This window comes from Ferdinandcohnia sp. Marseille-Q9671, from assembly GCF_976954385.1.
Map to the genome: position 1 here is coordinate 288,356 of NZ_CDRJTA010000003.1, position 115,343 is coordinate 403,698.

101 protein-coding genes and 1 riboswitch (2 of these 102 running past the window's edge) are annotated in these 115,343 nt (G+C 37.1%); of the genes, 67 read left to right on the forward strand and 34 right to left on the reverse strand.

Going from position 1 to position 115,343, the window contains the following annotated elements:
• Positions 1–424 carry the 5' portion of an ABC transporter ATP-binding protein gene (locus tag ACWNMY_RS14080; RefSeq protein WP_449538896.1) on the reverse strand. It extends 1,298 nt beyond the left edge of the window, so 424 of the gene's 1,722 nt are visible here — the first part of the coding sequence; its start codon is at positions 422–424; its stop codon lies beyond the left edge, outside the window.
• Positions 425–578: 154 nt separating this feature from the next.
• Between ACWNMY_RS14080 and ACWNMY_RS14085 the strand changes: the two genes are divergently transcribed.
• The 6 genes from ACWNMY_RS14085 (at position 579) to ACWNMY_RS14110 (ending at position 8,684) form a co-directional block, all read left to right on the forward strand.
• Positions 579–2,009 carry an ABC transporter permease gene (locus tag ACWNMY_RS14085; RefSeq protein ID WP_449538897.1) on the forward strand — a complete coding sequence of 477 codons (1,431 nt, stop codon included), beginning with the start codon at positions 579–581 and terminating at the stop codon, positions 2,007–2,009.
• A 12-nt stretch (positions 2,010–2,021) separates the two neighbouring features.
• Positions 2,022–3,515, forward strand: coding sequence for an ABC transporter permease (locus tag ACWNMY_RS14090; RefSeq protein WP_449538898.1), 1,494 nt, complete (start codon positions 2,022–2,024; stop codon positions 3,513–3,515).
• Between the two features lie 45 nt (positions 3,516–3,560).
• On the forward strand, positions 3,561–5,360 hold the full coding sequence (locus ACWNMY_RS14095) for an ABC transporter substrate-binding protein (RefSeq protein WP_449538899.1): 1,800 nt from the start codon (positions 3,561–3,563) through the stop codon (positions 5,358–5,360).
• Positions 5,361–6,233: 873 nt separating this feature from the next.
• Positions 6,234–7,220: a tRNA dihydrouridine synthase gene (locus ACWNMY_RS14100; RefSeq protein ID WP_449538900.1), complete on the forward strand. Its 987-nt coding sequence runs from the start codon at positions 6,234–6,236 to the stop codon at positions 7,218–7,220.
• 127 nt (positions 7,221–7,347) lie between these two features.
• Positions 7,348–7,917 carry an HAD-IA family hydrolase gene (locus ACWNMY_RS14105; protein WP_449538901.1) on the forward strand — a complete coding sequence of 190 codons (570 nt, stop codon included), beginning with the start codon at positions 7,348–7,350 and terminating at the stop codon, positions 7,915–7,917.
• Positions 7,918–8,051: 134 nt separating this feature from the next.
• Positions 8,052–8,684, forward strand: coding sequence for an FMN-dependent NADH-azoreductase (locus ACWNMY_RS14110; protein ID WP_449538902.1), 633 nt, complete (start codon positions 8,052–8,054; stop codon positions 8,682–8,684).
• A gap of 282 nt (positions 8,685–8,966) precedes the next feature.
• Here ACWNMY_RS14110 and ACWNMY_RS14115 read toward each other — a convergent pair whose 3' ends face one another.
• Positions 8,967–9,431 (reverse strand): DUF3291 domain-containing protein, encoded by a 465-nt coding sequence (locus ACWNMY_RS14115; protein WP_449538903.1) that lies wholly within the window; start codon positions 9,429–9,431, stop codon positions 8,967–8,969.
• A gap of 181 nt (positions 9,432–9,612) precedes the next feature.
• On the opposite strand from ACWNMY_RS14115, the gene ACWNMY_RS14120 reads away from it, so the two are divergent.
• The 4 genes from ACWNMY_RS14120 (at position 9,613) to ACWNMY_RS14135 (ending at position 12,113) form a co-directional block, all read left to right on the forward strand.
• Positions 9,613–11,181, forward strand: a complete 1,569-nt coding sequence (locus ACWNMY_RS14120; protein ID WP_449538904.1) for a histidine kinase N-terminal 7TM domain-containing protein — start codon at positions 9,613–9,615, stop codon at positions 11,179–11,181.
• A gap of 111 nt (positions 11,182–11,292) precedes the next feature.
• Positions 11,293–11,499, forward strand: a complete 207-nt coding sequence (locus tag ACWNMY_RS14125; RefSeq protein ID WP_449538905.1) for a helix-turn-helix transcriptional regulator — start codon at positions 11,293–11,295, stop codon at positions 11,497–11,499.
• 20 nt (positions 11,500–11,519) lie between these two features.
• Positions 11,520–11,897 (forward strand): permease, encoded by a 378-nt coding sequence (locus ACWNMY_RS14130; protein ID WP_449538906.1) that lies wholly within the window; start codon positions 11,520–11,522, stop codon positions 11,895–11,897.
• Positions 11,898–11,936: 39 nt separating this feature from the next.
• Complete coding sequence (locus ACWNMY_RS14135; RefSeq protein ID WP_449538907.1) at positions 11,937–12,113, forward strand: hypothetical protein; 177 nt, start codon at positions 11,937–11,939, stop codon at positions 12,111–12,113.
• 35 nt (positions 12,114–12,148) lie between these two features.
• Here the strand turns inward: ACWNMY_RS14135 and ACWNMY_RS14140 are convergent, their stop codons facing one another.
• From ACWNMY_RS14140 to ACWNMY_RS14150, 3 genes are read right to left on the reverse strand one after another with little or no spacing between them, the layout of a single operon-like run.
• The gene (locus ACWNMY_RS14140; protein WP_449538908.1) at positions 12,149–12,922 is read right to left on the reverse strand and encodes a hypothetical protein; all 774 of its coding nucleotides are present in this window, start codon (positions 12,920–12,922) and stop codon (positions 12,149–12,151) included.
• Position 12,923: 1 nt separating this feature from the next.
• Complete coding sequence (locus tag ACWNMY_RS14145; protein ID WP_449538909.1) at positions 12,924–13,790, reverse strand: ATP-binding cassette domain-containing protein; 867 nt, start codon at positions 13,788–13,790, stop codon at positions 12,924–12,926.
• Positions 13,787–14,164, reverse strand: a complete 378-nt coding sequence (locus ACWNMY_RS14150; RefSeq protein WP_449538910.1) for a GntR family transcriptional regulator — start codon at positions 14,162–14,164, stop codon at positions 13,787–13,789. The genes ACWNMY_RS14145 and ACWNMY_RS14150 overlap by 4 nt, the downstream gene beginning before the upstream one ends.
• A 281-nt stretch (positions 14,165–14,445) precedes the next feature.
• On the opposite strand from ACWNMY_RS14150, the gene ACWNMY_RS14155 reads away from it, so the two are divergent.
• From ACWNMY_RS14155 to ACWNMY_RS14165, 3 genes are all read left to right on the forward strand, one after another.
• The gene (locus ACWNMY_RS14155; RefSeq protein WP_449538911.1) at positions 14,446–14,661 is read left to right on the forward strand and encodes a hypothetical protein; all 216 of its coding nucleotides are present in this window, start codon (positions 14,446–14,448) and stop codon (positions 14,659–14,661) included.
• Positions 14,662–15,265: 604 nt separating this feature from the next.
• Positions 15,266–15,775, forward strand: coding sequence for a DoxX family membrane protein (locus ACWNMY_RS14160; protein ID WP_449538912.1), 510 nt, complete (start codon positions 15,266–15,268; stop codon positions 15,773–15,775).
• A gap of 375 nt (positions 15,776–16,150) precedes the next feature.
• On the forward strand, positions 16,151–18,373 hold the full coding sequence (locus ACWNMY_RS14165) for an FIMAH domain-containing protein (RefSeq protein WP_449538913.1): 2,223 nt from the start codon (positions 16,151–16,153) through the stop codon (positions 18,371–18,373).
• 60 nt (positions 18,374–18,433) lie between these two features.
• Here ACWNMY_RS14165 and ACWNMY_RS14170 read toward each other — a convergent pair whose 3' ends face one another.
• Entirely contained in the window at positions 18,434–19,228 is a 795-nt protein-coding gene (locus ACWNMY_RS14170) for an SGNH/GDSL hydrolase family protein (protein ID WP_449538914.1), read from the reverse strand.
• A gap of 366 nt (positions 19,229–19,594) precedes the next feature.
• Between ACWNMY_RS14170 and ACWNMY_RS14175 the strand changes: the two genes are divergently transcribed.
• From ACWNMY_RS14175 to ACWNMY_RS14200, 6 genes are all read left to right on the forward strand, one after another.
• On the forward strand, positions 19,595–20,875 hold the full coding sequence (locus ACWNMY_RS14175; protein WP_449538915.1) for a hypothetical protein: 1,281 nt from the start codon (positions 19,595–19,597) through the stop codon (positions 20,873–20,875).
• A 55-nt stretch (positions 20,876–20,930) separates the two neighbouring features.
• Positions 20,931–21,731 (forward strand): hypothetical protein, encoded by an 801-nt coding sequence (locus ACWNMY_RS14180; RefSeq protein ID WP_449538916.1) that lies wholly within the window; start codon positions 20,931–20,933, stop codon positions 21,729–21,731.
• Complete coding sequence (locus ACWNMY_RS14185) at positions 21,721–22,212, forward strand: DUF5381 family protein (protein ID WP_449538917.1); 492 nt, start codon at positions 21,721–21,723, stop codon at positions 22,210–22,212. The genes ACWNMY_RS14180 and ACWNMY_RS14185 overlap by 11 nt, the downstream gene beginning before the upstream one ends.
• A gap of 269 nt (positions 22,213–22,481) precedes the next feature.
• A riboswitch (SAM riboswitch) is annotated at positions 22,482–22,582 on the forward strand.
• A 133-nt stretch (positions 22,583–22,715) separates the two neighbouring features.
• On the forward strand, positions 22,716–22,901 hold the full coding sequence (locus ACWNMY_RS14190; protein WP_449538918.1) for a YezD family protein: 186 nt from the start codon (positions 22,716–22,718) through the stop codon (positions 22,899–22,901).
• Between the two features lie 204 nt (positions 22,902–23,105).
• On the forward strand, positions 23,106–23,651 hold the full coding sequence (ssuE, locus tag ACWNMY_RS14195; protein WP_449538919.1) for an NADPH-dependent FMN reductase: 546 nt from the start codon (positions 23,106–23,108) through the stop codon (positions 23,649–23,651).
• A 40-nt stretch (positions 23,652–23,691) separates the two neighbouring features.
• Complete coding sequence (locus ACWNMY_RS14200) at positions 23,692–25,074, forward strand: LLM class flavin-dependent oxidoreductase (protein WP_449538920.1); 1,383 nt, start codon at positions 23,692–23,694, stop codon at positions 25,072–25,074.
• A gap of 109 nt (positions 25,075–25,183) precedes the next feature.
• On the opposite strand, the gene ACWNMY_RS14205 is transcribed toward ACWNMY_RS14200, so the two are convergent.
• Positions 25,184–26,038 (reverse strand): manganese catalase family protein, encoded by an 855-nt coding sequence (locus ACWNMY_RS14205; protein ID WP_449538921.1) that lies wholly within the window; start codon positions 26,036–26,038, stop codon positions 25,184–25,186.
• Between the two features lie 197 nt (positions 26,039–26,235).
• Here ACWNMY_RS14205 and ACWNMY_RS14210 point away from each other — a divergent pair, with 197 nt between their 5' ends.
• Positions 26,236–27,432, forward strand: a complete 1,197-nt coding sequence (locus ACWNMY_RS14210; RefSeq protein ID WP_449538922.1) for a M20 family metallopeptidase — start codon at positions 26,236–26,238, stop codon at positions 27,430–27,432.
• 38 nt (positions 27,433–27,470) lie between these two features.
• Here the strand turns inward: ACWNMY_RS14210 and ACWNMY_RS14215 are convergent, their stop codons facing one another.
• Complete coding sequence (locus ACWNMY_RS14215) at positions 27,471–28,109, reverse strand: hypothetical protein (protein WP_449538923.1); 639 nt, start codon at positions 28,107–28,109, stop codon at positions 27,471–27,473.
• Positions 28,110–28,315: 206 nt separating this feature from the next.
• Here ACWNMY_RS14215 and ACWNMY_RS14220 point away from each other — a divergent pair, with 206 nt between their 5' ends.
• On the forward strand, positions 28,316–30,007 hold the full coding sequence (locus ACWNMY_RS14220) for a hypothetical protein (RefSeq protein ID WP_449538924.1): 1,692 nt from the start codon (positions 28,316–28,318) through the stop codon (positions 30,005–30,007).
• Positions 30,008–30,101: 94 nt separating this feature from the next.
• Here the strand turns inward: ACWNMY_RS14220 and ACWNMY_RS14225 are convergent, their stop codons facing one another.
• A complete protein-coding gene (locus ACWNMY_RS14225; RefSeq protein ID WP_449538925.1) occupies positions 30,102–30,827 on the reverse strand; it encodes a CAP domain-containing protein in 726 nt (241 codons plus the stop codon).
• 916 nt (positions 30,828–31,743) lie between these two features.
• Between ACWNMY_RS14225 and ACWNMY_RS14230 the strand changes: the two genes are divergently transcribed.
• Positions 31,744–33,219, forward strand: coding sequence for a multicopper oxidase family protein (locus ACWNMY_RS14230; protein ID WP_449538926.1), 1,476 nt, complete (start codon positions 31,744–31,746; stop codon positions 33,217–33,219).
• Positions 33,220–33,326: 107 nt separating this feature from the next.
• Here ACWNMY_RS14230 and ahpF read toward each other — a convergent pair whose 3' ends face one another.
• The gene (ahpF, locus tag ACWNMY_RS14235) at positions 33,327–34,907 is read right to left on the reverse strand and encodes an alkyl hydroperoxide reductase subunit F (RefSeq protein ID WP_449538927.1); all 1,581 of its coding nucleotides are present in this window, start codon (positions 34,905–34,907) and stop codon (positions 33,327–33,329) included.
• 12 nt (positions 34,908–34,919) lie between these two features.
• Positions 34,920–35,489 carry an alkyl hydroperoxide reductase subunit C gene (gene ahpC / locus ACWNMY_RS14240; RefSeq protein WP_449538928.1) on the reverse strand — a complete coding sequence of 190 codons (570 nt, stop codon included), beginning with the start codon at positions 35,487–35,489 and terminating at the stop codon, positions 34,920–34,922.
• A gap of 525 nt (positions 35,490–36,014) precedes the next feature.
• Between ahpC and ACWNMY_RS14245 the strand changes: the two genes are divergently transcribed.
• The 15 genes from ACWNMY_RS14245 (at position 36,015) to ACWNMY_RS14315 (ending at position 48,822) form a co-directional block, all read left to right on the forward strand.
• On the forward strand, positions 36,015–36,530 hold the full coding sequence (locus ACWNMY_RS14245) for a DUF1456 family protein (RefSeq protein WP_449538929.1): 516 nt from the start codon (positions 36,015–36,017) through the stop codon (positions 36,528–36,530).
• Between the two features lie 464 nt (positions 36,531–36,994).
• The gene (locus ACWNMY_RS14250) at positions 36,995–38,482 is read left to right on the forward strand and encodes a DUF1538 domain-containing protein (protein WP_449539133.1); all 1,488 of its coding nucleotides are present in this window, start codon (positions 36,995–36,997) and stop codon (positions 38,480–38,482) included.
• On the forward strand, positions 38,472–39,140 hold the full coding sequence (locus tag ACWNMY_RS14255) for a P-II family nitrogen regulator (protein WP_449538930.1): 669 nt from the start codon (positions 38,472–38,474) through the stop codon (positions 39,138–39,140). The genes ACWNMY_RS14250 and ACWNMY_RS14255 overlap by 11 nt, the downstream gene beginning before the upstream one ends.
• Positions 39,141–39,585: 445 nt before the next feature.
• Complete coding sequence (locus tag ACWNMY_RS14260; protein WP_449538931.1) at positions 39,586–39,813, forward strand: sulfurtransferase TusA family protein; 228 nt, start codon at positions 39,586–39,588, stop codon at positions 39,811–39,813.
• 21 nt (positions 39,814–39,834) lie between these two features.
• A complete protein-coding gene (locus ACWNMY_RS14265) occupies positions 39,835–40,314 on the forward strand; it encodes a DsrE/DsrF/DrsH-like family protein (RefSeq protein WP_449538932.1) in 480 nt (159 codons plus the stop codon).
• A gap of 23 nt (positions 40,315–40,337) precedes the next feature.
• Positions 40,338–40,697 carry a rhodanese-like domain-containing protein gene (locus ACWNMY_RS14270; protein ID WP_449538933.1) on the forward strand — a complete coding sequence of 120 codons (360 nt, stop codon included), beginning with the start codon at positions 40,338–40,340 and terminating at the stop codon, positions 40,695–40,697.
• A gap of 22 nt (positions 40,698–40,719) precedes the next feature.
• On the forward strand, positions 40,720–41,298 hold the full coding sequence (locus ACWNMY_RS14275; protein WP_449538934.1) for a sulfurtransferase TusA family protein: 579 nt from the start codon (positions 40,720–40,722) through the stop codon (positions 41,296–41,298).
• 57 nt (positions 41,299–41,355) lie between these two features.
• Positions 41,356–42,483, forward strand: coding sequence for an MBL fold metallo-hydrolase (locus tag ACWNMY_RS14280; RefSeq protein ID WP_449538935.1), 1,128 nt, complete (start codon positions 41,356–41,358; stop codon positions 42,481–42,483).
• Positions 42,484–42,517: 34 nt separating this feature from the next.
• The gene (locus ACWNMY_RS14285) at positions 42,518–42,745 is read left to right on the forward strand and encodes a sulfurtransferase TusA family protein (protein ID WP_449538936.1); all 228 of its coding nucleotides are present in this window, start codon (positions 42,518–42,520) and stop codon (positions 42,743–42,745) included.
• A gap of 55 nt (positions 42,746–42,800) precedes the next feature.
• Entirely contained in the window at positions 42,801–43,577 is a 777-nt protein-coding gene (locus ACWNMY_RS14290) for a sulfite exporter TauE/SafE family protein (RefSeq protein ID WP_449538937.1), read from the forward strand.
• Positions 43,578–43,686: 109 nt separating this feature from the next.
• Positions 43,687–44,046 (forward strand): hypothetical protein, encoded by a 360-nt coding sequence (locus ACWNMY_RS14295; RefSeq protein ID WP_449538938.1) that lies wholly within the window; start codon positions 43,687–43,689, stop codon positions 44,044–44,046.
• A gap of 34 nt (positions 44,047–44,080) precedes the next feature.
• Positions 44,081–44,341 (forward strand): metal-sensitive transcriptional regulator, encoded by a 261-nt coding sequence (locus tag ACWNMY_RS14300; RefSeq protein ID WP_449538939.1) that lies wholly within the window; start codon positions 44,081–44,083, stop codon positions 44,339–44,341.
• 384 nt (positions 44,342–44,725) lie between these two features.
• Entirely contained in the window at positions 44,726–45,949 is a 1,224-nt protein-coding gene (locus ACWNMY_RS14305) for a helix-turn-helix transcriptional regulator (RefSeq protein ID WP_449538940.1), read from the forward strand.
• A 173-nt stretch (positions 45,950–46,122) separates the two neighbouring features.
• The gene (locus tag ACWNMY_RS14310; RefSeq protein WP_449538941.1) at positions 46,123–48,246 is read left to right on the forward strand and encodes a glycoside hydrolase family 3 protein; all 2,124 of its coding nucleotides are present in this window, start codon (positions 46,123–46,125) and stop codon (positions 48,244–48,246) included.
• Positions 48,247–48,513: 267 nt separating this feature from the next.
• Positions 48,514–48,822 (forward strand): hypothetical protein, encoded by a 309-nt coding sequence (locus tag ACWNMY_RS14315; RefSeq protein ID WP_449538942.1) that lies wholly within the window; start codon positions 48,514–48,516, stop codon positions 48,820–48,822.
• Positions 48,823–49,014: 192 nt separating this feature from the next.
• On the opposite strand, the gene ACWNMY_RS14320 is transcribed toward ACWNMY_RS14315, so the two are convergent.
• Positions 49,015–49,539, reverse strand: coding sequence for a DUF4956 domain-containing protein (locus tag ACWNMY_RS14320; protein WP_449538943.1), 525 nt, complete (start codon positions 49,537–49,539; stop codon positions 49,015–49,017).
• A 2-nt stretch (positions 49,540–49,541) separates the two neighbouring features.
• Positions 49,542–50,303, reverse strand: coding sequence for a VTC domain-containing protein (locus tag ACWNMY_RS14325; RefSeq protein WP_449538944.1), 762 nt, complete (start codon positions 50,301–50,303; stop codon positions 49,542–49,544).
• 465 nt (positions 50,304–50,768) lie between these two features.
• On the opposite strand from ACWNMY_RS14325, the gene ACWNMY_RS14330 reads away from it, so the two are divergent.
• Both ACWNMY_RS14330 and ACWNMY_RS14335 read left to right on the forward strand, forming a co-directional pair.
• Positions 50,769–51,938 (forward strand): sulfite reductase subunit alpha, encoded by a 1,170-nt coding sequence (locus tag ACWNMY_RS14330; protein ID WP_449538945.1) that lies wholly within the window; start codon positions 50,769–50,771, stop codon positions 51,936–51,938.
• Positions 51,939–52,374: 436 nt separating this feature from the next.
• Positions 52,375–53,292: a nuclease-related domain-containing protein gene (locus ACWNMY_RS14335; protein WP_449538946.1), complete on the forward strand. Its 918-nt coding sequence runs from the start codon at positions 52,375–52,377 to the stop codon at positions 53,290–53,292.
• A gap of 1,108 nt (positions 53,293–54,400) precedes the next feature.
• Here ACWNMY_RS14335 and ACWNMY_RS14340 read toward each other — a convergent pair.
• Positions 54,401–56,389 (reverse strand): S9 family peptidase, encoded by a 1,989-nt coding sequence (locus tag ACWNMY_RS14340; protein WP_449538947.1) that lies wholly within the window; start codon positions 56,387–56,389, stop codon positions 54,401–54,403.
• Between the two features lie 189 nt (positions 56,390–56,578).
• Here ACWNMY_RS14340 and ACWNMY_RS14345 point away from each other — a divergent pair, with 189 nt between their 5' ends.
• The 4 genes from ACWNMY_RS14345 to ACWNMY_RS14360 all read left to right on the forward strand — a co-directional run bounded on the left by ACWNMY_RS14345 (position 56,579) and on the right by ACWNMY_RS14360 (position 59,741).
• Positions 56,579–57,670 (forward strand): threonine aldolase family protein, encoded by a 1,092-nt coding sequence (locus tag ACWNMY_RS14345; protein WP_449538948.1) that lies wholly within the window; start codon positions 56,579–56,581, stop codon positions 57,668–57,670.
• Positions 57,671–57,869: 199 nt separating this feature from the next.
• On the forward strand, positions 57,870–58,256 hold the full coding sequence (locus tag ACWNMY_RS14350; RefSeq protein ID WP_449538949.1) for a hypothetical protein: 387 nt from the start codon (positions 57,870–57,872) through the stop codon (positions 58,254–58,256).
• A gap of 53 nt (positions 58,257–58,309) precedes the next feature.
• Positions 58,310–58,573, forward strand: coding sequence for an adhesin (locus ACWNMY_RS14355; protein ID WP_449538950.1), 264 nt, complete (start codon positions 58,310–58,312; stop codon positions 58,571–58,573).
• Between the two features lie 178 nt (positions 58,574–58,751).
• Positions 58,752–59,741 (forward strand): glycoside hydrolase family 43 protein, encoded by a 990-nt coding sequence (locus ACWNMY_RS14360; RefSeq protein ID WP_449538951.1) that lies wholly within the window; start codon positions 58,752–58,754, stop codon positions 59,739–59,741.
• 242 nt (positions 59,742–59,983) lie between these two features.
• Here ACWNMY_RS14360 and ACWNMY_RS14365 read toward each other — a convergent pair whose 3' ends face one another.
• Both ACWNMY_RS14365 and ACWNMY_RS14370 read right to left on the reverse strand, forming a co-directional pair.
• Positions 59,984–61,198, reverse strand: coding sequence for an IS4 family transposase (locus ACWNMY_RS14365; protein ID WP_449537911.1), 1,215 nt, complete (start codon positions 61,196–61,198; stop codon positions 59,984–59,986).
• 163 nt (positions 61,199–61,361) lie between these two features.
• A complete protein-coding gene (locus tag ACWNMY_RS14370) occupies positions 61,362–62,513 on the reverse strand; it encodes an ROK family protein (protein ID WP_449539134.1) in 1,152 nt (383 codons plus the stop codon).
• A gap of 368 nt (positions 62,514–62,881) precedes the next feature.
• Here ACWNMY_RS14370 and xylA point away from each other — a divergent pair, with 368 nt between their 5' ends.
• The 4 genes from xylA to ACWNMY_RS14390 all read left to right on the forward strand — a co-directional run bounded on the left by xylA (position 62,882) and on the right by ACWNMY_RS14390 (position 67,698).
• Complete coding sequence (gene xylA / locus ACWNMY_RS14375; protein ID WP_449538952.1) at positions 62,882–64,198, forward strand: xylose isomerase; 1,317 nt, start codon at positions 62,882–62,884, stop codon at positions 64,196–64,198.
• A 91-nt stretch (positions 64,199–64,289) separates the two neighbouring features.
• Positions 64,290–65,789 (forward strand): xylulokinase, encoded by a 1,500-nt coding sequence (gene xylB, locus ACWNMY_RS14380; RefSeq protein WP_449538953.1) that lies wholly within the window; start codon positions 64,290–64,292, stop codon positions 65,787–65,789.
• A gap of 90 nt (positions 65,790–65,879) precedes the next feature.
• Positions 65,880–66,863: an aldo/keto reductase gene (locus tag ACWNMY_RS14385; RefSeq protein WP_449538954.1), complete on the forward strand. Its 984-nt coding sequence runs from the start codon at positions 65,880–65,882 to the stop codon at positions 66,861–66,863.
• 211 nt (positions 66,864–67,074) lie between these two features.
• Positions 67,075–67,698: a YesL family protein gene (locus ACWNMY_RS14390; RefSeq protein ID WP_449538955.1), complete on the forward strand. Its 624-nt coding sequence runs from the start codon at positions 67,075–67,077 to the stop codon at positions 67,696–67,698.
• A 543-nt stretch (positions 67,699–68,241) separates the two neighbouring features.
• On the opposite strand, the gene ACWNMY_RS14395 is transcribed toward ACWNMY_RS14390, so the two are convergent.
• The 5 genes from ACWNMY_RS14395 to ACWNMY_RS14415 form a co-directional block, all read right to left on the reverse strand.
• Positions 68,242–69,135 (reverse strand): carbohydrate ABC transporter permease, encoded by an 894-nt coding sequence (locus tag ACWNMY_RS14395; protein WP_449538956.1) that lies wholly within the window; start codon positions 69,133–69,135, stop codon positions 68,242–68,244.
• A gap of 15 nt (positions 69,136–69,150) precedes the next feature.
• Entirely contained in the window at positions 69,151–70,029 is an 879-nt protein-coding gene (locus ACWNMY_RS14400) for a carbohydrate ABC transporter permease (protein WP_449538957.1), read from the reverse strand.
• Between the two features lie 73 nt (positions 70,030–70,102).
• Positions 70,103–71,407 (reverse strand): extracellular solute-binding protein, encoded by a 1,305-nt coding sequence (locus ACWNMY_RS14405; RefSeq protein WP_449538958.1) that lies wholly within the window; start codon positions 71,405–71,407, stop codon positions 70,103–70,105.
• Between the two features lie 108 nt (positions 71,408–71,515).
• The gene (locus ACWNMY_RS14410) at positions 71,516–72,301 is read right to left on the reverse strand and encodes a response regulator transcription factor (RefSeq protein WP_449538959.1); all 786 of its coding nucleotides are present in this window, start codon (positions 72,299–72,301) and stop codon (positions 71,516–71,518) included.
• Between the two features lies 1 nt (position 72,302).
• Positions 72,303–74,045 (reverse strand): cache domain-containing sensor histidine kinase, encoded by a 1,743-nt coding sequence (locus ACWNMY_RS14415; RefSeq protein WP_449538960.1) that lies wholly within the window; start codon positions 74,043–74,045, stop codon positions 72,303–72,305.
• 331 nt (positions 74,046–74,376) lie between these two features.
• On the opposite strand from ACWNMY_RS14415, the gene ACWNMY_RS14420 reads away from it, so the two are divergent.
• The gene (locus ACWNMY_RS14420) at positions 74,377–74,949 is read left to right on the forward strand and encodes a hypothetical protein (RefSeq protein WP_449538961.1); all 573 of its coding nucleotides are present in this window, start codon (positions 74,377–74,379) and stop codon (positions 74,947–74,949) included.
• 177 nt (positions 74,950–75,126) lie between these two features.
• Here the strand turns inward: ACWNMY_RS14420 and ACWNMY_RS14425 are convergent, their stop codons facing one another.
• Positions 75,127–76,317, reverse strand: coding sequence for a DUF418 domain-containing protein (locus tag ACWNMY_RS14425; protein WP_449538962.1), 1,191 nt, complete (start codon positions 76,315–76,317; stop codon positions 75,127–75,129).
• 151 nt (positions 76,318–76,468) lie between these two features.
• Between ACWNMY_RS14425 and ACWNMY_RS14430 the strand changes: the two genes are divergently transcribed.
• The 3 genes from ACWNMY_RS14430 to nagZ all read left to right on the forward strand — a co-directional run bounded on the left by ACWNMY_RS14430 (position 76,469) and on the right by nagZ (position 80,832).
• Positions 76,469–77,185 (forward strand): response regulator transcription factor, encoded by a 717-nt coding sequence (locus ACWNMY_RS14430; protein ID WP_449538963.1) that lies wholly within the window; start codon positions 76,469–76,471, stop codon positions 77,183–77,185.
• Positions 77,182–78,912, forward strand: coding sequence for a sensor histidine kinase (locus tag ACWNMY_RS14435; RefSeq protein ID WP_449538964.1), 1,731 nt, complete (start codon positions 77,182–77,184; stop codon positions 78,910–78,912). Before ACWNMY_RS14430 ends, ACWNMY_RS14435 begins: the two co-directional genes overlap by 4 nt.
• A gap of 207 nt (positions 78,913–79,119) precedes the next feature.
• Complete coding sequence (gene nagZ, locus ACWNMY_RS14440) at positions 79,120–80,832, forward strand: beta-N-acetylhexosaminidase (RefSeq protein ID WP_449538965.1); 1,713 nt, start codon at positions 79,120–79,122, stop codon at positions 80,830–80,832.
• A 283-nt stretch (positions 80,833–81,115) separates the two neighbouring features.
• On the opposite strand, the gene ACWNMY_RS14445 is transcribed toward nagZ, so the two are convergent.
• Positions 81,116–82,129 carry a DUF3231 family protein gene (locus ACWNMY_RS14445; protein ID WP_449538966.1) on the reverse strand — a complete coding sequence of 338 codons (1,014 nt, stop codon included), beginning with the start codon at positions 82,127–82,129 and terminating at the stop codon, positions 81,116–81,118.
• Between the two features lie 205 nt (positions 82,130–82,334).
• Here ACWNMY_RS14445 and ACWNMY_RS14450 point away from each other — a divergent pair, with 205 nt between their 5' ends.
• Positions 82,335–82,898: a cupin domain-containing protein gene (locus ACWNMY_RS14450; protein ID WP_449538967.1), complete on the forward strand. Its 564-nt coding sequence runs from the start codon at positions 82,335–82,337 to the stop codon at positions 82,896–82,898.
• Between the two features lie 38 nt (positions 82,899–82,936).
• Here ACWNMY_RS14450 and ACWNMY_RS14455 read toward each other — a convergent pair whose 3' ends face one another.
• Positions 82,937–84,607 (reverse strand): BCCT family transporter, encoded by a 1,671-nt coding sequence (locus ACWNMY_RS14455; RefSeq protein ID WP_449538968.1) that lies wholly within the window; start codon positions 84,605–84,607, stop codon positions 82,937–82,939.
• 241 nt (positions 84,608–84,848) lie between these two features.
• Here ACWNMY_RS14455 and ACWNMY_RS14460 point away from each other — a divergent pair, with 241 nt between their 5' ends.
• Together ACWNMY_RS14460 and pelA are read left to right on the forward strand one after the other, a co-directional pair.
• A complete protein-coding gene (locus ACWNMY_RS14460) occupies positions 84,849–85,295 on the forward strand; it encodes a hypothetical protein (protein WP_449538969.1) in 447 nt (148 codons plus the stop codon).
• A 588-nt stretch (positions 85,296–85,883) separates the two neighbouring features.
• Complete coding sequence (gene pelA, locus ACWNMY_RS14465) at positions 85,884–89,933, forward strand: pectate lyase (protein WP_449538970.1); 4,050 nt, start codon at positions 85,884–85,886, stop codon at positions 89,931–89,933.
• Between the two features lie 180 nt (positions 89,934–90,113).
• On the opposite strand, the gene ACWNMY_RS14470 is transcribed toward pelA, so the two are convergent.
• From ACWNMY_RS14470 to ACWNMY_RS14485, 4 genes are all read right to left on the reverse strand, one after another.
• Positions 90,114–91,544, reverse strand: a complete 1,431-nt coding sequence (locus ACWNMY_RS14470; protein WP_449538971.1) for a hypothetical protein — start codon at positions 91,542–91,544, stop codon at positions 90,114–90,116.
• A gap of 210 nt (positions 91,545–91,754) precedes the next feature.
• Entirely contained in the window at positions 91,755–93,023 is a 1,269-nt protein-coding gene (locus ACWNMY_RS14475) for a TRAP transporter large permease (protein WP_449538972.1), read from the reverse strand.
• Positions 93,023–93,499: a TRAP transporter small permease gene (locus ACWNMY_RS14480; RefSeq protein WP_449538973.1), complete on the reverse strand. Its 477-nt coding sequence runs from the start codon at positions 93,497–93,499 to the stop codon at positions 93,023–93,025. The genes ACWNMY_RS14475 and ACWNMY_RS14480 overlap by 1 nt, the downstream gene beginning before the upstream one ends.
• A gap of 237 nt (positions 93,500–93,736) precedes the next feature.
• Complete coding sequence (locus tag ACWNMY_RS14485; RefSeq protein WP_449538974.1) at positions 93,737–94,774, reverse strand: TRAP transporter substrate-binding protein; 1,038 nt, start codon at positions 94,772–94,774, stop codon at positions 93,737–93,739.
• A gap of 474 nt (positions 94,775–95,248) precedes the next feature.
• On the opposite strand from ACWNMY_RS14485, the gene nhaC reads away from it, so the two are divergent.
• Together nhaC and ACWNMY_RS14495 are read left to right on the forward strand one after the other, a co-directional pair.
• Positions 95,249–96,667, forward strand: coding sequence for a Na+/H+ antiporter NhaC (nhaC, locus tag ACWNMY_RS14490; RefSeq protein WP_449538975.1), 1,419 nt, complete (start codon positions 95,249–95,251; stop codon positions 96,665–96,667).
• 204 nt (positions 96,668–96,871) lie between these two features.
• A complete protein-coding gene (locus ACWNMY_RS14495) occupies positions 96,872–97,114 on the forward strand; it encodes a hypothetical protein (protein WP_449538976.1) in 243 nt (80 codons plus the stop codon).
• 145 nt (positions 97,115–97,259) lie between these two features.
• Here ACWNMY_RS14495 and ACWNMY_RS14500 read toward each other — a convergent pair whose 3' ends face one another.
• Positions 97,260–99,479: a PQQ-dependent dehydrogenase, methanol/ethanol family gene (locus tag ACWNMY_RS14500; protein WP_449538977.1), complete on the reverse strand. Its 2,220-nt coding sequence runs from the start codon at positions 99,477–99,479 to the stop codon at positions 97,260–97,262.
• A 254-nt stretch (positions 99,480–99,733) separates the two neighbouring features.
• Between ACWNMY_RS14500 and ACWNMY_RS14505 the strand changes: the two genes are divergently transcribed.
• Positions 99,734–100,297: a tyrosine-type recombinase/integrase gene (locus ACWNMY_RS14505; protein ID WP_449538978.1), complete on the forward strand. Its 564-nt coding sequence runs from the start codon at positions 99,734–99,736 to the stop codon at positions 100,295–100,297.
• Between the two features lie 90 nt (positions 100,298–100,387).
• Here the strand turns inward: ACWNMY_RS14505 and ACWNMY_RS14510 are convergent, their stop codons facing one another.
• Entirely contained in the window at positions 100,388–101,077 is a 690-nt protein-coding gene (locus ACWNMY_RS14510; protein ID WP_449538979.1) for a universal stress protein, read from the reverse strand.
• A gap of 270 nt (positions 101,078–101,347) precedes the next feature.
• On the opposite strand from ACWNMY_RS14510, the gene ACWNMY_RS14515 reads away from it, so the two are divergent.
• From ACWNMY_RS14515 to ACWNMY_RS14550, 8 genes are all read left to right on the forward strand, one after another.
• Positions 101,348–103,765: a Na+/H+ antiporter subunit A gene (locus ACWNMY_RS14515; RefSeq protein ID WP_449538980.1), complete on the forward strand. Its 2,418-nt coding sequence runs from the start codon at positions 101,348–101,350 to the stop codon at positions 103,763–103,765.
• Entirely contained in the window at positions 103,749–104,174 is a 426-nt protein-coding gene (locus ACWNMY_RS14520; RefSeq protein WP_449538981.1) for a Na(+)/H(+) antiporter subunit B, read from the forward strand. Before ACWNMY_RS14515 ends, ACWNMY_RS14520 begins: the two co-directional genes overlap by 17 nt.
• The gene (locus tag ACWNMY_RS14525; protein WP_449538982.1) at positions 104,174–104,512 is read left to right on the forward strand and encodes a Na(+)/H(+) antiporter subunit C; all 339 of its coding nucleotides are present in this window, start codon (positions 104,174–104,176) and stop codon (positions 104,510–104,512) included. Before ACWNMY_RS14520 ends, ACWNMY_RS14525 begins: the two co-directional genes overlap by 1 nt.
• The gene (locus ACWNMY_RS14530) at positions 104,505–105,995 is read left to right on the forward strand and encodes a Na+/H+ antiporter subunit D (RefSeq protein WP_449538983.1); all 1,491 of its coding nucleotides are present in this window, start codon (positions 104,505–104,507) and stop codon (positions 105,993–105,995) included. The genes ACWNMY_RS14525 and ACWNMY_RS14530 overlap by 8 nt, the downstream gene beginning before the upstream one ends.
• Positions 105,996–106,036: 41 nt before the next feature.
• Positions 106,037–106,516 carry a Na+/H+ antiporter subunit E gene (locus ACWNMY_RS14535; RefSeq protein WP_449538984.1) on the forward strand — a complete coding sequence of 160 codons (480 nt, stop codon included), beginning with the start codon at positions 106,037–106,039 and terminating at the stop codon, positions 106,514–106,516.
• Positions 106,513–106,800, forward strand: coding sequence for a Na(+)/H(+) antiporter subunit F1 (locus ACWNMY_RS14540; protein ID WP_449538985.1), 288 nt, complete (start codon positions 106,513–106,515; stop codon positions 106,798–106,800). The genes ACWNMY_RS14535 and ACWNMY_RS14540 overlap by 4 nt, the downstream gene beginning before the upstream one ends.
• Positions 106,775–107,152, forward strand: a complete 378-nt coding sequence (mnhG, locus tag ACWNMY_RS14545) for a monovalent cation/H(+) antiporter subunit G (protein ID WP_449538986.1) — start codon at positions 106,775–106,777, stop codon at positions 107,150–107,152. The genes ACWNMY_RS14540 and mnhG overlap by 26 nt, the downstream gene beginning before the upstream one ends.
• A 301-nt stretch (positions 107,153–107,453) precedes the next feature.
• Entirely contained in the window at positions 107,454–107,990 is a 537-nt protein-coding gene (locus ACWNMY_RS14550) for a ribonuclease H-like YkuK family protein (protein WP_449538987.1), read from the forward strand.
• Between the two features lie 389 nt (positions 107,991–108,379).
• Here ACWNMY_RS14550 and ACWNMY_RS14555 read toward each other — a convergent pair whose 3' ends face one another.
• The 4 genes from ACWNMY_RS14555 to ACWNMY_RS14570 form a co-directional block, all read right to left on the reverse strand.
• Positions 108,380–108,994, reverse strand: a complete 615-nt coding sequence (locus ACWNMY_RS14555) for a PH domain-containing protein (RefSeq protein WP_449538988.1) — start codon at positions 108,992–108,994, stop codon at positions 108,380–108,382.
• Positions 108,995–109,494: 500 nt separating this feature from the next.
• The gene (locus ACWNMY_RS14560) at positions 109,495–110,592 is read right to left on the reverse strand and encodes a GerAB/ArcD/ProY family transporter (RefSeq protein WP_449538989.1); all 1,098 of its coding nucleotides are present in this window, start codon (positions 110,590–110,592) and stop codon (positions 109,495–109,497) included.
• A 16-nt stretch (positions 110,593–110,608) separates the two neighbouring features.
• Positions 110,609–111,697 (reverse strand): Ger(x)C family spore germination protein, encoded by a 1,089-nt coding sequence (locus tag ACWNMY_RS14565; RefSeq protein WP_449538990.1) that lies wholly within the window; start codon positions 111,695–111,697, stop codon positions 110,609–110,611.
• 29 nt (positions 111,698–111,726) lie between these two features.
• Complete coding sequence (locus ACWNMY_RS14570; RefSeq protein ID WP_449538991.1) at positions 111,727–113,250, reverse strand: spore germination protein; 1,524 nt, start codon at positions 113,248–113,250, stop codon at positions 111,727–111,729.
• Positions 113,251–113,598: 348 nt separating this feature from the next.
• On the opposite strand from ACWNMY_RS14570, the gene rlmD reads away from it, so the two are divergent.
• Complete coding sequence (rlmD, locus tag ACWNMY_RS14575) at positions 113,599–114,969, forward strand: 23S rRNA (uracil(1939)-C(5))-methyltransferase RlmD (RefSeq protein ID WP_449539135.1); 1,371 nt, start codon at positions 113,599–113,601, stop codon at positions 114,967–114,969.
• Positions 114,970–115,112: 143 nt separating this feature from the next.
• On the forward strand, positions 115,113–115,343 hold the beginning of the coding sequence (locus tag ACWNMY_RS14580) for a cation diffusion facilitator family transporter (protein ID WP_449538992.1). Its footprint extends 738 nt past the window's final position; 231 of the gene's 969 nt are visible here — the first part of the coding sequence; its start codon is at positions 115,113–115,115; the stop codon falls past the right edge of the window.

A 115,343-nucleotide genomic window follows, 5' to 3' on the forward strand; every position in this document is an offset into this window, starting at 1 on the left:
TACCGACCAGACTCAGCATTTCGATAGACTGTTGTCTCGCTTCTTTTGCTGAAAGACCTTGATGTTTGATTAAGACTTCGTCGATTTGTTTTCCGACCTTAATAGTAGGATTTAAAGAAGACATTGGATCCTGGAAAATCATACTAATTTCTTTTCCACGAACCTTTTCCATCTCGCTATCTGTAAAAGAAGATATTTGTTTGCCGTCAAATTCAATGGAACCTTCTTTCATTAATGCCGGTGGAGAAGGTAGCAACTGCATAATCGACCTTGCAGTAACACTTTTTCCTGAACCAGATTCACCTACTATTCCTAATGTTTCTCCTTTGCGAACATCAAAAGTAACGCCTTTGACCGCTTCGAAGTCTTCATTATTAGATAGGAAAGATATATGCAAATTGTTGACTGATAGTAATGTTTCCATAGTATATAGCCTCGTTTTCTACTAATTAAATGTTCTATCTTTTTAATTGACATCTAATCGTTTAATCACTATACTTTATTTCTGTTACAGGTACAAATATACACTAATCAACTCGGAATTATCAACAATTAAAATCTCCCAAGGGGGTGAGTATTTGCTTTCTGAACAGGGTCATGCAAAGGATCAAACAGATTCTAGATTTGAAACATACTATCGCAGTTTTCGTACACAGCCTTTATTACTTTTTTTCTTTATCTTACTAGGGCTTCCTGTTCATTTGGTGACGTGGATTTATTATCAATTTAAATCTAAAAACTCATCCTATAAGCAATTGCTCCAAAAAGAGACAGAAGCGATTCAACACTCTACTACATACGGTGAATTGGTTGAGCGTTACGAAGATCAATATAAAAGTAAAAAGCGATATTTTAATGAACCGTTAAATGAGCAAGAGATGAGTCGTGAAGCCAGGGAGCTTGCAGATGAACAGGCAAAAGAGTTGGCTAAAGCTAGATTGTTAGAAAACAATATTATAGAATCGACCTATTTACAATTTTTTGGAGACTGTTTGAAAAAGCCAACCTTTGTTTGGGTTAGTTTATTACCTGGAATCCTAATGTATTTGTTCTTATGGATTTATTCCAGATACTTTCTTCGTTATATTTTTGAACGATTACTGATGACTATCTTCGTCATTATATCAGTAGCATTCTTCGTCTTTACTATTTTGCATTTTTCACCATCCGATCCAGCTGCAAACATCTTAGGAGAAGCTGCTACGATGGAACAGCGAGAGGAATTTAATCGTCAATACGGTTTAGACCGGCCATATCTAGTACAGCTTACGGATGCAATAAAAGGGATTATTACCTTCGATTTAGGGTTTTCCTATACAGGTAATGAAAATATAGCAGCTAGCATAGCGAATAAATTCCCTGTTACGTTAATAATTGCGGTATTATCTCTGTTAATGGCTATCGTGTTAGCGATTCCAGTTGGAATTATATCCGCTTGGAAACGTAACTCCATTTGGGATTACAGTTTTATGTTTATCGCCTTAATTGGTTTATCCATTCCGAATTTCTGGCAGGGTTTGGTATTCATCCTAAACTTCTCGATTAAATGGCATTTGTTACCGGCGACCTACTCACCAAAAGATATGCTATCAATTATCATGCCGGTTATTGTACTTGGAACGGGACTGACGGCATCAATTGCTCGAATGACACGTTCATCAATTCTTGAGGTAATCAATGAAGATTACATTGTAACAGCAAAGGCTAAGGGACTGAAGCCAAGAAAAATTTTAATCCAGCATGCACTAAGAAATGCATTGATACCGATCATTACTGTGATAGGCTTACAGTTTGGAGGTATGCTAGGTGGGGCAGCTGTTACGGAGAAGGTATTCAATATAAGCGGACTAGGAAGCTATATTGTCGATAAGCAATTTATTCCTGACATTCCGTCAATTTTGGCTGGCGTAGTCTATATTGCAATTACGATTTCTCTTGTAAACCTTGTGGTTGATATAATTTACGCATTATTGAATCCGAGAATTCGTTCTCAAATGAAAAGTTCTTAAGAGGTGAATGAAATGACGCCACAACAGGAGTTTACACTAAAACAATCACAAGATTATAAGAATGCTAATTTTTCTCTTAGTCTTTCATTCGTGTTAACGTTGATATTTGCCTTCAATGCGTATGATTTTGCACAAGGGACTTGGAGTTTGGCTTGGGGTATTGTTTCGGCCGCTTATTTTGTTACAACCTTATTGCAAGGTGCCATTGTTCTACTTCTAAAAAAAGATTTAGTAACCTCTGGGGCGGTCCAGAAGCGCACAAGAATTTTGAGTGCTATCCAATTACTGAGTTTGTTTGTCGGGAATATCTTTACCGCGACATTTGCTTTTCGAATGTTAAAAAAGAAGGACTCGATTGAGTATACGTTTGCCTACTATATGTTACTGACGCATTTTCTGGTTTTTGCAATTTCACTGTTCAATTTGTTTAAACCATTTGTTTCGAATAGTTTTGTTATTACTATGACACTATTAATCTTGGCGATGGGTATTGAGCTAACCCTGCTAATAATCCTTTCTAGATCAAATTTAGAAAAGGGCGCAAAGCCATTCTTTAGATGGTTGGGTGTTATCGTGTTTTTAATCGGGTTAACCGGAAACTTTTTTGGTTTAATCCTAGGATATAGCTTGTTGATGAAGTCAATAAGCCGTGATGCATCCACTATTGATAAATGGAATAAATTTTGGTTGAGCATGGCCAATAATTATACTGCAATGCTAGGATTTTTATTCGTGTTTTTAATGTTTGCTATATCGATTACTAGTTACGGTACCTTTGTTGATACCTTTGCTACTGAAAATGCCTATGATGCTCTACTTATAGAGCCAAGCTTGGCACATCCCTTTGGAACCGATAATTTTGGTAGAGATGTATTTTCTCGAATTGTTTTCGGCGCACGGATATCCTTGATTGTGGGTCTATTGACGACCATTATACCAATGGTCATTGGCGGATTTTTAGGTGCCATCTCAGGCTATTATCAGAAAAGTGTTGATAACATTATCATGCGTTTGCTAGATGTATTATACGCAGTGCCAGGGATTTTACTAGCGATTGCGATAATTGCAGCATTTGGTTCCAGTACGTTTAATTTGATTATCGCATTAAGTGTGGGCTCTATTCCAACCTATGCAAGAACCATGCGGGCAAATGTCTTGATGGTTTCCAATCTGGAATTTGTAGAAGCTGCTAAAGCATTAGGGGAAAAGGAATCGAAAATAATCTTTAAACAGATCGTTCCAAATGCGTTTGCACCTATGATTGTAAAAGCTTCATTAACAATCGGTAGTGCAGTGATTGCGACAAGTTCATTAAGTTTCCTAGGCTTGGGTGTGGAACCGCATATTCCAGAATGGGGAAATATTTTGAAAATCGGCAGTATGTACCTAGAAACCAACCCTTATTTAGCAATCTTTCCTGGTATTGCCATTATTCTACTGGTGCTCTCATTTAACTTCCTTGGGGATGGTTTACGGGATGCACTAGATCCAAAGTTAGATTCATAGATTTTATTTTAAATATACAACATAAAAAGAAAAGAGGTTCTACAGATGAAGAAGAAATTAGGTTTTCTACTACTAGCTTTCATGTTATTTTTAACAGGCTGTGTTCAAACTGAAAATGATGTGAAAGAAAAAGACAATGCTACATCAGATCCAAAAGGGGAAGCACCAACGATTGAAATTTTAGGAATGGCAACTGGTGAAGATGATATGAACATCTTACGCGACCAGCTAACTAAAAATGGTTTTAGCGTAAAACTAAACATTCAACCAGATTATGGTAGCTTCACTGCTCAAAAAGAAGCTGGCAACTATGATTTAGCAGTAAATAGCTGGACAACTGTAACAGGAAACCCAGATTATGCTGTTCGTTCCCTATTTACTACTGACGGTGACAATAGCTTATTTGCAGATGAAAAAGCGGATGAGTTAGTGGAAAAAGCAGCTACACAATTACCAGAAGAATACCAAGAAACATACAAAGAATTAGAACAACACGTAGTTTTAGACAATGCATATATTGTACCGCTTTTTAATTCCTTTAAAGCACAAGCTGTTAACAACCAAGTGGTAGATGAATCTACAGTGCGTTTACCAAAATCAAGAGCGCAAGTATGGGAAAAATACGATTTTGTAGATCAAGCAAAACGCACTAGTGAGCCTTTAATTGTTCACCAGTCCATTAGTTCGTTAACATCTTTAGATCCAATTAAAGGTAATGACGGTTCAATCAATACGTTAAATACAAACATGTATGTACGTTTAGTAAACCTAACTGATGATGACCAGGTAGTATCTGATGGTTCTCTTTCTCTAAATCACGTAATTGCTGAAGGAAGCAAAGACTACTACTTCCTACTTCGCGATGACATTCACTTTGCGTCTGTTAGCGACAACAAGGGAGTTGATACTGGCGAGCGTGTTGGTGCAGAAGATGTTGTCTTCTCTCTAAACCGTGCGAAGGATCCTAAATCTGTTCCTGACCACCGTACGTTCAGTCTTCATGAAAATATGGAAGAAATCTCAATCGTAAGTGATGTAAGTGAGCTTGATGGAAAAACGGCAGATGGCAAAACAATCCGTGAAGCTTTAGAAGAAGGAATTGATCAAGAAATCACTGAATTAGTGGAAGATAAAACAAAAGCAAATAACGAATCTGGTGTGTACCAGGTTGTAAAAGTAACAACTGTTAATCCATTCCCACAAGTGTTGAACTATCTAGCTCACCAATCTGCTGGTATCGTTTCACAAAAACAAGTGGAAAGCATCAATACGTATGATGTAGCAAGCTTTGATATTAACAAAGATATCCCTTATGGTGATCAAAGAACTGTAACAGAAGGTGCAAGCTACGATAATCACCTTTATGCGAGTGGACCATATATCTTAACTTATAAAAACGATTATGAAGCACATTTTGTGAAGAATCCTGCTTATATGGCTGGAACTGAAAATGAGCCAAACGTTTCTGAAATTGTTGTGAAATTCATCCAAGATGCAGACAGTGCTTTATCTGCATTACGTAACGGTGAAATTCATATCTTAAATGGTGTTCCTGAAACAAAGTATGATCTTGTAAATGAAGATGATAAATTAACACTTCAACAAAACAAGAGTAATGGAGTTTCATACCTTGCCTTCAACATGAAAGATCGCGAAGTTTCCGAAAGCGCGGCATTACGTAAGGCGATTCTTTATTCAGTTAACCAAGAAGAATTCATTACGTTCTACCAAGGAAACAAAATGAAGGCTGTTTCCACAGTAAGTCCTTTAGTTAACACTGGTCTAGAAGTAGTTGCAGATAGTGCAAAAGCTAAAGAATTCTTAAATGAATATTTAAGCAAGTAATTCAATAAACAGATAAAGTGCCTGTCTCTTTTAAGAGTCAGGCACTTTGCAATTTAGGGCACCCCTAGGTTAGTTAGGTTTATTCTGGAAGTTGTGCGTGGGATATGAGCAAGTAATCTATGAAAAGCATTCGAAAATTGAAGTTACGCATGGTTTGAAGGGTTTATTTTAGAAAAAGCATTCGCAAGTGGTAGAATATAACAAAAGTTGCCGCTGTTAAAGCCGATTTTACCATGATCTGGATGATGCGAATGTAATGTTACCAAGTAATCTATAAAAAGCATTCGAAAATTGAAGTTGCGCATGGTTTTGAGGGTTTCTTTTAGAAAAAGCATTCGCAAGTGGTAGGATATAACAAAAATTGCCGCTGTTGAAGCTGTTTTTACCATGATCTGGATGATGCGAATGCAATGTTACCTAGTAATCTATAAAAAGCATTCGAAAATTGAAGTTGCGCATGGTTTGAAGGGTTTATTTTAGAAAAAGCATTCGCAAGTGGTAGAATATAACAAAAGTTGCCGCTGTTAAAGCCGATTTTACCATGATCTGGATGATGCGAATGTAATGTTACCAAGTAATCTATAAAAAGCATTCGAAAATTGAAGTTGCGCATGGTTTGAAGGGTTTATTTTAGAAAAAGCATTCGAAAGTGGAAAAATAAACCGTAAAAAGTCGATGTTGTAAATTCATTTACTAATATTTGGAAAACTCGCACGCAAGCCTACAACCCAATCTATTAAAAGCATGCGTAAATGATATCTGTTTATGCTATATGGTTAAAATATACAGGTCCGATTCGTTTGATAAAAAGTGCCTAACCATGGTATAGATATAATAGAAACTTTTGAATGAGCTTTTGACTATGTATCGTTAATGAGAGGATTTGAGTTTGAAATGATAGATAATTTTTGGCGTGATTTGCCACGACCATTTTTTGTGCTTGCCCCAATGGAAGATGTGACAGATGTTGTGTTTCGGCATGTAGTAAGTGCAGCTGGTCGGCCGGATGTGTTTTTCACAGAGTTTACAAACTCCGATAGCTACTGTCATCCAGAAGGCATGAAAAGTGTGCGTGGCCGTTTGACTTTTACAGAAGATGAACAGCCAATGGTGGCACATATTTGGGGGGATAAGCCCGAATACTTTCGTCAAATGAGTATTGGTATGGCCGAACTTGGATTTAAGGGTATTGATATTAATATGGGCTGCCCTGTTCCAAATGTGGCATCGAGAGGAAAAGGTAGTGGCCTTATTCTGCGTCCAGACGTTTCAGCAGAACTTATTCAAGCAGCAAAAGCGGGTGGACTGCCTGTCAGCGTGAAAACGAGACTTGGTTATAGTGAGATAAATGAGTGGGAGGAGTGGCTAACGCATATTTTAAAACAAGATATAGCGAACCTCTCTATTCATTTGCGTACAAGAAAAGAAATGAGCCAAGTAGATGCTCATTGGGAGCTAATTCCGGAAATCAAAGCACTACGGGACCGTATTGCACCAAATACGCTACTTACAATTAATGGTGACATACCTGACCGTCAAACTGGGCTGCAGCTTGCTGAAAAGTATGGCATAGATGGCGTTATGATTGGACGAGGTATTTTCAAAAATCCTTTTGCTTTTGAAAAAGAGCCAAGGGAGCATAGCAGTAAAGAATACCTTGATCTTTTAAGACTACAGCTTGATCTTCAAGATCAATATGCGGAAGAAGTGCCACGTTCCATTTCAGGGCTTCATCGTTTCTTCAAGATTTATGTTAAAGGATTTCGTGGAGCTAGTGAATTACGAAATCAATTGATGAGCACAAAATCAACGGATGAAGTACGTGCATTACTTGATAAGTTTGAGCAATCAGTAAAATGATGCTCTTAAAAAGGTAAACAAAATGGGCTGTTACGAATACGGTATTGAACCGGACTCTAACCGGCCCATTTGCTTTATAAATGTGTGCTTAAGGAATATTTAACGATATATAAAAAAGGAGATTCATATGAATATTTTATGGGATTTTGACGGAACATTGTTTAACACATATCCAGCGCTCGTCAAGGGGTTTATTCATTTAAGTGGGAAGAAGTTGGATCCGAACGAAGTACTGAAGTGGCTAAAGGTAAATTCGAAAGTGGCCTTTCAGCATTATGGAATACCTGAAAGCAAGCGAGAGGAATACATAAAGTTATACAATCAGTATTCTTACGATAGTCAGCCATTTAGCCATTTGGAAGAGGTGTTACAGGTTGCTGATGACAACTTTATTGTCACTCATCGCGACAAGGAGTCTACACTATTTCTTCTGGATAAATTTAAGTTATCGCATTATTTTAAGGTGGTTGTTTCAGTTGAAGAAGAGGGCTTTACCCGAAAGCCACATGTAGCATCATACCAACATGTAATAAAGGATTATCCAATTAATGTAGTGATTGGCGATCGTGAGCTTGACCTAATTCCAGCTAGGGAACTAGGAATCAAAACTGTTGCCTTTGAGAATCCGGATATAGAGGCGGATTTTCACATCGATGACTATGCAAAATTTAAAACGAGTGTCCTGCCTTTTTTGTAAAGGTTCCTATTGGAAGGTGGAAAAAATAGCCTTACTTTCATGCTGGAGTGTATCCTTTGACTTATTTACTTTTCTAATATACCATTAATTTAAGATAATTAAATTTAAGATAAATTAGAGGAGTATATTAAATAATGAATATTTTAGTAGTAAAAGCAAATAACCGTCCAGCTTCAGAGGCTGTATCAAGTAAAATGTATGAAACATTCATAAACAATATAGAAGGTGTAAATGTAACTACTTACGATGTATTTGCAGAAGATATGCCGTACCTAGGTCAGGACTTATTCAACGCTTTCGGAAAAGTAGAATCTGGAGAAGAAATGACAGATGTAGAGAAGCGTATTTTAGCAGCAAAGAAGAAAGCAATGGATGCAGTAACAGCAGCAGATGTAGTTGTTTTTGCATTCCCTTTATGGAATTTAACAATCCCAGCTAAATTACAAACATTTATCGACTACGTGTACCAAGCGGGTTACTCATTTAAATACGATGAAAACGGACAAGCAGTCCAATTAATGACTGACAAAAAAGCTGTTATTCTAAGTGCTCGAGGCGGTATTTACTCAACACCTGAAGCAGCGCCGTTGGAAATGGCTGCTACCTATATTAAAAACGTAGTTGGTGGCGTATTCGGTATGGAGATCATGGAAGAAGTTATCATCGAAGGTCATGCTGCAGCACCAGATCAAGCTGAGACAATTATTGCTGAAGGACTATCTAAAGTTGAAAATGTAGCAAAAAAATTATCAGCAGTATTGGTTTAATTATTAACTTTTAACATGTAGTAAAATTTGATTTTTGGATTTTACTATAAAATAAACCCATTACCATCTAATGTGGGAAATGGTGCTAATATTTTATTAAGACTCAGTTTTCGAGAAAATATTTTTTCCGAAAGCTGGGTCTTTTCGTATCTGGTTGTATTGGGATTAGGAACATTACTGGTACATAGTTTTTTGCTTAATTACGTTCATGTTGACTAAGCTTATAGTGCCATCAATCCTTAAAGGAAAAAGGTAAAATCCCCAAACACATTAGAATAACTGCTACTTAATTTGCCACTTATCCCCTTTTTCATCAAAAGCCTGCTTAAAGTCAAACCCATAAGGAGTCGGTCCACGATTACGATAATGGTTGTATCTCTTAAAAGCATCTTCCCAAGAGACGTCCTTTATCTGCTCTGTCCACCAAATCACATATGAAAGGTGTTTTGCTTGATAAGGAACCATCCATTTGCTCCTATTTTTTAATGCTTGGCTGTGCTTTCCTGAATAAGTAAAACGAAATAAAGAAGGAAGACTCTTCCATACAGTTAGTGTCAGGACAGGGTAACCTTTCACGTTAATTTCTTCAGGGATAGTCACTCCATCCGATGGAAACTCCTCTATTAAATGTCCTGATACATATGCCTGACGCATTACTTTATATCCTATTTCATAAAAATTGCGTGATTCAGGGTGGTCATACGGTTGTTTTAGCATGCCAATGGTGAAAATTGATACTAAAGCCATAAACAGCCTCCATTAACGTTTTTTACACATTATATTCAAATAAGATGCCTACTTATTACTCTACTTCTTTCCGTTATTACCTCTGATATAACTCTTAAATACCAAACTAATAAAACACTAGTCACCACTAGGCAGCCAGATATATAATGAATTGTACATTTCAAATTAATGGAGAAAATGAATGGCAGAAGAACTTTTAATCTATTTTCTGATGATTGTTATTGCTGGTGTGTTGAGTTTATTATTATGTTTTTTCTCATATGTTAAGCTGAAAAATGCACCAGGTGCTAGACCTTATATAATGGCTACTTTGTTTTCATCGATATTTACGTTTTCGTATGCTCTCGAATTGGCAAGCAATACTCTGCAGGAAATTAAGTTTTGGTTGGGTATTGAATATCTTGTAATGCCGTTTATACCAAGTTTCCTTTTGTTGATGTGCTGTGAATACATTGGCATTAAGCTAAGTAAACGATTCTTATTTACCTTATTTGTCATTCCAATTTTTACTGTGTTTATGCATCACACAAATGAACTACATCATCTTTATTATTCATCTATTGAATTACGAGATGGCACACCGTTTCCAATCGTAGATTTACAATACGGGCCATTTTTTTATGTTCACTCTTTGTATCTATTTTTATGTTTATCAATTAGTATCGTAATTTTGTTAGTTAAGTTTACAAAATCATTGTTTCGATTTCGGATGCAAATTTTAACGATGGTTGCAGGATTATTTGTCCCAATTGTAGCCAACCACTTTTATGTGAATAATTTGAGTCCCTATGGAATCGATCTAGGGCCAGTTTCAATGAGTATTTCATTCCTCCTTCATGGATTGGCACTCTTCTCATTTCAAATGTTTCAAGTCATCCCCATAGCGAGAGAAAAAGTGTTCGAAAATATGCTAGAAGGTGTAATTGTTGTAGATCAAAATGGATTGGTTGTTGATTACAATAAGGCAATTCTATCAGTTATACCCAAGCTACATTCATTGGCTATAGGGAAACCCCTTCAAACAATACTTGTTGATAACAAACAACTAGCAGATTTAATCTTACTTGGTAAAGAATGCGACTATGAATGTGGAAGGGATACCGAAAAAGTATACTATCAAGTACGATTTTCACCAGTTACGAAGAAATCCGGACCGATTGTAGGCAAAATTATTACGTTTGTTAATATAACGGAAAGAGTAGTTTTACAGAAGAAACTCCGTCAGCTTGCAAATTATGACGGTCTCACCCAGATATACAATCGAACATATTTTATGGATAAGTCTGTAAATCTATTGAAATCCCTGGATTCAAATGAAAGTAGTTTCTCCATCATTATGTTTGATATCGATTATTTCAAAAGAGTGAATGATACCTATGGGCACGAAGCGGGTGACAATGTACTAACCTTTGTTGCTAATTTGGTAAAGAGTTTCCTTAGAGAGAACGATATATTTGCTCGATATGGGGGAGAGGAATTTATTATCTTATTACCAGAAACGAATCGTAACCTTGCGACTGAAATAGCAACAAAGATTGGAAAGATAGTTTCTGATTGTTTTATAGATATAAATGGAGATGCGGTTCATGTAACCTTGAGTATAGGGGTTGCATCAGCTACCCCAGGACAAGGAGAACATACTAGTTCATTAAAATCTGTGATTAAAGAAGCAGACCATGCACTATACGCTGTAAAAAGAAACGGAAGGAATAATGTCCAACTTTTTGAGGAAGAAATGGAAATTATATAGAGGATGTAATAAACAAACTGTGCTGAAATAGTACAGTTTGTTTATTTTGTAAAGGAAACTTGACGTAAAGGAAACTTTACAATAAAATGCTAAGTAAGAGGGGGTGTAGGGTTGAAAAATAAGGTATCAGAATACAGAAAAAAACATGGTTATTCACAGGATCGATTAGCTGATAAGTTAGGTGTCTCAAGGCAGACCATTATTTCGATTGAAAAAGGGAAATACAACCCTTCTCTTCCTTTGGCAATGATATTGGCTGAATTATTTGAGACAAATGTGGAAACTCTTTTCACTTTGGAGGAAGAAGATTACAAGTAAAAGTTTAGGAGGAATGTAAAATGGACACTTCACGAATTTCCTTTTTTGTTTTGGGTATTCTTTTTACAATTATGGGGGGATTTATGATATTTGCCGGTTTAATGGCAGACGCTGCTCCACCTTCTATTGCATATATGCAACTAGGAATGGCTGTCATGAGTTTCTGTTTAAGCTACCTGTACCCCCAGTTTAAGCAAAAGGATGAACGCATGCGACTAATAAGGCAAAAGGGAATGTTTGCTTCTTTTGTTACAGTAATGCTGTATTTAATTGTCTTTAATCTTGCCTTACAATTTGATTTATTTGTATTAACTGCAATAGAGTTACTTCACATATTAACAACCCTAATTATTTCTACTGTCTTTATTGCCTTTGTTGTTTATTCCAAAATTTATTGATTTTTAGTTTGGGAGAATAATAGAAAGGGAGTGTGAATCTTGGAAAAGTACTTTCTGTTAGTTGTCGTTATTAGTAGCATGTTGATAGCGTTGGTAATCACTCGTAAGGATAAGGATGGAAATGGCTCTTTAAATAAAATGGGATTTATTAAAATAGTAACATTATTTACATGTATCTTTGTGTTTGTGGTTGTTTATGTTCTTACTGTAAGTTAGGTATAAAAAAGGCCGATAAACAAATATCGGCTTAGCTACATTTTAATGGCGACCCTTTTAGTCAATATTCGGATCAACCCAATTGTAATGAGTATGATTAGTACTATACCTAATAAGGCAATTCCAACGGGAAGGAAATCTAATGTTGAAAACCAGCCTGGAATAGGTAAATCGAGTGAAATTCTTAGTAAGGTATCTTTTAGCATAATAAGCACCATAGAAAGTAGGATAGAACCTAATCCGGCATAAATATCATATCGGTAGAAGCTGGAACTGATTAACCAACCCACTAAATAGAAAATAAAGATATTAACACTAAGTACAGAAATAGCCAAAACCCAATTATGTTGCGGATCTGCGTAAGGAGTTATGATGATCGACTGAATAATGTCCCCAACAACATTCGCGTCAATGTCCACTTCGTTAATTGTCTGCGTTTTATACTGCATATCTACAAAGCCTAGAATCAATCTTTCTACAACGGAAACAATGATAGTGATTATAGGGATAATGATGGATAATCCAATCGATGCTAAAACTGTCCCAATAAAATAATCCTTTCTAGTTACGCCGTTTCCTACAAAATGGGGGAGAAAGTGTATAGATAGCAGCCCAAGTATGAGCATATAAATGTTACCTGCAATAAAGATAGAACTAAAGTATCCCTCAACCTCATTTCCTTGAACACCTGCCATAATTCCTTTCACAATGTTTATGACTAACATAATTCCTAAAAATCCACCTGTCCAAATTAATTGAACAGTGAACATGTCTTGGGCAACTTTAGGGAATACTGCTGTTTGTTTCATCTTAGAATCCTCCTTGCGTTAAATGGATAAATAAGTCATGAAGAGAAACGGGTGCTATTTCAAGTCCATTGTCCATAGCTGCATCCCTCTCTGAGTCACTAAGTTCTCCATAAACTGTAACCGATTTTGTATTTCCTAATGTTTGTACACCAATTTGTTTCTTTGTTCGAACAAAGTCATCGACTAACTCGGCATTTCCAGTAATAGTAGCTCCTTTGGTTAAAAGGGAATCATACTCCTCTTGAAGTAAAATCGTACCTTCGTGCAGGAAAAGTACTTCATCAAATAAATAATCCATTTCTGAAACAAGGTGGGTAGACAGGATAATAACTCTAGGATGCCTTTCTTGGTCTTCTAGTAGCTCTTTGTAAAATATATCTCGTGAAGGAGCATCCATACCTAGATAAACTTCATCAAAAATTGTAATGGGAGCTCTGCTAGCTAAACCTATAATTACGTTCAAGGATGATTGCATTCCCTTTGAAAATTGTTTAATAGGCTTTTTTCGGTCTAGCTTAAATCGTTCTAAAAGATGCTCCGCGTACTCCCTATCAAAATTAGGACGATATCGTTGTATATCTTCCAGCATGGCTATCACATGATCGGACTCATCCTTATAATCTTTGTTGTAAAGGAATGCAACTTGTTTCATAACGTTCGAATTTTCAAAAGGGGTTTCCCCATTGATGGTTATGGAGCCTGAGGATGGTTCACGAAATGAGGCTAAAATAGATAAAAGGGACGTTTTCCCCGCACCATTTCTGCCTAATAATCCATATATTTTTTCCCCGTCTAACTCAAAAGTAATATCTTTAAGTGCTTCTTGATTCCCGAAGTTTAATTGGACCTTTTCTGCTTTAACAATCATTCCATTTCACGCCCTTTAACATTTTTAATAAAATTTATAATCTCATTTTCCTTGAAACCTAACTTCTGAGCTTCGTGAACTAGTTTGACAACATAATCTTCAATAAAAGATTCTTTGCGTTTTTGAATGAGTTTCTCTTTAGCTCCTTCAGCTACAAACATACCAATACCCCTTTTTTTAAACAGAATGCCTTCTTCAACTAGCTGATTAATACCTTTTGAAACAGTGACATGGTTAATTTTATAAAACGTAACAAGTTGATTCGTAGAAGGTGCTTGTTCTCCCTCTCTAAGTTGATTATTAAGAATTTGGTCCTCGATTTTTTCGCGAACCTGTACGTAGATTGGTTTGTCTTGATCAAAGGATTTACTCATGTTAATCGCCTACAATTCTTTTTATGTTATATACTTTAATGGTTATATAGTTATGTATATAACCATAATGGATAATCATTCATTAGTCAATGGTGTTTTGTTTAAGATATCTCGATCAGGCGAATTATATATGTATCACTAATAGTAGGTATGGGAGTTCAAAATAATCAAACTGCGTCTAGCAGAAGAGCAATATTTTCACATTTGCAACAATGGTACGAATTTTTTCAGAATAATAATTTTTTATCTGGACAATCTAATTTTGTTTAGGAGGTGAGAGAATGTCTAATCAACAAGAGAAGAAAAATAAACAAGGAAACCAAAGTGTTTCAGAAGGAATTAAGAATACCGCTGGGGCTGCGTTCCATACGGTTCATAGCGCTTTGGAAACAGCTGAAAATGCTGCAATGAATGCTGTAGACGCAACAACAAACGCTATTAATAATTTAACAGAGGAAGAAAACTCTAATAGAGATAACAGTGGTAAGAATAAGTAATAACGCCATTAAATTGGCGTTTCAGACTGTTGACAAACGCTCGCATACTGCGTTGCTTGCCTCTCTCGTCCGCTCATGAAGGCAACTTCTATTCGCGTCTTCGATCGGCTTCACGCCTTGTCTGACAAGCGTTTTCATGACAGTCTTAGTACATAATGTAACCAGAGATTTTCATACTAAGAGAGTGTAGACAAAGTCATTACTGACTTTGTCTACACTCTGTAACGCCATTAAATTGGCGTTTTTTTTTGTGTCCGACGGGTAGTTTTAGTATGAATAATTCCTACCATTCAATTTCATCACAAGTTCATTCCAACCTATTTTCCATGAAACCTGCATTTTAAAAAAATTGACCTACATCAAAGAAATAGTGAGAAATCATGAGATAATAAGGCTGTCACTCAAACTAAGAGAGAAAAGAATTAGCCGAACTACTGGGTTATGATGGGGGTGTGGGAAGGAAAATCTATTGTGCTACTAAAATAATAAATGTACTAACAGTAAGTTCGAATTCACGAAAAATTGGGTAGTGATGCAGCCTGTTCTTATTACATTTTCTAATTGAATATGTGAAAATGTTCACAATAAAAAGGAGTAACTCATAATGAAAAAAAATATTTATGGGGCAAAAATGGCAATCGTATGGACAATAGTACGAATCTGGTTAGGGATTCAATGGATCGAAGCGGGTTATTATAAAATTAGATCGGGATTTGATGCGAGTGGATTTTTACAAGGTGCAATTGCAAATGCAAGTGGAGAACATCCTACAGTACAAGCTTGGTATGCTAGCTTCCTTGAAGGATTTGCTCTGCCGAATATTGAGTTCTTTAACATTCTTATTCCTTGGGGAGAATTCCTTGTTGGTTTCGGATTAATCTTAGGATTTGCTACCATTCCCGCATTAATTGCTGGCGCCTTCATGAACATTAACTTTATCATGGCAGGGGTAGGATTATCTAGCCTAGATACAAGGCTATTTGCGATAGCCATAATTCTATTATTGATTGGATCGGGAAGGTCTTACTTTGGACTTGATAGATTTGCCATCCCATTCATAAAAACATATTTCTTCAAAAAAAGGGATGTTGTATCATCTCAGTTGACACATTAGGAGTTGGTAGCCAGTGCTCGATTAGAGGGCATTCGATTTATATAAGTGCTGCCTCCGATGAGCCAAAGTATTTTAACAGGAGGAAGGCATAAAAAGATGACCTAGGATTTTTAACGGGGGCCATCTTTTTTTTGATATGATTTGAAAACTCCTTCGTTTGTGTTGCTAGTTGTTTGGTAGTAGTTCATAGGAATTGGTAAATCTACTAAAATTTCCCGTATTAACTATATTCGCTATGACTATATGCCTATTTCTTTTAGCGTCTATTTCTCGTCGTGTTCAATCTTTTTTTACTCTGCTATTTTAATACTAATACATAAGAGAAGGAGTGAATAATAGAAACCACGTTAAAAAGAAAAAAAGGAGCTGAGTGTAATGAGAACGTTTACAAAACCGATCGCTATTCTTTTTGCTGTCTTTGTGTTAGTTGTATCTTCTTTGACTTATAGCCAACCAGTTCATGCAGCAGTAGATAAAGGATTCAAAGATCCAATTGATTTAGGATCACCTATTCAAAGTATCGCAATCTATGACTCTACCTATGGTACAGAAGATGGAAGAGATATGATGTATACAACTGCTAGTGGTAACCCAGCTATCTTTCAGGTAATTGACTTAAAAAGTCAGGAAGTAGTAAGGACCTATCCTTTGGAAGGGACAGGGGCGGTTTGGACACATATTACTGTTCCAAATGGCAATGTCTATATTGGTGGCAATGGGTATCTTTATGAATACTCTCCAGAAACAAAAGAGGTAAAGAATCTTGGCGGTATAGGAGAAAGTGTAGTATACGGTTTGTCCTATGATGAACAGGGTCGTGTATATTTTGGTTCATTCCCAAATGCGAAAGCAGGTCGATATGATCCAAGTACAGGAGAGATGAAGGATTATGGAAGCGTTGCTCCTGGTGAGAGCTACTCAAGGTCTACTGCATATCACAATGGATACTTATATTTAGGTATTGGTGTTGATAATCGCATCGTGAAACTAAATGTGGAAACAGGTGAATATGATGCAATACCGGTACCAGATCATGTTGTTCCAGGAAGTAGCGTTTGGCAATTGGACGCTGCGGGCAAATATATCATAGCTGGTGTTGGAGGCGGAAGTAATACACTCCTATTTTATGATACGGAAACAGAACAATGGAGCGATACGTACTATACAAATAATAAAGGATTACGTTTGATTCATGGTTTGACTGGGAGTAATAAGGTGTACTTCCTGCAAGGTACCAGATTAAAGGAAGTGGACCTAGATACACTTGAAGCTGTCGATACAGGGGTGATTTTTGGGACATTTCTAAGAAATACAAGCTGGATTGAAGTAGAAAATGATCCTGATCTCCCAGGGCAGTCATTGGTTACTGTTCAATTTGGTGGTCAAGTCACATATATGAATCTACAAACGAAAAAAGTAAAAACTGTTCAATACCCAATTGTCGGTAATCCAATTCCAATTCAAACGCTGGAGAAAGGTCCAGAAGGTAATTTATATGTAAGTGGCTATCCAGGAGGAAAAGGAGCTGTGTATAATCCGGATACGAATGAATACGAGAATTTCACTCTAGGTCAAGCAGAAGGTATGGTATCTCTTGGGAATAAAATGTATTTTGGGGTTTATCCAGGTGCTACTATTTTTGAAATGGATGTCACAAATCCTACCATTTCTACTAAGCAAATTTATGATATTCCTGATCAGGATCGACCGTTTATCATGACTGCAGCCAACAATAAATTATTTATTGGTACGATACCTGATTACGGCCATTTGGGAGGTTCATTAACAGTGCTTGATCCTGCCTCTGTAGGAGATACGGTTGTTTATCCAAATGTTGTCCATAATCAGTCTATCGCTGGACTAGCAGAGGTGAATGGTAAATTAGTTGGTTCAACAACTGTTGCTGGAGGACTAGGAATCGACCCAACAGAACAAGCAGCTAAAATATTTGTATGGGATATTGAAAAGGGAGAAAAAGTTACAGAATTTATTCCGGAGATACCAGGTGTTACAGTTCAGCCAAAGATGATTAGTGGAATGAGCCTTGGTCCTGACGGGCTGTTATGGTCAGCAACAGGTGGTACAATCTTTGCAATGGATCCAGAAACACTAGAAATTGTCAAAAGCAAAAACATCTATCCGGAGGTTCTAGATTATGGAAGATGGAGACCGATTCATATTCGCTGGAGTGAGGATGGTCTAATGTACACTACTCTTGCTGGTAAACTAACTGTTATTGATACAAACTCAATGGAGCATGAAACTCTAGCGGAAACAGAGTTAATGACAATTGGGGATGATGGAAATATCTATTATGCTGATAAAGCCTATCTAAAGAAAATAGAAGTAGGAGAAACCTTAGAATCTGCTCTGCGCTTTGTCGAAAAGCTAACAAATGAAGAGAAAATCACAAATTCAATAAGCAAGCAACTTTCGAATTCCATAACATCAGCGATTCATCACCGAGATATGGGCAGACAAGAACAAGCTACAAAACACTTGCAGGATGCAATCAAACACTTGGAAAACGTGAAAGAAAATTTAGAAGAAGAAACATATATAAAATTACAGGGAATCTTTGACTCGATCGAATTATAATAAGCAAAGCTATCCTATCTGCCAAATAATATAGCAGGTAGGATAGCTTTTTTTACCAAATTACTCTGTCGTGAATATATCTAGCATGATTTTATCTGCAATTAGCCCATATTTATCAGCTTTAAAGTGGACCCCATCGCTAAGATTTCCTTCAGTTTGTATATCTGAACCATTTACAAAACGAATATTTTCTTCTTGAGCGAGATTTTTAATTGTATTTGTGTAGTTAATTTGAGTTCTATTCGCATAATTCTTTTTACTCGTAACGGTTGTTGGAGAGAGGATGACAACTTCAATTCCGTTCTGTTTACTGATTTGTAGTAATTGTTGCATGTTGTCTTTATATAGGTCAATGGGAACTGGTTGCGCACTAGGGCTATACTTTTTATGACCTCTTGCATCATTTATGCCAAACATCGTGATGAGCATGTCTGGTTTGTAGCTAAGGACTTCCTCTTTTACATGCTCTAAAGCCTGAATCGAAGTCCAACCTGGATGACCGTTATTAATAACTGTAATATGGCGATTGCTAAACCTCTTTCTAAGCTTTTCTTCTAGGACATTTGGATAAGGGTTTTTCACCTGTTTTACCTTACCACTTTTGGTATCCCGTTTATAACCCCATGTAATAGAATCACCATACACGACAATGGTTACAGTCTCATTATTTAAAAGCTTGTGAACCACTGAGGATTCAAGGCTATTTGAACTGATGGTTGCAGCTTTACTTTTATGAAATATGGGTACTGTATCAAATTTCTCGTTACCAAGAATTCCGATAACTCCGAGTAACAGAAATGAGCAAATGAATACAGGTATAAGATAATATAGGTGAACTTTCCGGAAAGTCCTCATATAAAGCTCCTTTTCAGTTGAGGTATATGTACTATAAGCGAATACCTTAATAGTACTACATAAAAGTTAAGAGGTAGTATAGGTAAACAATCTATTTTTTCCCTTTAGTGGAAATTTTTATTACTTGCTGCATCGGTAGCAGGCTTACTTTCAAGAGACTAGGGATTTTGCCCTATACTTCCTTTTTCTTTAGGTAAATATGATTATTTCTTCCCTATAGATATTCTTTTATAATTGAAATGTTATGGAAAGTTTTTCTATCTACCCTTAAAGAATAGGGATAGACATCGTTAGGACTTATGCACCTCAATTAAATAAAAGATGTTTTACCATATAATTTGTAAATAATTGAAAAGGAAGTGAGTAATGTTGTCATCGAGAATTGTGTTTAAAACGAATGCGGTGAATAGTTCAGTTTCGGATTTGAATCATACTCTGGCGAGACTATCCAGTACGCAAAATGGGATTGCTGCAGTCCGAGGGAGCATTGATCCACAAATTTTACACAGAAGCGGAATTAGCTCTATGCTTGCCGGGGTTGGTCGAGAAATCGATCGTGTAGAAAATAAGGTAAGCCAGGTTAAGTCGTTTACCTCCGCATCAGTCGTGAAATATTCAGGTGCTGAGTCACAGGTAAATAAACATGGTCAAGAGATTATTGCTGAAGCAAACTTAGTAAAGCAGGCATTAGATGCACATCTACCTAGTGAACTGTTTGAGACATATAATAATACAATTGGGCGATTACAGGATCTACTTCATGGTCTTCAATATTCTGCTGGTGCTGGAATCATGCATCTTCTTGGGTTTAAGTATTCACAACTTGATGGAATGCTCCGTCGTTTTGATCTTGTGGATGATGTTTTAGTTGGAAAATATAAACTTCCAATTGGTAGTGTTATAAAAGGAATTGAAAACTCCAAGTTTCATACTTTAGCGAAACTAATGGTAAGTCCTTTTGGTGCCCTAAAGTATAGACAACTACCATTATCAGAACACCTTTATAAAAGGTTCGCGAACTTTTTCCCAAGCGACATCGTTAACTTCAGCAATAATGTTACATCTTTGAAGCAAGCTCTTCAACAAGGTGGAACAACACTTAAAAATGGATTTTCCATTGTCAAAGATCATGCCGGTGGAATTTTAAAGACAGGTCTAAAGGTAGTAAAATCCAATGCCCTATTAGCAGGTGTGATTACAGCTGGAACAGAGACTGTTAGTGCTACCCTTAAAATCAGTGAAAACTATTCCATTTATGGAGGAAATGTTGAAAAACTGAAAGAGGAAAATGCTAAGGTTGTTGGTGAAGCCGTATGGAAAACAGGTGTGGTTACCACTACATCTGTGGGAGGAGCTGTTGTTGGTGGTGCGATTGGAACTCTTATTGGCGGCCCGGTAGGAACCGTGGTAGGGGCAAGTATTGGGGGCTTCATTGGTAGCTGGGCAGGAGATGTCATCGCTGGAAAAACATCTGGTTGGGCAAAGGATGTAGCTGTAAATTTTAAAGACCAAATTCATTCCGTCACAGAAGGTGTTCGTTCGGGTGTTGAGAATGTGAAGGAAACATTTAATGATGTGAAGAACTTTGCTGGTGGTCTAGTAGAAGGCTCTAAAAAATTCTTCGGTGCATTCTCCTTTGGCGGATAAAGGTAGGTGAATACACATTTAACAAATGATTTTTAGTGAAAAATAGGAGGAAAAAATGGAACGAATTTCGCTTTCAATTGAAGAACTAATCTATTGTTTTTATAGTGAAGGATATTTTGAACAAGGAAATGCACTTAAGCAGGTGTATTTTGGTGAACTCGAGGACGACAAGATGGACCTACTGTTTCAAATCACATGTCGTTCCCTACTCGCTAAAAATCTAGTACATTATGAAAATCATAAATTTACGTTAACAGATGATTTAGCAAGTATCATTTCGACACTTAACTATTCGCAACAATCCATTAAAGCCTCACGTCACGCTGAAGGTGGAAAAGGAGAGGAACAATTATCCTTTCACTTTGGTGAGAAGGGGATTATTCAACACGCTCTGTTGTTCGATGAAATGGTACATGAATTCACGTTTGTGTCCCTGGAGGATGTTAGTAGGAAGATATCTGAGTATTATCGAATTGGAGATGTCTTTGAGAATGAGGCAAGTACATTGCAGCTGACACAAAATGAGCTTGAAGAATTACTGGTAGCGTTAAATGATAATAAAAGTAAATTTGAAAGACCGCAGCATGTTGGAGCAAAGCAACAGTTTAATAACATACTAGAGCAGACAAATGGTTTACTAAATACATTGCTGTTTCTTGAGTTTAACGAAAATAAAGAGCCACACGCAACAAATATTGTGATGTTTACAAACCATGCAGAGAATAATTGGATTATTGAAAAGAAGGATGACCTTTTCAAAGCTCAACCATGCAGTGTGGATATCGTGAATCTCCTCTTAGAAAGTAACATATCTGCTTTTAAGGAGAAAAAGGAGGAGCTTACGCATGGAAAATAATATTAAAATATCAAATGATAAAGTTGAAGTGGTCTTTCTGCCACTTTGGGCAGGCTGTATGGTCTTTTTAAGCGGGTTAATGACCGTTGCGGGACTTTTCATTCTCTTTTACATTGTACCTAGTACGAGTATATTAAGGGGATTCTTTGGAATTGTCATTGGTATTATTGGGACGTTTTTCTTTGGAAGTATATTTTTAAAGATTCTTTCTGTCGTGATGAACGGAAAGGCATTATTTACAATTGAAAATGGTCAGTTGAAAGGGCGTAAACAAGCAATACCCATTCGGGAAATTAAAGATATCTATTGGGGTGGAGCCTCTTTGAAATATATTATGGTTCAGACCATAAATAATAAGAAGGTCAAGCTTTCCACATACAACCTAGTATCCGAACAACCCGTAAACCATGTCATTGAAACATATGTCCTACCCGACGCAAACCCTGAACTAAAAAACAACTGGGCAAAACGAAAAAAATAATGGGTCAAGGGGACAGGTACCATGACCCACCATTTTTTTACAAAACATCATAACTAAGGTTAAATGAAATCTGGGACAAAGAGCCTGTCCCCGTGACCCAGAGTGGTAACTGGGACAAAGAGCCTGTCCCTCTGACCCAGCCTGTGACTAAATAACTAAAGTTGTATTCTTTGGATAGTTTTAAAAAGAAAGTGATTGACAGATGGTGAAATTCCGTGTAATTTAGTATCAATCAATAAATTAAGTAGTCAAAAAATTACATATATTTTTTCTTATCCAGAGAGGTGGAGGGACTGGCCCGTTGAAGCCTCGGCAACAGACATATTGTACTGTGCCAATTCCAGCAAGCGTTAGGCTTGAAAGATAAGAAGAGTGTACGAAACCGATGTACGTATGCCCTCTTCTTAGTTGAAGAGGGCTTTTATTTTGGTCAAAATGAACAGACTTCCATACTGGTCAACCAGAGGATTGTCTGATGCATACCACTAGCAGGGAGGGGTTTTATGGCAAAACTTGAGGAATCAAAGGTGACACATATTCTATCAACCTTGGAGAAATTAGAGTTTGGATCTATTGTGATTACCGTTCACAATGGCGAAATCACTCAAATCGATGCGACGGAAAAGAGACGGTTTTCCTTGCATAAACCCACATCAAGCAATATTCAATCAACAACCAAAAAAACGTAAATACTTGCCGATTAGACCACTAAAGGCATCTTTATTACCAAAGCGTCATTCTAACGCTCTGGATAAAGATGCCTTTTTTTGTTGGACTTGTGCCATATGGAAGGGGGAGTACCGTGATAAACAAACGGCCAACAGGAGGATAGGCCCGATGTCAATCAAGAAAGGTATTTTTAGATATAAATCATAGAAGAGAGGATGAACATTATGAGTGAAATCGTGATTTTGTCAGGAAGCCCATCGGAAAGTTCTAGAACAGATTTGGTACTTCAGTATGTTGGGAACAAACTAAAGCGTGAGGGATTTGCAGTTACACATGTTTCTGTTAGAGATATTCCTTATGAAGATATCTTTAATCTAAAGTTTGACAGTCCCTCCCTTAAGGAACTCACCTTACTAATTCAAGGGGCAGATGGTGTGATTATAGGGTCGCCTGTATATAAGGCAGCCTATACAGGAGTGCTAAAGGCTCTAATAGATTTACTGCCTCAAGATGTATTAGCGGGAAAAACGGTGTTACCCATCATGACAGGCGGTAGTCCTGCCCACTTACTTGCAATTGAGTTCAGCTTAAAACCTTTACTCGCTGCATTGAAAGGGCAAAGCTTACAAGGGGTTTACTTCTTAGATTGCCAAATCGATAAAAAGCAAATAGATAATCCAATCATTGATGTGAATGTTTTGGATAGATTGAAAAAAGAGCTTTATTACTTTAGTGAAACAGTAAATCAGAAAAGAAATCTTGTTTTATAAAATCAAAGATACTTACATGAATTGAAAAGGAGCTAATGAAATGACAAAGAAAAGATTGTATTTAAATGCGTTTGATATGAACTGTGTAGGTCACCAATCACCGGGGTTATGGACACATCCAGAGGACCAATCTCATCGTTATAAAGACAGCGAGTACTGGATAGAGCTAGCTAAGATTCTGGAAGCGGGCAGGTTTGATGCTATTTTTCTAGCAGATGTATTAGGTCCTTATGATGTGTATCAAGGCTCTAGAGATGCTGCTATTCGTCAAGGAACTCAAACACCTGTAAATGACCCGTCCCTAATTGTGCCCTTAATGTCGGCGGTGACAAAGCACTTAGGTTTTGGGGTCACAGCATCTGTCACCCATGAGCATCCGTATACATTTGCCCGTCGGATGTCTACGCTAGATCATATCACAAAGGGGCGTGTAGGCTGGAATATTGTCACTTCCTACTTAAAAAGCGCTGCCGTTAACATGGGTTTAGAAGACCAAATTAAGCATGATGAACGCTATGACATTGCCGAGGAATATTTACAAGTTTGCTATAAATTGTGGGAGGGCAGCTGGGAGGATGATGCTGTTTTATTAGACAAAGAGAATCGAATTTTCGCAGACCCAAGCAAAGTCCATGATATCAAGCATGAAGGGAAGTATTATAAGGTACCAGGGGCCCATCTTTGCGAGCCTTCCCCACAAAGAACACCAGTACTCTATCAAGCAGGAACGTCTACGAAGGGGCGTACTTTTGCAGGCAAACATGCTGAATTAATCTTTATCGGTGCACCGACAAAGAATGCGGCTAAGCGATCTGTCACAAAACTACGTGAAGAAGCACGTAAGTCTGGAAGAGCACAAGAAGAGATAAAAATACTGGCTTGCATTACTCCAATCGTTGGTCGGACAGAAGAGGAAGCGTATGAAAAGTACAATGAGTACCAAAAACATATTAGCTATGAAGGGGCATTGGCACTTCTCGGTGGCTGGACTGGAATTGACTTTTCGGAATATGGACCGAATGAAAATCTTAAATATGTAAAGAATGATGCGATTCAATCTACAGTTGAGAACTTTACGAAAATTGATTCAGATAAAAAATGGACGATCGATGAAATTAAAAAATATACCGGCATTGGTGGATTGGGTCCTGTTACAGTTGGAAGCCCAGAACAGATTGCAGATGATTTGGAAAGTTGGGTAGAAGAGACAGGGATTGATGGTTTTAACATTGCATATGCGATTACTCCTGGTACCTTTAAGGACTTTGTAGAGCACGTTGTACCTATTTTACAAGAAAGAGGTCTTGTACGAAAAGAATATGAAGGTGACACATTAAGAGATAGTCTATTCGGAAAAGGCAGCCAGTTACCAGCCCATCATCCCGGAAAGCAATATAGTAAAACTCCTGTACTAACGGAATAAAGTTTCACAAAAAGGGCATTCAACATCTGTAAGGTGATGAATGCCTCTTTCATATGTAAAGCTACATAAACTATGACTCGTATTTCTATGACCGAAGTGAATGTAAAAGTTATTTATTTAGGTCTTGGATACCAGGACTGTGTTCATTTGGCATTTCTGGTAACACAGGAACTGGATAACCATCTGGTGGTGCTACGACTTTAAGTTCACCATCTGCTCTGCTTGGGGACTCCCCTTGGAAAATTTGTCCCATCATTGTATCATCCAATCTGAAATTGAATTGTGCATTATTGAAGCCCATTTCTATATACTTTCTACATTCTGGATACTTATTGATATCATAGTTCGGAACAGGGAAAATTTTACCCCATTCAACACCTAGTGTTTCCAAAGCTTTTGCAAATGCATTTTGATGAGCATTGTCACGAACAATTAAGAAAGCTAATGTTTCCCTAAACGTTTTGTTTGAACTCATTTCATATATTCTCGTCTTTTGAAGAACACCAGTAGATTCCAAAGAAAGATTATTTATTAAATTAGCAACTAAATTTCCATGGTCATACACATAGTTTCCATTCCAAGGATTACCCGCAGCATCAACAGGAAGTGAGCTTTGTGCTCCCATAATGAAATGATGAGGATTTGCATGCTTAATTGCTTCCTCCAAAGGTGCACCAGTACTACCACCGGCACCAACAGCTTCCTCTCCAGCTCCATTTAATAATTGATTGATGGTAGTTTGAACAAGTTCAACATGGCTGATTTCCTCAAGAAAGATTCCTCTAATTAAGTCGCGAAACTGTTTTTGATTTCCTCGAAAATTTGAACTTTGAAAGAAAAATTGCATCATAGTTCTCATCTCGCCAAAACGACCGCCTAATGTTTCTTGGAGAACCTTTGCTGCAGCAGGGTCTGGCTTATCAGGTACGATAATATTTATTAAATCTTCTTTATAAAAATACATGATTTACCTCCTATCACAATAATTGTTTTACGACCGTATTATTCGAAGAAATAGTTAAAAATATCCTAGTGTGAAAATTATTTATTTTATTGAGGTATTCTTTATGCTCTAAGGGAAAAGAGTAGTAGATGTGGATGAAAAACTTCATTGGTACAATTGGTATACCAAAGGCTAGACAAATTAAAGGAGATTGAATAATGTTAGTGAACAAATTAATGAAAAGATTGGATGAGAGAAAGGATCGTATCATTGAGATTCGCCGTTATTTACATGAACATCCAGAGCTTTCTTTCCAAGAAGAAGAAACGGCTAAATATATCAGTGACTTTTACAAAGACGTCCCAGTGGATTCAGTTGAAACAAACTTCGGTGGTGAGCGTGGTGTGGTTGTTACGATTAAAGGTGCGAAACCAGGAAAAACGATTGCAATTCGTGCTGATTTTGATGCCTTACCAATCAAGGAAGAAACGGGTCTGCCTTTTGCATCTAAAAACGAAGGGGTTATGCATGCTTGTGGTCATGATGGCCATACGGCATACATGTTGGTAGTAGCTCAAGTCTTAGCAGAGTGTAAGGACCAATTAGAAGGTACGATTATAGTGATTCATCAACCAGCAGAGGAAAGTCCTCCAGGTGGAGCAATTGGGATGATTAAAGCGGGTGTCCTTGAAAACGTTGATGCGATTATTGGAATTCATGTCATGAGCAATATGAAAACAGGTCATATTTATTACAGAAGTGGAAACACGCAGACAGGCAGATCTTATTTTAAATTAGTTGTTCAGGGGAAAGGAGGCCATGGCTCATCGCCTCATTTGGCGAACGATGCGATTGTTGCAGCAAGTTCGTTCGTTTTGAATTTACAAACAATTGTTAGTCGCCGAATCAACCCTTTTGATGTCGCCTCGATTACAATCGGTAATTTTGATGGAAAGGGTACATTCAATGTAATCAAAGACGCAGTCACAATTGAAGGGGATGTTCGAACAATGTCACCAGAGAGTCGACAACTCATCGAATCCCAAGTGCGTGCTTTTGCGGAAGGATTAGAAAAGTCCTTTGGAGTAACTACTACCTTTGAATATAGCAATGATTATCCGGTCCTATATAATGATCCAGAAGTAACGGAGCAAGTTCGCCAAGCTCTTGAACAAGCATCCATTCCAGAGGTAGAAGCTGTTTTGGAGACTGCACCACAGCCACCTTCAGAAGATTTTGCGTACTATCTTGAAAAAGTACCAGGATGTTTTTTCTATGTAGGTGCCGCCCCAGATTCAGGTGAAGCATATCCACATCATCATCCTAAATTTGATATCAATGAAAAAAGCCTCCTTATAAGTGCTAAAGCAATGGCGGCAATTGTCGCCTCTTACTGTGAAGACAACAAAACTTGATCCCCACTATAAAAACAGTGGGGTTTTAGGCTGTTGATTTACATGCTTTTTGGCAATGATAAACACAGTCTTGCTATATTTATATAAATCGTATCCAAATTGAGTTTCCGACTTTTTTCTTTAGGACCAACTTCAGGATTTGAGCTCGGATGATTACCATGCTGTAATAGAAAAGAATGTAGCGTCCCCTCATAAAGTAATACGAGATCCTTACAATCTACCAAATCAATAGGTTTGACTAAACTCGGGTGTTTACATGTAATATTAATCCCACCTCTATTCAGTATCGTTGCGACAAATTCTGAACAAAAGAAGGCTTTTTTTCTAATGATCTTTTTATTTACCAATACCCCAAATAGTCCAATAAAATTATATTTATAGTCACACTTGTGTTTTTCAAAATATTGGACAAACTCCCTCATTTTTTTATATTCACTATCTGAAACTGAAAGACTATAAATCGCACAAGTGGCACTTTGAAATAATTCACCGTTCATGTTTTCTTTTACAAAGCCCCCAATAAAAGGATTGTTGGCTCTCTTTCTACCAAAACTATAAGTGGTCTCTAAATCTTTTGTAAACGATATTGAAGCATGATTTAAAGGTTGTTTTGTGAATTTCTTAATTATTTTTGTAAATAAAGTGCCCGTATCTGTAAGAATAATATAAACTTCCATCTCAATCCCCACCCGTACATTTCTATAATTCAATAATCCTATATTTTCTTTCGTACTTGAACAACCGCGGGGTCTATTTCTATCTAGGACCTGAGATGTAATTGTTTTATAATTTGATTTTTTAGAAAATGATGCAAAAAAATTGTTATAATAAACTTTACAGTACGAAAGGGATTCCAAATCTACATAAAGAAGGCGATACAAAAATGATAAATGATAAAGAAGTATGGGAGAATGACAAGCTTAGAATCAATGCAGTAATTGAATTTTGCAACAATGTTTTAGAAAATGGACGCGATTGCTATAGAAAAAATCCATCGCCATTGTTTTGTGATGGAATCAATATTGATACGTTAGAACAAATCAAGTGGAACTTCTCTGATGTGGGTGAAGTTGTTGTTTCTAATATGGCCACTCAGCAGAACTTATTTAGAACATTAACCTCTCTAAGCCATCTACTAGAGGAACCATCCTATAAAGCAGCAGCCAAGGATGCGATTCAATTTCATTTTGACCATTTAGTAGATAGTAGTGGCCTATTGCAGTGGGGTGGACATAAGTTTATTGATCTTAAGACGTTGGAACCGGTGGGACCAGTTGAAAAAGCGTATGTTCATGAACTGAAGAATTGTTTTCCCTTCTATGAGCTTATGTACGAAGTGAATCCCGAGGCTACAACAAAGTATATTAAAGCTTTTTGGAATGCTCATGTGTATGATTGGGAGGATCTTGATGTAGGAAGGCACGGCCAGTATGGACTAGAACTAGGTTCAGTGTGGAAGCATGAATTGGTACAGCGACCCCCTTTCCGTGAGTCGTTAGGTTTATCTTTTATCAATACGGGGAATGATCTTATCTACGCAGCGGCCAGTCTTTATCGTTTGAATGGGGACAAGGATGCATTAAAATGGGCAAAACATCTTGCCTATCAGTTTGTTCTAGCAAGAGACGAAGAGACCGGTCTAGGTGCCTATCAGTTTACACAACCTAAGAAAACAGATGAAACAGACGATGATGAAAATACATTAAGTAGGTACGGTGATAGGGCAAAGAGACAATTTGGACCTGAATTTGGAGAGGTAGCCCTAGAGGCTAAGGTACTTCGTGCTGGTGGAGCAACCTCCATCTACGGGAAAAATGCGCTGATGCAACTGCAGATTGCTGAAGAAATTGGTGAAAGAGCGAAAGAGATACTAGACTGGACATATAAAGGATTAATGAGTTTTGCAGAATATGCTTATATTCCGGAAATTAATTCTTTTAGAACGATGTTTACAGATGGAACCGATCTGACAGGATATGTATTGAAAAGAAGTGGATATTACGGAAAAGCTGGTAGTGAATTGAAAAGTTATTTTGCCCATTGTGGTTTTTTACTGTCATACTCTAGAGCTTTCTTAGATACCGGAGATATGAATCTTTGGAGAATGGCGCGACAGATTGCAAAAGGAAATGGCTTTGGTGAATTAGGAGATGAACCAGGCAGGGGAGTAGAGCTTAATCTTGATACAACATGTTCAGATGCGATTGCTCTATTTGCAATTATAGATTTATATAAAGCGACTAAATGTAAGGAGTATTTGAACTTAGGCAGGGTTATTGGTGATAATATTGTTAGACGAAGTTTCCATAAAGGGTACTTTACAATAGATTCATCAAGAAAAAATGCTAAGTTTGATGCCTTAGAGCCATTTGCGTTAGTTACGTTACAGGCAGCCATTGAGGATAAACTTGAAGTCATACCACGATTTATCGATGGGGCAGGTTTTATACATGGTGGTTATATGTTCCCGGATGGTACGTTTGAATCGGTCTTTGATTGGGAATTATATAGCTTACGAAAAGAAGATGATATCTCAGCCTTGATAAAAGGTATTGGGCTCCCTGATGGAAATTAGTTACATAGAGGAGTATTTGAAAAGACTCCTATCAAATCAAAGAAGCACCCAACGAGTTCGCTGGGTGCATTTTTATTGAAAAAGACCTACTAACTTATTTTCCAATAAACATTTGTGTCCAATAATTCCCCTCAACATGACCTACGCCAATATGAGTAAAGTTTGAACTTAGAATGTTTTTACGATGACCTTCACTATTCATCCAAGCCGTTACAACCTCTTGTGGTGAACGTTGGCCCATTGCGATATTCTCGCCGGCTGCACGATATTGAACACCAAATTGCTTCATCATATCAAACGGAGAACCATAAGTTGGGCTTGTATGAGAAAAATATCCCTTATTCTTCATATCAGAAGATTTGAGTCTAGCAACTTCACTAACTTTTAAATCAACCTTTAGTGGTTGTAGGCCATATTTTGCACGTTCATTATTTGTTAATGTTACAACTTCTTGCTCGAACTGACTTAGTGAATAAGAAGCCTGATTTGTATTTTCGTTTTTCGGTTCAGTGGGTTGCTGTGGAACAGGCTGCTGTACAACTGGTTTCTCTTGAACAGGTTCTTCAGCCTTTGGCTCAGTTGGCTCCTCAGCTGGTTTTGTAGGTTCCTCTACTTTTGGTTGAGCTTGAGAGTACCCGGTATAATATTTTTTAAATAAGTTTTGAAAGAAGTCATTCCAGTTCGTAGAGTTGTTGACAGATACGACGTAACGACTTTCATATACATGTTTTGAATCACTTACTTGTTCTGCTGAACTAGCGAGTGGACCAGTTACTAATAGGGCACCTGCTACTACTATAGATAATACGGTTTTCTTCATTTTCAGTCCTCCTTGTTGTGTGTACCAAAGATACGCCACTATCATAACATGCCGAATTTTGTAATATTTAAGGGAGACTTTTCCTTCTTGTAGAACCTCCAACTTCTTTACTATGCTAACTTCCTTGAATTGTTGAAAATTAATAGATTTGGAGAATTGAAATTGCATTCACTTTTCGTTTTTTTATGGTAATGAAGGTAGAAGATACTAGGATATACCTATTGACAGGGTTGAGAGAAGCGTGGTTTTATGACGTATATTACTTGTACATGACAAGTTTAATAGTACATTCACATTTTTTAAATAGGCTCTTTTCTAAAAGATTGTTGCTTTTATATAAAGTGCCAACTATGTTGATTGAAGAGGAAGGTGGCGACTCCTCGAAAATGTATTCACATTTTCTTCGTGCGTGGGTTATTTCAAGGAAGCTATTTCAAAGTCCTGCGGGAATAGCATGAGCCTTGAGACCCCGCAGGGAGCACGATTTTCGCTACCGAGGAGGCTCAAGCCATGCCCGCGGAAAGCGAGCGCCGGAACGGAGAACAACAGCCTGTTGAAAAGATTAAACACTTTATATCACTCAGACAGAAAAATAATTATAAAAAACACTTGACTACAGGTAAGAAAGCGTCCACCTGCAGCGGAAATCAACGGTGTAAAAAGCAACAAAGTTTGCGAAAACAGCCTTTAAATAAAATACGTTGTAACCATTTTTACGTAAAGCTTCAAATACAATTCTTTTGAATTTGGGGTTATTCTATTATCCCGCATGTAAATAAAATGTAGAAATGAGTTGCATTATGTGTCGATTTTATGACAAAATCAAAATTCTTAATGGACTGTGTAGAAACGGTAGTAAAATAGGCTAGAAACGATGAAACGATATAGCGGATTAGAGAGGAAGTTAAGGAAAAAGTTGAAATTATATCATAAATTTTTTGCAGTTTTAATTATTATGTTACTTGTGTTTAGTGCAGCAGGTTGCAGTAAAGATGAAGGCATAACAAATGTAGGTAAGGTAAAATTTGAGCAACCTTTAAAGATCCCGCCACTTCTCGAACCTACAATAGAACCTGATGGTACAAAAAACTTTACATTGAGCATGCAAACAGGAGAAACAGAATTGTTACCAGGTAAGATTGCGGAAACTTGGGGAATCAATGGTCCGTATTTAGGGCCAACAATAAGAGCTTCTCGTGGGGACAAGGTTTCTTTTAATGTCACAAATAATTTGGATGAACCTTCTACCCTACATTGGCACGGTATGAGATTACCAGCTGTGATGGATGGAGGTCCACATCAGATGGTTGATGCAGGAGAGACGTGGTCACCATATTGGACTATTGATCAACCGTCTGCAACCACATGGTACCATCCACACTTACATGGCAAAACGGCAGAGCATGTGTACCGTGGACTTGCAGGTATGTTTATTATTGATGATGAGGATTCCAAAAAGCTTCCTTCTGATTATGGTGTCGATGATATACCACTTATAATACAAGATAAGTTGTTTACGAGTGATGGTCAGCTTACAGAAAAAGAAGATGAGATATTTGGTACACTTGGTGATGAAATACTTGTAAACGGAACGTATGACCCTTTTCTTGAAGTTACGGCAAGTCAAGTTCGATTCCGTTTGCTTAATGGCTCAAATGCAAGAGCCTATCATTATGGATTTACCGATGGCAGATCTTTCAAACTTGTAGGAAACGATGCGGGGCTTTTACAAGAGCCAATCACAATGGATCGTATTATGTTGAGTCCAGGTGAACGAGCAGAAATCGTTGTTGAATTTGAACCAGGTGATGAAACGATTCTCCACAGTTATAGCGGAAACGCAGGTTTAGATAATGGGGAATTCGATTTGTTGAAGATAGTTGCAGCTTCTGAATTGATTGAATCAGCTCCAATTGATAACCAGCTATCAACCGTTCCACCAATTGAGGCTCCGGAGAATGCGAGAGTTCGTCAATTCAAATTAACGATGGAGAACAAGATTAATGACAAATTGATGGATATGTCTCGAATTGATGAGGTTGTACCTGCCGGTTCGACGGAAATATGGGAAATTAATAATTTTGGCTGGTCTCATAACTTTCATATTCATAATGCGGCATTCCGAGTGTTGGATATTAATGATAAGGAACCTGCAGAGTACGAAAGAGGAAGAAAAGATACCGTATTTATTCCAAACGGGTCAAAGGTTCGAATCGTTGTGGAATTCGGAGATCATGCCGACCCTTATCATCCACTTATGTATCACTGTCATTTATTGCGCCATGAAGATGATGGCATGATGGGCCAATTTCTACTGGTTGAACCTGGTACAGAATCGCAAGTACCAACTACACTACCAGATTCTGAAGAACAACATTATGATCATCACTAAATATGGTAAGACTAAAACTCGCTGCATATGGCGGGTTTTAGTTTTGCAAAAATGAATGAAAAAGTCCCTTTACTACCGGTTGGTAATAAAGGGACATGAATAATATTTTATTGACGTACAAGTGTTTTCTGGTCGGTTGCTTTTGTATCAGTATCCCAGTTGTTTCGGATGAGGTAGTCAAATGCGCTTAAGGACGCTGTTGCACCAGATCCCATAGAAATGATGATTTGCTTATATGGACTATTCGTACAGTCACCTGCAGCAAATACACCAGGGATATTCGTTGCACCATGGTTATCTACAACGATTTCACCAGTTCTTGTTCGTTCGATTGAATCACCAAGCCAATCGGTATTTGGTACAAGACCAATTTGAACAAATACACCTTGTAGCTCGATATGATGTTCTTTTTCAGTATCACGATCAACATAAGTAATACCATTAACTTTGTCAGTACCGGTAATTTCTTTTGTTTGGGCATTTTTAATAACCGTAACATTAGGAAGACTGAAAAGACGATCCTGAAGTACAGTGTCAGCTTTTAGCTCTGAATTATATTCAATTACTGTTACACTCTTCACGATACCTGCAAGGTCAATTGCAGCCTCAACACCAGAATTACCGCCACCAATTACAGCAACGTCTTTACCTGCAAACAATGGTCCATCACAATGTGGGCAATATGCTACACCTTTGTTTTTGAACTCCGCTTCACCTGGAACATTTACATTTCTCCAACGGGCACCAGTTGAAAGGATAACGGTTTTACTTTTTAAAATAGCACCGTTTTCTAATTCAATTTCTACGAAGTCTTTCTTTTCAATACGTTTCGCGCGCTGTAGGTTCATTACATCAACATCGTATTCTTTTACATGTTCTTCAAGGCTTGCTGCAAGCTTAGGTCCTTCAGTGTACTTAACACTGATAAAGTTCTCAATGCCAAGTGTATCCATAATTTGGCCGCCAAAGCGTTCAGCAACAATACCAGTACGAATGCCTTTACGTGCTGCATAGATTGCTGCACTTGCACCAGCAGGTCCGCCCCCAACAACTAGAACATCGAATGGATCTTTTTCAGCAAACTCTGATGCATCTGGAGTACTTCCTACTTTTGAAAGGATTTCCTCTAATGACATACGACCGCTGCCAAATGAATTCCCATTTAGAAATACAGTTGGTACTGCCATGATATCTTTGCTTTCAATTTCTTCTTTAAAAGCAGCACCGTCAATCATTGTATGTGTAATGCCTGGGTTAAGTACACTCATTACGTTTAATGCTTGTACAACATCAGGACAGTTGTGGCAACTTAGACTAATATAAGATTCAAAGTGATAGTTGCCCTTAATGTTCTTAATCTGATCAATAAGCTTTTGATCAACCTTTGGAGCTCTTCCGCTTACCTGTAAGAGAGCCAAGACTAATGATGTAAATTCATGTCCAAGAGGAATACCAGCAAAAGTTATACCAGTATCTTCACCTATACGATTCACACTAAAACTAGGTGTTCTCTCCAACGTGGATTTCTCAACCTTAATTTTAGATGACATGGCTGTCAACTCATCAACGAGTGACAACATGTCCTTTGATACATCATCGGAGCCAGCGCTAACTTTAAGCAGAATATCGTTTTCTAAAAGCTGAAGATATTGGTTCAATTGTTGCTTAATATCAGCATCTAATACCATTTATAGCACCCCTTAAATTTTACCGACAAGGTCTAGACTTGGCTTAAGAGTTTCGCCGCCTTCTTCCCATTTAGCCGGGCATACTTCACCTGGATTGTTACGAACATATTGTGCAGCTTTGATCTTGTTAACAAGAGTACTTGCATCACGGCCAATACCACCAGCATTAATTTCAAGTGCTTGTACAACACCGTCTGGATCAATGATGAAAGTTCCGCGATCTGCAAGACCTGCTTCTTCGTCTAGTACGTCGAAGATACGTGTAATTCTTTGTGAAGGGTCACCGATCATAATATACTGAAGTTTGCTGATTGCATCTGAATGATCATGCCATGCCTTATGTGTAAAATGAGTATCTGTAGATACAGAATAAACTTCAACACCTAATTCTTTTAATGTTGCATATTGGTTTTGAAGATCCTCAAGTTCAGTAGGACAAACGAATGTAAAATCAGCTGGGTAAAAGCAAAAAATACTCCATTGGCCTTTTAAATTTTCTTGAGAAACCTCAATGAATTCACCTGAACCTGCATGGTATGCTTGTGCTGTGAATGGTTGTACTTCTTTTCCTATAAGTGACATAGTAAATTCCTCCAAATTGTTATTATTTAAAAATAGATTATTAGTATTATTGACTAAAAAATCTATAATTATTACTTGTTTATACTAATTATTATATAGACAATGAATTTTATGTCAATGGAATTGGCTTAGTTATTATTATTCAATAGTAATCTTTTCACATAGTTATCACAAAAGAAATGCTCACCCGTTTTTATGGATGAGGGTGGGTTAGCATAGTACACGAAATATAGTATTTACAACTAAATCGTCACTATTCTGTGAAATATTGTAAAAGATATTTCAATGTACACGTGCCTTCTATGTTGACCTTGATTTATCTATTTTGTATAGTGAGATAAGTGAATTTACACAATATAATCGTGTTTTCCTACATACTACTTTATTCTGAATTTATTATTCGTGATGTATGCTATGTATAGCAAATAATACAATAAGAAAAATTAATGATATAAACGGGGACGATTTTTATGCTTAAAATAAGTAGCAAAAAACGTCCCTGTTCCATTTAGCGGAGGGTTAAAAATGAATAATAATGATATTTTAATTAGGCTAAGATATGCATTAGATATAAAGGACATTGATATGGTGAGAATTTTTAATTTAGGTGGCATAGACGTAACAATTGACGATGTGAAAAAAATCCTCACAAAACCAAAGGACGATTATGATTATGAGGATGACGATGATTTTGACTTTGAGGAAGATGAGGATATAATACATATCAATAATAGGGACCTAGAGCTATTTTTAAATGGCTTCATTACCTTTAAAAGAGGAAAGCAAGATCCAAAACCTGGTCAGCCTGAAAGACCACCACTCTCTAAAGAACCAGTGAATAACATTCTCCTCAAGAAATTAAAAATAGCACTTAGCTTAACTACCGAGGATATCATTGAGATACTAGACGAAGCAGGAGTAAGGATTACGAAAAGTGAATTAGGTGCGTTGTTACGAAAAAAAGGACATAAGAATTACATGGAATGTGGCGATAGGTATGCTAGGAATTTCTTAAAAGGGCTGGCTTTAAGATATAGATAAAGAAATATTGTTAATCATAAAAGCAAAAAAACTAAACGTACCTAATTTGACCTCGGAAGTTTGTTCTCCCGAGGTCTTTTTATTTGGACTTCAATAAGATTGTCTTACACCCACCATATCTATTTAAGAATAAAGGTAGGGCTTTTATTCTTATCAGCATCTAGTAACCTATTAAATATTTATTAATTCAAGAAGTGAATGAATACTTCGTAACCTTTCTCCTACAACTTTTATAAAACCATTAAAAAAAATTAAAAAATAAAAGTCTTATCAATTGAGATGTTACATAATATCAAATAAAATATAGTTAAGTAACATTACATTGTGATTTATTCCGTGTTAATTATTTTCAATATTAAGTCTCTTTCAGATGGAGGTAACTAGTCCATCTGTAATTATCGAGACTGAAAGTAATAAAGTTTGATAGATATATTTAATATAGAAAGGAATGATTTAAATTGAACGTGTTAGCTGCAAAATTAAAAGAAGTACTGTATGCCGTAATTCCTATAACAGTGATGGTATTGATTTTAAACTTTACCTTAGCCCCTCTAGATTCAATGTTACTTATCAGGTTCATTATTGGAGCCATCGTGATTATCGTGGGATTATCCATTTTTTTATTTGGTGTAGATATCGGGATCACACCTATTGGTCAAACAATGGGAAAAGGAATAGCTAAATCAAATAAAATCTTGATTGTGATCGGAGCCGGATTGTTACTAGGATTTTTCATCTCTATTGCCGAACCCGATCTACACATTTTAGCAGGTCAGGTTGATTTAGTTACGTCAGGGTTAATCTCCAAAACAAGTATTGTGATTGTCGTTTCGATAGGTATTGGAGCGTTAATTGCATTAGGGCTTGCTAGAATTGTGTACAATGTTCCATTGTATAAGATACTTTCTATTTTGTACTTCATCATCTTAGTTCTCGCCTTATTTACTTCTCCAGAATTTTTAGCCATCTCCTTTGATGCATCAGGTGCGACAACGGGTGCGTTAACCGTCCCATTTATATTAGCACTTGCATTAGGCGTTTCCACACTTAAGAAGGATAGCAAAGCCTCTGAAAAAGATAGTTTTGGCCTTGTTGCCATTGCATCAACTGGAGCTATTATCGCTGTTATGATTATGAATATTATTATGAAAACAGATAAGATTTCAGGAAGTCTAGAACCACATGATGAGGGTTCACTTTCAATATTTGGTCCATTTTTTCACGAAATCCCAATCATAGCTCAAGAAATTATCATGGCCCTTGTACCTATGTTGGTGATTTTCCTTGTATTTCAAAAGATTTCATTTAAAATGTCAAGAAAGGCAGTTAGAAAAATTTTAGTTGGTATCTTCTTTACTTTTGTGGGGCTTGTCTTGTTTTTAGTTGGTGTAAATGCTGGCTTTATGCAAGTTGGAACTTCTATAGGATATTCTATCGCATCCTTAGATAATAAAGCATACGTTGTAATTATAGCTTTTGTCCTTGGGATAGTGACAATACTCGCAGAACCAGCGGTGCATGTATTAACACATCAGATTGAAGATGTTACAAGTGGATATGTGAGAAGAAAAGTCGTGATGTTTTCACTTTGTATTGGAGTGGGCCTTGCGGTAGCCTTATCTATGGTCAGAATACTAATCCCCGAACTTCAATTATGGCATTATCTATTGCCAGGATATCTTATTGCAATAGCTATGACGTATTTCGTACCAAAGTTATTCGTTGGGATTGCTTTCGATTCAGGGGGGGTTGCTTCCGGCCCAATGACGGCAACCTTCATTTTGGCATTCGTACAGGGTGCGGCGGAGGCGATCGACGGGGCAAATGTACTAATTGACGGATTTGGAATGATTGCCATGGTAGCATTAACTCCACTTATTACATTGCAGATTGTAGGTTTTGTCTTTAAATATAAATCAAGAAAAGGAGGCATGGTGAAGGATGTCCATTGATTCTGAAATTACCGAATTAGAACTAGTTTGTGTAATTGTTGACTTCGGATTAGGAAGTAAGGTAGTACAAACTGCTAAGAAACATGGTATTTCAGGTGGAACAGTATTGTTGGGAAAAGGTACAATAAAAAGCCGCCTCTTGGAATTATTAGCGATAAATGACGTTCGGAAAGAGATTGTCATCATGATTTCAAATAAAATGACGGCAATTCAAGCAATCGAACAACTTGATAAAAAGTTTAAATTTATTAAAAAACATCATGGCATCGCATTTACTATACCAGTGTGTACAGTAATTGGAGCTAGCAGTCATAAAGAAATACATGATAATCACGGAAGCGGGGTGGCGAACAGCATGTATCATGCAATCACGGTAATTGTGGAAAAGGGAAATGGTGAGGACGTTATTGATGCTGCAACCGAAGCGGGTTCGAAGGGCGGAACGATTATAAATGGAAGAGGATCAGGGATTCATGAAACGAGCAAATTATTTGCTATGGATATAGAGCCTGAAAAAGAAATTGTATTAATCCTCTCTGAAACAACTGGTACAGAAGAAATTGTAACCTCAATTAGAAAAAGGCTGAAAATTGATGAGCCAGGAAACGGAATCATTTTTATTCAGGATGTTAGTAGCACGTATGGGTTATATAAGTAGTAGAAGGCTCGGTTACAATCCGAGCCTCCAGACTGTTGACAAACGCTCGCATACTGCGTTGCTTGCCTCTCTCGTCCGCTCATGAAGGTAACTTCTATTCGCGTCTTCGATCGACTGCGCGCCTTGTCTGACAACCGTTTTCAAGACAGTCTGGGGAAAGTAATTTCTTTTTAGATATACTGTGAAAAATCGTGTAGACAAAGTCAGTACTGACTTTGTCTACACTCTGAAGGCTCGGTTACAATCCGAGCCTCTTTTTATTGCGGTTGTCTATTATAAATGCACATTTTCCAACTTACGTGTTGACAATATACCTACTGGGGTATATTATAAGTCTTGTGAGTGTAATCACACCACTAAACACTAACTGGGTGACACCCATTTTTATTTTTAAATCTTAATATACCTATAGGGGTAATGGTAAAAAAGCTTGGAGGAATGCAAAATGAACATAGATAAAGTAGTAGATGCTAAGGGCTTAGCTTGTCCAATGCCAATCGTAAAAACAAAGAAGGCAATCGACGGACTTGAGCCTGGTCAGATAGTAGAAGTTCTTGCAACTGATAAAGGTGCAAAAAGTGATCTTACAGCTTGGACCGCATCTACTGGACATGAACTAGTGAATATCAAAGAAGAAAACGACATTCTAAAGTTTTACATTAAAAAAGGATAATAAAAGGGAGGAAAATAGATAATGACTGAAACAAAAAAAACGACTATCGTATTATTTAGTGGAGATTATGACAAAGCAATGGCTGCTTATATCATTGCAAATGGTGCGGCTGCTTATGATCATGAAGTTACCATCTTCCACACGTTCTGGGGATTAAATGCATTACGTAAAGATGAGGACATGAAGATCGACAAAGGCTTCATTGAAAAAATGTTTGCGAAAATGATGCCAAAAGGAGCAAATAAGCTCGGCCTTTCAAAAATGAATATGGCTGGTATGGGACCTAAGATGATTAAGGATGTTATAAAGAAGCATAATGCTCTTACATTGCCACAGCTTATTGAAATGGCTCAAGAACAAGATATTAAACTTGTAGCATGTACGATGACGATGGATTTACTTGGTTTAAAAGAAGAAGAATTGTTAGATAACATTGAATTAGCGGGAGTCGCTGCATATTTAGCAGATGCCGAAGATGGGAATGTAAACTTATTTATCTAAATTCAAAGTAGGGGGAATTGCACATGGATTATATCAATTATATCCTCTTTGCACTAATTGTGATTTTTATCGTACAACGTTTTATTCCAACAAAAGGAATTCGTAATATAACAACTGCAGAACTCAAAAGTGAATTAACGAAAAAAGAGAAACAATTTATTGATGTTCGTACGCCTGGGGAGTTCAAGGGCTACCATATTAAAGGGTTTAAAAATATGCCACTTCATCAGCTTTCTCAAAAGGCAAATGAACTTTCTAAGGAGAAAGAGGTAGTTGTGATTTGCCAAAGTGGTATGAGAAGTCAAAAAGCAAGTAAACTACTAAAAAAATTGGGCTTTAAAAATATAACAAATGTAAAAGGCGGAGTAAGCGCCTGGAGATAATTAATTTGTAGGAGGTACGAAAATGGAATCATTAAAAACGAATCATATGTTAGATGCAAAGGGATTAGCATGCCCAATGCCAATTGTTAAGACAAAAAAGGCAATCAATCATTTAGAAGGCGGTCAGGTTTTAGAAGTTCAAGCTACTGATAAAGGATCAAAAGCAGATCTCAAAGCCTGGGCTGAGAGTACTGGTCATCAATACCTTGGAACGATAGAAGAGGGAGAAGTATTAAAGCATTATATTCGTAAAGCAAGTGGTGAAGAAGCTATAGAAAAGAATCATTCTGCTGTTGTTTCGAATGAGGAATTAGAAACTACTATCGCATCTGGGAAAGAAATTCTTGTACTTGATGTACGCGAAGCAGCTGAATATGCGTTCAATCATATACCAGGAGCAATCTCCATTCCATTAGGAGAATTAGAAGAAAGAGTCAATGAACTAAAAAAAGATCAAGAAATCTATGTTGTATGCCGTACTGGCAGCCGAAGTGATTTAGCGTCTCAAAAATTAACAGAAAAGGGCTTTACAAATGTCATTAATGTTGTTCCAGGAATGAGTAAATGGTCAGGAGAAACAACTGGTGTAACAAATAAATAAGCTTAAATATCATAAAAATTTTTAAGTTAAAATATACGGTAGGGGGTAATTTTAGAAATGACAGTTCATGTAATGACTTCAAAAGATGTCACCAAAAAGGTATTCGATAAAAAACCACTATTTATTTTAGATGTGCGTAATGAGAGTGATTTTAATGATTGGAAAATTGAAGGGCATAACTTTGACTATTTCAATATTCCTTATTTTGAATTACTAGATGGTGTTGAAGAAATTCTTGAAAAACTACCTAAGGATAAAGATATTCTTGTTGTTTGTGCGAAAGAGGGATCTTCTATCATGGTTGCAGAAATGCTTTCGGAGGCGGGTCTCACTGTTTCCTACCTTAAGGGTGGAATGAAGGCTTGGAGTGAGCATTTAGAGCCAGTTAAAGTAGGTGATTTAAAAGATGGAGGAGAGGTCTATCAGTTCGTACGAATTGGAAAAGGCTGTCTTTCATATATGGTCGTCTCAAATGGCGAAGCAGCCATTATTGATGCAACACGTATGACTGATATATATCTTGATTTCGCGGCAAGTATTGATGCGAAGATCACACATGTTTTTGATACTCATTTACATGCCGACCATATTTCGGGTGGAAGAAAGATTGCTCAACATACAAATGCAACTTATTGGTTACCGCCTAAAGATGCAACAGAAGTAACATTTGAGTATGCAGCTTTAGAGGGTGGTCAGGATGTAATGATCGGAAATACAACTATTACTATTCAAGCCTTGTATTCCCCTGGTCACACAATTGGTTCAACCTCATTCGTTGTGGATGAGAAATACCTACTATCAGGTGATATCTTGTTCATTGATTCAATCGGAAGACCTGACCTTGCGGGATTAGCACAAGATTGGGTAGGAGATCTAAGGGAAACTCTTTACAATCGCTATAGAGATTTATCAAATGAACTAATCGTGTTACCAGCACACTTCATGATCATAGACGAACTAAATGAGGATGGAAGTGTATCTGAAAAGTTAGGAACACTGTTTGCGAAAAACCATGGTCTTACCATTGAAGACGAAGCTGAATTTAGAAAAATGGTAACTGAAAGTCTACCACCACAGCCAAATGCATATCAAGAAATTCGTGAAACCAATATGGGGAAGATTTCTCCAGATGACGAACAACAACGTGAAATGGAAATTGGACCAAACCGCTGTGCGGTTCGTTAATAAAAATTACTTTTTAAACGGAGGCAATGAACGTATGGATATAGCAAAAGTGTTAGATGCAAAAGGACTCGCATGTCCTATGCCGATTGTAAAAACGAAAAAAGCAATGAATGATTTAGAGTCAGGTGACATTCTAGAAATTCATGCAACTGATAAAGGTGCTAAAAATGATCTATCTGCTTGGGCTAAGTCAGGTGGTCATGAACTAGTTAAGCATGAAGAAGAAAATGATGTACTGAAGTTCTGGATTAAAAAGGGCTAAACAATAAGGGGACCACTACTGGTTCCCTTTTCCTTAGAAGGAGGCTAACGAAACCATGGATTTTGCATTTATCATTACAATCTTTTTAATCGGTTTTATCGGTTCCTACATTTCGGGTATGTTAGGTATCGGTGGATCCATAATTAAATATCCGATGCTATTATATATTCCACCTCTATTTGGGGTAGCTGCTTTTAGTGCACATGAAGTATCAGGAATCAGTGCGGTCCAAGTATTCTTTGCAACCATAGGTGGAGTATGGGCTTACCGTAAGGGTGGCTATTTGAATAAAACACTTATTTTATATATGGGGATAAGCATATTGATTGGTAGTTTTGTTGGTGGGTTTGGATCAAAATATATGTCAGAAGGTGGCATTAATGTGGTGTATGGTTTACTAGCATTAATAGCTGCTGTCATGATGTTTGTTCCAAAGAAAAATGTGGATGATATCCCGTTTGACCAAGTTGTATTTAATAAATGGCTAGCCGCAACCCTTGCCTTAATTGTGGGGGTAGGTGCAGGGATTGTAGGAGCAGCAGGTGCATTCTTACTTGTCCCGATTATGCTCGTTGTTCTTAAAATCCCGACAAGAATGACAATTGCCTCTTCATTAGCTATTACATTTATCTCTTCAATCGGGTCTACTATTGGAAAAATTACAACTGGCCAAGTAGAGTATGTGCCAGCGGTAATCATGATTGTGGCAAGTTTAATCGCATCACCACTAGGAGCGATTGCAGGTAAGAAAATGAATACGAAAGTATTACAAATTATCCTTGCAGTTTTAATTGCTGCTACTGCTAGTAAGATTTGGATGGATATTCTGTAAAATAACAAAATAGTATAATGTCAAAGATAGTTACTTGTTTATTTTAATACCCAAATGGGTATAAAATGTATCTATAGGTGTTTCCTTACTTATTATAATGGAGGGTTTTATGCTATTGATTTTGCTTAGTCTTTTGATACTATTTGTATTATGGGAATTATATAAGAGATACTCTCCTGTATTTGGAATACACTACAAGGACGCATTAACAGTTGATACAACGAATATTGAGGTTATAGACGTAAGAGACTATAATATTTCATACAAAGATGTAATAGAAAACTCTCTAAATATACCTGTGGCATATTTAGAAAGATACTGTTATGAAATTCCTGAGAAGCAAGTTCATGTTGTTGCAGCAACAAAACTAGAAAGAAATATTGCAATAAGAATTCTTAAACGTAATGGATTTCAAGTTAGTGGATACACAGTAAGCGGCGATTGTTTGCTAACTAAACAATGTGAGTAAAAGGTACATTCCCTACTAGAAAGGGGGCTATTTTATGAATTACGATGAAAAGATGAAAAACCGAGTCAAACGAATTGAAGGACAATTACGCGGTATATTACGCATGATGGAAGAAAACAAGGACTGTAAGGATGTAATCACCCAGTTATCAGCAGCCCGAACTGCGATTGATCGTACGATTGGTGTCGTGGTTAGCTCAAACCTAGTTGCATGTGTACGTGATGCTGATGAAAAAGGTGAAAATACAGAGGAACTAGTTAAAGAAGCAGTCGAATTACTTGTTAAGAGTAGATAAGAGACCTTAGATGGTCACTTCAGACTGTTGACAAACGCTCGCATACTGCGTTGCTTGCCTCTCTCGTCCGCTCATGAAGGTAACTTCTATTCGCGTCTTCGATCGACTGCGCGCCTTGTCTGACAACCGTTTTCAAGACAGTCTGGGGAAAGTAATTTCTTTTTAGATATACTGTGAAAAATCGTGTAGACAAAGTCAGTACTGACTTTGTCTACACTCTGAAGAGACCTTAGATGGTCTCTTTATTTTGGATGGAATTACTAACAGAAGTAGAAGGAATGCATGAACGAACATGTATGAATAACTAGGCTAGCCCCAGTTGGTTGTCCTTTTATATATTTGCTATGATGTACATATCCAAATTAGTAGGAGTAGGTTTGTAAAATGGACGAGCTTTTGAGCAAATGTTGGTTAATTAAGAATACGTTTCATATAGATGTACAGGTGATTGATGAACACTTTCAGACCGTTTTTCACATTTCAAATGACAATGATCCCCTCATAATCTCTGATGCCCAAAAAATAATGCTTCAAGAGCTTCTAGTTACATTAAAAGAGTCTCCAACCAATAGCTTTTGTTTTCATACAAATTCTTTTCAACTTTCGTATCTTGCCGTGCCTTTATATGAAGAAGATGTTTTTAGAGGAATTGTTTCGGTTGGCCCCTTCTTAAATGAAAAGGTTACGGATGATTTTATCTGGAATATATTGAAAAGCAATGACCTTGAGCATACATGGATAAAACCACTTACAACTTTCTATCAATCATTAGCGTATTTAGCACATTACTATCTAGCGGTTGGCGATTTGTTAGTGAATATCTTCAAACACCCTCATGTAGAATCACATATAGTAACGGTAAAAAATCGTAATGCTCAGCATCACTCAACTATACAGCCACAGGATTTTGATGAGAGTGGTTTTGATATTAAAATGAGGTATGAGAAAGAAAAGATCCTTTTACATTACATTGAGGTAGGCGATAAGGAAAATGCAATAAAAGCAATGATAGAGTTTACGGGTGATTTTTTATATAGAGTTCCAGGTAATCCTTTGCGTGCGAAAAAAAATATCACTCTCTCATTAAATACGATGATGAGGATGGCTTCGGCTAGAGGCGGGGTTGAGCCACAATATGTACATGCAATATCAGATAAATTCGCACGTAAGATTGAAGAGTCTGTGGCAATGTCAGATTTAGATTCGATTGCTCTCAGTATGATAGAAGAATATTGTGAAGCAGTTCAGAATTTTGCTGTTAAAGGTCATAGTTCAATCGTAAGGAAGGCATTAGTGTATATAAATCTTTACTTCAAGGAACCCATTAGCCTACAAATGATAGCAGATGAAATTGGAGTGAATAGATCCTATCTTGCAAAGAAATTCAAAAGTGAAATGAATATAAGTGTTGTCGACTATATTCATAAAAAGAGAATAGAGGAGGCTACCTTCTTACTTGGGCAAGGGCGGTTATCGATTACCGAAATTGGGATAGAAGTAGGGTTTAGCAGCTATAACTACTTTTGTAAAGTCTTTAAAGAAGTAAAAGGCATGACAGCAACGGAGTATAGGGAAGGCATACACAAAGAAGAACAGGCGCATGATTAATTCATGTGCTTATTTTCGTTAGTGTATTTCATCCAAAAGAAATAAATCATGAGTATGTACCCAATATTATATAAAAGTCAGCAATAATGGGTGTGGAAAGCGTGTGAAGTTGATAATATAAAACATGAGTACTAGGGACCATACTAATAGTTGGCACCAAAGGAGGCATTCAATTGCAACATAATGAAAAGCAACCCAATTTAGAAGTTAGAGTAAAGAATATCATTGAAGTTAATGATTTGAAATTTAAAGATTTAAATAACAACGGAAAGCTCGATCCTTATGAGGATTGGCGCTTGAGTCCCAAAGAACGTGCCGAAAACCTTGTTTCATTAATGAACATAGATGAAAAGATCGGTATGATGCTTATTAATACCCGTAGAATGGGTCTTTCACAAGAAGATAAGAGCAAAACGAGTCATGATGGAGTGCTAGACGAAGCGATTGTTGAAAAAGGTGAAAACATTTTTGCTATCTCAAAAATGTATGGAACAACTCATACTATTGAAAACATGCACTTACGCCATTTTATTTTAAGAGATAACTTTAGCCCGGCTGAAATGGCTGAATGGATAAATAAGATGAATGAAGTAGCTGAAGGAACACGCCTTGGTATCCCAGTCATCATTGCATCAAACTCAAGAAATGAGAACGCAGAACCAGTCTTCGGTATGAATGATGCAGCAGGGATTTTTTCTACTTGGCCAGGAACATTAGGGCTTGCTGCAGCAGCACAAGGGGATATTAAAAACGGTGGCGATGCATCATTAATTAGCCAATTTGCCGAAATCGCACGCAAAGAGTGGGATGCGACTGGTATAAGAAAAGGGTATATGTATATGGCCGATGTGGTGACAGACCCAAGATGGCAACGTACATATGGTACATTCGGTGAAGATCCTGAATTTATTTCAGATGCAATTGGTAGAATTATTGATGAATTCCAAGGAGAAACACTTGGAAAGCATAGTATCGCTATGACTACGAAGCATTTCCCAGGCGGTGGAGCGAGAGAGAACGGGTTTGACCCCCATTATGAAGAAGGAAAATGGAATCTATATCCTACACCAGGAAGCTTAGAGAAGTACCATTTACCTCCATTTAGAGCAGCAGTCGAACATGGTACATCTTCTATCATGCCGTATTATTCAATTCCTAGCATTAAGAAGAGTGTAGTACAAGAATTCGAGGGAGAAGACATCCCATTCGAAGAAGTTGGTTTTACATTTAACCACTATTTCTTACAACATATTCTTCGTGGAGAACTTGGATTCAAAGGCTATATCAATAGTGACAGTGGAATTGTTAATAAAATGAGCTGGGGTATGGAAAATAGCAGTGAAGCAGAACGCTTTGCAAAAGCTATTAATGCAGGTACAGACCTAGTAGCCGATACGAACGATATAGAAAATCTTAAAATGGCGATCAGCAAAGGTTGGATTAGCGAAAAACGTATCAACGAAGCAAATGTAAGACTGCTAACAGAAATGTTTACCCTTGGTCTATTTGATGACCGCACGTACAATGCACCGGAAAAAGCTACGGAGGTTATTGGTACATCTGAACATTGGGATGCTGCATATGAGGCACATAAAAAATCTGTAACTGTACTTAAGAACTCGGATCAAACTTTGCCTTTAACACCTGCTAAGTTAGAAGGTAAAAAGGTTTATGTGGAAGCATTCCATAAGGAACAAGGGAAAGCAGATAAATTCACGAAGCAAGCGAGAAGCCAAGCAGAAGACCTTGGACTATTTACCTTAACAGATAACTATGAAGAAGCAGATACAGCTATTTTATTTTTACATCCGAAGTCAGGTGCCTATTTCAATGCAACACCAGGACTGTTAGAGCTTGAGTTATGTGAAGATAAGGTGAACAGTGCATTAGATGGTGCTTTATATCATGAGACAACATTAACTGGTATGAATCACCTAAGAGAAGTAGCAGACAATATCCATAGCCGCGGTGGAAAAGTAATCATGAGCGTGAATTTCGTATTACCATGGATTCTTGGAAATATTGAACCTATGGCAGATGCTCTAATCGCTGGATACGACACATTCTTTAATGCACAATTCGAGGTAATGGCAGGAAACTACCAACCAACAGGTGTATTACCTTTAACATTACCAGCAAGTGAAGAAGTAATTGCTGTTTATCAAAATGGTGAAAGTGTATCAAGAAACGACGTACCAGGTTATGACAAAGATAAATACATGCCAGCAGGACTAAGCTATGCCTATAAGGATAGCGATGGTAATGTATACAAACTTGGTCATGGATTAAGATATTAATTAAAAAAAGACGTCAAACGTATTCTATGTTTGGCGTTTTTTTGTAGCGTATTCAACTAAAAAAACTTCAAGTACTTTTGAAGTCCATGGTACTGATTGGTAATCAGTGTGTAGATGTATAAGGTAAAAAGTATATAAAAGCCGATAGGACTGTGTAAGAATCCTTTATGTTCAGTAAGAAGCACTGAGTTGAAAATTTTCCTCCTATAATTTTCTCTTTCCCACACAAAATAGGACTGTAGGTTTCTTTTTTGAAAGGGGATATGTATGAAGTACATGCAGATAGTTTCATCAGCAATGGAAGGGTTAGGTAACCACAAATCACTTCGTACATTTACAAGAAAACGGAGTAATACTGGCTGGATTCTTATTTCTATGATAGCTGTAACCATCATGGGGATAATAGGTGGTAGAAATAAAAATATTGGAAAGAAAATACAAAGTGGTTATACAACCGTTCAACAGACCGTAACGAATATGAAAAATGACAAAAATCCTGTTAAAAATAACCTACAATTTGCAACAGAAGTTTCAGAAGAGTTTAATCCAGATATGTTAATGTTCAACAATAAGTAATCCGTAGATGATACAGGGCCATGGAGAATTCCATGGCCCGTACTTTCTTACTTTATTGTTTGCAAATAGGAGAGAGAAACCTTTAAATTAGCATTTCTTTCACGAATTTCATTTAATAAATCTTGTTCCCTCGTCGATACTTTATTTCGAATCGAGAATGTGTATAAGATCATCGTGCCAAGGTTTGTTGTTTCAACTTGGCGCAACGCATGATGTACTGTATATTTTTCCTAAAATATCTTTAAATAAATCCTCATAATTTAAATTTTCAGGTACGGTTATTTTTAGTATTTGGGTGTCTTTTCCTTTACCGTAATCGTATTTATATAATAAATACAGCACGAAACATGAGAAAACCGTCAATACAATGGCTAACCCAATTTGATATAATCCAGCTGTCATGCCGACACAAAGTCCGAAGAAGATATAAGCAATATCCTTTGCGTCCGTTACAGCACTTCGGAACCTGATCAATGAAAAAATCGCGAATAATCCAAAAGCAACTCCGGCATTATTACTAACGACGTTCATGACAACTGAAACGACTACACTCATGATGATGATGGTATGAACAAACGATTGTGAATAACGCTCACCGCTAAATGTTATCTGATATATTTTTGTAATGGCTAAACTCAAGATTGCAGCGGTTGCCATAGCCACTATCGTCATGAAAATTGATGATTCTTCTGCTTGACCATTTAACAATAAATCCATCTTTATCCGACTCCTATCATTACGTTTTCATTCATTATTTTTTTAGAGACAAGTTCCCCTTTTAATAACTCTGCACTTGTACAAAATTTTGAAGCACTTCTCTGTTCACAGTCTAAATCCTGAAGAATTCGAGTTAACCATAACGGCACACTATGAGTTACTTTGACTTCAAGCACAACGAGGTTTGGGTCAATAAAATGTTTGCCATACGGACCGTTTTCAATATTTAAATCCTCATCGCGACAGCGTAAGTTCAAATCAAAAGTCACTCGTAAATCAGGGTCAGTGACACAATGAAACGCTTGGCGGTCATAGCTTACCACCATTTCAGGGAGTAACTTGTAATATTTTCGGAAGTAATCTATTTCCTTAAAGATTTGTTGATTAGAAGTCTGATAATTATATAAAGAAGCATTACTTGGTTTATTGATATAACGATATGCCTCCATAAGAGGGATAGCTGTTCTTCTTTTATTCACGACATTACGATGCTTTTGCTTAACCTCAAAAAAGGCAGTCCCATTCATATCGGTCTCACCATAAATGCGTAGCCTCAGTTTTTGTCTAAACTTCAGCTTGTTCTTTGTTTCAAAATAAATTTGCCGTTCGTCATTATCAAAATATAGACTAGTCACGGTATACCTTCCTGCGTTACCGAATTTATCGTAACGCATATAGGGTGACATTAAATCAACTAACGCCTCATACTGAAATCTGGTTATTAAATACTTTTGCTCTCTTCGGCTGAAAATTTCAATAGCCATATTCAATCCGCCTTCCCTTTTCATTTTTTATCTTATCTTCATAGTAAATTTACAATCTTAAAATCTAGTTAAAGAAAGATGAGAATTTGATGAGGGTATCATGAAAGAATAACAATGGTAATGTAAGGGAGACGCTATTTGGGTAGAACGTGTGAAAAGCGGAGAGAAGAAACAAATAATGAAGTTAGGGCACAATTATAAAATAAAGGAAAATGTAAATGTTATATGTTAATGTGTATATGGTGGATTAACTTATTTTATGATCATATAAAACTCTATACAAAATTGGTTCCCGTAAAAGTTTTTAAAACGTAAGATATAAAAAAAGACACTATAATGAATAGTATGATAAAATGACCTTAAAACAGGTCTGATTTGTTGAAATACTCGATATGTGATAATACAAACCTGCTCTTTACACTGTGTTATCTTTATTATATATAATTTGTTTGGAGGTTAAGAGACATGCAAGATACGATAGATAATCTGAAGAATGATAAGCCAGTTGTACCTTTTTCAAGAACGAACCCATTCCAAGCGAAAGTTCTTAAGAATGTTAATTTAAATGGTGAAGGTTCCAATAAAGAAACAAGGCATATTGAATTGTCATTAAAAGGGTCAGGTCTTTCATATGTACCGGGTGATGCACTTGGCGTTGTCCCTACAAATGATCCAGAACTTGTCACAACACTACTTGAAGAAATGAAATGGGATGAGAATGAGGTTGTAACCGTAAGTAGGAAAGGTGAGACATTGCCACTTAAGGAGGCATTAACTACGTACCTTGAAATTACACTCCTCACGAAAAAGATTCTTCAACAAGCAGCAGCTTTTACCGAGAACGAGGCATTACAAGAACTAGTGGCAAATACTGACCAAGTGAAAGAATATTGTGATGGGCGAGATTTACTTGATTTGCTACGCGATTTTGGCCCGTGGAAGGCTTCTGCCCAAGAAATCGTCTCCTTATTAAGAAAAATGCCACCTCGACTGTACTCAATTGCAAGCAGTCTTGCTGCACATCCAGATGAAGTACATTTGACAATTGGTGCCGTTCGTTACACAGCGCATGGTCGTGACCGCAAAGGGGTATGTTCTGTTCAATGTGCAGAGCGTGTTCAAGAGGGAGATACAATCCCAGTCTTTGTACAGGCGAATAAACATTTCCATTTACCAGATTCCCAAGATGTAGACATCATTATGGTAGGTCCAGGAACCGGTATCGCACCATTCCGTTCATTTATTGAAGAGCGTGCAGCAAATAAAGCTGAAGGACGCTCATGGTTATTCTTTGGTGACCAGCATGAGGCATCCGATTATCTTTATCGAAAAGAGCTAGAGCAATATCAACAAGATGGCGTGCTAACAAAACTTGATGTTGCTTTTTCTCGCGATACTGACCAAAAAGTCTATGTACAACATAAAATGCTTGAAAATAGCAAAGAAATATATGAATGGATTGAAAAAGGAGCTTATTTCTACGTATGTGGAGATAAGGAGTATATGGCAAAAGACGTAAACGATGCCCTTCTTACAATCATCGAAAAAGAAGGCGGCATGGACAGTGAAGCTGCTGAAGAATACCTAAAAAACATGATGAAAGTAGAAAAACGTTATCTGCGCGACGTATATTAAACCGAAAAGTTAAACAAAGTAACCCTTCGTTCCGTACGAAGGGTTATTTTGCTATAGAATCGTGAGAGATGAGTTTCCGAAGCTCAACTACATAAAGGAGAAAAATATTTTAAAAATGGGAGTTGATATTCATGAATAATGCTCTTCGAAAATTCATTAATCAATTATCGGAAAATGGAGCAACGTCTGGCATTCATAACCTATTTCTCAAACTCATAATCTCTACAATTGATAAGCCTCTTAATTTCCGATATTTTACTATTTTACATAGGACTTAGGGATGAGAATTGAAAAACTGAATAGTTAAAAGGCAACGGATATAAAAAAAGGAAGATTTATGCCAGGGCTTAGTGCATCAGGCTTATACTTTCAAATCTTTGACTTGAGTGATATATTTTAAGAGAATAGACACTAAATTCAGAAAAGAGGCTGAAAGATGATTCTAAAACCAAGGAATATCCCTGAACACTTAAAAGTACGACAATACCTAACATCTCGAATATCGTTTACAGATGGAGAATTAAAAAAGTTTCAAGCTGATGAAAAAGGGTATGAAGGTGAGTGCTATTTTGATGATCTAATAACCCAATCCCCCGCCTCCACATATCTTCAGATAAATGACCTCCTACTCAAATGGCAAAACACGACTTTTCAAATTGATTCACTCCTAATTTCTCCATATAAGATCTATCTTTTCGAAATCAAGAATTTCGAAGGAGAATATTATATAGAAGGTGATCGATGGTACTTTTCATCTGGGTATGAAGTGAAAAATCCTATCCCTCAACTCCAGCGTTCAGAGTCCCTTCTAAGGCCACTCGTTCAAACCCTTGGTATTAATCTCCCTATTGAAGCGAATGTCATTTTTGTTAATCCGGAATTCACACTTTTTCAAGCAAATCGAAATCTCCCAATCATCCTCCCGACTCAGATTAATTCCTATATTAAAAGGTTGGGTTCAGATTCAAGGAAATCTAACGAACATTTAATTGGCTCGGCAAAAAAAATATGCTCACTTCATATTGAAAAATCTCCATATAGTGATGTGAAAATCCCTAAGTATACCTATTCTTCTGTTAAAAAGGGTATGTCATGTTTGGATTGTGGTACACTTTCAGTTCGTTTGGATGGAAAAGAGCTTGTGTGTGTGAGGTGTGGAACCAGTGAGAAGTTACATGCAGGTGTAATGAGGTCAGTAGAAGAACTTAGGGTACTCTTCCCTGAAAGGCTGATAACCGTTTCTCAAGTTAATGAATGGTGTGGGCTTAATCTGGATAGGCTTCGACTGCGGAAAATATTGAAGGAGCACCTCCGTATGGTAAAGGGTGGAAAATCTACCTATTACCTATATTAGTAAGGGTGTGCCAGAGGGTGCGGATATTTTTAAGAGAAAAGGTGAAAAAGGTAGTAGCAAAATCAGGAAAAGATTCGCAAAACTCCAGGAAAAAGAAAAAAAGGTTCTGAAACGAGTGGAAACTGTAAGAAATATCCATAATCGAATGCTTTCTAAGGGAAAAAGCGAAAAAAGCATTCGTAAATGAAAGATATGAGTGCTTTTTGAGAGATTAGTAGAGGAAAAGATTCGCAAAATCCAGGAAAAGGAAAAAAAGGTTCTGAAACGAGTGGAAACTGTAAGAAATATCCATAATCGAATGCTTTCTAAGGGAAAAAGCGAAAAAAGCATTCGTAAATGAAAGATATGAGTGCTTTTTGAGAGATTAGTAGAGGAAAAGATTCGCAAAATCCAGGAAAAGGAAAAAAAGGTTCTGAAACGAGTGGAAACTGTAAGAAATATCCATAATCGAATGCTTTCTAAGGGAAAAAGCGAAAAAAGCATTCGTAAATGAAAGATATGAGTGCTTTTTGAGAGATTAGTAGAGGAAAAGATTCGCAAAATCCAGGAAAAGGAAAAAAAGGTTCTGAAACGAGTGGAAACTGTAAGAAATATCCATAATCGAATGCTTTCTAAGGAAAAAAGCGAAAAAGGCATTCGTAAATGAAAGATATGAGTGCTTTTTGAGAGATTAGTAGAGGAAAAGATTCGCAAAATCCAGGAAAAGGAAAAAAAGGTTCTGAAACGAGTGGAAACTGTAAGAAATATCCATAATCGAATGCTTTCTAAGGGAAAAAGCGAAAAAAGCATTCGTAAATGAAAGATATGAGTGCTTTTTGAGAGATTAGTAGAGGAAAAGATTCGCAAAATCCAGGAAAAGGAAAAAAAGGTTCTGAAACGAGTGGAAACTGTAAGAAATATCCATAATCGAATGCTTTCTAAGGAAAAAAGCGAAAAAAGCATTCGGAAACAAAGGACATGAGTGCTTTTATGTATTGTAGAAAAATAAACCATTCTCAAAATACATAATAAGGGGAAAAAACGAACCAGAGATGGACTAAAACCGTAGTAATTAACATAAAGAAAATCTGAGGGAAATCCTTTCCCTCAGATCCTATAAACAATCGTATTAATTCAAACGCTCGTCAAACCAACTAATCAAATGGTGTAGACGTTCTAAGCGGTGCTTTGGTTTACCGGAGCGTGAAAGGTCATGGTTTTCATCCGGGAAGCGGACGAACTTTGTTTCTACACCTAGACGTTTAAGGGCAATATACCATTGCTCTGCTTGTTCCATTGGACAACGTAAGTCCTGTTCACTATGCAAAATAAGTGTTGGTGTTTTTACATTCCTAGCATGGGTAAGAGGTGAAACCTTTAACAGCTTCTCAACATCATCCCACAAATCCGCATGACCATGTTGCCATTCAGTAAAGAAGAAGCCAATATCACTTGTACCATAGAAGCTATGCCAGTTACAAATACTACGTTGCGTAACAGCAGCTTTGAATCGATCTGTGCGCGTTACAATAACGTTGGTCATATATCCACCGTAACTACCACCTGTTACGAACAAATTGTCTTGATCAATATATGTATAGTTTTCTAAGGCATAATCAACACCAGCCATAATATCTTCATAATCCATTCCACCGTAATCACCGATAACAGCATTTACAAAGTCATGCCCATAACCATGGCTGCCTCTTGGATTCGTGTAGAGCACTACATATCCTTTTGAAGCCATCAGTTGCATTTCATGATGTAATCCATTACCATATGCCGTTGCCGGACCACCATGTATCTCAAGGATCATCGGATATTTTTTCCCTTCCTCAAATCCATATGGCTTTAAAATCCAGCCTTCGATCTCTTTTCCGTCTGTGCTCTTGTAATGGAAATTTTCTGGTGTACTTAGATGAACCTCGTTATACAGTTCTTTATTCCAATCTGTTAATTTACTAATGTTGTTTACATTGTTTAAATCCTGAACAACTAAATCTCCTGTGGAGTGAGGATTCGCGAGAACAAGGACGGCTTGGTCAGCACTAACAATATCATAGGAAGTAACTGATGCTACTGAAGGTGATAGGGCAGCAGAAACATCTCCGTTAAGAGATACCTTAAATAACTGACAGTCCCCGCCTACAGTTGCACTAAAATATATGTAAGAACTGGTAGTGTCCCAGATTAATTGAGTATCTGCCGTGTCATATTTCGCATCTACACCTACAAGGTTCCCTACTGTAAAGTCAAAGCTATTTGTTACGTTTGATAATGTACCAGACTCTAAGGAAAGTAGGAGTACATTCGTATTGCCTTGACTTCTTTCCCCACGTGTATGACCTGCAATAGCTAGCCATTTACCATCTGGTGATACAGAAGGTGCCATGAGATAACCATTTCCTTGATAGAGAAGAGTCTCTTCTTTTGAGGCTATATCATATTTCCAAATAGCAGGGAGGTAACCCCATTCCTTATCCTCTGCCTTCGTTCCAATATAGAATAAAGTTTTTCCATCAGGAGAGAAACGAGGCTGACTAAAATCATGATCGCCTCCGGTAATCTTTGTGTAAGCTTTGGAATCCACATCAAATAAATAGACATGCTTCCGATCGTCGTTAAATATTCCAACTCCGTCTCCCTTGTATCGGAGTCTGGTGATAACCTTAACATCACTTTTTACTTCTTCTTTATCAGAGGAGGAAAGATCTAGTTCTCCATTCATAGTAAGCGCAAGCCTTTTTCCGTCTGGAGACCAAACGAAATCACCAATTCCTTGCTTAACATCTGTTAGTTGGACTGCCTCGCCGCCATCTGTATGTAAAAGCCAGATTTGGTTTTTGCCAGTACGATTTGAACGGAAGGCAATCATGCTGCCATCTGGTGACCACTTTGGAGAAGTATCTTTTACTAGTTTGTCTGTTGAATAGTGAGAGGTAAATTGCCTGCTTTTGCCCTTTAAATCTGTGACATGAATATAAGAGTAGTACCCATCTTTTTCTTTATCTACATGCGTTAAGACATAAGCAACTTTGTCTTTTAAAGGGGAAAGCTGTGGATCTCCTACAAACTTAAATTCACATAAATCATCTGCTGTAATTGGACGTTTCTTCATGTTTATTCCTCCATATAAAATAAAATATCTATAAGTCTATCTTAACATTTCGGTTGTCGAAGTAAAATTAAATTTTTGTATAAATTCATAATTGAAAGAAACCTTATAAACTCGGACTCGAAAATTTTTGTACAGATTTGAATTTTTTCATTTATAGTATAAATAACTACTAGTATGGAGGGATTTGGAGTGAAAGAGAATACATTATTAGAAGCGTTCAAACAGGCGAAGTATCAGGTTAACGGACATGGTAAGCGGACTCTACAGATTTTAAAAGAGGCAATAAGTGAATATGATGATGAACTTGAGAGTGAGATGTATGGAAAAGGAGAATTAATTGAAGCCTTTGAGGAAAAAATGGCAACCTATTTAGGAAAGGAGTCGGCAGTATTTTTTCCAAGTGGTACAATGGCCCAACAAATTGCTCTACGAATATGGTGCGATGAAAAGGACGTAAAAAAGGTAGCCTATCATCCATTAAGTCATTTAGAAATTCATGAAGAAGATGGGTTAAAAGAACTCCACCATATCAAACCTATTTTGTTGGGTGATAAGACGAGAGTCATTGAATTTGAAGATGTGGAAAGCCTACAAGAGGATATTGCGTGCCTGTTACTTGAGCTACCACAGCGGGAAATTGGGGGACAGTTGCCAGAATATGAGACACTCGAACAAATTTCTACCTATTGCAGATCAAACGGAATAAAGCTGCACTTAGATGGAGCACGATTGTTCGAGATTCTTCCTTTCTACCAAAAGACCGCGCAAGAAGTATGTGCCCTTTTTGACAGTGTTTATATTTCCTTTTACAAAGGGATTGGTGGTATTGCGGGAGCTATTCTAGCTGGCGGAAAAGATTTTACAGACAAGTCTAAGGTGTGGAAACGTAGACACGGAGGTGATTTGATTAGTCTTTATCCATATTATTTGAGTGCTGAGTATTATTTTGACAAACGCATTGAGAAAATGGAGGAATACTATCAAGAGGCGAAGGAGCTAGCAGCTTTTTATAATACGTGTAATAAGATTTTTACGAATCCAACCATACCTGTCTCCAATATGTTCCATGTACATTTTGAAATACCGAAGGATAAAGTGGAAGCTATTTTAGCAGACATTTGCCATGAAACTGGTGTTGGGTTATCAAGCTACATAAGAGAGGTAAGTACATCTACAAGCTATTTTGAAGTCAGCATTGGTGACCTTTATTCACTCGTTCCAAAGTCTGCTTTGAAAAACGCATTTGAACTACTTTATAAAAAATTAAATGAATGTAGCTAACATAAATAATGTATGACATACTAGAACGCTAAGTAATAACTCCACAATTGAATGTTATATTGCCTGTAGCTGTCATATAAATTAGATTGTAATTACTGGAGTATGATCAAGAAGGGAAATATGCTAAAAAGTGGATTCCTGCATCTCGAGATTAGAGAATCTAAAGATGAACTATCTAAACGAGAAAGGGTGATAACTCTTGGGAGAGCATAACTATGCGAAATTTCTGGGGATTATTGTTGGGCTATTAACTATTTTAGGTGCGATAGGCTTTGGGGTTTTATCGTTTATAGGAATAGGACTTGGTCGGGCACTTAATTCGGGAATAGAATACTCATCAGACGGACCTTTGTTTATGTTTATATTCGTTTTCTCAATAGGAGTGACTACCTTAATTGGTGCTCTTAAGCTTGGGAATAATAGATGGAGACGGTTTTACATTGGCATATGTTCTATACTTGGTATAGGTTTGATCCTTTCCTTTTTTATATCAAGAGGAGCCCTTGGGACAAATAACGAAATCTTTATTTTACTTCTTGGGGCTGTATATTTACTTCTTGGATATATCGTGTACAAAAATAAATAACAATAAGATCTAATGTATAATGATGGTAGATAAGATGTTTAGGAGGAGAATGAATGTACATAACTGAGGAAGCAAAGCAATTATTAGAAAAAATAGGTGCAGTGGGGGTTCGCCTGTACACAGTAAATAGCAGCGATGGACCGGAAATTGCTTTGTCTTTAGACACTCCACAAGAATTTGACAGAGTTCAGACCATTAACGGAATTAAAGTAGCGTTTGATCCGACCGTAACAGGTACGGAAGTTCTAACGTTAGACAAAGAAGAAAATCAAGATGGCGTGGGATTCGTGTTAGTTGGGCCGGGTAGGTATTCCTAGGATATCTCGTAACAGTAGCTCTCATTGGAAACATCTACATGAAAATGTGGGTGTTTTTTTACGTGTTATATTTCACTACTAATATATTAGCAAGAAAGTTAGTTGTCCCACTATACAAAGTTAGTTATCTATAGTTATAATGTAGTTGTAAGATTCATTACATTTACTGGAGGATATTATGGTGAAAAACGTAAAACCTAATGAACCCTTAGTTACACATATTTTTACAGCAGATCCATCTGCGCATGTTTTTGAAGGAAAGCTTTATATTTATCCTTCCCATGATCTTGAACATGACGAGCCTTCTAACGATAATGGTGATCAATATAAGATGGAAGACTACCATGTTTTATCCATGGATGATGTGAATGGACCAGTTGTCGATCATGGAGAAGTGCTTCACGTGAAGGATGTCCCTTGGGCTAGTCGACAAATGTGGGCACCGGATGCAGCTTTTAAAAACGATACTTATTATTTGTATTTCCCAGCTCGTGATAAAGATGATATTTTTAGAATTGGTGTAGCAACAAGTTCAAAACCAGAAGGTCCTTTTACACCGGAAGAAAACTATATTCCAGGAAGCTTTAGTATTGATCCTGCAGTATTTGTGGATGAAGACAATAGAGCTTATATGTATTTTGGTGGTCTTTGGGGCGGACAATTGGAAAAATGGCAAACTGGTACATTTAAAGAAGAGGTTACTGAAGGACCTGCTCCTACAGAACCAGCCTTGGGACCAATCGTGGCTGAACTAAATGATGACATGCTAACTTTTAAGAGTGAACCAAAGGAAATCTCAATCGTTGATGAAGATGGGAACCCAATTCTTGCTGGTGACGAAGACCGTAGATACTTTGAAGGTCCTTGGCTCCATAAATATAATGGTCTATACTATTTATCTTATTCAACTGGTACAACTCATAAAATTGTATACGCTGTCAGTGAAAATCCACAGGGACCATTTGTATTCAAAGGTACAATTCTAACTCCCGTAATTGGCTGGACAACACATCATTCAATCGTACAATTTAAGGATAAGTGGTATCTTTTCTATCACGATTGTTCGTTATCGGATGGTGTAAACCATAAAAGAAGTGTAAAATTCACTGAACTAACATATAACGAAGATGGAACGATTCAAACAATTGACCCTTATGGCGATAAATAATCAGTAAGAAGTTGACTCTTTAACCGGGGTCAGCTTTTTTTTGCATACAAAAAACCCCTGCAAATGCAGGGGTAACATATTTCGTACATTTAATGGGTTAAGGAGCCAGTCCACTAGTTTTGCGTAGTTGTATTAAATTTGAAAAAAAGTAATATTTTTACATTTCTTTTTTCTCACGGGAGCAAAAACGACAATCTTAAATAAGATTGTTGTTTGTTCCCATTTTTTGGTATTTACTTCAATTACTTAATTTTCCGTTTAATACGTTTCTTTTTCTCACCGATTAGCGCAACACTACCATAGAATACTTTTTCCTCTGGTTTATCCGGAATCTTTTGTCGACCTTTTGAAGTCTTTTTAGGTTTAAATTCTAATGCGTTTATAAAGACTTCCCATGTTTTATCAAAGTAAGTTCTAATATTTGTAAGAATAAATTTTAGGCTTTTTTGTGATTTTGTTTTTAGCTTAACAATAAGTGTTAATATATAGGCAATCATCCCTATAAACATCTGGTTCCATATTCCTTGTGGCTTTGTACTCCAGACTTTTGTAAACCGCAAGGATTGCTTAACCCATTTAAAGAAAAGTTCAATAATCCAACGATTTTTATAAATTTCCGCAATCTCAGTTGCTTTTAAATCCCATCTAGTAGTAGCTAGCCTGTATACTTTACCCTCTTCATCAAGAAATTCCACTAGTCTAATTGGTTTCATCTTACCTGTTTCGCCCAAAATCACCTTAACATCTCTTTGGATATTTGACCCTTCGGGTACTTCATATTCTTCTAAGGTTCTTTCGACGAGTTTCCCTCTTAGTCGAACAACAAATTTAATTTCTTTCTTAATCCATTCGTTCATGCGAAAGAGGTCCATATAGCCACGGTCCATCACATATGTGGCATCTGATTTTTCTATTAACAGATCTCCACCTTCGTGATCTTGTACCTTACCGTTTGAAGGAACAATTTTATCTGGATAGTGTACGTCTGGTGAAGCGACAACCAAGCGTGTATGCATTTTTACAACTGTCCAGCCCTTGGTTACATAAGCCCATTTTGATAAAACGGATGGAAGTTTTATATGTGTCGCATCTACGATGCGAAGTTTTCCAACGTTCCGAGGTAGACCAGTGAATTCTTTTGTATAATATTCAAGTTCTTCTACTACTTTGAAAAAAAGGTTTTGGAGTATGTTGGTGTCTAACTCATTAATTCTCCGACTTAACTGTGAACTACTAATACTATCTACACCGATGTATTCCATTAGGTCTTTATGTGCGCCCATCTTTATATCAAATTCGGGATAAGATTCCCATTTACCCAATTGGGCAGCTACAAAAACTTTAACAAGTCCTTCAATTGTAAGTTTTTTCGAATCGTAGTTTAGAATAGGACAAGCCAAATCTTCTGTAGGTAATAATGACAAACATTGACGAATTACAGTATCTTCAGTTATCATAATCTTATTGTTTTTGAGGCTCCTTTGTAGAAAGTTTGTTTATGGGAACAAACATCTAACATTTCTACTTTAGGAGCTTTTTTTGTGTTTGTCTAGATATTTACCAGAGTGTTTACATTTTATGGAACCTATGCAAAGCTAGTGGAGCCAGTCCTCTGTCCCATTAAAAGTTGTTCGCTTCTTCTTTAATAAAGTTATCCACGACAAACGCCGATAAACCTAAGGAAGTAGAGTACTTACCTAGTTTAGAAAAATCAAGTTGAAGGTTATTTTGATGATAGGCAAGAGTATGTTTTTCAACGGTAGAGCGTATTGGTTCTTCGATGAACTCTTTTGCTAATGCTAATCGATTTCCAACAATAACTTGATCGGGGTTAAATGTGTTGATAATGTTATTTAAACCGATTCCAAGGTAGTTTCCAATCTTTTCGAAGAGTATAAGGGCATTTTCGTCACCCGATTTAGCTGATTTAATTAATGATTCAAGGGAATCAGTGCTTGGGTCAGCCATTTCTAACAGAGCATGTTCTGATGCATAAGCTTCCCAGCATCCTTTGCTACCACAGTTACATCGTTTTCCGTTAATATCAATGATCATATGGCCCATTTCACCAGAAAACCCATTTTTCCCTTTGTATAACTCTCTATTTACAATAATACCAACACCGATTCCAATTCCAGCACTGATATACAGGATGTTGTCAAAGTCTTGACCAGCACCAAATTGTTGTTCCCCAACAGATCCAGCATTTGCCTCGTTTTCGATGATAACAGGGACATGAAATAGCTTTTCAAGATCCTCTTTTAACTGAATATTCGTCCAGCCCAAATTGGGTGCTAGAAGAATTGATCCTTCTTTGTTTACAATACCAGGCACGCCTACACCGATCCCTACAATACCATACTTGCTGGTTGGCATTTCTGCGATTAATGTTTGTATCATGTTCTGAACGATACTCATAATGTGAGAATAGGTAGTCCGGTGAACTGTTTCATTTTTCTCAACAAGAATATTACCTTTTAAATCCGTCAGGATAGATAATACATAGTTAACCCCGATATCAATACCTATTGTATATCCTGCGGCGTTGTTGAAGTGGAGGATAACAGGGCGTCTACCTCCGCTCGAAACCCCTGGGCCTGATTCAAAAATAAGTTCTTCTGCTAATAATTCATTTACTAATGTAGAGACTGTTGTTTTATTTAGACCTGAAATTTGAGCGATGTCAGCCCTTGAAATAGGTTCTTTTTCCATAATAAGTTGTAACACTAGCGCTTTATTATTTTTCTTCACAACTTGTTGATTCCATGTCATGGTTCCCACTCATAAAAACTCCTTATTTGGTAGTTGATATTATTTTATCATAAAACTTTGTTCGTTGGATATACAAACAGTGCAAAATGCCCAAGTATAACACATATTTCAAAGGACTAGTACCTTTTGTCATGTATTAAAAGGAATAATAGAGAACGAAGAAAATAGTAATATTTATAAGTAGGTTTACATTTTCACCTATAAGTTCAAAAAAAAATTATAATAACTTAGTTTATTCGATAGACAAACAAGAAAACGGGTGCTATAATCTGAGTATAAATAGCTTACATCTTAAGTAGAAAACTTGTAAGCATTTTCATTCATTCAGCATTCTATAAATCTAAAAAACTACTAGGAGGAATAATCCAATGGCTTATTTCGAAACAGTTAACAAAATCAAATTTGAAGGATCTAAATCAACGAATCCTTTTGCATTTAAATATTACAATCCAGAAGAAAAAATTAACGGTAAAACAATGGAAGAAATTCTTCGTTATTCTGTTGCATACTGGCATACTTTTACTGCAGATGGAACAGACCCATTTGGTGTAGGTACTGCGATTCGTCCTTGGGCTCACCTAAAAGGATTAGATCTAGCTAAGGCACGTGTTGAAGCATCATTTGAACTTTATGAAAAACTAGATGTTCCATTCTTTGCTTTCCATGATGTTGATATTTCACCAGAGGGAAGTACGTTAAAAGAAACAAACGAAAATCTTGATGTAATCGTTGCGATGATCAAAGATTACATGAAAACAAGCAAAGTAAAATTATTATGGAATACAGCAAATATGTTCACAAATCCACGCTATACACATGGTGCAGCAACTTCTCCAAATGCAGACGTATTTGCATACTCTGCAGCGAAAGTGAAAAAAGGATTAGAAGTAGCAAAAGAGCTTGGTGCAGAAAACTATGTATTCTGGGGTGGACGTGAAGGGTACGAAACACTTCTTAACACTGATATGAAGCTTGAAATGGACAACTTAGCTCGTTTCTTCCACATGGCAGTTGACTATGCGAAGGAAATTGATTTAAACATTCCATTCTTAATCGAGCCAAAACCAAAAGAGCCTACCAAGCACCAATATGATTTCGATGTAGCAACTGGTCTAGCATTCTTACAAAAATATGACTTAACAGACTACTTCAAGTTTAATATTGAAGCGAACCACGCTACACTTGCAGGTCATACGTTTGAGCATGAGTTACAAACAGCACGTATTAACGGTATGCTTGGTTCAGTTGATGCTAACCAAGGAGATACATTACTTGGCTGGGATACAGATGAGTTCCCAACAGACCTATATACGAACACATTAGCAATGTATGAAATTTTGAAAAATGGTGGACTTGGCAAAGGCGGTCTAAACTTCGATGCGAAGGTAAGAAGAGGTTCATTCGATACAGATGATCTTTTCCACGCACATATTGCAGGTATGGATGCATTTGCAGTTGGTCTTAAAGTTGCTAACAAACTAATTGAAGATAAGGTACTTGATAGCTTTATCGAAGAACGCTATAGCAGCTATACAAATGGTATCGGATTACAAATCGTAGAAGGAAAAACAAACTTCCGCGAGCTAGAAGAATATGCACTTGGCTTGACTGAAGTTAAAAATACTTCAGGAAGAACAGAACGCCTAAAGGCTTTAATTAACCAATATCTACTTGAAACAATCTAAAGTTTAGAAATTAATTCTTAAAAGCAGAATCATACGAAATGTGCTGGAAGTATTTTACTCCAGCACATTTTCATAGAAAAGGATGATACGGATGAAATACGTAATCGGTGTTGACCTCGGTACGAGTGCAGTAAAAATATTACTCGTTAATCAAAATGGGGAAGTAAGCAAGGAAGTTTCTAAATCATATCCTCTCATTATTGAAAAATCAGGATATAGTGAACAAGATCCAGAAGAATGGGTTGAAAAGACAACTGCTGGACTTGCAGAACTAATGAACGATTTTACTGGTGATGTGAGTGATATTGAGGGGATTAGTTTTTCTGGACAAATGCACGGATTGGTATTGTTAGATGAAAATCACGAGGTAGTCAGAAATGCGATTCTTTGGAATGATACGAGAACAACGAAGCAATGTGAAGAAATCTATGAAGTTATCGGAAAAGAAACGCTCTTAGAGGTAACAAAGAATCCAGCACTAGAAGGATTTACGTTACCAAAGATCTTATGGGTCAAAGAGAATGAACCAGAGTTGTTCAAACGCTCACATGTGTTTATGCTTCCAAAGGATTATTTGCGCTATCGTATAACTGGAAACGTTCACATGGAGTATTCAGATGCAGCAGGAACTTTATTGTTAAATGTGGCGAAGCGGGAGTGGAGTCAAAACGTTTTAGAAAGCTTTGGACTTACAAAAGAGTTTTGTCCGCCTTTAGTGGAGTCACATTCATTTGTTGGTACTGTTACAGCTGAATTTGCCAATGTAACTGGATTATCAGAAACAACAAAAGTGTTTGCTGGTGGTGCGGATAACGCATGTGGTGCAATTGGTTCAGGGATACTATCGGAAGGTAAAACCCTATGCAGTATCGGAACATCAGGTGTCGTGCTATCATATGAAGAGAGAAATGACTTGGATTTTGAAGGTAAGGTCCACTATTTCAATCATGGTGAAGAAGATACGTATTATACGATGGGTGTGACCTTAGCTGCAGGCTATAGTCTAAGCTGGTTTAAGGACACATTTGCTAAACAAGAAGCTTTTGATCAATTATTAGAGGGAATTGCAGAAGTACCTGCAGGTAGTAATGGTTTATTATTCACACCTTATATAGTAGGGGAAAGAACTCCATATGCGGATTCTACTATCCGTGGCAGCTTTATTGGTATAGATGCTGCACATGAGAGAAAACATTTTGCTAGATCAGTCCTTGAAGGAATTACATTCTCCCTGCATGAATCAATTGAAATCTTTAGACAAAGCGGTAAAACAATTGATACGATTGTTTCAATTGGTGGTGGTGCTAAGAATGATACATGGCTACAAATGCAAGCTGATATATTTAATGCAAAGATTGAAAAGCTAACAAGTGAACAAGGTCCAGGAATGGGTGCTGCAATGCTAGCTGCATACGGTTGCGGTTGGTTCGCATCACTTAAAGAATGTGCGGACGCATTCGTCCAAACCTCTAAGACCTATAATCCAATCAAGGAAAATGTAGAAGCATACAAAAAGTTATTCTCAATTTACCAACAAGTTTACTCGCAAACAAAAACACTAAACGACCAATTAAAAGAGTTTAGAAAATAGTGGGACAGAGGGACAGGTTCCCTGTCCCAAACTGAGTCCAACACAAGTTGATTTGGCATTCTTCTATACACAGTAAAGGAGAGGAAAAGTATGAACTATCGTAAATTAGGAAATACAGACTTGGAGATTAGTGAAGTAAGTTTTGGAACATGGGCAATTGGGGGTTCTTGGGGCAAAAGTAGTGATGCTGAGGCACTTAAATCGTTGGAACATGCAATCGCCGAGGGTGTTAACTTTTTTGATACAGCAGATGTGTATGGCAACGGGCATAGTGAGGAATTATTAGCAAAAGCTACAAAAGGAATGGAAGATAAGATACATATTGCAACAAAGTTTTGCCGCCAGGGAGATATTTTTGATCCAGAAAATTATAGTTATGAAAAGGTAAGTTCCTACTGTGAAGATAGTCTTCGTCGCTTAAATCGAGAAGCAATTGATTTATATCAAATTCATTGTCCTGCTACTGAGATATTGAAGGATGGCCGTGTTTTTGAGGTACTAGATCGCTTGCAGCGTGAAGGGAAAATTCGTCATTATGGAGTAAGTGTGGAAACAGTTGAAGAAGGACTTATTTGTTTAGAAAATCCTAACGTGAAAAGTCTTCAAGTCATATTCAATATGTTCCGCCAGAAACCATTAGAAGAATTATTTCCAGAAGCATATAAAAAAGGCGTTGGTATTCTTGTAAGGCTTCCACTTGCTAGCGGGTTGTTGACTGGTAAATTTACTGCCGACCATGTTTTCGAAAAGGATGATCATCGTCGATTTAATGAAAATGGTGAATCATTTAATGTAGGGGAAACATTTGCAGGATTAGGGTTTCAAAAGGGTGTTGAATTAGCTGACCAACTCAAATGGATTGCTGAAGGAAGACAGTCTATGGCTAGTGCAGCTCTACGATGGATATTGGATCAAAAAGAGATTACATGTATCATACCTGGATTCAAAAACGTAAAACAAGTTCAGGATAATCTATCAGCACTTGATACGAAACCATTTTCAGAAGAAGAAAAAGAGAAAATCGAGCGTTTTTATCATAACAAGGTGAAGGAATTTATTAGAGGTCCATATTAATACTAGAAAAGAACGAGGCAAATTAGTTGTCTCGTTCTTTTTAAATGAAATGTATAGAAGGCTACCCAAGTGAAACTTCATAAATAGTGGCTACATGGAATCGTTTACTGATATATAATAGTTATACAGAAATAATAATAGGTATGATAGATAAAGACGTTCCTGCAAGTTTGTTTTGAGAAGTTCGCTATTGTTCTAATGGAGGTATTCGATGAATAAAACGGTCAATTGGGCATATTCCGCTACTCAATGGATTGCGAAATTTGCTTATCTTAATCTTATTTGGATGGGTTTTACAATAATAGGACTTATCGTATTAGGCTTCTTTCCTGCCACTATTTCAATGTTTGCGGTTATCCGGAAATGGGTGAGGGGTGAGACGGATATTCCGTTGTTCAGTACTTTTTGGAATACTTATAAGTCTGAGTTCATTAGAAGCAATGTACTGGGCCTCTTTTTCTGGATGATTGGGGGACTCATGCTTCTAGACGTTGTTTTTATAAAAGCGTCTGGAGGAAGCTTTACAAGTGCAATTCAAATCCCTATCTATATGTTTATTTTTGCTGTAGGACTAACAACACTTTACGTCTTTCCTGTGTTTGTTCATTATGAACTGACGCTATCTCAAATTATAAAAAACTCATTTTTACTCATGCTCATTAGTCCGCTTGAAAATATTATTATGCTTGTAAGTATTGGTATGGTTTTCTTTGTGGTGAAATTCATCCCAGGATTAGGCTTCTTTTTCGGTGGAAGCATAATAGCAGCAATTATAATGGCCGCATGCTATCGCGTTTTTATGAAGACAGATAAGAAAAAAGAGCAGATTTCATGATGAGTATTGTTTGAGGTATATAACTCAGTTCAGTGAATGTAGTTAAGTCCTTCATCAAGGGTATGAAGAGCAAAACACGGTTCGGTGGAAAGAGTAAAGTCCTTCATCAAGGGTATGAAGAGCAAAACACGGTTCGGTGGAAAGAGTAAAGTCCTTCATCAAGGGTATGAAGACCAAAACCATGTACGTTAGCTGGAGTTAAGTACTTCATAACGGGTATGAAGATCAAAACGTGGCACAAGAACTGGAGTTAAGTACTTCATAGAGGGCATGAAGACTATATAACCCGGTAAGTTAGCTGGAGTTAGATACTTCATAAGGGGTATGAAGACCATAACTAGGTAAGGCAACTGGAATTAAGTCCTTCATCAAGGGTATGAAGAGCAAAACACGGTCCGGTAAATGGAGTTAGTTAAATACTTCATCATCAAATGAGAACAAAACCCGGTTCCGATTCGAAGTCCTTCATCCAAAACAAAAAAGACAGATTGGTAGGCACTCTCAACAAGGAGAGATCCTTCCAATCTGTCTTTTTATATATCATTAGCCTTTCACAGAACCTGCTGCCATACCTTCAACGATCTTATCACTTAGGAATAAGAAGGCGATTAGGATTGGAACAATACTGATGACAAGAGTTGCACCGATTGCACCCCAGTCAGTTAAGTATTGACCAACGAAGTTGTTAATACCAACAGTTAATGTCTTCCAGCTATCAGAGCTGATGAATGTATTCACGAATACAAATTCATTCCAGTTGTAAATCATGTTAATGATGGCTGTTGTTGAAAGAACCGGAACAGTCATTGGCAACGTAATTTGGAAGAAGATTCGATGAACAGAGCATCCATCCATGACCGCAGCTTCCTCGATTTCCCGTGGGAACGTTTTGTAGAAACCTAGTAATATCATTATCGTTAATGGTAAGTTGAAAGCTGTGTATGACAATACAATAGAGATCGGATTGTCGATTAAGTTAGCACTGTTATACATTTTAAACAATGGTATCAAAGTTGAATGTAATGGAATCATGTACGCTACTAAAAACAATCCTAGAACAGGACCACTTAGTTTCCAATGCATCCGTGTTACTGCGAATGTTACAAAACTAGCAAGGATAATAGTTAAGACAACAGAAAGTATCGTAATCCATACACTGTTAAAAAAGTAGAGTCCAATATTTCCAGAAGTCCAAGCCTTTGTATAGTTTGCCCACTGTGGATCTTGTGGTAAAGCGAAAGGAGACATCCCAAACACTTCTTGATTGGTTTTTAGTGAAAAGAATACTAACCAGATTAATGGGTAGATTTGTATAACAGCAAATCCCCCTAATACTAGATATAGAAACCCAAATCCGATTTTGTTCAGGTAGGATTTCTTTGTTTTATTGGGTGCGGAAAGGTTTGTTGTTACCTGTTGTGTACGAGCCTCACTCATTTTGAATTCTCCCCCTTAAAATTGAACATCATCTTTAGATTTCGTTAATTGCGAAGTTAACCAAGTCATAACAAGACAGATTACTAATAATCCAAAACCAATAGCACTACCATAACCGAAGTTATTTAATTTGAATGCTTCTTTGTACATATAAGACGCCATAACTTCACTTGCTCCGTTTGGTCCGCCACCAGTCATTACATAAATTAGATCGAAATATTTCAATGAACCTACTACCGCAAGCATAATTGTTACTTTAAAAATTCCTGAAATAAGTGGCAACTTAATTTTCAACGCTATTTGTAATGATGTTGCACCATCAATTTTTGCTGCTTCAATGACTTCATCAGGAACATTTTTTAATGCAGCGTAATAAATCAAAATATAGAATCCAGCATATTGCCAAATAACAGGGATGAAAATTGCATATAGGGCAACTTTAGGATCAGCAAGCCATACGGGAGTGTTTTCTAAACCAAATGACTCGAGTAATTTATTAGCCATACCGTTTGTAGGGTCAAATATCTTCATCCAAAGCTGCGCAATTGCAACAGAAGATAGAAGCATTGGAATTAGGTAAATTTTACGTAATAAATCTGCTCCCTTAATTTTACTCGCTAGAATAAGAGAAACAGCTAAATATAGCAGTAAGCTAATTGTAGAGAAAATAGCTAAAAGAAATGAATGCCATGTACTTGTCCAGAAGTACTTGTCTTGAATTAAATTAATGTAGTTTTCTAACCCAATAAACTTCATTTCGCCGATTCCGTCCCAATCCATGAGACCGTAATAACCAGATAAAACAATTGGAATATAAATAAGAACGAGAATGAGTAATAAAGCAGGGAGTGTATAAAGGGTAATGACTAATTTATTCGACATCACATTTTTCATTTTGTTTAGTCCCCTTCCTTTCTATAAAGAAGAGGGCATATTATTTGCAATATGCCCTCTATCTAAGCAATTATTATTCCTCAGCTGCAAGAGCTTCTTCTTGCGTTTTTGCAAAATCTTCAGGTGACGTTTGACCGCCGAATAGTGCTTGAATTTGGTTCAAGTGAACATCAGCTACGCCAGCAGACATTTGTACGTCTGCATAAAGTGTAAGATTTGTAGCATTTCCTAAATCATTAAGGATGTTAATATACATTTCATGAAGGTCACCGTTTGATGTATCAACAACTGTTGCAGGGATTACACCAGCGTCAACTACAGAACGTTTACCCCATTCTTCAACTAGGTAAGAAACAAATTCTTTTGCTTCGTCTTTCACCTTTGATTGTTCAGATACGAATAATCCAACTCCAGGACCACCTACATAGCTGTCGATGTTTCCTTTTCCACCTTCATAAGTAGGGAATTTGAAATATCCAACTTTGTCTTTGAATTCTTGAGACACGTCAGGAGTTGTTGTATAGTTTGGTAATTCCCAAGTTGCCATTAAGTACATAGCAGCCTGCTCATTCATAAAGTAACCTTTTGCTTCATCGTTTGAAAGTCCGTTAAATCCTTTAACAAATGCGCCCATATTTACAAGATTTTCGATTTCTTCCGCTGCTTTTACTAAAGCTGGATCTTCGAAACTTCCAGTACGATTGATAGCATTGTTTAGTGATTCAGGTCCGCCGATACGATCTGCAAGGTACATATACCACATTGAACCAGTCCAACGGTCTTTGTTTCCTAATGTAATTGGAGTAACGTCATTGTCAACAAGAGTTTCTACAACCTTTAGGAAATCATCATACGTCTGTGGAGCTTCTAAATTATATTTCTCAAAAATTTCTTTATTGTAATACACAGGAGTAATGTTTAGCTCAAGAGGTAAAGCATATGGCTTTTCTTCAACTGAAAAAGCATCTAATGTACCAGCTACAAATTTATCTTCTTGAACAATGTCATCTAATGGAGCAAACATGTTACCTTCAACGAATGGCTTCATATAACCTGCTGCCCATGTGATCCCAACGTCTGGAAGCTCATTGGAAGCAGACAATACTTTCACCTTTTCTTTGTACTGTTCGTTACCAAGAATTTCTGTTTGAATGTCTACATCAGGATTTTCTTTTTCATAAGCTTTGATGATATTATCAACAATTGTATACTGAGCATTTGAACTTCCCTCTGGCCATAAATGCATCATCTTAACAACTGTTTTATCACCGCTTGATTCTCCGGATTCTTTAGATGTATCGGAAGATGAACATCCTCCTAAAACTAGTCCACCAACTAATGCCAAAGACATTACAGCGGAAAACGCTTTCTTTTTCATTAAGCAAAACCCCCTTGTTTCGTTTGTTTGTATATCTTACAAGTTAAAGTGTACCACCGGTGGGGGATAACAGTAAGGCAACTACGATTGGGAAAAATACTACTATTTTTAGAAAGCCCTTTCATTGTCTGTTTTTCGATATGTGCTAGGTGTCATACCTTCATTTTCTTTAAAAATTTTTATAAAGTATTTTGATGTTTTATAGCCTACTTCTTCTGCAATTTCATTGATTGGCAGCTTCGTTGAAAGTAACAATTCCTTGGCGCGTTGGATACGTCTCCTTGTCACATATTCACTAAAGGTTACATTAGTCTGTTCCTTAAACAACACACTAAAATAGCTAGAATTTAAGTGTACATGGGATGCTACATCCTTCATAGTTAATTCGTCCTTTAAATGCTGATCAATGTAAGAGATGGCTTCTCGTATAGTATCCTTTGTTGAGTCCATATTTGTAGTAACATTCACTATTTTTTCATCGACTACTTTCTCGATCATGCCAGCTCGCACTTGCTTTTGCATAACCTTAACTGCTTCTTCAACAGCTTCAATTAATTTCTTCTTGCCAATGGGTTTTAACAAATAATTGATAACACCAAGACGCAATGCTTCCTGAGCATACGAAAATTCAGAGTAGGCAGAAATCACAATCACGACGGGTGACATGTCTCTGTCTTTAATCTGTTTTAATAATTGCAACCCGGTCATCTCTGGCATCATAATATCAGATAGTAATATATGAATCTTTTTTTCCTCAGCAATCCTAAGTACTTCCTCACCGCTATCCGCGGTAAGAATTGTAAATTCCCCATTATTCCAAGTTTCTAATGTTCGTTGAAGGCCTTGCCTTGTTCTTGGTTCATCGTCAACAATAACGATATTTTTCGTAAACATATTATCCTCCCCCATTAACCGGTAGTTCAAATGAGATCCGTGTACCCTCATTTGGCTTACTTTCAATCAAAAGGTCTACTTTTTCCATATAGTATAATGTTAAGCGCATATACACATTTGAGATGGCCATTCCTTTACCATGTTCAGAGGTAGAAGAAGCACCTCCTGTTTTCATGGATTTGATAATATACTGCAGTCTTTCCTTATCCATGCCGGAGCCATCATCTTGAACAATGATGCGAATATATTCTTTGTTTTCTTTCGTAACAGGTTCAACCTCTACGGATATTAAACTAGTTCCAACCTTGTTCCCAGCTCCATGTAATATTGCGTTTTCTACAAGCGGCTGAATAATTAATTTAGGAATCTTTACAAATTCATACTCCTGGGGAACGATAACCCGGCACTGAATCCGTTCGCCAAAACGCATTTTCATAATTTCCATATAGTCACCGATGTGTTTGATTTCTTCCTTTAAATACACCCACTCATCATCGGTTTCCTTCGTAATGGTATAACGAAATAAATCGGACATTGCGATAACAAGCTCGGCTAACTCTTCTTCATCCTTCTCTTCAAGTGACCAATGCAGAGCATCTAACGTATTGAAGAGGAAATGAGGGTTAATCTGTGCCTGCAGGGCTTTTAACTCACTTCGGCTCCTTAGTATTTCTTTCTGATACACCATTTGGATTAGATGATTGGTTTCTTCAACAAGCTGATTATACGTGCTGTTTAATTCAGCAATTTCAGTAACAGATGACATACTCGGATTAAGAGTAAGTGACCCTTCTCCAGCGCGTTTCATGGTCTTTGTTAACCGTAAGATAGGTCTCGTAATAATTGTTGAAAGGAAAAACGTGATTATCGTAAATATTAATGCTCCAGCCACTCCAGATAAAATAATACCTGTCCGAACACCTGATAATCCCTCGGTTAGTTTGCTTACAGGGGTTAAAATAACCACAGTCCACCCAGTATGTTCCGATCGTTGCTTCATTACCAAGTACTCTTGGTGATCCAATTGAATAATATTCTCAGTACTTTCAATAATTGTACCAATGTCTCCGTGATAATTATTAATAATAGGTTTTTGATCTTGATCTAAGAGTAGGGAGTATTGATCATTTTCATATTTTTCATTTGCAAAGTGAAAGTGATCACGGCTGATGCTAATCAATAAATAACCGCCATTATTATATTGGCGTTCCATTAAACTGACCCTACGTATGGCAAGGTAGTTATGCTTATCATTTGGATCATCACCTATCCAAACCAATCCACCTTTTGCTTTGTTGGCTTTTTCAATCCACTTCTTGTCTATTCGCTCCATTAAGGATTCTTCACCAAGTGGCAGTATTCGTTGCCTAGTACTGGAGTATATCTGGAAAGAAAAGATCCCGTCTGTATTACCCATAATACGATTCACATGTCCCATTAATTGTTGCCGTTCATTAAACGTTACTTCTTGTCTGTCATAAACTCTTGTCAGTATCCTTTGAACATCTGCATCTGTAATCACAAGTTTTGAGGACATATTAATTTGTTCATACAACGATTCAATTCTTCCTGCAGCCTCAATCGCCACTTGTTGGAACTGTGTCTCCGCATTATTTTTTAAAAGAGAAGAAACCTGCCCCAACGTTAGTAGACTAACAATCATGAGGACAATAATCATAACTAGTAAGAAGTTAAATAATATTTGGTTTCGTAACGTATTCCACTTTTTTAGTCGGTTTAGCATGATGTGCGCCTTTCTATAGTAAAATTCCATTTGGGGTGGGTCTGATATTCTTAGTATCTCTCAAACTCGAAAATAATAGGGGCCAATACTAATACGTAAAGGATTTTATAGTTGTAAACGCTATCAATTAATGTGATTCTATTCTTACAAGGAGTCACCAACTAGTGGATTCTACCTAGTACAATTTTATCATCAATGGAAATATATGAAAACATAAGTTTATTCATTGGATAAACAAAGTTTTGGAAATTTTTGACCTATGTTATTCTTAAGAATAGGGTGATTTTTCCATATAGGAATAGCATAGAGAGAGGAAAAGAGAGGGATGGAAATGGAAGTAGCAGAAATTAAAAAAATGAGAATGAATCAACTTTTTATCACAAATGGAATATTAGTAACAACTTTCATACTCTATTTCACTATCATGAACGTTTTTGAAATTACATTTGCCCAATTCTTTTTAGTGCTAGCAATTATTCTGCTCGTTCAATCTTGCCACGGACTTATTAAAGGAGATTCTACTAAATCATTCTTACCTTTCTTTGAAAAGATTGCAGTCTATGAAAAAAAGAAAATGGGGAATGAATGGTATAAGCAACGAAAAGCAGGTAATATATTGAACCTGTTGCTAAGTGGTTTAATGTTTTTACAATCCTATTTGTATCAAAATATTACAGGTTATTTTTCAGAGATCGATACTATGTTTTGGGTAATTATTGTCTTATTTATTTTAGTGATTTTGAATATCGGAATGATGCTTCATTTTAGAAAGGTTGATCGTTCAGGTTCCGAATTAGATTTGAAAGGGTACACATGGAAAGCAAACCTTGTAGGAGCTGTCATAGGGCTTGTGTTCGGATTGGCTTTATTTGCATTCATCATATTTTATGTAATTACATTATAAAACTATAATCTAAGATATTGATACCGCTTTATCTAGGAGGTAATCCAATGTTTTTTCATTTTCCCAATCGACACTTTTATTAATTTTTGCGGGACACGGGTACTGATCCCGAGTCCCGTTGCTAACGTAGTTATCTTTTTCATAAAAAAATAGTAGTGAATTTACAACCGTATATGGTTATTGCATAGCTTTTTCCTGCAGTGTCAATTTTTGAGTCTTGGAAGTATGTATTCCCCTCCAAGTTAAGTATGTGCCGATTCTCATTACTTTCTCGAAAGGTCCAATTTTCCAGACTTTAAGATAATAATGGCTGAGTATGATTTGAATGAGGTAAATCAAGATTCCTAGTAAGATCCCATTCAGTACACCAATTTTTCCAAATAGGCCAAAACCATAGCCGTAGAAAATGGTTGTACTGATGATACTTTGACATAAATAATTGGTCATCGAAAGTCGCCCCACATTCTCAAAAAGGGAGAGGATTGTTGATTCCCCACGTGTATAAATTATAGAGAATAGAAAGATATAGCCTACCGATAATAGAGGAGCACCTATCGTATATATCGATTCTGTCCATACTAGTTTAGGTAACAGATAGGGCAAAGATTTTAACACCAAACCAGTCGGTAGGAATAGGCAGGTATACCACAGATATTTCCTTTTTTCTTCAGCTGGATTGGTGAACCAACCACACTTAGCAGCATACATTCCGAATAAGAACATCGGGCAAACCATTAGTGGCATAAACAGTAATATAATTAGGTACATATAGCCAGGAAACCCATATGGATCTTCTCCACTATTACGAAAATCATAAACATCCCAATAGTCTCCAGTTGAATATGCACTAGACTCTTTTTGGGTATACGATTCTAGATTCTTTGGTTCTTCCATTTTTTCGTTTGCCCCGACTACACCCAACAATGTAAATAAAGTAAATAGCGAAATAGTCCAGATTAGTATCGTCTTTTTCTTTCGTTTCACAAAGACAATCATGAATAAGCCAATGAGCCCATACGTAAATAATATATCTCCTTCCCATACAAAAAAGGAGTGGAGCACACCGAATAGAATAAGTAGAAAGAACCGACGTACCAAGTGACGTTTTATCTTTTTGCCGTTTCTTTCAAGGCTTTCCGCTAATTTAATCATTGAATACCCAAATAAAAACATAAAAATGGGCATAAAACTGCTCTCAATAAATACTTTTATCCACACATAAGCGATCCCATCTGATGCTATCGTGCTGTATTTCTCAACCTGGTCTTTTCCAAACATGCCATATTGGAAAATAAGCATATTTGCTAGTAAAATCCCAATTAAACTAAATCCTCTTAATCCATCGATTAACCTTACACGTTTCTTCATTTTTTTCTCCCTTTCATTCGTAACTTTCTTAATGGTATAGGGAGAAGCTTTCTATAATTTGAACGTAACATTACAAGTACATAAAATTTATATTCATTTGTTCAACTGTTCGTAAACTTGCTTTGTTATGATAACAAAGAGGTGGAAACATATGAATGTTGCGACAAATATTTTGATAGTGGATGATGAGAAAGCTATTGTGAAAATGTTAGAAATGATGTTAAAAAAGGAAGGGTTTCAGACTATATACACTGCACATACGGGTCACGCTGCCCTTTCAATACTCCAACAATATCAAATAGACATTATTATTCTAGACGTGATGCTTCCAGATGGCAGCGGGTTTGACTTTTGTCCTAAAATCCGTGAAATATCATCTGCTTATATATTATTTTTGACTGCGAGAGTATCAGATTTAGATGTGTTAACTGGATTTGCAACAGGCGGGGATGATTACGTAACGAAGCCGTTTAATCCGTTAGAGGTGGCTGCAAGAATAAAAGCATATGTAAGAAGGACTTCAACATTAGCTGTGACTTCTAACCAAACGAATACAAGGCAGTATGATTTTGGAAGGTTCTTAGTAGATGAAGATGCTGGAGAATTATTTGTAAACGGAAAGTCGGTACCTTGTCCAACACAGGTTTATTTATTATTGCTTTACTTTTGTAAGCATCCGAATCTCGTTCTTTCTAAGTCTAGGCTACTTGAGGAAGTTTGGGGATTTGATAGTTATGTAGATGAAAACACAGTTTCCGTTCATATTAGAAGAATTCGAGAAAAGATTGAAGAAGTTCCGAGTAACCCTCAATATTTAGTAACGGTAAGGGGACTTGGATATAAACTCGTAAAAGGAAAAAAATTATGAAAAAACTAAAATGGCGTTTGTTCATGCATTTCTCGTTCCAGTTTATTTCAGTAGCTGCCCTTATGGTTATCGTCATTTTTTTAACACTGATTATTGTCATCGGCATCTACGCTAAAGATGTATCTGATTACAATTATTATCAGGCAAAATTAGAGAGTATCGCGGTCAATACGGGTTTTTCACTTTCGAAGTTTAAGATGAATAAAGATTGGGATACAGGTTTAGAAGAGGAACAAATTTGGGTGCAAATTATAAACACCGAAGGAATCGCGATAGAAGCTGGGAATGTTCCAGATGAGATTCCAAACAAGTACACGTACAGCGAATTGAAAAATATGAAGGAAACAAACCAAATACAAGGATATTCGCTCGCATTTTATTTAGAAACATTTTATGAAGCACCATACTTATTTATTTTAGGTTACCATGATGGTGCAAATGCTTTATTGAAACAAATTATTGATCGTTATGGTAACGATGGGATAATAGCAGAATCGAACCTTTCTACGGTAGAAGAAATGCTAAAGAACCAAAATGGATACCTAAAGCTATTTCGTAATGATCATACATTGATTCAATCAGTGGGGATAGAAAGTCTAGAAGAAAAACCATTGGATATATTCGTGAGAGACGTGGTTCCAGATGTTTATTCAACTAAAAGAACGACGTATAAAGATTCCAGTACAGGAGTGACTTGGGAGTTATATACCCCAAATAATAATAAGAATGAAGTGACACTCGAAACATATCTTGATGTTGCAAGAGGCTTTCTCGTTGCCGGTGCCATTGTTCTCTTTATTACAATTAGCATTTCAATATGGAATGGATTTCGTTATGGAAACCCACTGTTTATTTTTGCAAACTGGTTAGGCAGGATGGGGAATGAACCGTATAGTGAAGTGCTAACAGAACGTGAAAGGAAGAAAGTATACCGGAAGAATGGGAAAATAAAGTTGCGATTTAAGCTTTATCAAGAGGTATTTGAGGCATTTTATGATATGGCGGGTAAACTGGATGCTTCAAGGAAAGAGCGGGAGCAATTAGAGAAGAATCGTTCTGAGTGGATGGCAGGAATTTCCCATGATTTACGCACACCGTTATCAACTATGCAGGGATATGGGAATATGTTAGAAAGTGGTCAGTACGAGTGGTCTAACGAAGAATTAGAGGAAATTGGAAAAACAATTCGTGAGAAAAGTGATTATATGTTACATCTAATAGAGGATTTTTCATTAAGTTTTCAGTTAAAAAATGCCGGGAATCAAGTTCAGTTCGATAAAGTAGAGATAAATCAATTTATCGAACGTACCCTAGGAAAATTTATAGGAGATCGAACTTTGAAAGAGTTCCCAATGTCCTTTACCTCATTTGAAAATAGTAGATATATACGTTTAAATAAACGTTTGTTTGAAAGAATGCTGGATAACCTCATTTATAATGCAATCAAGCACAATCCTCCTGGAACAGAGGTTGAATTGATGGTGGATGGAAATAAAGAAGAAATCAAAATAGTTGTCAAAGATAACGGTATTGGGATGGATGTGGAGACACAGAAACATCTATTTGATAGGTATTATCGTGGAACAAATACAGATGAAAGGGAAGAAGGTACAGGGCTAGGTATGAGTATTGCCATGCAAATTGCAAAGCTTCATGGTGGGGAAATTAAAGTCATATCTAGGAAGAATATTGGTACTGAGATTTCAGTGATAATACCAGTTCATTAAATGAGAGAACGATTGACTTCTGTTGAGTGCGTGCTAAAGTTGTGTCTGTAGTGTTGCAGTCGTTCCTCTGTTTCTTGGAGAAAATACTACGTATCAAGAAAAGGCTAGGGTTAGTACTCTTGCCTTTTTTGTTGTGACAGTGTGTAACATTTTTCAAGATAAAGGAGACTATTTATATAGATAAGAAAAATAGCTTAGGAGGTATGTATGTACAAGAAAAGAGTACTAGCAGGTGTAATGGTTATACTCTCCGTAGCTTTGGTGATTGGTACCCTTTATGTGTTAGTTAAAAAGAGCAATCAAGATCAAGATAGTAACCAGTCTATTCCTACTGATGAGTCAAAAAATATGGATGAAGATAACATAGTTGAACAGAAGCCTGAGGCAGAATTAGAAAAAAAGAATTCCCTCGAGCTTGTTAGAGACGTTTATTCGTTAGCCCAAAATGGAAAAATTCCTCAAGTTCCTTTTATTGCAGGTGTAACGAATATCAAGGAGATACACAGTCAATGGGGTGAACCACCAACAATTGATAAAACTTCCATTGGAGATTTTTTGGTTTATCCAGACCATGATGTAACGATTGGAATTAAGGATGAGCTTCCTTTTGATCTTCGCTCGTACCATAGCGGTTTACTGTCCATTCATTTTGAGGAGATAAAACAGGAGTTGGGTGAACCTAATGAGGTCACGTACTATAAGGATGATAAGGTTAACCAGATTATTTTATACTATCAAGTGAATACAACCTTTCAATTAAAATGGATCTTACCAAAACCGACGGAACAGGAACCAAATCCGCATGTTCACCATATTTCACTCGTTACAGAAATGAAAAAAGGGACGAATGACAATAATAGCTTGAGTTTAGATGAAAAAGTTGGCCAACTAATTTTCGCAGGGATTTCCGGGACAAAAATGAATAAAAAGATGAACCAATTAATTACAAAGTACCATGTTGGTGGGATTATTTTTAATGGAGACAATTTAGTGAGTCCGGAACAAGCAGTGACTTATCTGAATCAAATCAAACAATTGAACAAAGGCGACATCCCTTTGTTTTTTGGGGTTGACCAAGAGGGTGGTCGTATTGCAAAGTTGCCTGGAGTCTTACCTAATTTACCAACAAACCTAGAAATCGGAAAAATGAATGATCCGACACTTTCTTATGAAATTGGCACAGTCCTTGGTCAAGAACTAAAGGCATTTGGTTTTAATGTGAATTTTGCTCCAGTTCTAGATGTAAATAGCAATCCAGATAACCCAGTAATTGGGGACCGTTCATTTAGCAACAATCCGGAAATTGTGAGTAAACTTGGAATTCAAACAATGAAGGGATTACATTCACAATCAATTGTTTCTGCTATCAAGCATTTTCCTGGACACGGAGATACACATGTTGACTCCCATCTGGAATTACCTAAGGTTACGAAAACATTCGAGGAACTTAATGAGTTAGAGTTTGTTCCATTTCGTCAAGCAATTAATGAAGGTGCAGATATGGTAATGGTTGGCCATATTCTTGTACCGGTCATTGATAAAACGTATCCTTCTTCTATGTCAAAAAAAATCATCACCGACATTTTACGGCAGGAACTTGGCTTCAAGGGAGTGGTCATTACTGACGACTTTTATATGAAGGCAATCACCAATGACTATGAAATTGGCGAGGCTGCAGTACAATCGATAAAGGCAGGCAGCGATATTATCATGGTGGCACATGATTACAACAAGGTTGTCCAAGTCCAAAATGCAATCAAAAAAGCTGTTGAGAACGGTGAAATTTCCGAGAAGAGAATTGACAAAAGCGTGGAGAGAATCCTTGAAATGAAGGAAAAATACAAGCTGAGCGATTCACCAACTAAACCTGTAAATATTGAAGTGTTAAATAATGCTATTGAACAGATACTGTCTAGGTAGAAAAGCAAGATAATAAGGAGCAAAATCCATCTGAGTTTCTTTCAAGTTATTTAGGGTTATACGAGTCGTAAATGAATAATTTGAAGGTATTGCCGCACTTAGCTAATGTTAAGTGCGGTCTTTACTATACGGAAATTAAATTGAAATTGAGCTACCTAATCAATGTACGATATTTCTCAATGATAGCCTTATCACATCTTTAAAGGTGAAATGAAGCGCTTTTGTTGAAAAGCCACCATCAGCGAAAGTGAATAGGGACAGAGGCGCACATGTCCTCTGTCCCTTATTTCTTTTTAGCTAAGTTTTCTCTGTCTGCTGCTAAAGGAGGTTGTTCAAGCCATCCATTTTTTATTAATAATTGTGCACCATCTTCGGCATATAACCCGACTTCAGCCATAAGTCGTGTATATTCTATAGCTATATCTCTTCTTTGTGATACCGACGCTCCAGCGCCATAATAACCTATTGCAGCAGAAATCAGTACGACAATATGATTTAACATCAACTTTTCAGAAAAAGGAGGTATTGTCGAGTTGGTAACATCGGAAACCCATGAAGCGGGTGACGCCAGCTCGTCCTTAGTTAAAACACGACTAAGGATACCAAATTGTTTTTCACAAAGTTTTTTACCTCTTTGAAAGTATTTTATCACTTCCTCTGTTTGGGAAACTTGTGCAAATGCTATTTCCAGAACAACTTTAACAACTACCTTAACCATGTTAAAACTAATCCCACTAATTTCAACAGCACTTAAAGGTCGCCTTTTACCAAACCAGCCATTCAAGAAACTTTGCTCATTAACAAACTCAACCTCACTATGCATATTAATTCGAGGTGGTTTGCTATAGACTCCTTTTTTTATCATTAGACTTGCAATTCGTTCGTATAATTCCATTGTTTCTGTATTACATTGAATAAAGTATTTAATTTGATCGGGTCGTGAGGAGGTAGCTACAGCCCCCGCATAACCTGTTAGCCCAAGTAATGTCATCACATGCATATAGACAAGTAAAAACGTGTCTGTAAAAAGGGCAGGGGCATTGCTATTTACATCATCTTCAATTGTAAAACCTTTTGGGATAGGGAAATTCTCCTTGTTCATAAACTCTGTTAACTTTTCAATATGGATTTTTGCAAGGTTCAGTGCAAATTGGAGAATGTCGCTGACCTCTTTATCTTTGGTATGCTCTATAGAATGTGTAAGGATACAAATTGATAAGGAATCGTTCATATATTGAGTCCAAAGGTTTGCTATCTCAGCTGAAGTTAACTCAATACTATTTCTTTCATTTTCCATTCAACCAACCTCCAGTACTAAAGCAAAAGTCTCATTGTAAAATTTATATCAAACCATTTATTGAATAGTATTACAAGAAGTTCAGTTTCTAGTTATTTTAAAAAGTAACTTTCTGTATATATTTTTATTTTGATTCTTCAAAAATGTACATTTGCCTTAGATAATGCATAGAATAATTTATTAATTAGTGGAGGTGGATAGAAACATGTATTATGTTCCTTTTATTCAGCCCTATCGATATCAAAATTATTATTACTCAAATGATCCTATGTATGGCTACACTTCATATCCAGTCCAAATGAATTTTGGTTATTGGGGACCATTTCAACCGTGGAACAGAAGTGAAAATATCGTTGTTAAAGATTATGGACCCAACCCGTTCGTCATCAATATTAATGAAGCTACCAAGCAAAATAGTACATTCCGAACTGCTTTATGGACAGGGAGTCAGTTCCAAATCACGTTAATGAGCCTCAATCCTGGTGAAGATATTGGGATAGAAATGCATCCTGATGTAGACCAATTCTTACGTCTAGAACAAGGCTACGGAATTGTTCAAATGGGAAACAGTCAAGATAACTTACACTTTGTAAGAGAGGTTTCAGATGATACAGCTATTATTATACCGGCTGGGACTTGGCATAACATAACCAATACTGGTAACATCCCATTAAGGCTTTACTCGATTTATGCTCCACCAAACCACCCATTTGGTACTGTCCATGAAACCAAACAAGACGCGATTGAAGCAGAAGAGCATCATCAGTAGTAGTTGAAGGACAGAGTTGACCGCTCTGTCCTTCTCTTTTATTTCTCTTCTTCGAAATGGGCATCGACAGGTCCCTTTTGTTCAGTATTTTGTATTTGTTCGGTAGTCATGTCTTTATTCTTTTTCTTTCTTCTTAGACGTTCTAGTATTTTACGGTAGTTTAAATTTATTGTCTTTGGTTCATAAAAATCAGAGGCTTTAATATCTTGTGTGGATGCCTTCATAAATGACCATCCGAGCATGACCATAATGAAGAGAAGTGGAAACCCTCCGACGATACTCGCTGTTTGGAGTGTTTCTAACCCACCAATAAACATTAATGCGAGTGGCATGATACAAAGTGCAAAGGCCCAAAAGAGACGATTCCATCGTAAGGGCTCATCATCAACTTCCTTCTGTACAACAGATGCCAAGATATACGAGCTTGAATCGAATGTTGTGGCTAGAAATACGATAGCAAGAACTGTAAAGACAAGAATCATAAACCATGAAAGTGGCAGGCTTGCAATGACATCTAGAATTGCTGGAGATGCTCCTGCTGTGTTCAATGTATGGATAATGTCCAATTCTCCAGTTAATTGCAGATGCATACCGTAATTCCCTAATACACCAAAAAATAGAATACTACCTAAGGTTCCATAGATCATTGTTCCGAGCACCATTTGTTTAATGGTGCGTCCACGGGAAATTTTTGCAACAAATAGTCCTACAAACGGTGCGTAGACGAGCCACCATGCCCAATAGAACACTGTCCACGTTTCAGGGAAGGATGTTGTTTCAAATGGCCCTAAGGAATTAAAAGGCTCTGTCCATGTACTCATATGGAAGAAGTTATCTAATAGAAGTCCTATACTATTTACTGTTGTTTCTAAAATAAATCTTGTTGGCCCAAAGATAAAAACAAAAGCCAATAGAAACAAAGATAGCCAGAGGTTAACATCAGAAAGAACTTTTATCCCTTTTCGCAGCCCTGTATAAGCGCTGATTGCAAAGATGACGGTTACGAATAATAATATTAGAGTTTTTAATAGCATATTAGGTTCCAGACCAGTTAAACGGCTGATTCCTTCAGCAATCATAGGTGCACCGAGAGCTAATGTTGTTCCTGCACCGCCAATAAGCCCAAACATAAATAATATGTCAATGATGTTTCCGATTGGTCCGTCAGCATATTTTCCAATTAATGGTCTCGTAGCTTCACTAATTTTTAAGACAGGCTTTTTTCTCACATAATAAAAATAAGCAATCGGTAAGGCGGGAAGTGTATAAATAGCCCATGCAATTGGACCCCAATGAAACATCCCATAAGTACTTGCCCATGCGATAGCTTGTGTAGTCCCAGGTTGAACTCCAAATGGAGGACCTTGAAGGTAATAAGCCCATTCAATCGTTCCCCAATATAAAATACTTGATCCAATTCCCGCACAAAACAGCATGCCAGCCCATGAGAAATTATTAAATTCGGGCTTTTCTCCTTTTTCCCCAAGCATAATTTGTCCGTTAGCACTAAATGCAACATAAATTAGAAAGAAAAAAATAGTCACTCCAACTAATAAATATAAAACTCCGAAGTTTGTTGTGACATATGTATTTGCATTATTTACTACCTCTTTTCCTCTCTCAGGAAACAAAATGAGAGGAATTGTGACTAACATCAGTAACGTGAAAGCACCAATAAAAGTTGGCCAATCAATTATCCTGTTTTTCATACTCCCAAAAACCACCTTATCTAATTCTCTTTGGTAGTTTTTACAAGACAAAAGGAAATATACGTAATACAGGGGTATTAATATGATCGAACCTTGGTTCATAATTTAGGGGTTAAGTAAAGTCATTATCGAGCAAAGTCCGAAATAGCTATAGGTAGATACCAGTTGACGTATCATTTACGGAAAAACATCAATGTTTTATGATAAAGATAGTGCAAAAACCATAAGAGTGGTGATAGTAATGGAACAAATAAAGCTAAAACAATGGTTGGTAGAGATTGATGTAACGAAAACAAAGGAGTTTTATAAAACAGAATTTGAACTTTGCGATTGTTTATACTGCAAGAATTATTATGAAGTAAGTCGTCATCTTACCCCACCTTTACTAGAGATATTTAAAAAATTAGGGATTACTCCCTCTAAACCCATTCATGTAGATGAGTTTGGAGAGATAACTAGTGATTTACGCTTATATATTGGGAGCTATCATATAGTTGGTAAATTGCTAGAAGGAGAGTATTGTTCGGATTCAGAATGGAGCGATACCAATACAGCAACAGTAGGGAATTATACATTTGGATTTACGAGAGATATCACGTTTGTACATGAAGAATTTCCAACACCCGTTTTGCAAATAGACTTTGAAGCACGAGTTCCGTGGGTGTTAACAGAGAAGCCGGAGGACTGATACATTGACAATTGGCAGGGCGACTTGTTACTGTACGAGAATCAAAAAGCTAGGTTCGTATGATATAGGAAATCCTCTTAGCAAAGAAAAATATTGCTGACCAGTTGCTGCAATTCAGTTAGGTAGTGAAAAAGAACTACTGTTTACTGTGAATTTTTCCAAGAAGTCTTCTAATCTGATATTTTTAAACTGAAATAAATGATCATTTCACTCACAGCTTTATAAGGAACAGCAATATGTGAGAATATTTTATTTTTTCTGAGATAATGGTTTTGCCTTTATCTATAGGCTAGTAAATAAGTTTATAAGAGGGATTAAGCTTCTTATACTAAATTTCTGGTTAATAATTTATTATTGTAATGGAAGGGTTATATACAAATATTGATGTGAGAAGAGGATTATCACCAATAATACTACAAAATACCCATACACCTCCTTGGTATACTTTATAACAAGGGGGGTGAATAGGTTGAAAACGTAACATCAATAATGAAAACGTTTTCGAAAAATGCTGGTTTATTTACTAGGTTTAAGACCTACATACTAACTAGAAGTCTACAATCTATCACTACAAATATGGGGGTAAAAATGAAGAAAATAATTCGTATTTTTTTGGCTTTCTTAATTCTTTTTTCAACAGTTCCAAATGCATCTTCATTCAAGGTGTCTGCAGCTAGTAATCTATCAGACTCGCCAACAGGTTTGCAGGCGACTGCTGGGGATGAAAAAGTTGATTTAAAATGGAATCGTTCCATTGGTACAGGGAAGTCCATGCTATATGTTGGTTCAGGATTACCTGCTGATGAGAATGCAATTGCTCATTTACAAACACTCGGGTTTAATAAAATAACTTTTAAAAATATTAAAGAGACAGAAACTGCTGATACAGAAGGTTTTGATATTGTATTCGTCGGAGAAACTTCACCGTCTGGTGACATAGGAGACAAATTCAAAGAAATCCCAATCCCTGTTGTTTATTCAAAAGGCTGGGTAGTCGATGATGTGGATTTAAGTGAAAAAGGATCGGGTCTATCAGGTGATATTGATGGTCAAACGAATCTAACTATTCAAGATCCTTATCATCCGTTAGCAGCTGGCCTCAGTGGCACAGTTCAGGTGTATTCGAAAGCTGGGAAGGTGAACTTCGGGACACCCGGCGAAGAAGCGGAAGTTATTGCCACAGTAGAGGGTGATGATGCGAAAGTATCGATATTTGCATATGAAAAGGGTGCAAAGAGGGTAACAGGTGAACCAGTACCAGCACGACGCGTTTCTACGTTTGTTTTCAATGGACAGGAGGAACACATGACAGCAGATGGATGGAAGCTTGTCGATGCGTCTGTTGAGTGGGCATTGGGTAGTGAAGATGATAAACCAAAAATGCTGTACGTTGGTCAGGACTTGCCTGCAGATGTCAATGGAGTTCGTCATTTTCAATCATTAGGCTATTTATCGGTTGATTTTGCAGTTGTTAAGGAAACGGAAGCGGCCGATACTGAGGGCTATGATATTGTGTTTGTTGCAGAGACATCACCATCTGGTGATATTAAGCAAAAGTTTAGGGATATCCCGATTCCTGTTATTTATTCTAAAGGATATATCGTTGATGATGTCGGCCTAAGTGAGAAAGAATCCGGTTTATTTGGAGATATCGACGGTCAAACAAACCTTGTCATTCAAGATAGCGACCACCCGTTAGCAGCGGGGCTTAGTGGCACAGTGCAAGTCTATTCAAAAGCCGGAAAGGTAAACTTCGGTACTCCAGGTCCAGAAGCTAATGTGATCGCTACCGTTGAAGGGGATGACTCGAAAGCATCTATATTTGCGTATGAAAAAGGTGCAAAAAGGGTAACAGGTGAGCCAGTACCAGCACGCCGTGTCTCTACATTTGTTTTTAATGGACAAGAGGAGCATATGACAACTGAAGGCTGGAAGCTAGTCGACCAATCTGTTATTTGGGCTCTTAATTTGAATGAAAAAGACATAGCCCATGAAAAAACATTTACAGTGAAAAGAAGTACAAATGCGGAAGGACCATTTGAGGTAATTGCTAGCGGCCTTGAAGAGAACGCATTTACCGATACTGGTTTAGAAAATGGAAATACCTATTATTATCAAGTTTCATTAGTTTACCGTGATGGAACCCAAAGCAATCCATCGGAAGTGGTTAGTGCAACACCTGTAGATCCATTACCAACACCTACTGGTTTAACAGCAGTTCCAGGCAATGAACAGGTAAATTTAAGCTGGAATTCTGTCCCTGAGGCTACTTCCTATAATGTAAAACGGAGTACTGAGAAGGGTGGTTCCTACAATGTTATTGCTACAGGAATAACAGAAACAACATATACAGACACAAGTGTAAAAAATGGAGTAGTGTATTATTACGTTGTCTCTGCTGAAAATGAAGTAACAACAAGTGCAGATTCTACGCCGATTGAGGTCACACCAACAGATACTCGCCCAGCTATTTCATTGGAAGAGAGTCCTTCCTATGTAAATGAAAAAATGTATACAATTTCAGGTAAGATAAATCGGAAGAGCACGGTTACTGTAAATGGTGAGGATGTGGAATTAAAAGAGGACCTTACGTTCAGTAAAACGCTTGAATTGGTAGCTGGAGAAAATAAAATTACGATTGAAGCCATTGATACAGAAGGTGTAGCAGCAGCTCCTGTCGAAGTTATTGTCGTTTACGATACTGACGCTCCGGCACTTACGATTGATAGGCTAGAAGGTGAAAAAGATGGTGATATTTATAAAACCGTTTATAACCCGTATCCAGTTTCCGGTACATTAAGTGAGGATGGATATGTTTATATTAATGGGGAAAAATTTGAGGTTGCTGATGATTTCACGTTTTATGCTGAAGTAGAGCTTGAAGCAGGAGAGGAAAACACTCTAGAAATTAAAGGTGTTGACTTTGCAGGAAATGAGACGAAGGTTGTAACTTATGCTGTTTCTCCTCATATCGAGGCAGTGCCAACTGGCCCTATTAAAATTATTAGTACTGTTGTAACGAAGCCAAATACCGTTGAAGTTACCTTTAATGGTCGAGTCGCGAATCTTGATTTGGATGATCTTGAATTGCAATCGGCAATGGGAGATTGGAATGACGGATTCAATCCAAAATTAACGGCTAACATTACCATTCTAAATACAAAAACATACGTAAACGATCAAGGCCAGACTGTGGTTGTATTCGAAACAAAAGAAACAATTAATGAGGATGGAACAATTGATCGAAATAGTAAAGAAGACCCACATAATGTTCCATTATTAAAAGCTAGCTATTATTCTGATGACCTAGAAAAATCTATCCAACAAGCAGATTATCTGATTTCTTGGCAGATGGATCACGGTGGATGGTATAAAAACTGGTCTGATACGAAGTACAGACGTATGTGGGATGGAAAAGAGCCGAAATCTGAGTCTTATTCCTTTACTCATGAAACAGAGGCTGGAACAACAGATAACAATGCGACTATTGATGAAATTCTATTCCTATCTGTCATGTACAAAGAAACGGGACTTGAAAGATTTAAAGAGTCTGCTGTAAAAGGAATTAATTTTATCTTAGAGTCACAATATGATAAAGGTGGATTCCCACAAATGTATCCGTTGGTGGGTGGTTATGCAGATAATGCGACATTTAACGATAACGCGATGAACCGTGTGTTGAATGCCTTAACCCTTGTAGCTAAAAAACAATATCCATTTAACAGTGATATTATTAGTGACGAAGTGGCTCAAGAAGCACAAGATGCTTTAGATTTATCCCTTGATTTTCTATTAAAATCTCAAATTAAAGTAGATGGAAAGTTAACGGCATGGGGCCAGCAGCATGATCCGTATACGTATGAAGCAACATATGGTCGTGCATTTGAGCTTCCATCAATTTCAGGATTTGAATCTGTTAGCGTAGTAGCTTATCTGATGTCTTTACCACAAACGGAAGAAATTAAGACTGCAATTGATGCCGCATTAAAGTGGTTTGATGAGGTAAAACTTGAAGGCATTCGATTTGAGCGTTTTGATCAGGAAAACATGAAGTTTTTCTATGAGGACCCTGATGCGGTAACGTGGTATCGATTCTATGAAATTGGTACAAATCGCCCAGTATTTGCAAACCGTGATGGTATCATGCTACACGACTTCTTTAAAATTGAGGGAGACAGCAAATGGATGTATATGTGGGCTGGTGATTTTGCGAGTGGCTTATTAAATGTTGAAAAAACAACAGGTTATTTTGAAAATCGAGCATATGTAAGTGTTATCGATGATAATTCTACTAACATTGCAGGACAAACACTTGTTGTTGGTGATATACACCGTATCGAACCATATCAAGAATCGCCTGTAGATCCGGAGCAACCTGAGGAACCAGAGGTTCCAGAGCAACCGGAACCAGAGCAACCAGAGAAACCAGGAGATTCAAATGATACTGAGGAACCTGAGGATAAAAACGATAGCTCAGATGAAAAAGAAAAAGAACATTCAGAAGGAAGTAACAAAGAGAACGAACTTCCTAAAACAGCAACAACAATGTATAACTGGCTGATGTTTGGTGGAGTACTTATCCTTGCGGGGCTAGGTATTTACCTTTACCAACGGAAGCGACATTTACAAGGCAATTAGAGTAAAGAAGGCCCAATCCTCTTAACAGGGGATAGGGCCTTCATTTGATAGACTTACCTTTGATATAAAATCGCTTGTGCAACTCCAATAAAAAAACTGTGTTTCTAGTATAGAAAGGATTCACCACAACTTTAACTGTTTAATTACTTCTATTAGGTAGGGTAAACACTTTTACTGAGCCTAGAAAATCAATAGCCCAATAATAGTAGAGAGTAGTAACCCAACTGTTACAGGTATAAAGCTTTTGCGAACAAGGTCAAGGACCGGGACTTTTGCAAAGCCTGCTACTGCTATAAGTGAAGACCAAGCAATTAATGTGCCACCGCCTACCCAAATAGATCCCATTTGTCCTATGGCAGACAATGTTTCTACATCAACGCCAACACTTCCGGCTAATGCACCTGATAACGACCCAACTAAAGGAAGTCCTGAGAAACCTGAGCCATCTAAACCGGTAATAACACCAATTAAAAGTATTCCAAATCCTGCAATAAACGCGTTTTCTGGGATAAACTGTTGACCAGAAAGCACTAAATCAAACAAGAAGGAAGGAGAATCCTCAGGACTCATACCAAATATTTTGCTTGTCAACTCTCCACTTCCTAAAAAGAAGAATCCGGCAATTGGAATGACAGGGCCCATTGCTTTAAAAGCGAACAAAAACCCTTTTACAATATTGTCGCTAACAGTATTCAGTGATGAACGTGGGTCTTTACATGTAGAGGCAGCAATTAGAAGAATAGCTGAAGCTCCACCAATTAAAGCTGCCCCTGTTCCACCTTCCACAGAAGGAATGACATCCGAAAACTTTGCAAGGAACATATAGATAATAATAATCAAAAACGTAATAGGAACAAGTATTGAAAAGAGTAGGCTATATTTGTTTTTCTGTGGCTGTCCTTTCTCTGATTCACTGTTATCCTGTTCAAAATCTAGATCTCTCTTTTCCCATGCATGTAAGTGCTCATCGGATGGGCGTAGTATGAGTTTTCGAAATGTCAAATATGCGATAACGATTGCTGTAATTCCGGTAATAATGGATAATACCATGGCCCGGTCTGCTACAACACCAACATTTGCTCCAGCTGCTGTCGCTGTTAAAGTAGGCGCAATTTGAATAATATAGTCCGAAGATAACGCCATTCCTTGGCCGGCGAGTGAAATAGCAATTGCAGCTCCAATTGGCGGAAGTCCAGATCGAACCGCTACCGGAATGAGTAAGGCACCAACTAATGGTACAGCAGGTGTCGGCCAAAAGAATAAGGAGATTACATACGTCACAAAAATGATAACCCAGAAGGATATATGACCATTTTTCATCAGCTTCTGAAATGGTGTGATCATTTGCTGATCAGCACCAATGGATTTTAGAGAGTGTAATAAAGCTGTCATAATAGCAATAATTAGGAAAATATTAAATAACTCTCCTGCGGCAACCAAGCTTGCGTTAAATATAGACTGTAATCCCAATGAAAAGGAACCGGTAAAAATCCACCCAACTAAAAAGGTAACGATAATGGACGGTACGACAACATTTTGCCGAAAAAGCATTGTAAATATAATAATCCCGGTCCCTACTAAATACATCCAATGGGCAGCGGTTAATTCCATCTATATAACCCCCTAGAGTCTAATGAAAAGCAAATATATTATAGGATAGTGTATGCTGCGTTATGGGCACAGGTGAAAGGGATAATGAATAGTAATAAAATTTTGGATAATTTAATGGAGGATCTTTCTTTCAAAAAAGGACTGACACTTCTCTCAATGGGGGCAGTAATATAAAAAAGTGCCTGTACTTAATCAGGCACTTTTTAACCTCTAGTTATCTAAAAATAATAGACTAATTTCTGGTACGAAGCTAATTATGATTATGTCGATAATTAGTATGATGAGGAACGGGATGATTGCCCGAACAATTTTTTCTAATCGTATATTTGCGATATTGGATGCCACGAATAAGTTAATCCCAACCGGAGGTGTGATGAAACCAATCGCGAGGTTAACGACCATAATGACACCAAAGTGAACAGGGTCTATACCCACAGCGTTTGTAACTGGGAGTAGAATAGGTGCCATGATGATGATGGCCGCTGATGTTTCTAGGAAAGTACCTATAATTAATAGAATGATATTAATTATGATTAACACGATAATTGGATTGGATGAAAGTTCTAGCAGTGCATTCGTAATTTGGAGTGGGATTTGTTCCCTTGTTAAAATGAAACCAAAAATAGATGCACATGCAATAATAAACATGATTACTGCAGAAGTTACAGCGGATGAAATAAAAATTTCAGGTAAATCCTTCCATTTTATTTCGCGATAGATAAATAGACCTACTATTAATCCATATACGACTGCTACAACAGATCCTTCAGTAGGGGTGAATATTCCACCATAAATCCCACCTAAAATGATAACTGGCATTAAAATTGCGAGAATGGCTCTGTTGAAGGATTTGAAAACATCACCCATAGAGCTTTTTTCTCCTTTTCCATACCCGCGTTTTCTAGAAATAAAATAGGCGACAACAATTAATGAAATACCAACTAGTATACCTGGTAGAATTCCAGCGATAAATAGATCACTAATAGATGCTCCAGCGATAACACCAAATAAAATTAACGGAACACTTGGTGGAATCATAACACCTATAGTACCACCAGCCGCTTGAATTGCAGTAGAGAAGCTTTTGTCATACCCCTTTTTAACCATTGCCGGAATCATGATTGCTCCAACTGCCGCTGTTGTTGCTGCACCAGATCCTGAAATAGCTGCAAAAAACATACAGGTAACTATTGAAACCATAGCTAAGCCCCCGTGCATTCTTCCGACAATTGTCATTGCGAAATCGACGAGTCTTTTTGAAATTCCGCCAACTTCCATTAACTTACCTGCTAAGATAAAGAAGGGAACAGCCATTAATGTAAAGGAGTCTGTTGATGTAAACATTTTTTGGACAACAACCATTAAGGGAACACTATCTTGGACCATAAGTACAATCATAGAAGCAAGTCCAAGGGCAACTGCAATTGGAATGTTAATAAAGAAAAGAACGATAAGTACTCCAAATAGTAACCAGGCCATTAGTTCTTCGCCTCCTTATTCCATTCAGTAATTACGACATAAAGCAGATTGATAATAAAAAGTACGCTCGATATCGGAATGACTGTATAGACCAAGCCCATTGGTAATTGTAGGACAGGAGATTTCTGAACCATACTTCTTTCGATAAAATCAAAGCTATGAACGATAACCTGCCAAAAGAAGAATACAATTAAAATTGTCGTAACGACATGAAACACTTTTTTTATGGCTGGACCAACACTTTCATAGAGAATTTCAACACTTGGGTGTGCTTTTACACTCATTCCATAACCTGCTCCGAGGAAGGTGGTCCACACAAGTAAATAGCGTCCAAGCTCTTCTGTCCATGCTAACGGCTGTTCGAGAACAAATCGGAAGAGAACCTGTAAAAATACAACTACTACTAAAACGAAAAAAAGAATAATAAGTATCCATTTGAAAAATCCATTTATAAAGTTTACTGTCTTTTTAATCACCTGTATTTCCCCTTGTAATCAAATGCGCCTTGGCGTTTTGTTGACCCACATGAAGCGGGACATAAAGACGTTACCACATGATGTGGCAATCTTAGTCTTTGATTCTACGAAAAAAACTTCTTTTAGAAAAACGTCTCACCCGCCGGAGGCTTTAACAATATTCACTGGGGGATAACCCACTGAATATTGTTAAAAAAACTTGGATTGTGCTAAGCACATCCCAAGTTTTAAATTAAATTAATTGCCGTTTAAGATTGCTTCGATATTCTCTTTACCAAAGTCAGCTTCATATTTTTCATATACAGACTGGATAGCGTCACGGAATGGCTGAACATCAACTTCTTCAATTACTTCCATGCCATTGTCTTTTACAACTTGTAACGAATCAGTATCTGCTTTTGTGCTGAGTTCACGAACTTTGTCTCCAGCAGTTTTTGCTTCTTCCTTAAGAATATCTTGGTATTCGCTTGGTAGTGTATCCCAAACAGTCTTACTAAACATAACCACTGCGGGTGAGTAGATATGTCCTGTTAATGTCATGTACGTTTGATTTGCATCAAACAGTTTATAGGTATCTGCAATAATTAGTGGATTTTCCTGTGCATCAACAACCCCTTGTTGAAGAGCAGTAAGAGCCTCGTTCCAAGCCATTGGTGTTGGTTGAGCACCAAGTGCATTAAATGCATCAAGGTGAATCTGGTTTTCTTGTGTACGAATTTTTAAGCCTTTTAAGTCTTCAGGTTTTGTGATTGGGTGTTTGCTATTTGTAATATGACGGAACCCATTTTCAGCCCAAGCAAGTCCAACAAGTCCAACATTCTCTAAGTTCGAAAGAAGACCTTGTCCAACTTCTCCATCAAGTACACTGTATGCATGTTCTCTTGATTCAAATAAGAAAGGTAAATCAACAATTCCTATTTGAGGATCAAAGTTAGCAATCGGTGCTGTTGATGAAATTGACATATCAGCTGTTCCTAGAGTAAGTGCTTCTGTTAATTCTCTTTCTGCACCTAATTGGTTTAATGGGAAGATTTCAATTGTAACCTTTCCATCAGTACGTTCCTTTACATTTTCAGCTAAATCTAATAATGCAAGATGATAAGGGTGTTCCTCTGTTTGAGAATGCCCTGCCTTAAATGTGAATGATTGTCCTTCTTCTTTGCTATCCTTCGATGAAGAATCGCCTTCACTATTGGATTCTGTACCTCCACATGCTGCTAAAACTAAAGCGAGCACTAAAAAGAGTACCATCCAGGAAAGTTTTCTGCCTTTCATAATAAAGCCCCCTATTTTCTGAAAATTAACTAGATATTGAACAATTATATCACCTTTTTTTCATTTTTCTACAATATTTTGTGTTTTTCGATAATTATTTTTAGGGGAGTGAAGCGGAGAAGCATTCGCGCTTAAAAGTATGCAATCGCTTACTCGTATAGTGTACTAGGCTATTAACAGTCGTGTGATTCGATAAACTGTAACGATATTAATGTTGGATTTTTAAGCATTTTCTACAATATAGTCGTATTTCTATGTATTTTTTCTTTAGCTCCCCCTAATCGTGAATCCTCCCAATATATCCTGGTATATGCCAAAATACTCGAATTTACTGAAAATTTTAAATGTAGTATTATAGTTATATACCTTTTCGATAGGTGTACCCGATTTATACAAGTCCGCATGTCATCCCCGTCTAATCTAACTATCTATTGATAATCTCAAAATAAAAAATGAATAATAAGGAGTGATTTGTTGGAAACCGATACGATTAGAAAACCTTCATTTATGTATGCATTATCAATGCTACTGGCAGCAGTTGTTGTGATCTCAGTAGGTATACTAGTATTTGATGTACCGATTCAAATTCTGATGTTTATCAGCATTCTTGTTTTAATGCCCTTTATGATGGGCCTGGGTTTCAGCTATAAACAAGTTGAAAAATCGATGATACGATCGATGAGTAAGGCATTACAGCCTGGACTGATATTATTAACCGTCGGCATTTTAATCGGCGCATGGATCGCCTCTGGTACTGTCCCAACACTCATAACATTTGGGATTAATGCAATTTCTCCTCAATTCTTTTTAGTGACTACCTTGCTTTTCTGTTCACTTGTTTCCGTAGCTACAGGTACTTCTTGGGGAACAATTGGTACAGCGGGAATTGCAATGATGGGGGTAGGTACCACATTAGGGATACCGATGGGACTAACTGCGGGGGCAATTGTAAGTGGAGCTTATTTTGGAGATAAGTTATCGCCATTATCTGATTCTACCAATTTAGCACCAGCTGTTACCGGTGGTGAACTTTTTGCACATATCAAGCATATGCTGTGGACAACAATTCCGGCTTATATTGGTACCGCGATAATTTTCACGATAATTGGCTTGAACTTTAATGTAGGAACGGTGGATGCAGCAACGGTTAACGAGTTAACCGCTTATTTGGGAGAGACATTTCAACTTGGTATTGTACCGCTAATTCCAATTATTGTGCTTGTAACTTTGTTAATGCTTAAGAAACCGGCGATTCCTTCTATTTTTATAGGGGCTTTAGTTGGTGGTGTTGTGGCTATATTTTACCAGGGATTTAGTTTATCTGAGACAGTGAACATATTTTATAGTGGGTATCAAGTTGAATCTGGTATTGCAATGGTCGATAGTTTACTTCAACGTGGTGGGCTAACGAGTATGCTAGCATTAATTGCATTATTCTTGTTTGCCCTTGGTCTTGGTGGAATGCTGGCAGAGTCTGGTGTTTTGGAAGCATTAATCGCATCTTTTGCACACAAAATTAAACATACGGGTATGCTCGTATTTGTTACACTCATTGTGAGTTATATAACGCTTGCAATTGGTGGGTCAGTATACTTTTCGACCGTTATGGGTGGTACATTAATGAAACCTATATTTGACCGATTGAACTTGAAACCTGAAAATTTATCTCGAATATTAGAAGATGCTGGAACGCAAGGTACTGCACTCATACCATGGACGGGTAGTGGAATCTATACCGCAGCAGCACTGGGTGTTCCAACGTTAGTTTATCTTCCGTTTTGTTTCTTGGCTTTCCTTACACCAATTGTTTCCCTCTTTTATGGGATTACAGGGTTAACTATGACAAAAAAGGAGAAGCCAACTAAAGCAAAGATGAAGCCTGTTGAAGCGTAATTATATTTTAGGAGAACCCTCTATCCGGTGGATAGGGGTTTTTCGTTGTTTTGTGGCTTGGTTGATGAAATATTATATCTTTGGATTCCTCTAAGTAGGTGTAGCTTAAAAGTATGAAAAGTAATTGGTTCAAAAGTGCTAAGCAGATGTGGGATATGGATTCGAGCCAAGCTGGGGGAGGATTAAGTAGAAAAGTGGTGAGTTATGTCCAGGAGGAGGAGGATTAAAGATAAAAGTGGAAACGAAAAGGGCCGAATCATACCAAGATGGAGGGATAGTAAGTCAAAAGTGGAAACGGAAGAATCAGAATCGTGCCCAGATGGAGGGGAAGAAGTGAAAAATGGAAACGGAAGGATCAGAATCGTGCCCAGATGGAGGGTAAGAAGTGAAAAATGGAAACGGAAGAAACGAATCATCCAAGCTAGAGGAGAATCAAGTCAAAAGTGAAAACGCAAGTCCACGATTTCTGTTTACCCAATATGATGCAAAAAGGGTAACAATCCTGATAAGCCCATTGAAAAGCTGTATGTATTTATTTAAATAGAAGAAAAGGGAATCGTTGGTTGAACGATTCCCTTCCCATGTTTAGTCATTATTTGCCAAGACTTTGTAGATATTCTACTAATGCATCGATCTGTGCATCGTCTAACACACCTTCAAATGGAGGCATACCGGCACTACCTTGTTTGATTTGCTTAATTAATTGTTCTCTATCTTGGAGCATTTCGCTCTTCTGTAAGTTTGGTCCATTATGACCACCTTCACCGTTATCACCGTGACATGCTAGGCAGTTGTTTTTGTAAATATCAGCACCCTCATGTGCAGTTGATTTATCTCCTTCTTCAGCATCTTGTTTCTTATCTGTAGCAGAAGGATCGTTTGCTGTCGGTGATACGTTGATTTGATCTTCAGGTATATCTTCTAGTGATCCGAACTGACCTTCTAGTGAGAAGGTATAAATCTTGTCACCATGAGTTGTTCCTGCAAGTGAGTTACCGGCAGCAAAAATAGAGATATATTGTTTTCCGTCAATCTCATACGTTATTGGTGGTGCGTTTGCTCCTGCATCCATCATAAATTCCCATAATTCATCACCAGATGTTGCATCATATGCGATAATTCTTCCATCATTATGCCCTGTAAACAAGAGATCACCTTTAGTTGTTAACAACCCACTATAAGCAATCTGATCCCAATGTTTCTGCCATACGATTTTATTCGTTTTCACATCCATTGCTGTTACGACGCCGCGACCAGGTGAATTTGGTACTGGCTGCCAAACACTTCCAAGCCAGACCTCACCCTCTTTATAATTATTCGCCTCGTCTTCTTCACGATGTGAGAATGAGAAATACGTATCATTTGCCATTAGATAAAGTAGCTCAGTATTCGGGTTATACGCCGATGGTGGCCAGTTTGCTCCCCCTTGTGGCGATGGGCGTAATGTAACAAACTCCTCCCAGAATGGTGTAAAGATTTTACCTGTTATGCCCTTCCAATCTTCTGGGAAATCCTTTTTAACATCGTCCTCTGTTACCTCCTGAGGAATAAAAGCATCCCCTACAGGGTACGGCTGAGTGGCAGCTGTCTTTTGCCTTTCATCCTGAGGAACTGGTTTTTCTTCTATCCCAACAAGTGGCTCACCATTTGTACGGTCTAAAATATAGAGCCAACCTGTTTTTCCAGCTTGCGCAATTCCTTTTCTCGGCTTCCCTTCCATTTCTACATCAAATAGAACAACTGGGTTTGGTGCATCCATATCCCAAATATCATGATGAACTTCCTGGAAGTGCCATTTATATTCACCCGTTTCAGCGTCTAATGCTAGTACAGAATCGGAAAATAAGTTGTCACCTTCCCGTTTACTGCCATCTAGGTCTGGAGACGGATTACCAGTTGAAAAATAGATTAGTCCTAATTCTGGATCTATGGCTGGAGTTTGCCAAACAGCTGCTCCGCCTCTTTTCCAAGAATCATTGTCCTGTGGCCATGTGTCATGTCCAACTTCATCAGGTCCTGGGATGGTATGGAATCTCCACTTTTCCTCACCGTTCTCTGCGTCATAGGCTGCAACAAATCCTCGGATTCCATATTCGCCACCTGCGATTCCGGTGTATAACATTCCATTATAATAGAGAGGTGCACTTGTAATGGTATAACCTTTCTCCCAATCTTCAACCTTCGTTTCCCAAATAAATTCGCCAGTTTTTTGATCTAGAGCAATTAATCTCGCATCTAGAGCACCTATAAATACTTTACCATCTCCTAATGCAACACCACGACTTGTCCAGCCGCAGCAAACGGTATCTAAATTTGCAGCTAATTCAGGTCGGTATTCCCAAATTAACTCACCAGTTTTGGCATCGATGGCTTGTACATCATTGGCACCTGTAATGGTGAACATGACCCCATCATAGACGATAGGGGTAGCCTCACCGGAATATTTAAATTCGTAACCAGAGCCAAGACTTGTAACCCATTCGGCTTTTAATCCTTTTACATTTGATTTATTGATTCTGTCTAATGGAGAATAACGTCCATTAGATAGAGTTCCACCATGAGTAATCCAATTACCTGTTGGAGGAGTTGTTAAATCTTCTGCTGAAAATTTTGGAGCCACTTTTCCTGGGTACTCCTTATGTTGAACGGAAAAATGCTTTGAATCATTTTTTTCATTTTCATTGCCCTTGCTTTCATTTTCAACAGTAGGGTCCGTAGATTCCTCATTTCCAATATTTTGTGAAATGATAACCCCGGCACCGATGGCAATGGCAACAAGCAAACCAATAATAATCCATCCTAACTTGCTCATTCTTAGAAAAACTCCTTTCTCTTGTTAAATTTTTTTATGGTGATAATTGCTAGAATTATTTTTTATAATTTGCCCTGTCTTTAAATAAATTAATCTTTTTTTTGTCAGGATGATGACATTAGAAAAATAATAAAAAGTGTCGCTAGAGGTTATACTTTCTAAAATCAATTGTAAGCATAATTCTTGTCATGTTACTTAATCTGTGTTATTTTGTATTTATGTAACATTAGTAATGGTAGTAGGAGGATAAACCGATGGAGTTTGTCGATCCAATTAAGGACATAAACAGTATAAATGCTATCAAGGAAGTACTAAGAAAGCAGTCCCAAAGAGATTTATTACTATTTGTCTTTGGAATTAATACCGGGATAAAAGTAAGTGATTTACTTTCGTTACGTGTAGAGGACGTGAGGGATCATTCTGGTGTGAAGGAATTCCTTTATGTAAAAGATACGAACGGTGACGAAGAAAAAGCCTACTATTTAAACAATATGATTAAGCTTGAATTGGATACTTTTTTTCGTACACAAGAGTTTAAGGATAGTGATTACCTCTTCAAATCTAAAAAGGATAATCTGCCAATTTCTAGACAACAAGCTTACCGAATCATTCATAATGCAGCAAAAGAGGTAGGGATTCCAGGTAAAATTGGAATGCATACACTACGGAAGACCTTTGGTTACCATGCCTATCAAAAAGGAATTGCTATATCTATCTTAATGGATATCTATAATCATCACTCACCGTCAGAAACCTTGAAATATATAGGGATAGATAAGGAAGAAAAAAATGTAGTGAAAGTGGACGTAAATTTATAATTTTTAATTAGTAGAACTTTTTTAGTAAGCAAATGAACACCAGACGATTCAATATATACAAAAAACCTCCGCCTAAAAAGGCAGAGGATATTATAAAAAATCATTCGAGTCTATATTCGTGTTCATTTCAACATTAGTAAAATCAGATACGATATCCTCTTTCACTTGAACATTCAAAGTCTGCTGATCCTTCATAAATTTAAAAATACCATTGTTAAAGTCTGTACCGAATTCTTTGAAGAAGATACCTTCATAGATTACATCTTTCGTATGTTTGAAAATGAGTCTATAGTCATCATTCTCTTTAACGAGATAAGCACGAACACCTTTATCAAACTGCCCTTCTGGATTTTTTAAAAAGCGGGCTACCGAAATAATATGAAGATCAACAAAAGGAATTTCTCTAAGCAATGAGTTAATGATAGACCCCTTTGCAATTTGTTCCCATCGACTTTGTGCGGTTTGGCCAAGAATAATTTGAGTTATCTTCTTATCTCGCGCAACATCAGCAATAACCTTTGAAATAGGTCTCTTTTCATTGTCCTTAATAATAAAAGCATCAGCACTATGTTGATCGGCTAATTGCTTCCATCTCGTAATATAGTTAACCTTTTCAGGATCCAATTCATCAAAAGGCTTTGGATCTACGGTCAGGATATAAAGTGGACAATCTAGCATATTTGCGATCTTGCAACCACGTTGGATGAGACGTTCACCATTTGGACCATAATATACACAGACGAGTATGCTCTCATCCATTCGTTCCTTACTCAATTTCATTATTAACTCACCTCAAAGATTGATGTGAAATAGTAAGCCTTGGCACAGATTCATGTAGTCTTAATTCTTGTTTAAAAAAAGAATAGCCAAAGAAATTCACTTTATTTAGCTGTAATAATTTCAGCAAAAAACTCTAAATAACAGAAAGTAATTTTTACTACTTATCTATAAACTATGTATGACTATACCCCATGCTACAAAATGAGTCAATTGATTATGGCTATTTCCTTTAATTTGTAAATTTATCCGTTTATAAGGAGGCGATTCAACATGTATTGGATTCACTTTTCCATAATGGTACCGTTTATTTTTGCCTTATTTATTCCTTTCATATATAGAAAGTTTAATTCGCGTATACACACAGGCTGGTTTGTTTTCTTCGTACCACTTCTGATATTTGCTTATTTGGTAACTTTTATCCCCAAAATTGCAAACGGGGATACCTTTACAGCAAGTGTTGCATGGCTTCCTTCCTATAATATTAATTTTATCACTTATATTGATGGTCTAAGTTTAACGTTCGGATTATTAATTTCGGGAATTGGAGCCTTGGTTATCTTGTATTCGATCTACTATATGTCTAAAAAAAGAGAAGCGCTGCATAATTTCTATGTATATTTACTAATGTTCATGGGAGCAATGCTCGGATTAGTATTTTCGGATAATATCATTGTTTTATATGTATTTTGGGAAATGACAAGTGTATCTTCCTTCCTTTTAATTGCGTATTGGTATGAGCGAGAAAAATCACGATATGGTGCCCAAAAATCTATGCTTATTACGATTTTTGGTGGATTAGCTATGCTAGCAGGTCTTATCATGGTCTCAAGCATGACCGGTACCTATAGCATTCGAGAAATGCTCGAAAACGTAGAGACGATTACTTCAAATCATTTGTTTGTTCCTGCTATGATTTTACTTTTAATCGGAGCATTTACAAAATCTGCTCAGTTTCCATTCAGCATTTGGCTTCCTGATGCAATGGAAGCACCTACCCCAATAAGTGCATATCTACACTCAGCGACAATGGTAAAAGCGGGGATCTATTTAGTTGCAAGATTGACACCCATTTTCGGTGGTTCTTCTGTTTGGTTTGGGTTGGTTTCAGGAATTGGACTTATCACATTAATATATGGTTCGATTACTGCTGTAAGGCAAACAGACTTAAAAGCGCTTTTAGCTTATTCGACGATTAGTCAGCTTGGATTAATCATGAGCCTACTTGGACTGGGATCCGCAGCTATGTATTTCGGATTAGGAGATGAAACAGCTGTATATGGCGCAGCAGTTCTAGCTGCCATTTTTCACATGGTAAATCACTCGACTTTTAAGGGATGTCTTTTTATGGTGGTTGGAATAATTGACCATGAAACAGGGACACGTGATATTCGTAGACTTGGTGGTCTTATCCATCTCATGCCTATTTCTTTTACTCTAACAGTAATAGGTAGCTTCTCGATGGCAGGACTACCTCCGTTTAATGGATTCTTAAGTAAAGAGATGTTCTTTACTGCTGTCGTAAATGCTTCAAAGATGAACATCTTTCACTTGGAGACGGTTGGTATACTCATTCCAATTGTAGCTTGGGTAGCCAGTGTTTTTACCTTTGTGTATTGTATGATCCTCGTATTTAAAACATTTATAGGGAAGTATAGGCTTGGAAGTGATAGGGTCGTACATGAAGCCCCAATTGGGATGCTTATTTCTCCACTTATTCTAGGATCGCTAGTACTTATTGTTTTCTTTTTCCCTAATTTACTTTCGAACTATTTACTAAAACCAGCACTTACCTCTATATTACCAAGCCTTTCTGAAGCGGAAGTGCTAGAGTTGAAAATTAGTGCATGGCATGGGTGGAACATAGAATTGTGGATGACGATTGGGGTAGTTATTTTAGGTGCATTCCTCTATCTAAATATTAGAAAATGGTACCGAATATATTTGGCATACCCTCAGTCACTTACGCTAAATAACTTTTATAATTCCAGTATAGAGAAGGCGGAGAACTTCTCTGAGGCTTTTACTGATTTTTACATGACAGGCTTTATCCGTGATTATATTGTGTATATATTTGGCTTTATCATCCTTCTTGTTGGAGGATCAATTTGGCTTTTTGATGGTGTATCATTTGATTCCTCAACTGACGCACCTGTAACTTTATTTGAAATGGCAATCATGCTTGTCGCTGTCGTATCGGCTGTGACGGTACTATTTTCTAAATCAAGAATTACTTCCATTGTTGCAGTGGGGGCACTTGGATTCTTAGTTTCATTTTTCTTTGTTTTATTTCGAGCTCCGGATTTAGCATTAACTCAATTAGTTGTAGAAACGGTAACTACAGCATTGTTCTTATTGTGTTTTTATCATTTACCCAGAATGCGTAAGGAGATTAGTCGGATTCCGTTCAAGCTTTCGAATGCTATTATTTCGATTGGAGCTGGAGCAGTTGTAACAATTGTTGCTTTGTCAGTAAATGGAAATCGCCTTTTTGATTCCATTTCGACATACTATGAGAATTCCTACGAATTAGCTGGTGCAAAGAATATTGTAAATGCAATCCTCGTAGATTTCCGTGGGATAGATACGATGCTAGAGATCCTCGTATTAACCATTGCAGGACTAGGAGTATATTCATTAATTAAACTACGATTAGCTAAGGAGGAGGGTCAGAATGAAGGAGCCGAATGATGTCATCATTAGAAGTGTAACGAAAGTTGCTGTTATTATTATCTTTACATTTGCTATTAACCTTTTTGTTTCTGGCCATCATCATCCGGGCGGTGGATTCATTGGTGGGTTGACCTTCTCAGCTGCACTCGTGTTACTGTTCTTGACCTTCGACATTGAGACAGTTCGTAAAAACCTTCCCCTTGATTTTAAGGTGGTTGCGGCAATTGGAGTTTTAATAGCAGTTGGTACTGGATTGGGAAGCTTGCTTTTTGATGCACCATTTTTAACACAAACCTTTGGTTATTTTGAACTTCCGGTCTTCGGAAAGACAGAGTTAGCAACAGCGGTTTTATTTGACGTAGGCGTTGCCCTGGCAGTCATTGGAACTTCGCTCACAATTATAATGAGTATTGGTGATGATCGATAATGGAAACTCTTATGTCTATTCTAGTTGGAATTTTGTTTGCTATCGGAATTTATCTTATTTTATCTAAAACTCTATTACGAATCATTTTAGGAACTTCTATATTAGGCCATGGAGTGAATTTACTTATTATAACCATGGGGGGATTAAAAAAAGGTGGACCTCCATTACTTGGGATAGATGGTTTGTCATATGCCGATTCACTGCCACAAGCTCTATTATTAACTGCGATTGTAATCAATTTCGCAACAACAGCTCTATTTTTAGTGCTAAGTTACCGTGCATATAAGGAATTGGGTACAGATAATACGGAGCAATTGAGAGGTAAAAACGATGGATAATTTAGTCATATTTCCAATTGTCATTCCGATCATATTAGGGATGATAATGGTTATTTTTCGAAAAAATATAAAATTACAGAGAATGATTAGTGTCATTGCAACTACTGCAATAGGTATTGTATCTGTATGTATGATTCAACAAATCAGAACAGAGGGGATTCAGGTTCTCCATTTAGGTGGCTGGGAAGCGCCATTTGGGGTCAGCATGGTGGCAGATATGCTATCGGCGATTTTGGTCTTGGTAACAAGTATTGTAACGTTATGTTGTTTATTATATTCGTTTCGCACAATCGGGAAAGAAAGAGAGTCATTTTATTTTTATCCGTTATTTTTATTCTTGCTAACTGGGGTGAATGGTTCTTTCCTAACTGGAGATATTTTTAATTTGTTTGTGTGCTTTGAGGTAATGCTGGTATCTTCCTATGTATTAATTTCACTAGGTGGTACAAAAATTCAGTTACGGGAATCTATAAAATATATTTTGGTCAATTTGATCTCATCTTTTTTATTTTTAGTAGCAGTAGCTTATCTATATGCAATGGTGGGAACTTTGAATCTTGCTCACTTATCCGTTCGAATTGCTGAAGTTGGGCAAGACGGAGTTATGACGACTGTAGCTATTCTTTTCTTACTTGTTTTTAGTTTGAAAGCTGGTTTGTTACTATTCTTTTGGTTACCAGGTTCTTATAGTGCGCCTCCAACAGCGATTGCAGCACTCTTTGCAGCGCTGTTAACGAAGGTCGGGATTTACGCCATTATAAGAGTGTTCACACTTGTTTTTTATCATGAACCTGGGATTACACATCTATTGATAGGTATATTAGCCGCACTAACCATGCTTCTTGGCGCAATAGGTGCGGTTGCATATTGGGATATTAAAAGGATCATTACCTACAATGTCGTTGTGGGTGTAGGGTTCATCTTAGCAGGTGTTGCCTCTTTTACGACGGCAGGTATGACTGGCTCTCTCTACTATTTGATCCACGATATGATTGTGAAGGCACTTATTTTTCTACTGGCTGGCACCATTATTCATGTAGCGGGCTCAAGTAATCTAAGGGAGTTTAGTGGTCTCATGAGGTTGCATCCCCAATTTGGGTGGATGTTTTTCATTGCTGCCTTGTCGCTTTCCGGCATTCCACCTCTAAGTGGATTTTTAGGGAAAATTTTTATCACAGAAGGTACATTTGAAACAGGATATTTTTGGTTAGGTGGAATAGGTCTGCTTACAAGCTTGATGGTCCTGTATTCGATTATGAAAATATTTATGAATGGTTTCTGGGGTTATACAGAAGTACCAGAAGAGAAGGAAGAAGAGACTACAAAGGGAATGCTACTGCCTATGGGAATCCTTACCTTTTTGACGATTTTCTTGGGGGTAGGTACGGAAGCGATTAGTGAGTATGTAGATCTTGCAGTTGAAGTCATCATGAATCCAAGTATCTATATTGAAGCCGTCCTCGGTAGTGCATTTGTTGAATAAATGAATATGTGAATCTTTAGTTATAGAAAGGGGTGGTAGTCATGCCCATGCAGGTGTTAATCAATTTGTTCATTGGTGTCATATGGATGTTCTTACAGGATAATTGGTCTGTTTTAACCTTTTTTAGTGGATATTTGTTTGGATTAATCGTGCTTTTTATTTTGCGAAGGTACTTTCCACACCAATTTTATTTAATAACCTTACTTGCAATACTCAAACTATTTTTTGTATTCATCCATGAATTGTTTACTTCCAGCGTCTTAGTGGTGAAACAAGTTTTACGTCCAAAGATAAATATTACGCCTGGCATATTCACCTTGGAAACAGATTTGGAAGGGGACCTGGAAATAACCTTGCTTGCCATGCTATTAACCTTAACTCCTGGTTCGGTTGTTGTTGAGGTATCTCACGATGAGAAAAAGTTTTATATCCATGCTATGGATATTCCAGAATCAAGTGATGCAGTTTTACGATCACAAGTGAAATTTGAAGCGGCGATTAAGAGGGTGACTCGGTTATGATAGAAACAATTTTGATAATTTCGTTGTGTTTTCTTACTTTCTCCATCTTTGCAACTATTTATCGTCTGGTGAAGGGACCATCGGCACCGGATCGAGTTCAAGCACTCGATGTATTAGGAATTAATATTATTTCAGGAGTTGCAATTTTTTCGGTATTTATGAGAAACACCGGTTTTTTTGAAGTAATCCTATTAATTGGTATTCTGTCGTTTATAGGTACCATTTCATTTGCGTCATTTATGGAAAGAGGTGTGGTCATTGAACGACGTAAACAATCCGATTGAGGTAATTGAAGTACTTGCCGTCCTCTCTATTCTAGTAGGAACCATTTTTAGCTTCTTTAGTTCAATTGGGTTAATTCGTTTGCCTGATGTATATACACGCTCTCACGCAGCTTCGAAGAGTTCAACCATTGGGGTGTTGTTTACATTAGTAGGGACGTTTCTTTTTTTCATATTAGAAGGCTATTTTAGTATTCGTTTATTTTTAGGAATCTTATTCGTATTTCTAACGGCTCCCGTTGCAGCACATGTTATTGTCCGTTCAGCATACCGCTCAAAGGTCCCTCTCGCCAAAGAAAGTGTGCAGGACGACTTAAAAGGAGTTATTGAGATTGAAGGGGAGAGGGAGCAGTAAACAGCCTCGAAAAAAATGTCTAATCCATTAGCAGTTCGGGATTAGGCATTTTTTTGTATATGTTAAATCGTTACATATCTTATTTTTATGTGTTCTAGAATTTTAGGAATCTAGTTTAAAATTTAAAAGGTGAAAATGGGTAAAACAGATAATCAAAACCGAGGTAATATAGCGTGTTTCCCTATTAAGACATCTGATTTTTGTATCAATTCATCATTTAACACACATTATTATATTCTCGGTCATAAACTGTATAAAAAGCAGGTCAATCCTCTGACCGGGAAAGTTGTGATCTGAATTTATGAAAAACAATTCAAACAATCACTACTTATTTAAAAATTTGAAGGAAAAACGAATCTCATTTGAACGGGTTTTTGAGCATATAACAGAGTTTATGCAATCCCAACCTAGTGGGAAATTCAGGCTCATCATTGGTACTGACTCTCAGGTACATCCAAGGCAGACTACCTTTATAACAGGAATTGTGATACTTAATGAAGGAAAAGGTGTGTGGGCATGTATCCGAAAAGTGGTTATCCCGAGAAGAATGGATCATTTGCATGAGCGAATTTCCTATGAACTATCGTTATCTGAGGAAATTGTTTCATTATTTACAGAGGAAAAAAAGACTCAACTCATTGATATTGTGCTGCCGCATGTATACGAAGGTGCCTCATTTACAATGGAAGGGCATATAGATATCGGCGCAGGGAAAAGGAACAAAACACGAGAATTTGTGCAGGAAATGGTCACAAGGATGGAAGCGGTCGGAGTTGAACCAAAAATCAAACCGAATGCTTTCGTAGCCTCTTCCTATGCAAACCGTTATACGAAGTAAAACGGAATCGGTGCCTGGCACCCAGTGTAATTTCGACACTGGGAATCAGGCACCGATTTTTTCAGAGTTGTTATAAATATATTGGAAGTTATCGTAATGAAGTCTCGAATGAAGAGCAGGGGAGATCGGAAAGTCCTTCATAAGCATGATGAAGTCCCGAATGAAGTGCAGGGGAGATTGGAAAGTCCTTCAAAAGCGTAATGAAGTCTCGAATGAAGAGCTGGCTACTCCGCAAAGTCCTTCATATCCCTGATGAAGTACGGAATGAACACGCGCAATTCTGCAAAAGGTCTTGAGTTCCGAAGAAGCATACAACCGTAGAGGCAAATTTCAAAAGGCATCCGATTTATCACTTAATTGTGGCTTGTCGGATGCCTCTTTTTAAAGTATTAGTTATTAATATATTTTTCGAATACAGCGCCAAAATCCTTTTGGTGGTATTGGTCACGTGCAGATGACAGCCAAGAGAAGCCGTACTCGGTTAATTGTTTATACTCGTCAGCTAGTTGAACTTCTGCAGGTCTCGAGTTATGTAACACGGTTACGGCTTTGTCTAGACTATTTACCGCCATATCATACATGATGCTGTTTTCATGAATAACTTCAGAAATATAGACTAGTGCTTTATATAGATCATTTAATCTATCAATCTGTCTTTTATCAACATCTATACTGAATGCTTGATTTCCTAAATTAAACTTTATTTCAATATCTAAGTCGACTCTGCCAGCTGTTTCAAGAAACACGTTTGTTATTTTATATTGAGAATATGGATAACGCTTTAACATGCGTTTTGAAGATACTGCATTTGCTCCATCAACATGGATAAACGCTACGTTTGTGAAACAGTATTCATCAGCCTTTGTCTTGATCAAGAAGTAAATTTTTTCATTATCCTCATGCCTAATGTAATCATCGGCATCTGTTTTATCATAATCCTCAGGCCCAATAATTTTACCGATATCCGATAAACCTAAAGCATCTGCAGCGAATTTTTTTAACATCAAAATCTTCCCCTTTCATTCCCTATCTTTTGACTCCGAATTTATTATACGTGCTTATTAGTCAATTATAACTAAAAATTTCCATTGGGCTAGTCTTTGCTAATGTAGTTCTTAAGTTTATGTGAGACTCAAAGTCTAGAATAGTAACCTATATATTAGTATGTGAAAAGCAATAAAACTGCAAAAAAATCGTGTAGGGTTCTTTAAATGAAATACCACAACATCTGAATAGATTGATAATTTCAAGGTTATGAATATCGAAAAAAACAAAGGTTCCAAACGTGTTTTTTGAATGTAAACAATGGTCTACACCAATTATTAGTGGTAAGCAGCTATACCGTACTCATACACAGCTGTATATTATTCGCTGTGGAAAAGACACGACAAGTAAAAGAATATCATAAAAAAGAGCTAAATCCGTTAAATGGATTGAGCTTAGTTGGACATTTTATGGCATTAGTTTTATATTATCATCACAAATTCGATTTCAAACTCTATATTCATTTTGCCTTTTTAAATTGTTTGCGCACGACGCTTATGATGAATAAGGCTGGGATGTAGCCGAATAGAAACAAAATACCACTATACGTAAAAATTTTCTTAATTAACTGGGTGTAAAATATATCGATTAAATTGCTATTTACATAAAAGCATACGGCAAGTAAACAAAACAGAATAAAAGTGGGTTTTATTTTAGGGAAAGTATGCTTAACCGTTCTTGTTGCAGACCATATGTAAATGCAAATGACGGGAAAAATCACCAAGAGCCATGTGAATATGAAAATGAATTCAAATCTCTCTAAGAAGGGAAATTGAATAATTTTTATCATCGTTAATGTCGGCCACTTTAGGTGCTGGAGCTTCCCTTGAGTAAAGAACATAAACGTAACGATGGTTATCAGTGTATATAGTATCGTTGTATATAGAAGGGCTGCATGCCCCCACTTTTTTGCCTTTTTCCCATTTTTTATGAACGGATAGTATACAAGAGCGGTTTCGAATCCGAAATATAATGGAGCAGCTTCTTTAGCAGAGATCATATGATCTTTAATTCCATATTTTAAAAGAGGTGATAGGTATGAGGTCTCAGCAAACCCTAATAAATATAAAAGGGATAATAACAATACACTTGGTAGCACTACACCCCAAAAAGCAACTCCAGTAATAACTCGAAATCCTCCAGATACTAGATAATAGACTAAAAAACATAATAGAAGAGCATATTCCCAACTTAAAATTCCATCGAATACCCAGATTTGAAGGGCATCTATATATCCATACATTACGGTTATAGCAGCTAGAGAAAAATAGGCTCCCATTAGGATGTTTAAGCCACCACCAACAACTTTTCCAAAAACATCTTTATGAAAAGAGAGGATATCGCCATCTGTAGACTGTTTGATTATATATAACATCATGAAAAACAATAGGTGGAGAGATAGCCCTAATAATAGTACAGATACCCATGCTTCATGGCCAGCTCCCTTCGCAATCTCGCCCTGAAAACGTAATACAGTGATCCCTGTTTGCGCGGCATGAATTAAAAAAAATATAAAAAAAGCCGAAACCTGTTTATTTTCACTTATTTTACTATGCATTTTGATCATCCTAGAGCTAGCCTTGAAGGCCGGAATGTATGATTTCTAAATTTATTTTTATATTTATCGGTAAGGAGGGATATTGTTCATAAAAATTTTCTTTATTCCAGTATCGATCCTGTGATCGAACGATATTTCCAATCCCTAAAGGATCAACTTCCTCTTCTTTAAACTTAGTTAAAAGATCCTCAATATCTTTTTTTACATTCTCCACTATAATCTTTTTCAACTTCTCAATATCATCAGGCTGTTCTAAGTCATAACTTGTAGGATGGTGTGTGATTGTCCATTTGAAATCTAATCTAAGATTAAGTTGTTGTTTATCTTTTACCCAATCCCAATTAGGCGTACTGTGTACTCCTTGAACGATTATGATTTCCTGCCGATTACTTTCATCTAGTTTTATTTTATATGTCCCTTGCGTCCCAGCATCCTTAAGTACTGAGAAAATAAACGATTCTATTCTAGTAAGATGTAATTTGAGCTTGTCCTTTTTAAAAATCCCAACTTGATCCACTTGTATTTTATTGTTCTTGTCAAGGGTAAGCATTGGTACATATGGATCCATTCCTTCTCCATAAAAATGATTTAAAAAAACATGGAGGTTCATATAAGGAATTATTTGCCCATTCATATTTTGCCTGATTTGATCAGCCAATGTTAATTCACCTTGTTTTTTTAGTGCCTTAAGCGTTTCCTCGGCAGAATGTGTAGAGGCGGCCAACTGAATATTGGTACCCACCCGTGGATTTACGAGAATTCTATCAACGAGGTCACTTATTCCTGTTTCTGCATACTCTTTTCCAATTACGACTACTCTCATTTTAGCTAATTCTACTGGAGTAGTAGTATGTGTTGCCATCCTCGGTGTTAACAGTGAGATTGCTTCATCTGTCTCTTGTAAATACTGTATATTATCACTAGATTCATCTTTCGAATAATTAGGATATAATACAGTTCCAGTCACTTTCCCTTTATCATCTAAATCAAGTCCATAAACATGAATAATGCTCAATTTATCCACGATTTTTGTTCTAGTACAGCCAACAAGGCTAACCATACAAGCAACTAGTAAAAATACAATCGTCTTTTTCCATTTACCCATGAGCTAATCTCAGCCTTTATTCTAAATTTTTATTCTGAATTCAGTCCTTCTTTAGGGTCTTGGTCTGATGCTGGTGTGTATCTTTTTTTACTTAACGGTCTAAGGTACCACGGACGTTGATCGTTATTAGTATATTTTCGCCTAATAAAGGAACCTACCACTCCACCTTTTCGGTATGGATATAGAGGGACAAGGTATGGAATACCTAGAGATTTTAAACGAAGTAAATGTCCAATTAAAAAGAGTATTCCCACATAGATTCCTAAACCGCCCCAAATAGCAGCAAGTACGATAAATGGGTACCGTAGTAATCGAACGGCATTCGACATTTTATAGATAGGTGTAGTGAACGAAGCTAGTGCTGCTAGGGCAACAATAATTAATAAAATATTACTTGTCAGTGCAGCCTCAACAGTTGCTTGTCCAATTACAATTCCCCCCACTATCCCTAGGGTTTGACCAATCTTTGTTGGAAGACGCGCTCCTGCTTCTCTAAGGAGGTCAATAGTAATTTCTAAAAATAAAACTTCAATAACTGGAGGGAAGGGGACGTTTGCCCTTGAGAAAATAAGGGGACCAAGTAGATCCTTTGGTATTACTTCAAAATGGTAGGTTAATACAGCTACATAAAATGAAGTAGCAAAAATAGAAAACAATATCCCAAATATTCGAATTAACTTGAAAAAGGATGCAACCACGGAAGGGAGATAAAAATCTTCAGGATTTGAAAAAAAGTCCATTATATTAACAGGACCTATTACTGCGTAAGAAGATTTATCACTGATGAGTACAAGTTGTCCAGATAAAAGCGCTGCTACAGTTCGATCTACTCGTTCAGTCGTAATAAATAATGGGAACGGAGTAGACGAATGATCAGTAATCATTAGTTCTAGTTGTGTATTATCGTGCACAGTGTCGACATCAAGGTCAATAACCCGTTGTTTCGCCGTATTTATATATTCTGGATTTGTAACTCCGTCTATGAATGCCAGAACAACCTTTGTCTGAGATCTTGACCCTACAACCATTTCTTCGAAAATGAGATCTGGCGTATCTAAGTGTTCTCTTAATAAATGAAGATTTGTCGGCAGGTCTTCGATAAATCCAACCTTTGGCCCAATTACATTAAATTCATTATCGGTTTCATTTGTCTCACGCTGTCCCAGCCTTGAATTTGCAATACGTAGAACAGCACATTCTTCCTGCTTATCTTTTAATTGAATAACAATTGCGCCTTCATGAAGTGCTTTTTCAATTTCATCTGGTGTTGTTGAAAATTGAATTTCTTCTATTGGAATAATATCCTTTACATCAGATAGTTCTTTTATATCGGAAGAGTGTTCCTTTAAGTAAGGTAAAATGGACTCCTGAAAAATTTTTTGATCAATTAACGATGAGAAATAACTCAGTAAGATACTATTGTTTTTTGCGATAGGCGTGATGGATGAAAAGTCACTTGATTTTTTTGCTTTGTCAAAAACGTCACGTATCGTAGGTTCTATCGTTTCAAAGCTCTTTTCGGGCTGTTCCTCGCTCTTCTTTTTCCGAAACAAATCTTACCACCCAATCCCATATCAAATCTCATCTTCTTGCCCAATAGTATGCAACAGTACAGAAGGAAATATTCCCCATTCGGAATCCCAATCACACCATCAAGATCCTTAGAATGTTAATACTTTCTAGTGTTGAGGGAATTCCCAATTTGGTGTTTCTGCTTTATACTTGGTTAGTATGTTATAAAATAGGATAGAAATGTACTAAACTGGTATTTTGATGGTATAACTACTTTCAATAACAGAAGATCTTAAAGCAAATGAGAAAACAATGATTATCTAAAACATTATATAGATAGTAGTTTTTATGAGGAGGAACAAGATTTGACAGTAACAAAACCTGAAACAATGATTGCAGAGATAAAGCGTTTAGATGAAAAGGGATCAGGACAGGCCGTTGTGTGGCGTGAGAATGAACTCGGAAATAAAAAGAAACTCAAACTCACGATTCCACAAACCCTAGTTGGGGAGCAAGTACGTGTAACAGTTGACCAACCGGATCGAAAAAGACGAAAAACAACACCAGAAGAAATTCTTGTAGGTCATGAACAAAGACTCGCACCACCATGCCCTCATTTTGAAAAATGTGGAGGATGTGTGTGGCAACACTGGGATTACAGTGGACAGCTACAATACAAAACAGATTATGTAAAACGTATGGTTGAAAATCAAGGATATAACCCTAATCTTGTACTTGATACCGTAGGAATGGATAATCCTTGGCATTATCGAAATAAAATGGAATTTACGTTTTCTCCAGATGGCTTACTAGGATTGCATGAACAAGGGAATTTCCGAAAAGTCATCTCACTTGAAACATGTTTAATTGCTGGTGAAAAAATGGTCGAAGGCGCAATGGAAGTTGCACGCTGGGCAAAAGAACATCAACTCTCTGGGTATAACAAGGATAAGCATGAGGGGCTTCTTCGTCACCTTATGGTAAGACAATCATTTGTAACAGGCGAAATTATGCTTGCGCTATTTGCAACTGAAGCACCTGAGGCACATCTTAAAGAGGCTGCTGAGGATTTGGTGAACCGAATCGGTGACAAGTTTCCAGAGGTTAAAAGCTTAATGTGGCTTGAGAATACAGACTGGGCAGACAGAACGCAATCTGAGAAAACACATTTACTTGCGGGGCGTGACTTTATCTATGATGAGATGGATGGATACCGATTCCGTGTCTGGTTTGATACATTCTTCCAAACAAACCCTACACAAGCACAGAAACTAGTTGATTTTGCAATTGAAATGGGAGAGCCTAAAAAAACAGAGAAAATGATTGACCTTTTCTGTGGTGTAGGTACGTTTTCTCTTCCATTTGCAAGCCGTGTAGAAAAGCTTGCGGGTATAGAAATTGTAGAAAGTTCAATTGAATCTGCAAAACGAAATGCAAAAGACAATGGCTTAGCCAACACGTACTTTTTAGCAAAAGACGCAAGAAAAGGGATTGATGAAGTGTTGGAGAGCTTTGGAAGACCGGAACTGCTATTGCTTGACCCACCTCGTTCCGGGGCTGGCGGAAAAGTGATGAGAAGAATTGGTCGCTCTCAACCGGAAAGAATTGTCTATGTTTCGTGTAACCCTGAAACATTTGCATCAGATATAAAGGAGTTAGAGCCTTTTGGATATACACTAAAAGTTGTACAGCCAGTCGATCTTTTTCCACATACAGTTCACGTGGAAGCAGTTGCTTTACTAGTGAGAAACGAAAACTAAGTGTTTTCCCCCAGAAAAATGGGGGAAGGCACTTTTTTTAATACACTAAAGCGCAACTATACATATTCCTTCATTTCACCTCATAATTTAGCAAAAGTAATAAATACTATGTTAAAAAGGGAATGAATGTACTGGAGGTCTCTATGTCAAAAAAGCAAGGGTTACTCAAAAATGGAAACAAGTCATCTTTGATAGCTTCAATTGTAAATACCATTATTGCCATTATCAAAGGGATTGCCTTTTTTATAACTGGTAATGTAGCAATGTTTGCGGAAACTATGCACTCTTTAGGAGATGCAGCCAATCAGTTCTTCGTATTTATTGGAAGTGCTTTAAGTAAGAAAATGCCAAATGAACGCTATCCGAACGGCTTC

Coding starts and splice junctions, on each gene's coding strand:
- ACWNMY_RS14090 (WP_449538898.1), top strand. CDS start 2,022: ATGACGCCACAACAGGAGTTTACACTAAAACAATCACAAGATTATAAG.
- ACWNMY_RS14095 (WP_449538899.1), top strand. CDS start 3,561: ATGAAGAAGAAATTAGGTTTTCTACTACTAGCTTTCATGTTATTTTTA.
- ACWNMY_RS14100 (WP_449538900.1), top strand. CDS start 6,234: ATGAGAGGATTTGAGTTTGAAATGATAGATAATTTTTGGCGTGATTTG.
- ACWNMY_RS14105 (WP_449538901.1), top strand. CDS start 7,348: ATGAATATTTTATGGGATTTTGACGGAACATTGTTTAACACATATCCA.
- ACWNMY_RS14110 (WP_449538902.1), top strand. CDS start 8,052: ATGAATATTTTAGTAGTAAAAGCAAATAACCGTCCAGCTTCAGAGGCT.
- ACWNMY_RS14115 (WP_449538903.1), bottom strand. CDS start 9,431: ATGGCTTTAGTATCAATTTTCACCATTGGCATGCTAAAACAACCGTAT.
- ACWNMY_RS14120 (WP_449538904.1), top strand. CDS start 9,613: ATGGCAGAAGAACTTTTAATCTATTTTCTGATGATTGTTATTGCTGGT.
- ACWNMY_RS14130 (WP_449538906.1), top strand. CDS start 11,520: ATGGACACTTCACGAATTTCCTTTTTTGTTTTGGGTATTCTTTTTACA.
- ACWNMY_RS14140 (WP_449538908.1), bottom strand. CDS start 12,922: ATGAAACAAACAGCAGTATTCCCTAAAGTTGCCCAAGACATGTTCACT.
- ACWNMY_RS14145 (WP_449538909.1), bottom strand. CDS start 13,790: ATGATTGTTAAAGCAGAAAAGGTCCAATTAAACTTCGGGAATCAAGAA.
- ACWNMY_RS14150 (WP_449538910.1), bottom strand. CDS start 14,164: ATGAGTAAATCCTTTGATCAAGACAAACCAATCTACGTACAGGTTCGC.
- ACWNMY_RS14155 (WP_449538911.1), top strand. CDS start 14,446: ATGTCTAATCAACAAGAGAAGAAAAATAAACAAGGAAACCAAAGTGTT.
- ACWNMY_RS14160 (WP_449538912.1), top strand. CDS start 15,266: ATGAAAAAAAATATTTATGGGGCAAAAATGGCAATCGTATGGACAATA.
- ACWNMY_RS14165 (WP_449538913.1), top strand. CDS start 16,151: ATGAGAACGTTTACAAAACCGATCGCTATTCTTTTTGCTGTCTTTGTG.
- ACWNMY_RS14170 (WP_449538914.1), bottom strand. CDS start 19,228: ATGAGGACTTTCCGGAAAGTTCACCTATATTATCTTATACCTGTATTC.
- ACWNMY_RS14175 (WP_449538915.1), top strand. CDS start 19,595: ATGTTGTCATCGAGAATTGTGTTTAAAACGAATGCGGTGAATAGTTCA.
- ACWNMY_RS14180 (WP_449538916.1), top strand. CDS start 20,931: ATGGAACGAATTTCGCTTTCAATTGAAGAACTAATCTATTGTTTTTAT.
- ACWNMY_RS14185 (WP_449538917.1), top strand. CDS start 21,721: ATGGAAAATAATATTAAAATATCAAATGATAAAGTTGAAGTGGTCTTT.
- ACWNMY_RS14190 (WP_449538918.1), top strand. CDS start 22,716: ATGGCAAAACTTGAGGAATCAAAGGTGACACATATTCTATCAACCTTG.
- ssuE (WP_449538919.1), top strand. CDS start 23,106: ATGAGTGAAATCGTGATTTTGTCAGGAAGCCCATCGGAAAGTTCTAGA.
- ACWNMY_RS14200 (WP_449538920.1), top strand. CDS start 23,692: ATGACAAAGAAAAGATTGTATTTAAATGCGTTTGATATGAACTGTGTA.
- ACWNMY_RS14205 (WP_449538921.1), bottom strand. CDS start 26,038: ATGTATTTTTATAAAGAAGATTTAATAAATATTATCGTACCTGATAAG.
- ACWNMY_RS14210 (WP_449538922.1), top strand. CDS start 26,236: ATGTTAGTGAACAAATTAATGAAAAGATTGGATGAGAGAAAGGATCGT.
- ACWNMY_RS14215 (WP_449538923.1), bottom strand. CDS start 28,109: ATGGAAGTTTATATTATTCTTACAGATACGGGCACTTTATTTACAAAA.
- ACWNMY_RS14220 (WP_449538924.1), top strand. CDS start 28,316: ATGATAAATGATAAAGAAGTATGGGAGAATGACAAGCTTAGAATCAAT.
- ACWNMY_RS14225 (WP_449538925.1), bottom strand. CDS start 30,827: ATGAAGAAAACCGTATTATCTATAGTAGTAGCAGGTGCCCTATTAGTA.
- ahpF (WP_449538927.1), bottom strand. CDS start 34,907: ATGGTATTAGATGCTGATATTAAGCAACAATTGAACCAATATCTTCAG.
- ahpC (WP_449538928.1), bottom strand. CDS start 35,489: ATGTCACTTATAGGAAAAGAAGTACAACCATTCACAGCACAAGCATAC.
- ACWNMY_RS14245 (WP_449538929.1), top strand. CDS start 36,015: ATGAATAATAATGATATTTTAATTAGGCTAAGATATGCATTAGATATA.
- ACWNMY_RS14255 (WP_449538930.1), top strand. CDS start 38,472: ATGTCCATTGATTCTGAAATTACCGAATTAGAACTAGTTTGTGTAATT.
- ACWNMY_RS14260 (WP_449538931.1), top strand. CDS start 39,586: ATGAACATAGATAAAGTAGTAGATGCTAAGGGCTTAGCTTGTCCAATG.
- ACWNMY_RS14265 (WP_449538932.1), top strand. CDS start 39,835: ATGACTGAAACAAAAAAAACGACTATCGTATTATTTAGTGGAGATTAT.
- ACWNMY_RS14270 (WP_449538933.1), top strand. CDS start 40,338: ATGGATTATATCAATTATATCCTCTTTGCACTAATTGTGATTTTTATC.
- ACWNMY_RS14275 (WP_449538934.1), top strand. CDS start 40,720: ATGGAATCATTAAAAACGAATCATATGTTAGATGCAAAGGGATTAGCA.
- ACWNMY_RS14280 (WP_449538935.1), top strand. CDS start 41,356: ATGACAGTTCATGTAATGACTTCAAAAGATGTCACCAAAAAGGTATTC.
- ACWNMY_RS14285 (WP_449538936.1), top strand. CDS start 42,518: ATGGATATAGCAAAAGTGTTAGATGCAAAAGGACTCGCATGTCCTATG.
- ACWNMY_RS14290 (WP_449538937.1), top strand. CDS start 42,801: ATGGATTTTGCATTTATCATTACAATCTTTTTAATCGGTTTTATCGGT.
- ACWNMY_RS14295 (WP_449538938.1), top strand. CDS start 43,687: ATGCTATTGATTTTGCTTAGTCTTTTGATACTATTTGTATTATGGGAA.
- ACWNMY_RS14300 (WP_449538939.1), top strand. CDS start 44,081: ATGAATTACGATGAAAAGATGAAAAACCGAGTCAAACGAATTGAAGGA.
- ACWNMY_RS14305 (WP_449538940.1), top strand. CDS start 44,726: ATGGACGAGCTTTTGAGCAAATGTTGGTTAATTAAGAATACGTTTCAT.
- ACWNMY_RS14315 (WP_449538942.1), top strand. CDS start 48,514: ATGAAGTACATGCAGATAGTTTCATCAGCAATGGAAGGGTTAGGTAAC.
- ACWNMY_RS14320 (WP_449538943.1), bottom strand. CDS start 49,539: ATGGATTTATTGTTAAATGGTCAAGCAGAAGAATCATCAATTTTCATG.
- ACWNMY_RS14325 (WP_449538944.1), bottom strand. CDS start 50,303: ATGGCTATTGAAATTTTCAGCCGAAGAGAGCAAAAGTATTTAATAACC.
- ACWNMY_RS14330 (WP_449538945.1), top strand. CDS start 50,769: ATGCAAGATACGATAGATAATCTGAAGAATGATAAGCCAGTTGTACCT.
- ACWNMY_RS14335 (WP_449538946.1), top strand. CDS start 52,375: ATGATTCTAAAACCAAGGAATATCCCTGAACACTTAAAAGTACGACAA.
- ACWNMY_RS14340 (WP_449538947.1), bottom strand. CDS start 56,389: ATGAAGAAACGTCCAATTACAGCAGATGATTTATGTGAATTTAAGTTT.
- ACWNMY_RS14355 (WP_449538950.1), top strand. CDS start 58,310: ATGTACATAACTGAGGAAGCAAAGCAATTATTAGAAAAAATAGGTGCA.
- ACWNMY_RS14360 (WP_449538951.1), top strand. CDS start 58,752: ATGGTGAAAAACGTAAAACCTAATGAACCCTTAGTTACACATATTTTT.
- ACWNMY_RS14365 (WP_449537911.1), bottom strand. CDS start 61,198: ATGATAACTGAAGATACTGTAATTCGTCAATGTTTGTCATTATTACCT.
- ACWNMY_RS14370 (WP_449539134.1), bottom strand. CDS start 62,513: ATGACATGGAATCAACAAGTTGTGAAGAAAAATAATAAAGCGCTAGTG.
- xylA (WP_449538952.1), top strand. CDS start 62,882: ATGGCTTATTTCGAAACAGTTAACAAAATCAAATTTGAAGGATCTAAA.
- xylB (WP_449538953.1), top strand. CDS start 64,290: ATGAAATACGTAATCGGTGTTGACCTCGGTACGAGTGCAGTAAAAATA.
- ACWNMY_RS14385 (WP_449538954.1), top strand. CDS start 65,880: ATGAACTATCGTAAATTAGGAAATACAGACTTGGAGATTAGTGAAGTA.
- ACWNMY_RS14390 (WP_449538955.1), top strand. CDS start 67,075: ATGAATAAAACGGTCAATTGGGCATATTCCGCTACTCAATGGATTGCG.
- ACWNMY_RS14395 (WP_449538956.1), bottom strand. CDS start 69,135: ATGAGTGAGGCTCGTACACAACAGGTAACAACAAACCTTTCCGCACCC.
- ACWNMY_RS14400 (WP_449538957.1), bottom strand. CDS start 70,029: ATGAAAAATGTGATGTCGAATAAATTAGTCATTACCCTTTATACACTC.
- ACWNMY_RS14405 (WP_449538958.1), bottom strand. CDS start 71,407: ATGAAAAAGAAAGCGTTTTCCGCTGTAATGTCTTTGGCATTAGTTGGT.
- ACWNMY_RS14410 (WP_449538959.1), bottom strand. CDS start 72,301: ATGTTTACGAAAAATATCGTTATTGTTGACGATGAACCAAGAACAAGG.
- ACWNMY_RS14415 (WP_449538960.1), bottom strand. CDS start 74,045: ATGCTAAACCGACTAAAAAAGTGGAATACGTTACGAAACCAAATATTA.
- ACWNMY_RS14420 (WP_449538961.1), top strand. CDS start 74,377: ATGGAAGTAGCAGAAATTAAAAAAATGAGAATGAATCAACTTTTTATC.
- ACWNMY_RS14425 (WP_449538962.1), bottom strand. CDS start 76,317: ATGAAGAAACGTGTAAGGTTAATCGATGGATTAAGAGGATTTAGTTTA.
- ACWNMY_RS14430 (WP_449538963.1), top strand. CDS start 76,469: ATGAATGTTGCGACAAATATTTTGATAGTGGATGATGAGAAAGCTATT.
- ACWNMY_RS14435 (WP_449538964.1), top strand. CDS start 77,182: ATGAAAAAACTAAAATGGCGTTTGTTCATGCATTTCTCGTTCCAGTTT.
- nagZ (WP_449538965.1), top strand. CDS start 79,120: ATGTACAAGAAAAGAGTACTAGCAGGTGTAATGGTTATACTCTCCGTA.
- ACWNMY_RS14445 (WP_449538966.1), bottom strand. CDS start 82,129: ATGGAAAATGAAAGAAATAGTATTGAGTTAACTTCAGCTGAGATAGCA.
- ACWNMY_RS14450 (WP_449538967.1), top strand. CDS start 82,335: ATGTATTATGTTCCTTTTATTCAGCCCTATCGATATCAAAATTATTAT.
- ACWNMY_RS14455 (WP_449538968.1), bottom strand. CDS start 84,607: ATGAAAAACAGGATAATTGATTGGCCAACTTTTATTGGTGCTTTCACG.
- ACWNMY_RS14460 (WP_449538969.1), top strand. CDS start 84,849: ATGGAACAAATAAAGCTAAAACAATGGTTGGTAGAGATTGATGTAACG.
- pelA (WP_449538970.1), top strand. CDS start 85,884: ATGAAGAAAATAATTCGTATTTTTTTGGCTTTCTTAATTCTTTTTTCA.
- ACWNMY_RS14470 (WP_449538971.1), bottom strand. CDS start 91,544: ATGGAATTAACCGCTGCCCATTGGATGTATTTAGTAGGGACCGGGATT.
- ACWNMY_RS14475 (WP_449538972.1), bottom strand. CDS start 93,023: ATGGCCTGGTTACTATTTGGAGTACTTATCGTTCTTTTCTTTATTAAC.
- ACWNMY_RS14485 (WP_449538974.1), bottom strand. CDS start 94,774: ATGAAAGGCAGAAAACTTTCCTGGATGGTACTCTTTTTAGTGCTCGCT.
- ACWNMY_RS14495 (WP_449538976.1), top strand. CDS start 96,872: ATGTCCAGGAGGAGGAGGATTAAAGATAAAAGTGGAAACGAAAAGGGC.
- ACWNMY_RS14500 (WP_449538977.1), bottom strand. CDS start 99,479: ATGAGCAAGTTAGGATGGATTATTATTGGTTTGCTTGTTGCCATTGCC.
- ACWNMY_RS14505 (WP_449538978.1), top strand. CDS start 99,734: ATGGAGTTTGTCGATCCAATTAAGGACATAAACAGTATAAATGCTATC.
- ACWNMY_RS14510 (WP_449538979.1), bottom strand. CDS start 101,077: ATGAAATTGAGTAAGGAACGAATGGATGAGAGCATACTCGTCTGTGTA.
- ACWNMY_RS14515 (WP_449538980.1), top strand. CDS start 101,348: ATGTATTGGATTCACTTTTCCATAATGGTACCGTTTATTTTTGCCTTA.
- ACWNMY_RS14520 (WP_449538981.1), top strand. CDS start 103,749: ATGAAGGAGCCGAATGATGTCATCATTAGAAGTGTAACGAAAGTTGCT.
- ACWNMY_RS14525 (WP_449538982.1), top strand. CDS start 104,174: ATGGAAACTCTTATGTCTATTCTAGTTGGAATTTTGTTTGCTATCGGA.
- ACWNMY_RS14530 (WP_449538983.1), top strand. CDS start 104,505: ATGGATAATTTAGTCATATTTCCAATTGTCATTCCGATCATATTAGGG.
- ACWNMY_RS14535 (WP_449538984.1), top strand. CDS start 106,037: ATGCCCATGCAGGTGTTAATCAATTTGTTCATTGGTGTCATATGGATG.
- ACWNMY_RS14540 (WP_449538985.1), top strand. CDS start 106,513: ATGATAGAAACAATTTTGATAATTTCGTTGTGTTTTCTTACTTTCTCC.
- ACWNMY_RS14550 (WP_449538987.1), top strand. CDS start 107,454: ATGAAAAACAATTCAAACAATCACTACTTATTTAAAAATTTGAAGGAA.
- ACWNMY_RS14555 (WP_449538988.1), bottom strand. CDS start 108,994: ATGTTAAAAAAATTCGCTGCAGATGCTTTAGGTTTATCGGATATCGGT.
- ACWNMY_RS14560 (WP_449538989.1), bottom strand. CDS start 110,592: ATGCATAGTAAAATAAGTGAAAATAAACAGGTTTCGGCTTTTTTTATA.
- ACWNMY_RS14565 (WP_449538990.1), bottom strand. CDS start 111,697: ATGGGTAAATGGAAAAAGACGATTGTATTTTTACTAGTTGCTTGTATG.
- rlmD (WP_449539135.1), top strand. CDS start 113,599: ATGATTGCAGAGATAAAGCGTTTAGATGAAAAGGGATCAGGACAGGCC.